At 70.4% G+C, this 86629-nt stretch carries 88 protein-coding genes, 1 tRNA gene and 1 riboswitch; of the genes, 34 read left to right on the top strand and 55 right to left on the bottom strand.

Going from position 1 to position 86629, the window contains the following annotated elements:
• Positions 1-117: 117 nt before the first annotated feature.
• Entirely contained in the window at positions 118-912 is a 795-nt protein-coding gene (gene lptB, locus VEA62_RS03220; protein WP_324818320.1) for an LPS export ABC transporter ATP-binding protein, read from the top strand.
• Here the strand turns inward: lptB and VEA62_RS03225 are convergent, their stop codons facing one another.
• On the bottom strand, positions 913-2211 hold the full coding sequence (locus VEA62_RS03225) for a M20/M25/M40 family metallo-hydrolase (protein WP_324818322.1): 1299 nt from the start codon (positions 2209-2211) through the stop codon (positions 913-915).
• 247 nt (positions 2212-2458) lie between these two features.
• Between VEA62_RS03225 and VEA62_RS03230 the strand changes: the two genes are divergently transcribed.
• Positions 2459-2815, top strand: a complete 357-nt coding sequence (locus VEA62_RS03230; RefSeq protein WP_324818325.1) for an endonuclease domain-containing protein — start codon at positions 2459-2461, stop codon at positions 2813-2815.
• A gap of 96 nt (positions 2816-2911) precedes the next feature.
• Here VEA62_RS03230 and VEA62_RS03235 read toward each other — a convergent pair whose 3' ends face one another.
• Positions 2912-3175 (bottom strand): hypothetical protein, encoded by a 264-nt coding sequence (locus tag VEA62_RS03235; protein WP_324818328.1) that lies wholly within the window; start codon positions 3173-3175, stop codon positions 2912-2914.
• A 487-nt stretch (positions 3176-3662) separates the two neighbouring features.
• Between VEA62_RS03235 and rpoN the strand changes: the two genes are divergently transcribed.
• The 3 genes from rpoN (at position 3663) to ptsN (ending at position 6456) form a co-directional block, all read left to right on the top strand.
• Positions 3663-5183, top strand: a complete 1521-nt coding sequence (gene rpoN, locus VEA62_RS03240) for an RNA polymerase factor sigma-54 (protein ID WP_324818331.1) — start codon at positions 3663-3665, stop codon at positions 5181-5183.
• A gap of 62 nt (positions 5184-5245) precedes the next feature.
• Positions 5246-5911, top strand: a complete 666-nt coding sequence (gene hpf, locus VEA62_RS03245) for a ribosome hibernation-promoting factor, HPF/YfiA family (protein ID WP_324818334.1) — start codon at positions 5246-5248, stop codon at positions 5909-5911.
• 77 nt (positions 5912-5988) lie between these two features.
• Entirely contained in the window at positions 5989-6456 is a 468-nt protein-coding gene (gene ptsN / locus VEA62_RS03250; RefSeq protein WP_324818337.1) for a PTS IIA-like nitrogen regulatory protein PtsN, read from the top strand.
• Positions 6457-6662: 206 nt separating this feature from the next.
• Here the strand turns inward: ptsN and VEA62_RS03255 are convergent, their stop codons facing one another.
• From VEA62_RS03255 to VEA62_RS03270, 4 genes are all read right to left on the bottom strand, one after another.
• On the bottom strand, positions 6663-6920 hold the full coding sequence (locus VEA62_RS03255; RefSeq protein ID WP_324818339.1) for a DUF1150 family protein: 258 nt from the start codon (positions 6918-6920) through the stop codon (positions 6663-6665).
• A gap of 87 nt (positions 6921-7007) precedes the next feature.
• A complete protein-coding gene (locus VEA62_RS03260) occupies positions 7008-7427 on the bottom strand; it encodes an Hsp20 family protein (RefSeq protein WP_324818341.1) in 420 nt (139 codons plus the stop codon).
• Between the two features lie 156 nt (positions 7428-7583).
• Positions 7584-7659 (bottom strand) — tRNA-Ala (locus VEA62_RS03265).
• A gap of 162 nt (positions 7660-7821) precedes the next feature.
• A complete protein-coding gene (locus VEA62_RS03270) occupies positions 7822-8298 on the bottom strand; it encodes a TIGR02300 family protein (protein ID WP_324818344.1) in 477 nt (158 codons plus the stop codon).
• 126 nt (positions 8299-8424) lie between these two features.
• On the opposite strand from VEA62_RS03270, the gene aroA reads away from it, so the two are divergent.
• The 8 genes from aroA (at position 8425) to VEA62_RS03310 (ending at position 19167) form a co-directional block, all read left to right on the top strand.
• Positions 8425-9738, top strand: coding sequence for a 3-phosphoshikimate 1-carboxyvinyltransferase (gene aroA / locus VEA62_RS03275; protein ID WP_324818547.1), 1314 nt, complete (start codon positions 8425-8427; stop codon positions 9736-9738).
• Entirely contained in the window at positions 9735-10385 is a 651-nt protein-coding gene (cmk, locus tag VEA62_RS03280; protein WP_324818346.1) for a (d)CMP kinase, read from the top strand. Before aroA ends, cmk begins: the two co-directional genes overlap by 4 nt.
• 148 nt (positions 10386-10533) lie before the next feature.
• Complete coding sequence (gene rpsA, locus VEA62_RS03285) at positions 10534-12243, top strand: 30S ribosomal protein S1 (protein ID WP_324818348.1); 1710 nt, start codon at positions 10534-10536, stop codon at positions 12241-12243.
• Positions 12244-12501: 258 nt separating this feature from the next.
• Entirely contained in the window at positions 12502-12789 is a 288-nt protein-coding gene (locus tag VEA62_RS03290; RefSeq protein ID WP_324818351.1) for an integration host factor subunit beta, read from the top strand.
• Positions 12790-12791: 2 nt separating this feature from the next.
• A complete protein-coding gene (gene mscL / locus VEA62_RS03295; RefSeq protein WP_324818354.1) occupies positions 12792-13205 on the top strand; it encodes a large-conductance mechanosensitive channel protein MscL in 414 nt (137 codons plus the stop codon).
• 508 nt (positions 13206-13713) lie between these two features.
• A complete protein-coding gene (locus tag VEA62_RS03300; RefSeq protein WP_324818357.1) occupies positions 13714-14373 on the top strand; it encodes a hypothetical protein in 660 nt (219 codons plus the stop codon).
• Complete coding sequence (locus VEA62_RS03305; protein WP_324818359.1) at positions 14279-15874, top strand: DNA polymerase Y family protein; 1596 nt, start codon at positions 14279-14281, stop codon at positions 15872-15874. Before VEA62_RS03300 ends, VEA62_RS03305 begins: the two co-directional genes overlap by 95 nt.
• Positions 15875-15909: 35 nt before the next feature.
• Complete coding sequence (locus VEA62_RS03310; RefSeq protein ID WP_414641807.1) at positions 15910-19167, top strand: error-prone DNA polymerase; 3258 nt, start codon at positions 15910-15912, stop codon at positions 19165-19167.
• Here the strand turns inward: VEA62_RS03310 and VEA62_RS03315 are convergent.
• The 6 genes from VEA62_RS03315 to VEA62_RS03340 all read right to left on the bottom strand — a co-directional run bounded on the left by VEA62_RS03315 (position 19161) and on the right by VEA62_RS03340 (position 22190).
• Positions 19161-19349 carry a hypothetical protein gene (locus VEA62_RS03315; protein WP_324818363.1) on the bottom strand — a complete coding sequence of 63 codons (189 nt, stop codon included), beginning with the start codon at positions 19347-19349 and terminating at the stop codon, positions 19161-19163. The two genes, VEA62_RS03310 and VEA62_RS03315, sit on opposite strands and share 7 nt — an antisense overlap.
• Positions 19342-20445 carry a 4-hydroxyphenylpyruvate dioxygenase gene (hppD, locus tag VEA62_RS03320; RefSeq protein ID WP_324818366.1) on the bottom strand — a complete coding sequence of 368 codons (1104 nt, stop codon included), beginning with the start codon at positions 20443-20445 and terminating at the stop codon, positions 19342-19344. The genes VEA62_RS03315 and hppD overlap by 8 nt, the downstream gene beginning before the upstream one ends.
• Before the next feature lie 64 nt (positions 20446-20509).
• Positions 20510-20920: a DUF6766 family protein gene (locus VEA62_RS03325; protein ID WP_324818368.1), complete on the bottom strand. Its 411-nt coding sequence runs from the start codon at positions 20918-20920 to the stop codon at positions 20510-20512.
• 31 nt (positions 20921-20951) lie between these two features.
• The gene (locus VEA62_RS03330; protein WP_324818371.1) at positions 20952-21185 is read right to left on the bottom strand and encodes a hypothetical protein; all 234 of its coding nucleotides are present in this window, start codon (positions 21183-21185) and stop codon (positions 20952-20954) included.
• A gap of 63 nt (positions 21186-21248) precedes the next feature.
• The gene (locus tag VEA62_RS03335) at positions 21249-21476 is read right to left on the bottom strand and encodes a hypothetical protein (RefSeq protein ID WP_324818374.1); all 228 of its coding nucleotides are present in this window, start codon (positions 21474-21476) and stop codon (positions 21249-21251) included.
• A 114-nt stretch (positions 21477-21590) separates the two neighbouring features.
• Positions 21591-22190, bottom strand: coding sequence for a hypothetical protein (locus tag VEA62_RS03340; RefSeq protein ID WP_324818377.1), 600 nt, complete (start codon positions 22188-22190; stop codon positions 21591-21593).
• Positions 22191-22451: 261 nt separating this feature from the next.
• Between VEA62_RS03340 and VEA62_RS03345 the strand changes: the two genes are divergently transcribed.
• Positions 22452-23126 carry a DsbA family oxidoreductase gene (locus VEA62_RS03345; RefSeq protein WP_324818380.1) on the top strand — a complete coding sequence of 225 codons (675 nt, stop codon included), beginning with the start codon at positions 22452-22454 and terminating at the stop codon, positions 23124-23126.
• 302 nt (positions 23127-23428) lie between these two features.
• Here VEA62_RS03345 and VEA62_RS03350 read toward each other — a convergent pair whose 3' ends face one another.
• From VEA62_RS03350 to VEA62_RS03380, 7 genes are all read right to left on the bottom strand, one after another.
• On the bottom strand, positions 23429-25522 hold the full coding sequence (locus VEA62_RS03350; RefSeq protein WP_324818382.1) for an SIR2 family protein: 2094 nt from the start codon (positions 25520-25522) through the stop codon (positions 23429-23431).
• A 65-nt stretch (positions 25523-25587) separates the two neighbouring features.
• Positions 25588-27417, bottom strand: a complete 1830-nt coding sequence (gene thiC / locus VEA62_RS03355; protein ID WP_324818550.1) for a phosphomethylpyrimidine synthase ThiC — start codon at positions 27415-27417, stop codon at positions 25588-25590.
• 151 nt (positions 27418-27568) lie between these two features.
• A riboswitch (TPP riboswitch) is annotated at positions 27569-27677 on the bottom strand.
• A 35-nt stretch (positions 27678-27712) separates the two neighbouring features.
• On the bottom strand, positions 27713-28093 hold the full coding sequence (locus VEA62_RS03360; RefSeq protein WP_324818385.1) for a hypothetical protein: 381 nt from the start codon (positions 28091-28093) through the stop codon (positions 27713-27715).
• Between the two features lie 2 nt (positions 28094-28095).
• The gene (locus VEA62_RS03365; RefSeq protein WP_324818388.1) at positions 28096-28920 is read right to left on the bottom strand and encodes a TIGR02587 family membrane protein; all 825 of its coding nucleotides are present in this window, start codon (positions 28918-28920) and stop codon (positions 28096-28098) included.
• A 48-nt stretch (positions 28921-28968) separates the two neighbouring features.
• Positions 28969-30528, bottom strand: coding sequence for a serine hydrolase (locus tag VEA62_RS03370; protein WP_324818391.1), 1560 nt, complete (start codon positions 30526-30528; stop codon positions 28969-28971).
• Positions 30435-31313 carry a helix-turn-helix transcriptional regulator gene (locus VEA62_RS03375; RefSeq protein WP_324818394.1) on the bottom strand — a complete coding sequence of 293 codons (879 nt, stop codon included), beginning with the start codon at positions 31311-31313 and terminating at the stop codon, positions 30435-30437. Before VEA62_RS03375 ends, VEA62_RS03370 begins: the two co-directional genes overlap by 94 nt.
• 83 nt (positions 31314-31396) lie before the next feature.
• Positions 31397-32014 (bottom strand): TetR/AcrR family transcriptional regulator, encoded by a 618-nt coding sequence (locus VEA62_RS03380; protein ID WP_324818396.1) that lies wholly within the window; start codon positions 32012-32014, stop codon positions 31397-31399.
• Positions 32015-32491: 477 nt separating this feature from the next.
• Between VEA62_RS03380 and VEA62_RS03385 the strand changes: the two genes are divergently transcribed.
• Positions 32492-33490, top strand: a complete 999-nt coding sequence (locus tag VEA62_RS03385; RefSeq protein ID WP_324818399.1) for a D-cysteine desulfhydrase — start codon at positions 32492-32494, stop codon at positions 33488-33490.
• A 41-nt stretch (positions 33491-33531) separates the two neighbouring features.
• On the opposite strand, the gene VEA62_RS03390 is transcribed toward VEA62_RS03385, so the two are convergent.
• Positions 33532-34104 (bottom strand): NADPH-dependent FMN reductase, encoded by a 573-nt coding sequence (locus tag VEA62_RS03390; RefSeq protein ID WP_324818402.1) that lies wholly within the window; start codon positions 34102-34104, stop codon positions 33532-33534.
• A gap of 146 nt (positions 34105-34250) precedes the next feature.
• On the opposite strand from VEA62_RS03390, the gene VEA62_RS03395 reads away from it, so the two are divergent.
• From VEA62_RS03395 to VEA62_RS03415, 5 genes are all read left to right on the top strand, one after another.
• Complete coding sequence (locus tag VEA62_RS03395; RefSeq protein ID WP_324818405.1) at positions 34251-34913, top strand: aspartate/glutamate racemase family protein; 663 nt, start codon at positions 34251-34253, stop codon at positions 34911-34913.
• A gap of 40 nt (positions 34914-34953) precedes the next feature.
• Positions 34954-35916 carry a nucleoside hydrolase gene (locus VEA62_RS03400; protein WP_324818408.1) on the top strand — a complete coding sequence of 321 codons (963 nt, stop codon included), beginning with the start codon at positions 34954-34956 and terminating at the stop codon, positions 35914-35916.
• A 121-nt stretch (positions 35917-36037) separates the two neighbouring features.
• Positions 36038-36706, top strand: coding sequence for an OmpW/AlkL family protein (locus tag VEA62_RS03405; protein ID WP_324818411.1), 669 nt, complete (start codon positions 36038-36040; stop codon positions 36704-36706).
• Positions 36707-36802: 96 nt separating this feature from the next.
• Positions 36803-37651 carry a ribokinase gene (locus VEA62_RS03410; protein WP_324818414.1) on the top strand — a complete coding sequence of 283 codons (849 nt, stop codon included), beginning with the start codon at positions 36803-36805 and terminating at the stop codon, positions 37649-37651.
• Between the two features lie 69 nt (positions 37652-37720).
• Positions 37721-40564 carry a pitrilysin family protein gene (locus tag VEA62_RS03415; protein WP_324818417.1) on the top strand — a complete coding sequence of 948 codons (2844 nt, stop codon included), beginning with the start codon at positions 37721-37723 and terminating at the stop codon, positions 40562-40564.
• A gap of 79 nt (positions 40565-40643) precedes the next feature.
• Here the strand turns inward: VEA62_RS03415 and VEA62_RS03420 are convergent, their stop codons facing one another.
• From VEA62_RS03420 to VEA62_RS03430, 3 genes are all read right to left on the bottom strand, one after another.
• Positions 40644-40997: an endonuclease domain-containing protein gene (locus VEA62_RS03420; protein WP_324818419.1), complete on the bottom strand. Its 354-nt coding sequence runs from the start codon at positions 40995-40997 to the stop codon at positions 40644-40646.
• Positions 40998-41080: 83 nt separating this feature from the next.
• A complete protein-coding gene (locus tag VEA62_RS03425; RefSeq protein WP_324818422.1) occupies positions 41081-41752 on the bottom strand; it encodes a bifunctional 4-hydroxy-2-oxoglutarate aldolase/2-dehydro-3-deoxy-phosphogluconate aldolase in 672 nt (223 codons plus the stop codon).
• Positions 41753-41813: 61 nt separating this feature from the next.
• A complete protein-coding gene (locus VEA62_RS03430; protein ID WP_324818424.1) occupies positions 41814-42644 on the bottom strand; it encodes an alpha/beta hydrolase in 831 nt (276 codons plus the stop codon).
• A gap of 45 nt (positions 42645-42689) precedes the next feature.
• On the opposite strand from VEA62_RS03430, the gene VEA62_RS03435 reads away from it, so the two are divergent.
• The 3 genes from VEA62_RS03435 (at position 42690) to VEA62_RS03445 (ending at position 45315) form a co-directional block, all read left to right on the top strand.
• Positions 42690-42944, top strand: coding sequence for an Lrp/AsnC ligand binding domain-containing protein (locus tag VEA62_RS03435; protein WP_324818426.1), 255 nt, complete (start codon positions 42690-42692; stop codon positions 42942-42944).
• A gap of 64 nt (positions 42945-43008) precedes the next feature.
• Positions 43009-44193, top strand: coding sequence for an acyl-CoA dehydrogenase family protein (locus VEA62_RS03440; protein ID WP_324818429.1), 1185 nt, complete (start codon positions 43009-43011; stop codon positions 44191-44193).
• Positions 44194-44196: 3 nt separating this feature from the next.
• Positions 44197-45315, top strand: a complete 1119-nt coding sequence (locus VEA62_RS03445) for an acyl-CoA dehydrogenase family protein (protein WP_324818432.1) — start codon at positions 44197-44199, stop codon at positions 45313-45315.
• A 27-nt stretch (positions 45316-45342) separates the two neighbouring features.
• Here VEA62_RS03445 and VEA62_RS03450 read toward each other — a convergent pair whose 3' ends face one another.
• On the bottom strand, positions 45343-45876 hold the full coding sequence (locus tag VEA62_RS03450) for a DUF4199 domain-containing protein (RefSeq protein WP_324818435.1): 534 nt from the start codon (positions 45874-45876) through the stop codon (positions 45343-45345).
• A gap of 104 nt (positions 45877-45980) precedes the next feature.
• Positions 45981-46394 carry a helix-turn-helix transcriptional regulator gene (locus VEA62_RS03455; RefSeq protein ID WP_324818437.1) on the bottom strand — a complete coding sequence of 138 codons (414 nt, stop codon included), beginning with the start codon at positions 46392-46394 and terminating at the stop codon, positions 45981-45983.
• A 109-nt stretch (positions 46395-46503) separates the two neighbouring features.
• Here VEA62_RS03455 and hmgA point away from each other — a divergent pair, with 109 nt between their 5' ends.
• From hmgA to VEA62_RS03470, 3 genes are read left to right on the top strand one after another with little or no spacing between them, the layout of a single operon-like run.
• The gene (hmgA, locus tag VEA62_RS03460; RefSeq protein ID WP_324818440.1) at positions 46504-47802 is read left to right on the top strand and encodes a homogentisate 1,2-dioxygenase; all 1299 of its coding nucleotides are present in this window, start codon (positions 46504-46506) and stop codon (positions 47800-47802) included.
• The gene (locus VEA62_RS03465; protein WP_324818443.1) at positions 47799-48185 is read left to right on the top strand and encodes a hypothetical protein; all 387 of its coding nucleotides are present in this window, start codon (positions 47799-47801) and stop codon (positions 48183-48185) included. Before hmgA ends, VEA62_RS03465 begins: the two co-directional genes overlap by 4 nt.
• 39 nt (positions 48186-48224) lie before the next feature.
• Entirely contained in the window at positions 48225-48956 is a 732-nt protein-coding gene (locus VEA62_RS03470) for a DUF1295 domain-containing protein (protein ID WP_324818446.1), read from the top strand.
• A 49-nt stretch (positions 48957-49005) separates the two neighbouring features.
• Here the strand turns inward: VEA62_RS03470 and VEA62_RS03475 are convergent, their stop codons facing one another.
• The 13 genes from VEA62_RS03475 to VEA62_RS03535 form a co-directional block, all read right to left on the bottom strand.
• Entirely contained in the window at positions 49006-49266 is a 261-nt protein-coding gene (locus VEA62_RS03475) for a hypothetical protein (RefSeq protein ID WP_324818449.1), read from the bottom strand.
• Between the two features lie 87 nt (positions 49267-49353).
• Positions 49354-50331 (bottom strand): glucokinase, encoded by a 978-nt coding sequence (gene glk / locus VEA62_RS03480; protein WP_324818451.1) that lies wholly within the window; start codon positions 50329-50331, stop codon positions 49354-49356.
• Between the two features lie 37 nt (positions 50332-50368).
• On the bottom strand, positions 50369-52258 hold the full coding sequence (gene edd, locus VEA62_RS03485; RefSeq protein WP_324818454.1) for a phosphogluconate dehydratase: 1890 nt from the start codon (positions 52256-52258) through the stop codon (positions 50369-50371).
• On the bottom strand, positions 52255-52965 hold the full coding sequence (gene pgl / locus VEA62_RS03490) for a 6-phosphogluconolactonase (RefSeq protein ID WP_324818456.1): 711 nt from the start codon (positions 52963-52965) through the stop codon (positions 52255-52257). The genes edd and pgl overlap by 4 nt, the downstream gene beginning before the upstream one ends.
• Positions 52958-54418, bottom strand: a complete 1461-nt coding sequence (gene zwf, locus VEA62_RS03495; protein WP_324818458.1) for a glucose-6-phosphate dehydrogenase — start codon at positions 54416-54418, stop codon at positions 52958-52960. Before zwf ends, pgl begins: the two co-directional genes overlap by 8 nt.
• Before the next feature lie 15 nt (positions 54419-54433).
• Positions 54434-55072: a bifunctional phosphoribosyl-AMP cyclohydrolase/phosphoribosyl-ATP diphosphatase HisIE gene (gene hisIE, locus VEA62_RS03500; protein ID WP_324818460.1), complete on the bottom strand. Its 639-nt coding sequence runs from the start codon at positions 55070-55072 to the stop codon at positions 54434-54436.
• A complete protein-coding gene (hisF, locus tag VEA62_RS03505; RefSeq protein WP_324818463.1) occupies positions 55069-55836 on the bottom strand; it encodes an imidazole glycerol phosphate synthase subunit HisF in 768 nt (255 codons plus the stop codon). The genes hisIE and hisF overlap by 4 nt, the downstream gene beginning before the upstream one ends.
• Positions 55833-56567: a 1-(5-phosphoribosyl)-5-[(5-phosphoribosylamino)methylideneamino] imidazole-4-carboxamide isomerase gene (locus tag VEA62_RS03510; RefSeq protein ID WP_324818466.1), complete on the bottom strand. Its 735-nt coding sequence runs from the start codon at positions 56565-56567 to the stop codon at positions 55833-55835. Before VEA62_RS03510 ends, hisF begins: the two co-directional genes overlap by 4 nt.
• The gene (gene hisH / locus VEA62_RS03515) at positions 56564-57166 is read right to left on the bottom strand and encodes an imidazole glycerol phosphate synthase subunit HisH (protein WP_324818469.1); all 603 of its coding nucleotides are present in this window, start codon (positions 57164-57166) and stop codon (positions 56564-56566) included. The genes VEA62_RS03510 and hisH overlap by 4 nt, the downstream gene beginning before the upstream one ends.
• Positions 57163-58602, bottom strand: coding sequence for an imidazoleglycerol-phosphate dehydratase HisB (hisB, locus tag VEA62_RS03520; protein WP_324818471.1), 1440 nt, complete (start codon positions 58600-58602; stop codon positions 57163-57165). The genes hisH and hisB overlap by 4 nt, the downstream gene beginning before the upstream one ends.
• Positions 58599-59903, bottom strand: coding sequence for a histidinol dehydrogenase (gene hisD / locus VEA62_RS03525; RefSeq protein WP_324818473.1), 1305 nt, complete (start codon positions 59901-59903; stop codon positions 58599-58601). Before hisD ends, hisB begins: the two co-directional genes overlap by 4 nt.
• Positions 59903-60784, bottom strand: coding sequence for an ATP phosphoribosyltransferase (gene hisG / locus VEA62_RS03530; protein ID WP_324818475.1), 882 nt, complete (start codon positions 60782-60784; stop codon positions 59903-59905). The genes hisD and hisG overlap by 1 nt, the downstream gene beginning before the upstream one ends.
• Before the next feature lie 9 nt (positions 60785-60793).
• Positions 60794-61105, bottom strand: a complete 312-nt coding sequence (locus VEA62_RS03535; RefSeq protein WP_324818477.1) for a YerC/YecD family TrpR-related protein — start codon at positions 61103-61105, stop codon at positions 60794-60796.
• 79 nt (positions 61106-61184) lie between these two features.
• Between VEA62_RS03535 and VEA62_RS03540 the strand changes: the two genes are divergently transcribed.
• A complete protein-coding gene (locus VEA62_RS03540) occupies positions 61185-62393 on the top strand; it encodes an NAD(P)/FAD-dependent oxidoreductase (RefSeq protein ID WP_324818480.1) in 1209 nt (402 codons plus the stop codon).
• Positions 62394-62399: 6 nt separating this feature from the next.
• Here the strand turns inward: VEA62_RS03540 and VEA62_RS03545 are convergent, their stop codons facing one another.
• On the bottom strand, positions 62400-63752 hold the full coding sequence (locus tag VEA62_RS03545) for a bifunctional diguanylate cyclase/phosphodiesterase (protein ID WP_324818482.1): 1353 nt from the start codon (positions 63750-63752) through the stop codon (positions 62400-62402).
• A 134-nt stretch (positions 63753-63886) separates the two neighbouring features.
• Between VEA62_RS03545 and VEA62_RS03550 the strand changes: the two genes are divergently transcribed.
• Both VEA62_RS03550 and VEA62_RS03555 read left to right on the top strand, forming a co-directional pair.
• Positions 63887-66133, top strand: coding sequence for a TonB-dependent siderophore receptor (locus VEA62_RS03550; RefSeq protein WP_324818484.1), 2247 nt, complete (start codon positions 63887-63889; stop codon positions 66131-66133).
• Between the two features lie 8 nt (positions 66134-66141).
• A complete protein-coding gene (locus VEA62_RS03555; protein WP_324818486.1) occupies positions 66142-66819 on the top strand; it encodes a Fe2+-dependent dioxygenase in 678 nt (225 codons plus the stop codon).
• 89 nt (positions 66820-66908) lie between these two features.
• Here the strand turns inward: VEA62_RS03555 and VEA62_RS03560 are convergent, their stop codons facing one another.
• The 8 genes from VEA62_RS03560 to VEA62_RS03595 all read right to left on the bottom strand — a co-directional run bounded on the left by VEA62_RS03560 (position 66909) and on the right by VEA62_RS03595 (position 76595).
• Positions 66909-68279, bottom strand: coding sequence for a sulfite reductase subunit alpha (locus tag VEA62_RS03560; protein ID WP_324818489.1), 1371 nt, complete (start codon positions 68277-68279; stop codon positions 66909-66911).
• Positions 68276-69328: an FAD:protein FMN transferase gene (locus VEA62_RS03565; protein WP_324818492.1), complete on the bottom strand. Its 1053-nt coding sequence runs from the start codon at positions 69326-69328 to the stop codon at positions 68276-68278. The genes VEA62_RS03560 and VEA62_RS03565 overlap by 4 nt, the downstream gene beginning before the upstream one ends.
• A gap of 41 nt (positions 69329-69369) precedes the next feature.
• The gene (locus tag VEA62_RS03570) at positions 69370-70170 is read right to left on the bottom strand and encodes a DUF4198 domain-containing protein (RefSeq protein ID WP_324818494.1); all 801 of its coding nucleotides are present in this window, start codon (positions 70168-70170) and stop codon (positions 69370-69372) included.
• 12 nt (positions 70171-70182) lie between these two features.
• Positions 70183-70689, bottom strand: a complete 507-nt coding sequence (locus VEA62_RS03575) for a DUF2271 domain-containing protein (protein ID WP_324818498.1) — start codon at positions 70687-70689, stop codon at positions 70183-70185.
• 29 nt (positions 70690-70718) lie between these two features.
• Positions 70719-71369, bottom strand: coding sequence for a PepSY-associated TM helix domain-containing protein (locus VEA62_RS03580; protein ID WP_324818501.1), 651 nt, complete (start codon positions 71367-71369; stop codon positions 70719-70721).
• Positions 71370-71421: 52 nt separating this feature from the next.
• Complete coding sequence (locus VEA62_RS03585; RefSeq protein ID WP_324818504.1) at positions 71422-73434, bottom strand: TonB-dependent receptor; 2013 nt, start codon at positions 73432-73434, stop codon at positions 71422-71424.
• Positions 73435-73481: 47 nt separating this feature from the next.
• Entirely contained in the window at positions 73482-75077 is a 1596-nt protein-coding gene (locus VEA62_RS03590; RefSeq protein WP_324818506.1) for an ATP-binding protein, read from the bottom strand.
• 93 nt (positions 75078-75170) lie between these two features.
• Positions 75171-76595: a UDP-N-acetylmuramate--L-alanine ligase gene (locus VEA62_RS03595; protein ID WP_324818508.1), complete on the bottom strand. Its 1425-nt coding sequence runs from the start codon at positions 76593-76595 to the stop codon at positions 75171-75173.
• A gap of 59 nt (positions 76596-76654) precedes the next feature.
• On the opposite strand from VEA62_RS03595, the gene VEA62_RS03600 reads away from it, so the two are divergent.
• Together VEA62_RS03600 and VEA62_RS03605 are read left to right on the top strand one after the other, a co-directional pair.
• Positions 76655-77476, top strand: a complete 822-nt coding sequence (locus VEA62_RS03600; RefSeq protein ID WP_324818511.1) for an LD-carboxypeptidase — start codon at positions 76655-76657, stop codon at positions 77474-77476.
• Positions 77477-77531: 55 nt separating this feature from the next.
• Positions 77532-78488: a retropepsin-like aspartic protease gene (locus VEA62_RS03605; protein ID WP_324818514.1), complete on the top strand. Its 957-nt coding sequence runs from the start codon at positions 77532-77534 to the stop codon at positions 78486-78488.
• Here the strand turns inward: VEA62_RS03605 and ypfJ are convergent.
• The 6 genes from ypfJ to VEA62_RS03635 form a co-directional block, all read right to left on the bottom strand.
• The gene (gene ypfJ, locus VEA62_RS03610; protein ID WP_324818516.1) at positions 78485-79333 is read right to left on the bottom strand and encodes a KPN_02809 family neutral zinc metallopeptidase; all 849 of its coding nucleotides are present in this window, start codon (positions 79331-79333) and stop codon (positions 78485-78487) included. The two genes, VEA62_RS03605 and ypfJ, sit on opposite strands and share 4 nt — an antisense overlap.
• 77 nt (positions 79334-79410) lie before the next feature.
• The gene (locus VEA62_RS03615) at positions 79411-79794 is read right to left on the bottom strand and encodes a hypothetical protein (RefSeq protein ID WP_324818521.1); all 384 of its coding nucleotides are present in this window, start codon (positions 79792-79794) and stop codon (positions 79411-79413) included.
• 47 nt (positions 79795-79841) lie between these two features.
• Entirely contained in the window at positions 79842-80501 is a 660-nt protein-coding gene (locus tag VEA62_RS03620) for a methyltransferase (RefSeq protein WP_324818524.1), read from the bottom strand.
• A gap of 47 nt (positions 80502-80548) precedes the next feature.
• Entirely contained in the window at positions 80549-81061 is a 513-nt protein-coding gene (locus VEA62_RS03625) for a hypothetical protein (RefSeq protein ID WP_324818526.1), read from the bottom strand.
• Positions 81062-81066: 5 nt separating this feature from the next.
• On the bottom strand, positions 81067-81441 hold the full coding sequence (locus tag VEA62_RS03630; RefSeq protein WP_324818529.1) for a hypothetical protein: 375 nt from the start codon (positions 81439-81441) through the stop codon (positions 81067-81069).
• A gap of 28 nt (positions 81442-81469) precedes the next feature.
• Positions 81470-82423: a fatty acid desaturase family protein gene (locus VEA62_RS03635; protein WP_324818533.1), complete on the bottom strand. Its 954-nt coding sequence runs from the start codon at positions 82421-82423 to the stop codon at positions 81470-81472.
• Between the two features lie 145 nt (positions 82424-82568).
• Between VEA62_RS03635 and VEA62_RS03640 the strand changes: the two genes are divergently transcribed.
• From VEA62_RS03640 to VEA62_RS03650, 3 genes are read left to right on the top strand one after another with little or no spacing between them, the layout of a single operon-like run.
• On the top strand, positions 82569-82976 hold the full coding sequence (locus tag VEA62_RS03640; RefSeq protein ID WP_324818536.1) for a hypothetical protein: 408 nt from the start codon (positions 82569-82571) through the stop codon (positions 82974-82976).
• A complete protein-coding gene (locus VEA62_RS03645) occupies positions 82976-83173 on the top strand; it encodes a helix-turn-helix transcriptional regulator (RefSeq protein WP_092306123.1) in 198 nt (65 codons plus the stop codon). Before VEA62_RS03640 ends, VEA62_RS03645 begins: the two co-directional genes overlap by 1 nt.
• A 31-nt stretch (positions 83174-83204) precedes the next feature.
• Positions 83205-84146: an alpha/beta hydrolase gene (locus VEA62_RS03650; RefSeq protein ID WP_324818539.1), complete on the top strand. Its 942-nt coding sequence runs from the start codon at positions 83205-83207 to the stop codon at positions 84144-84146.
• On the opposite strand, the gene VEA62_RS03655 is transcribed toward VEA62_RS03650, so the two are convergent.
• Positions 84143-85006, bottom strand: a complete 864-nt coding sequence (locus VEA62_RS03655; RefSeq protein ID WP_324818542.1) for an RsiV family protein — start codon at positions 85004-85006, stop codon at positions 84143-84145. The genes VEA62_RS03650 and VEA62_RS03655 overlap by 4 nt on opposite strands.
• 11 nt (positions 85007-85017) lie before the next feature.
• On the bottom strand, positions 85018-86061 hold the full coding sequence (locus tag VEA62_RS03660) for a UbiA family prenyltransferase (protein WP_324818545.1): 1044 nt from the start codon (positions 86059-86061) through the stop codon (positions 85018-85020).
• Positions 86062-86629 lie beyond the last annotated feature (568 nt).

Raw genomic sequence — 86629 nt, forward strand, 5'->3', positions numbered from 1 at the left:
ACCTACAACACCCGCACCGAGGCGGCCGAGATGGACGGCGGCGGCCAGAACGGCCGCGTGCAGGGCGTCTTCTACCCCGAACGCAGCGGGACCTGAGCCCCGGCTCGGACTGACGCTTTGGCCCGCAAGGAACTCTCCGCCCTCAACGTCCATGACGCCCCCGCCTCCGAAGCGGCGGCCGCGGCCCCGCACCCCACCGGCCTGCGCGTCCAGAACATCGCCCGCGCCTTCGGCCAGCGGCAGGTGGTGCGCGATGTCTCCCTCCACGTCGAACGCGGTCAGGTCGCCGGCCTGCTGGGCCCCAATGGCGCCGGCAAGACCACCTGCTTCTACATGATCACCGGCCTGATCCCCCCGGACAGCGGCAAGATCTTCCTCGACGGCGAGGACATCACCGCCCAGCCCATGTACCAGCGCGCCCGCATGGGCCTCGGCTATCTGGCGCAGGAAGCCTCGATCTTCCGCGGCATGACGGTCGAGCAGAATGTCCGCGCCGTCGTCGAGTTGCACCACACCGGCCGCCAGGCCATCGCCGACGAGACCACCCGCCTGCTGGAAGAGCTGCGCATCGACCACCTGCGCCACGCCCCCGCTTCCGGCCTGTCGGGCGGCGAGCGGCGGCGCTGCGAGATCGCCCGCGCCCTCGCCGGCAAACCGTCCTTCATGCTGCTGGACGAACCCTTCGCCGGCATCGACCCGCTGGCCATCGCCGACATCCGCCAGGTCATCCGCTATCTGGCCGGCGAGGGCATCGGCGTCCTGATCACCGACCACAATGTCCGCGAGACGCTGGAGATCATCGACCACGCCTCGATCATCTCGGGCGGCGCCGTCCTGTTCGAGGGCAAGGCCGAGGACGTCATCCGCGACCCCGAGGTCCGCCGCGTCTACCTCGGCGACATGTACGGCTGATCAGTCCGAACCCAGACTCAGCCGCGAAATCAGCACCGCCGCCCGCTGCGACTGGCGCACCAGACTGTCCAGATCGACCCATTCGCCCTCCGCATGGGCCCCGCCGCCGGCGATCCCCAGCCCGCCCAGGGTGTCCACGTCCGCAGCCACGAAGCCGCTGTCGGCCGCCCCGCGCCGGGCCGGGTCGTATTCCGCCATCTCGGCCAGGCCGAGGTCGCGGTTGACGGCGTTCAGCCGCGCCAGCAGCGCCCGGTTGCCCTCGCTCGGCGCCATCGGCGGATAGCCGGTGTCCGCGAACGCCAGCTCGGCGTCAGTGTGCGGCAGGTGGTCGTCGACGATGGCCTGCATCCTCGCCCGCACCCGTTCATCCTGTTCCGGCGTCAGGGTGCGCAGGTCGCCGCGCGCAATGGCGGTCGAGGCGACGATATTGGTCTTGCCCGAGGCGGTGACGTTGAACCCCTCGGCGTCGATCTCCGCCGGCGTCCCCCCGGCGACGACCCCGACATTGTAGGTCAGGTTCGGCTCCGGCAGCTCGCGCCGGAAGCCGTCGAGGATGCGCGCCGTCTCATAGATGGCCCCATAGCCCAGCGCCTCGCCGAACACCCCGCTGGAATGGCCGGTGCGGCCCGTCGCCGTCAGGGTCCAGTTGGTCGAGCTGCGCCGCGCCACCGTGCCGAACTCGGCCCCGTCGTCGATGGCCAGGTTCTCGAACTCGAGCGCGAAATCCGCCGCCCGCCCCGCCTCGACCAGGTCGCGCCGGGCGACCGCCACCGGCGACCCGACCCGCTCCTCGTCCCCTGTCAGGACGACAGTGATGTTCGCGTCCGCCAGCGTCCCCGCCGCCTGCATGGCGCGCAGGGCGGCGACGATCACCACCACCCCGCCCTTGTCGTCGCCGATGCCCGGCCCCACAGCCCGCGAGCCCTCGCCGCGCTCGAAGGTCTGGAACGGGCTCTCCAGCTCGAACACCGTGTCCAGATGGCCGATCAGCAGCACGTTGCGGCCCCGCCCCGGATGCGTGGCGACCAGATGCCCCGCCCGCCCCGTCTCGCTCATGTCGACCCAGCGCACGGCGAACCCGAGCGGCTCCAGCTCGGCCCGGACCATCTGCCCCGTGACGCGCACCCCCGGCAGGTTCAGCGTCCCGCTGTTCTGGTTCACCAGCCGCTCCAGCAGGGCCACGTGCCGGTCGTGCTCGGCCTCGACCGTCCGCATCATCGTCCGCTCGGCGGGCGTGGCCTGCGCCAGAACGGCGCCGGGCAGGGCCAGGCAGAGCAGGGCGGTCAGGATCAGGCGCATGGGCGTTTCTCTCGCGAAGGCCCGAGGCTTGCCGATCCCCGCGGCTGAGTAAAGCAGGCGCTTCGTCCCCGATCCCCAGCCGTCATTCTCGGACTTGATCCGATGGCAACGAGAGACGGACGGAAGATCGGGCGGCCCGATCAGGTTGAAACCGATGGCCGCTTCCCACCCCTGGTCGATGCGACTTGACGTCTCCTCCCCGTTGCGAAGCAATGGGGAGGGGGACCGCGAAGCGGTGGAGGGGCTCTTGAGTTCCGCAGGGTCTGTCTCGCGAGCGCGTGTCCAGCGCCGGGCCCTGACGCCGCCGGAGGCGCGGCTTTGGGTCCGGCTGCGTCGTCGCGCCCTGGCCGGGCTGAAATTTCGACGCCAGCACCCGGTCGGACCCTATGTGCTCGACTTCTACTGCGCCGAAGCGAAGCTTGCGGTCGAAGTCGATGGCGAGAGCCATTCACACCCGACCCGCATGGCGCACGACCGCCGCAGGACCGAATGGCTGACGCGACAAGGGTTGGCGGTGTTCAGGATTCCGGCCGAAGAGGTGCGGATCAATCTGGATGGAGTGCTCGTCTCGATCCGCTCGACGGCGGAACGGCGTCGGGGGTAAGAACCCCTCCACCGCTTCGCGGTCCCCCTCCCCATCGCTGCGCGACGGGGAGGAGACGTGGGTCCGCTACCGACCCGTTGCGGACCTTATTCGCGCTCAGCCGGTGATGCCCGAACGGACGATCAGGATGCCCGCTGCCCCAACTGCGACGGCTGCACCAATGACCCGCCAGAGCAGTAGGAAACGCTGAGAGGGCTTGTAGGCGAGCAGGTCGCGCTGCTCCTCGAAATACTTTTCCGAACCGCCCTCCTTGATCTCCTGCAATCTCCGCAGGCGAGTTGCCTCGGACCGGACGGCAAAGACGCGGGGGGCGAACATGAGCGCGAGCCCGAGCGCAAGGAGAAGTGAGGGGACGATCATGCCTTGATCTGAAGGCGCAGGATGGATCGAGTCAATGTCCGCTCCCCACCCTTAGGCGACCGCCGGCTCCCGACCCGTCGCGGACTTGCCAGTCGGCATCCTTCCGCTAGGGTCTGACATCATCGGGAGGGACGGGATGGGAACTTTCAGCCTTTGGCATTGGATCGTCGTGGGCGTCGCCCTCTTCGTCCTAGGTTATCCCACAGCACGCATACTGCGGCGTCTAGGCTTCTCGCCTTGGTGGATCGTGGTCGCCTTCATCCCCTACGCAAACGTTGCCGGCCTGTGGGCCTTGGCCTTCGTGAGCTGGCCTCTCGAACGGCGGTGAGGTCAGCTCCCCACCCTCAGCGGCTCTTGCGAATGTCCGCCTTGCGAGACGGCGGCAGGATGCGCGACCGCCCCCCCGCTTAGACCCCGTTAACCGTTCCGGCCACACAGTGGCCGCAGCAAGTTTCGGGCCACTCGGCCCGGCAGGGGGCGGCGGACGGTGCTCGGACAAAGGCTGGAGATACGGCAGGGGCAGGGGCTCGTCATCACGCCCCAGCTGCAGCAGGCGATCAAGCTGCTGCAACTGTCGAACCTTGAGCTGGACGCCTTCGTCGAGGCCGAGCTCGAGAAGAACCCCCTGCTCCAGCGCGAGGACGCCGAGCCCGGCGGCGAGACCGACGCCCCCGCCGAAGCCGTCGCGGCCCGCGACGGCGCCGAACTGACCTTCGACGAGGGCAGCGCCGGTGACGCCGACCGCACCCTCGACGCCCGCTCCGACGACGTCTACGGCGACGCCAGCCCCGGCGAGCGCACCTCCGACCGGATGGAGGACGTCGGCGCCGGCGAGGCCCAGCCCGGCCTCAACGACTGGTCCCGCGCCGGAACCGGGGGCGGCCTGCCCGACGGCGAGGGCCGCGAACAGCCCGACACGCGCGACGCCACCCTGTGGGAGCATCTCCAGGCCCAGGCCTCCCAGGCCGGCTTCTCACCGGCCGACCACGCCATCGCCCTCAGCCTGATCGACGCCGTCGACGAGGGCGGCTATCTGCGCGGCGACCTCGCCGAGGTGGCCGACCGTCTCGGCGTGCCCCTCGACCGCGTCGAGGCCGTGCTGACCACCTGCCACGGCTTCGAGCCGACCGGGATCATGGCCCGCTCGGTGCCGGAATGCCTCAAGCTGCAGCTGATCGAGCGCAACCGCTTCGACCCCGCCATGGCCTGCCTGCTCGACAACCTCGACCTGCTGGCCAAGCGCGATCTGACCGCCCTGAAAAAGGCCTGCGGCGTCGACGGCGAGGACATGGCCGAGATGATCGCCGAGCTGAAGGCCCTGACGCCGCGCCCCGGCGCCGGCTTCGGCGGCGAGCCGGCCCAGACCGTCATCCCCGACGTCCACGTCCGCCCCGACCCGGCCGGCGGCTGGAAGGTCGAGCTCAACGCCGACACCCTGCCGCGCCTGATCATGGACAAGCGCTATCATGGCGTGGTCGCCGCCGGGGCCCGCTCGGACACCGAGAAGACCTTCGTCGCCGAATGCGCCGCCCAGGCCAGCTGGCTGGTCAAGTCGCTGGACCAGCGCGCGAAAACCATCCTCAAGGTGGCCTCCGAGATCGTGCGCCAGCAGGACGCCTTCCTCGCCTTCGGCGTCGAATTCCTGCGCCCGCTCAACCTGAAGACCGTGGCCGACGCCATCGGCATGCACGAGTCGACCGTCAGCCGGGTCACCTCCAACAAATACGTCTCGACGCCGCGCGGCGTGTTCGAGCTGAAATTCTTCTTCACCGCCGCCATCCAGTCGTCCGACGGCGGCGCGACCCATTCCGCCGAGGCGGTGCGTCACCGCATCAAGGCGATGATCGACGGCGAGGCGCGCGACAGCGACGTTTTGTCCGACGACCGGATTGTCGAGATTCTTAACGAGGCGGGCATCGACATCGCCCGGCGGACGGTCGCCAAGTACCGGGAAGCATTGCGGATTCCGTCGTCCGTCGAGCGCAGGCGGATGCTGAAGGCCGGCTGAAGCCTTGCCACAAAACTGTGATCGGCGTTGACACCAAACGCCATCGGTCGCGTTCTATCGGCATGCAAATCCAGGTCAGCGGTAAGCAAGTGGATGTTGGCGAAGCGTTAGGCTCGCGCATCTCCCAGGAACTCCAGGACGGGATCGGCAAATACTTCGAGCGAGGGGCCCAGGACGCCGAGGTGATCGTCGCCAAGGAGGGTCACAGCTTCAAGGTCGACTGCTGGGTCCGTCTGGCCTCGGGCCAGGTGGTGTTCACCTCCGGACTGGGCGGCGACGCCCATTCGGCGTTCACGGAAAGCCTCGACAAGCTCGAGAAGCGGGTCCGTCGCTACAAGCGCCGGCTCAAGGACCATCACATCGGACCCAAGGGCCTTTCGCCCGAGAAGACCGAGAACGCCGCCCGCGAGGTCGCGCGCAGCATCGTTCTGCGCGATCCCGATTCCGTCGAGGACGAGGCCTTCGGCGAGGCCGGCGCGCCCGGCGAACCGCCCCCGGTGGGCATGGTCATCGCCGAAACCGAGGCCGAGATCCGTACGGTCACGGTGGGCCGCGCCGTGCTGGAGCTCGACATGACGGGCTATCCGGTCGTGGTGTTCCGCAACGCGGCCCACGGCGGGCTGTCGGTGGTCTATCGCCGCCCCGACGGCAACGTCGGCTGGATCGATCCGGAGCGAACGACGAAGTCGCTCAATGGACACGGTTCGGTAAACGGTGACGCGTCATAATACTTCCCACAACGAGGCGGGTCGTCTACACGGCGCCCGCCCATCGGGAATGATCGGGTAGAGTCGGGATTAGCTTCATGGACATCGGTGATTTGCTGGCGGAGGGCGGCGTCGTCCTGCGCAGCGGCGCGTCGTCAAAGCGCCAGGCGCTGCATACCGTGGCCGAAGCCGCCGCCCAGGCCCTCGGCCTGCCGGAGGCCCGGATCATGGAAGCGCTGCTGGAGCGCGAGGCGCTGGGCTCGACCGGTCTCGGCTCCGGCGTGGCCGTGCCGCACGCCCGCCTCGAGGGCATCGACCAGGTGACGGCCGTCTTCGTGCGGCTCGATACTCCCGTCGCCTACGGCGCGGTGGACGACCGCCCCGTCGACCTGATCTTCGCCCTGTTCGCGCCGCCGCGGGACGGCGCCGAGCACCTGCGCGCCCTCGCGGCCGTGTCGCGCGCCCTGCGCTCGGCCGAAATGCGCGAGCACCTGCGTCAGGCGCGCACCGTCGACGCCATCCGCGCCCTGTTCGTCAAGGACAAGGCCCCCGCCACGGCGGCGTAGCCGTCACCCTCGGGCTTGACCGGGGGCCAGACCGTCCGGTGCTGCGCCGCGACCGCAACCGGCGCGGTCGCAGCGCCGTCCCGGCCGCACAGTCCCGCTTCGCCTCTGATCCTCGGATCAAGTCCGGGGATGACGGGAGGGGGAGGGCCGACGCCATCCTCGCCAAGCGCCGCGCTCAAGTAGCGCGAAGCGCGGTAGCGCCCTCGCTAGTGCACCGACACCGGCTCCAGTTCGTGCGCCACGGCGGCGGCGAAGGCGGTCTCGCGGTCCATCATGACCGCCAGCCGTTCGCCGTCGGCCCCGTGAACGGCGTACAGCCTCGCCTCGGGGTCGATCGCCAGGCCCGTGGCCTCGGGGAGGGGCGTCTCCGCCAGGACGTCGGCGGCGCGGATTTCGCGCACATACACCAGGTCTGGCGCGCCGAGGCCCCTGAAATCTTCCTTGGTCATTATCGTCGGCGTCATGGCGACCGCCTCCTTGTACTGAACTAACGCCCCGAGGGGCCGTGTGGTTCGGCCCCGAAATCGGCGGCCGGAGAAAACGACGCCCGGTCAGGCCGTCGTGATGGGGATGCGCCGCACCGTCGGCAGGTCTTCCGGCCGGCTCAGTTCGACATGCAGCAGGCCGTGCTCAAGTCGGGCCTGATCGACTTCCAGCCCATCGGCGAGCACGAAGCTGCGGACGAAACCGCGGCCGGCGATGCCGCGGTGCAGGAAGGCCTGCTCCGCCTTGCCGGCCTCCTCCCGCTTGCCGGCGATGGTCAGTTGCCGCCCTTCGAGGGTCACGGTCAGGTCGTCGGGACCGAAGCCCGCGACCGCCAGGGTGATGCGAACGGAATGCTCGCCCAGCTGCTCGACATTGTAGGGCGGATAGCTGTCCGCCGCCGCCCGCGCCGCCCGGTCGATCAGGGCCCGGGTGTGGTCGAAGCCCAGCAGGAAGGGGCTGTCGAACAGGATGGTGCGCGTATTCATCGTCTCATGCCCCCGAAGCAGGCCTCAGGCCGTCTGCGCCTCCCGGGATCGGCAAGGCGTCGGCCGCATGGATCAAATGGGGATCGGCCCGGCCGGGATCAACAACGCCAGGGCCAGATGGGACGAAGGCCCCGCGGTCTCCCGCGGGGCCTTCGATGGTGGAGCTAAGCGGAGTCGAACCGCTGACCTCTTGAATGCCATTCAAGCGCTCTACCAACTGAGCTATAGCCCCGAACTTCAGGCCTCGGCCTTCGGTCGGATCGTCGGGGGAAAACCGCCCCCCGGCGAGGCGGCGGAACCTATGTCAGGCCCTGATCGCGATCAAGCCCGCTTCCGCCATTTATTTTCAGCCCGTCCGGAACCGCGCGCGGCGGCCCCGGACGGGCCGGAAATCCTAGTCCTCGTCCTTGCCCGGCTTGACGATGTCGTCGTCGAAGGCGTCGTCGTCCTCGTCCTCGATGAAGGGCACGGAGTCGTCGTCATCGTCGTCGGCCAGCACGTCGTCGTCGTCGCCGGCCTCGCCCATGCCGGGCTCTTCCGTCGGATCGACCGGGGTCTCGTCGTCGTCGTCGTCCGGGGTCAGGATCGGCTCGTGGCCTTCCTCGTCGATTTCGGGCGTGACGACGGCCTCGTCCTCGTCCTCGTCGTCGCCGGCGGCCTTCTTGTCGACCTGATCCTCGGCGTCCTCGTCGACCGTCTCGTCGGCGGCGTAGCCGGCCGGGCGGCCGCGGCGGTTGCGCAGCTTCAGCGCCTCTTCAGGGTCGAAGTCGGTCGCGCATTTGGGGCAGTGGGCCGGGCGTCGGCCCAGGTCGTAGAATTTGGCCTGGCAGTTCGGGCAGACCTGCTTCTGGCCCAGTTCGGGATTGGCCACGGGGGGCGCCTCTCTCGGTGGGGGGAATTCGGGCGCGTCCCTTGCCACCCCTGAGGGCCGCTGTCAAAAGCCATCTCCGCGCCGCCTGCACGCTTCGGAGATCGCCGGGTGACGACCCCCTCCCATCTGACCGCCCGCCGCGGCTCCGCCCTCTCGGGTCCGGCCCGCGCCCCGGGCGACAAGTCCATGTCGCACCGCGCCCTGATCCTCGGCGCCATGGCGACCGGGATCACCGAAATCGACGGCCTGCTGGAAGGCGACGACGTCCTCGCCACCGCCCGCGCGGCCCTGGCCTTCGGCGCCGGGGTCGAACGGCTGGGCGAGGGCCGCTGGCGCGTCACCGGCCACGGCGGCTTCAAACAGCCCTCCGGCGTCATCGACTGCGGCAACGCCGGCACCGGCGTCCGCCTGCTGATGGGCGCGGCGGCCGGCTATCCGGTCACCGCAGCCTTCGACGGCGACGCCTCCCTGCGCAAACGGCCGATGAAGCGGGTCGCCGATCCCCTCGCCGGCATGGGCGCGCGGTTCGAGTGGCGCGGCGAGGCGGACCGGCTGCCCCTGACCCTGACCGGCGGCGGCCTCTCCGCCATCGACCACGTCCAGACCGTCGCTTCGGCCCAGATCAAGTCCGCCATCCTGCTCGCCGGACTCAACGCCGCCGGCGTCACCAGCGTCACCGAGCCCGTCCCCAGCCGCGACCACACCGAGCGCATGCTCCGCGCCTTCGGGGCCGAGGTCGGCGTCCTGCCCCACGGCGAGGGCTGGCGCGTCACCCTCAGGGGCGGCCAGGCCCTGACCGGAACCCCCGTCTCCGTCCCCGGCGATCCGTCCTCCGCCGCCTTCCCGCTGGCCGCCGCTCTCGTCGTCCCCGGCTCTCAGGTCACCGTCGAGGGCGTCATGCTCAACCCCCTGCGCACCGGCCTGTTCGAGACCTGGCGCGAGATGGGCGCCGACCTGACCGTCTCAAACCGCCGCATGGCCGGGGGCGAGGAGGTCGGCGACCTCACCGCCCGCCATTCGAAGCTCACCGGCGTCGTTGTCCCGCCCGGGCGCGCCGCCTCGATGATCGACGAGTATCCTGTCCTCGCGGCCACCGCCGCCTTCGCCGGGGGGGCCACGGTCATGCGCGGCATCGGCGAGATGCGCGTCAAGGAAAGCGACCGCATCGCCCTGATGGCCGCCGGCCTGCAGGCCTGCGGCGTCGCGGTCGAGGAGGAGGCCGAGGGCTTCACCGTCACCGGCGGCCCCGGAAACGGATCTGTCCGCGGCGGCGCGACCGTCGTCACCCACGGCGACCACCGCATCGCCATGAGCCATCTGATCCTCGGCCTCGCCGCCGCCGAACCCGTCACCGTCGACGAGCCCGGCATGATCGCCACCAGCTTCCCCGGCTTCGTCGAGTTGATGCGCGGCCTCGGCGCAGATATCGCCTCCGCATGAGCCGCGCCCTGATCATCGCCGTCGACGGTCCCGCCGCCTCGGGCAAGGGCACCATCGCCGCCCGGCTCGCCGCCCTCTACGGCCTGCCGCACCTCGACACCGGCCTGCTGTACCGCGCCGTCGGCCTCGGCGTGCTGGACGCCGGCCGTTCGCTCGACGACGCCGAAGCCGCCGAAGCCATCGCCCGCGCCCTCGACGCCAGCCACCTGACCGACACGGACCGCCTCACCGACCGCGGCGCCGGCGAGGCCGCCAGCCGGGTCGCCGGCTACCCCGGCGTGCGGGCCGCCCTGCTCGCGTTCCAGAAGACCTTCGCGCAACAGCCCGGCGGCGCCGTGCTGGACGGCCGCGACATCGGCACCGTCATCGCCCCGGGGGCCCCGGCCAAGCTGTTCGTCACCGCGACGTCCGAGGTCCGCGCGACCCGCCGCTGGAAACAGCTCACCGCCCGCGGCGAGAGCCTCGCCTTCGAGGACATGCTGGCCGACATCGTCCGGCGGGACCAGCGCGACGCCGGCCGCGGCGCCGCTCCCATGGTCCAGGCGCAAGACGCCGTCTTGCTGGATACGACCGATATGGATATAGAGGCCGCCTTCGATGCGGCCCGCCGTATCGTCGAGGCGGCGCGCGTCCGGCACGGTCTCTAGAGACCCCCGGACAAATCCAACGCTCCCACCCTCGGCTTCCGCGGGCGATCTGGCTTCATTTGCCTCGCATCCCGACGACCTGATCCCACTCTTCAACTCACCTCGCGCGGGGCCGTCCGGTCACGCGCCCTAACCGTTAGAAACCCCATTGACCGATACCCAAAGCTTCTCCCCCTCGCGTGACGACTTCGCCGCGCTGCTCGACGAAACCCTTCAGGGCCGTGACCTCGGCGAAGGCCAGGTCGTCCACGGCCGCGTCGTCGGCATGGAAAAGGACATCCTGATCATCGACGTCGGTCTCAAGACCGAAGGCCGCATCCCGGCCCGCGAATTCGGCATCGGCGAAGGCGCCGTCATCCCGAAGGTCGGCGACAACGTCGAAGTCTACCTCGAGCGCGTCGAGAACGCCCTGGGTGAAGCGGTCATCAGCCGCGACAAGGCTCGCCGCGAGGAAGCCTGGACCCGTCTGGAAGTCGTCTTCGCCGACGGCCAGCCGGTCAACGGCACCATCGTCGGCCGCGTCAAGGGCGGCTTCACCGTCGACCTCGGCGGCGCCTCGGCCTTCCTGCCGGGCTCGCAGGTCGACATCCGCCCGGTGCGCGACGTCGCCCCGCTGATGGGCAAGGAACAGCCCTTCGCCATCCTGAAAATGGACCGTCCGCGCGGCAACATCGTCGTCTCGCGCCGCGCCATCCTCGAAGAGGCCCGCGCCGAACAGCGCACCGAGCTGGTCGGCCAGCTGCAGGAAGGTGAAGTCCGCGAAGGCGTGGTCAAGAACATCACCGACTACGGCGCGTTCGTTGACCTGGGCGGCATCGACGGCCTGCTGCACGTCACCGACATGTCCTGGAAGCGCGTCTCGCACCCGTCGCAGGTCCTCGCCGTCGGCGACACCGTCAAGGTCCAGATCGTCAAGATCAACCCGGACACCCAGCGCATCTCGCTGGGCATGAAGCAGCTTCAGGCCGACCCGTGGGACGGCGTGGAAGCCAAATATCCGGTCGGCGCCAAGATGTCGGGCCGCATCACCAACATCACCGACTACGGCGCGTTTGTTGAGCTGGAAGCCGGTGTCGAGGGCCTGGTGCACGTCTCGGAAATGTCGTGGACCAAGAAGAACGTCCACCCCGGCAAGATCGTCTCGACCTCGCAGGAAGTCGATGTGGTCGTGCTGGACGTCGACGCCTCCAAGCGCCGCATCTCGCTGGGCCTGAAGCAGGCCCAGGACAATCCGTGGGACGCCTTCGTGGCCTCGCACCCGATCGGCTCGACCGTCGAGGGCGAAGTCAAGAACGCCACCGAATTCGGCCTGTTCATCGGCCTCGACAACGACATCGACGGCATGGTCCACCTGTCGGACCTCGACTGGAACGTCTCGGGCGAGGAAGCCATCCAGCGCTACCGCAAGGGCGAAACCGTCAAGGCCAAGGTGCTGGACGTCGACGTCGAGAAGGAGCGCGTCTCCCTGGGCATCAAGCAGCTCGGCGGCGATCCGATGGAAGGCGATGCCTTCAAGAAGGGCCAGCAGGTCACCGTCACCGTCACGGCGGTGGAGACCGGCGGCATCGAGGTCAAGTTCGGTGAAGAGGACGCCCCGGCGACCGCCTTCATCCGCAAGTCCGACCTGTCCCGCGACCGCAACGAGCAGCGCACCGAGCGCTTCTCGGTCGGCGACCGCGTCGACGCCATGGTCACCGGCATCGACAAGGCCTCGCGCCGCGTCTCGGTGTCGATCAAGGCGCTCGAGATGAAGGACGAGCAGGCCGCCATCGAGCAGTTCGGGTCGTCGGACTCGGGCGCCTCGCTGGGCGACATCCTCGGCGCCGCCCTGCGCGAAAAGGCCGGCTCGAAAGAGTAGGTCTCGCGCGAGCGACCCGGCCTCAGGCAGCGAGCGACCGTCTCGCGAGCGTCAGGCCACTGAAGAAAGAGGGGCGGCCGGAGATCATCCGGCCGCCCTTTTTCTTGCCGGCTCACTGCACGGTAAACGTCCAGTAACCGACATTTACGCCCCGCGGGCCTTTTGCCCCGGGCGGGCGGAGGCTAAGGAAGGGATTGCATTCGGGTTTCGGATGCACCCGTATGGCTCTGGGAAGAGCTTTGGAGGGCGGGGGCCTGCATGATCAAATCCGAACTGATCGAGAAACTCGCGGCCGAGAACACCCATCTGACCCATGCGGAGGTCGAGCGGGTGGTCAACATCGTGCTCGGGCGTATGGTCGAGGCGCTGGGTGACGGCGGCCGGGTCGAACTGCGCGGTTTCGGCGCCTTTTCGGTTCGTGGACGCCCCGCCCGCGCCGGACGCAATCCGCGCACCGGCGAGACCGTCGATGTGCCGGCCAAGGCGGTCCCCTTCTTCAAGAGCGGCAAGGAACTGCGCGAGCGTCTGAACGCCACGGATTCCTGATCGTGGGGCTGCTGACCGAGTTCAAGGAATTCGCCGCGCGCGGCAGCGTCGTCGACCTCGCCGTCGGCGTCATCATCGGCGCCTCGTTCGGCAAGATCGTCACCAGCCTGGTCGACCAGGTGATCATGCCGCCGATCGGCCTGCTGCTCGGCAGCGTCGACTTCTCAAGACTTCAGTGGGTGCTGAAGCCCGAGGATCCGGCCACCGAGGCGGTCGAGAAGGTCGCCATCCAGTACGGCGCCTTCATCAACACCGTGATCCAGTTCCTGATCGTGGCCTTCGTGGTCTTCCTGCTGGTCAAGGCCATCAACCGCCTCCGCCGCGAACAGGCCGCCGCGCCCGAGGCCGTCCCCGCGGCCCCGACCCCCACCGAGGCCCTCCTCACCGAAATCCGCGATGAGCTGAGGCGGCGGTAGGGGGGGCCTCTCCACCACCTCCACCACCACCGTCACCCTCGGGCTTGACCCGAGGGCCAGACCATCCGGTGCTGCGTCGATGACGCGCGGCCGCGCTCGTGAGGGCCGCCCCAAGGCACAGCTCGCTCTAACCTCTGATCCTCGGGTCAAGCCCGAGGATGACGAGGAGGGGGATCCATTTGGCACGCGGGAATATATTCCTCTCCTGCCCTTGATCCCGCTCCGGCCATCCCCATGTCAGACCAGCTTGGCCTTACGCCCGGCCGGTCTTTGAAATTGTGTTGTTGTGAGGCGCGGCGGCTGCAGCGGCGTCTATGGGCGCTCCGGCGATGCAGACTCTGCCGACTCTGCCCCCCCCTTTTTTCACCGCGGCGTTGCCGACCCTGCCGACTCCGCCACGGCGTTTTTCCGCTTTTCACCCGGGTAAAACTCTCCGGCGGGGACGAATCCGATTCCGCGTTTGACTCTCCGTCCCATGCGGAACAAATAATGAACATTCAGCGTCTGAATGATCATGAACCCCGCGCCCATCCTGTCACAGGACCCGTTCCCGCAGTCCGCCGCCTCGCTGGAGGAGGCCTGCGCCCCCGCGCCCCGCGACGTGGCCGCGGCCTTGCTGTTCGCCCTGTCGCGGCGGCGTGAGGGTGACGCCCGGCCGGTGCTGATGACCGCCCCCAGGGCCTGGTTCGTCGAGTATGGCCGCCCCTACGGTCCCGGGATCGCCGGCCTGCCCTTCATCCTCGCGCCGGCCTCCAGCCTGGCCGAGGCCCTGTGGGTGATGGAGCAGGGCCTGCGCTCCGGGGCGGTGTCGCTAGGCCTCGGCGCCGTCGAGGGCGCGACCCTGGCCCAGACCCGACGGCTCGATTTCGCGGCGAAACAGGGCGGGGCCGTCGGCCTGATCCTGTCGCGCGGGCTGGACGGACTCAGCGCCGCCCGCCGCCGCTGGCGCATCTCGGTCCAGCCCAGCGCCATCGATCCCGAGGATGACCGCGCGCCCGGCCCGGGGCGCCTTCTCGCCGAACTGACGCGCGGGCGGGGCGAGCGGCCCGGCGCCTGGATGCTGGAGCAGGATGATGAGACGCATCGTCTCCGTCTGGCTGATCGACTGGCCGATCTCGGTCCGCCGTCGATCGCTGGAACGGGCGCGCCGTCCGGCCTCGCCGCCTGAGCCCGCCCTCGACCCCCGCAACCCCTTCGCCCTGATCCTCAAGAACCAGCGGGGCGCGGCGGTGATCCACGCCCTGAATCCCGCCGCCCGCGCCGCCGGGCTCCGGCGCGATCAGGGGCAGGCCGACGCCCGGGCCATGATCCCGCATCTGCTCTGCCAGCCGGCCGATCCCGCCGCCGACGCCCGCGCCCTGAAGGCCCTGGCGCACTGGGCCGAGCGCTGGTCGCCCTCGGTCAGCGTCGATCCGTCCGAAGGCGGGCTGGAGGGCCTGTTCCTCGACGTCACCGGCGCGGCCCACCTGTTCGGCGGCGAGGCGGCCTTGCTGCGCCAGATCCACGAGCGGCTGGCCGGGGCGGGCATCCCCGCCCGCGTGGCCATGGCGCCCGCCCCGGGTGCGGCCTGGGCCCTGGCGCGCTGGGGCGAAGGACCGGCGCCGATCGCCACCGACGAGACCGTCCGGGACCTGCTGGCCCCCTTGCCGGTGGAGGCGCTCCGCATCGCTGGCCGCACCCTGGCCCAGGCCCGCCGCTTCGGCCTCAAGCGCATCGGCGACCTCTACCCCATGCCCCGGGCGGGGCTGGCCCGCCGCTTCCGCAAGGATGGCGGGGTCGATCTGGTCCGGCGGCTGGATCAGGCGCTCGGCCATGCCGGCGAGGCCCTGGTTCCGGTTCGCCCGCCCGCCCGCTACCGGGCGTGGGAGACCTGGATGGAGCCGCTCGGCGATCTGGATGGGGTCGCGGCGCGCCTGCCCGAACTCGCCGCCGACCTCGCCCGGCCGCTGGAGCGGGACGGGCAGGGCGCCCGGGCCCTGACCCTGACCGGCTTCCGCTCCGACGGCCGCACCACCGCCCTGTCGGTCCGCATGAGCCGTCCGGGCCGCGACGCGGGCGTCTGGTTGCGCCTGTTCCGCGAGGCCGGCCTGGGTCAGCTGGAGCTGGGCTTCGGCCTCGACGCCCTGATGCTGACCGCCGACGTGGTCGAGCCCGTGACCGCCCGGCAGGCCGCCCTGGAGAGCGAGGCGGAGACCCGGCAGGCCGAAAGCCTCGCCGCCCTGGTCGACCGGCTGACGGCCCGGCTGGGCGAGGACCGGGTGCTGGCGCCCGAAGCCCAGGACAGCTGGATCCCGGAACGGGCCGAGCGGCTCCGCCCCGCCCTCGGCCGTCGCGTCGAGGCCGATCCGGGGAACATGGGCCGCCGCCCCATCCTGCTGCTCGATCCGCCCGAGCCGATCAGGGATCCCCTGTTCGACCTGCCCGACGGCGCGCCCGCCCGCTTCACCTGGCGCCGCGCCCCCCGCCGCGTGGTTCGCGCCGAGGGACCCGAACGTCTGTCGCCCGAATGGTGGCGCGCCGCCCGCGCCCGCACCCGCGACTACTACTGCCTCGAGGACGCCGAGGGCGGCCGCTACTGGGTGTTCCGCGAAGGCCTCTACGGCCGGGAGTACGCGGGTGGTCCCGAGGAACGCGCCCCGACCTGGTGGATGCACGGGGTGCTGGCGTGACCGGCTGGAACGGGGACTACGCCGAACTCGGGGCCATGAGCAATTTCAGCTTCCTCGAAGGGGCCTCCCACCCCGCCGAGCTGATGCTGCAGGCGAAGGCTCTGGGTCTCGCCGCCGTCGGCGTCGCCGACCGCAACACCCTGGCCGGCATCGTCCGGGCGCTGATGGGGGCAGAGCAGGCGGATATCCGGCTGGTCATCGGCTCGCGGCTGACCTTCACCGACGGGACCGAGCTGATCGTCTTCCCTCGCGACCGCGCCGCCTACGGTCGCCTCTGCCGCCTCCTCTCGCGGGGCAAGAGCGAGGCCTTCTCCCCGCCTTGCGAGGAGGGGGACCGCGAAGCGGGGGAGGAGCGGATCGAAAAGGCCGAGACCCGGCTGACCTTCGAACAGGCCGTCGCCCTGGGCGAGGGCATGATCGCCCTCGTGCCCGCCCCGGCGGTTCCGGACGCAGCCTTCGAAGACCGGCTGGCGGCGTGGCGGCGCGCCTGGCCCGACACCCTCTACCTGGCCGCCGCCCCTCTGTGGCGAGGAGACGACCGCCGCCGGCTCAACCGTCTGGCGGCCATGGCCCGCCGCACCGGGGCTCCGCTGATCGCCACCAACGCCGTCCTCTACCACCACCCCGACCGGCGCAGGCTGCAGGACGTCCTGACCTGCATCCGCGAGGGGACGACCATCGACAAGGCCGGCCGTCGCCTGCAGGCCAATGCCGAGCGCTTCCTGAAGCCGCCGGCCCAGATGGCCCGCATGTTCCGCGGCCACGAGGCGGCGCTGGCCCGCACCATGGACGTGGCCCGCGCCTGCACCTTCTCGCTGCGGGAGCTCAGCTACCAGTACCCCGACGAACCGGTGCCTTCCGGATGGACGCCCCAGCGCCGGCTGATCCGCCTGACCTTCAAGGGCGCGCGGGAGCGTTGGCCCGAAGGCGTGGCCCTCCGCATCCGCGAGACGATCGTCAAGGAGCTGAAGCTGATCAAACAGCTCAAGTATCCCAACTACTTCCTGACCGTGCACGACATCGTCGCCTGGGCCCGGGATCAGGAAAAGCCGATCCTGTGCCAGGGCCGCGGCTCCGCCGCGAACTCCGTGGTCTGCTACTGCCTCGGCGTCACCAATGTGAACCCGGCCGAGCAGGACGTGCTGATCGAGCGCTTCATGTCCGCCGACCGGGCCGAGCCGCCGGACATCGACGTCGACTTCGAGCACGAGCGGCGCGAGGAGGTGATGCAGTACGTCTATCGCCGCTACGGCCGCGACCGCGCCGCCATCGTGGCGACGATCATCCATTACCGGCCCCGCTCGGCCATCCGTGACGTCGGCAAGGCCATGGGGCTGACCGAGGACGTCACCGCGCGCATGGCCGACACCGTCTGGGGGTCGTGGGGCGAGGGGGTGAAGGCGGAGCACGTCGACCGGACCGGCCTCAGCCGCGATGACGAACGGATGAAGCTGGCGCTGGAGCTGACCGCCGAGCTGATCAAATTCCCCCGCCATCTGAGCCAGCACGTCGGCGGCTATGTGCTGAGCCAGACGCCCCTCCTCGAGATCGTGCCGATCGGCAACGCGGCCATGCCGGACCGCACCTTCATCGAGTGGGACAAAGACGACATCGACTTCCTCAGGCTGATGAAGGTCGACGTGCTGGCGCTGGGCATGCTGACCGCCTTGCGCCGGGGCTTCGACCTGATCGCCGACAGCTACGGCCCGCGGTTCGAGCTGCACACGGTCCCGCATGGTGACGCGGCGGTCTACCGGATGCTGCAGCGGGCCGACTCCCTTGGGGTGTTCCAGGTCGAGAGCCGGGCTCAGATGTCGATGCTCCCGCGCCTGAAGCCCGAGACCTTCTACGACCTGGTGGTCGAGGTCGCGATCGTCCGGCCGGGCCCGATCCAGGGCGGCATGGTGCATCCCTATCTGAAGCGCCGGGCGGAGCGGCGCGCGGCCCTCGAGAAGGGCCTGCCCTACGAGATCGACTATCCGAGCCCCTCGCCCGAACATGGTCAGGCGGACGAGCTGAAGCAGGTGCTGCACAAGACGCTGGGGGTGCCGCTGTTCCAGGAACAGGCCATGCGGATCGCCATGCAGGCGGCGAGATATTCGCCGGCGGAAGCCAACAGCCTGAGACGGGCGATGGCGACCTTCCGGCACATGGGCACCATCGGCGAACACGAGGCCCGCTTCGTCGGCCGGATGATCGCGCGGGGCTACGACCCCGACTTCGCGCGCAACTGCTTCGATCAGATCAAGGGCTTCGGCGAATACGGCTTCCCGGAAAGCCACGCCTGCTCGTTCGCCCTGCTGGTCTATATTTCGGCGTGGATGAAGCATCACTGGCCGGAGGTGTTCACGGCCGCCCTGCTGAACAGCCAGCCGATGGGCTTCTATGCCCCGGCGCAGCTCGTGCGGGACGCCCGCGAGCACGACGTCGAGGTGCGGCACCCGGACGTCAACGCCAGCGGCTGGGATGCTTCGCTGGAGCCGCGCGACGGACAGGTTCAGCACGCCCTTCGACTGGGACTGCGGTCGATCGACGGGTTCCGGAAGGAGTGGGCGGAGCGGATCATGGAGGTCCGCAGGGAAGGTCCGTTCGCGGATCTCGAGGACCTGCGGGTACGGGCGAGGCTGCCATCGGCGGCGCTGGACAGGCTGGCCGAGGCGGATGCGTATGGCTCTCTGGGCCTGGGCCGCCGCCAGGGGTTGTGGGCGGCGAAGGGCGCCGCCCCCGCGGCGTCGGCACCGCTGTTCGAAGCCATGGGGCTGGACGAGACGGATGGCCGCCCGCCCCAGGCTCTGCCCCGGCTGTCGGCGTCCGAGGAGGTGGTCGGCGATTACGAGACCATCCGGCTGTCGCTGAAGGGCCATCCGGTCGCCTTCCTCCGCGAGCGGCTGGAGACGGCGGGGGCGGTGACTGCGCGGGATTGCGAGACCGTTGCGGACGGCCGCCGGGCCGTGGTCGGCGGGGTGGTGCTGGTGCGGCAGCGGCCGGGGACGGCCAGGGGAGTCTGCTTCATGACGGTCGAGGACGAGACCGGGATCGTCAATCTGGTGCTGTGGGAGAGCGTGTTCGAGCGGTTCCGGCCGGTGGCCATGGGCGCGCGCATGGTGCTGGCGAAGGGGCGAATCCAGCGGGCCGAGGGGGTGACCCACCTGGTCGTCGAGGAGATGGCCGACTGGACGCCCATGCTGGGACAGCTGACGCCCGACCGGGCCCCCGGCTCGGCCCATGAACCGGCGAGGGGGCGGCACCCGCGGGATGTGCGGGTGCTGCCGGGATCACGCGACTTTCACTGACCGCCGCGGTGGTGCCGCCACTTCCACAGCCGGTAGGCGAGGATGGGCGCGAAGCCTCCGACAAGGGCCGCGACCAGCACCGTCCAGAAGCCCCCGCCCAGACCGTACTCGCCGACCGCCGCCCCGATCCCGGCCGCCAGCAGCGGGCCGAGCCAGGGCAGCCACATCGGCGGCTTAGGCATCGACCTTGATGACGCCGCGCCGGATCTGGTCCAGTTCGATGGAGTCGAACAGGGCCTGGAAATTACCTTCCCCGAAGGCCTGATTGCCCTTGCGCTGGATGATCTCGAAGAAGATCGGGCCGAAGGTGTCCTGGGTGAAGATCTGCAGCAGCAGGCCCTCCTCCTCGGAGCCGTCGATGAGGATGCGGTTCCGGCGCATGCGCTCGACGTCCTCGCCGTGGCCGGGGAGGCGTTTGTCGATCAGCTCGAAATAGGTCTCGATGGTGTCCTGGAAGGGGATGCCGCGGCGCTTCAGTTCCTCGACCGTCTCGAAGATGTCGTCGGTGGCCAAGGCGATGTGCTGGATGCCCTCGCCGTTGTAGCGGCGAAGGAATTCCTCGATCTGACTGTTCTCGTCCTGGCTCTCGTTGAGGGGGATGCGAATGGCGCGGTCGGGGGCGATCATGGCCTGGGAGAACAGGCCGGTCGCCTTGCCCTTGATGTCGAAATACTTCTGCTCCTCGAAGGCGAAGACGTCGCCGTAGAAGCCGGACCAGGTGCGCATCTGGCCGCGGCGGACGTTATGGGTCAGGTGGTCGAGGCAGTAGAGGCCGACGGCGTTCTTGCGCTCGGCCTCCTCCCAGCCCTCGATCTCGTCCCAGCCGTCGTAGAGGGAGCCGCGCTCGCCGTACTGGTCGACGAGGTAGAGGAGGGAGCCGCCGATGCCCTGCAGGATGTACGGATAGCCGTTCCCCAGGGCGCCGCCATTGGCGTTCTCAGCCGGGCGGGCGCCGCGGGCGACCGCGCCGTCATAAGCCGCCTTCGCGTCGGCGACGCGGAAGGCCATGCCGTTGGCGGAGGGGCCGTGCTCGCGGGCGAACTCTTCGGCCTGGCCCCTGGGCGAGAGGTCGACCAGCAGGGTGATGTCGCCCTGCTTCATGCGGACCACGCCGGTGGCCGGGTTCACGTGGGTGCGGGTGAAGCCCATCAGTTCGAGCCGGGCGGCCATGGCCTCGGGCTCGGGACCGGTGAACTCGACGAACTCGAAGCCGTCGACGCCGAGCGGGTTTTCCTTGTCGAGGCGGGCGGCGGCCTCGGATTGCGGGGCGTCGTGCATGGGGCGTCTCCTGAATGGCTTGCGGCGGAACCTAGTGGCGGGGAGCCGCGAAGCCAAGGCGGCCTCAGTCCTTCACATTGGGGGCCGGGCCGTTGTGGACGCGGGCGTGGCCGTGGTGGCGCAGGTGGCTTTCGTCGATCTCGGCCATCAGCTGCTTGCCCTTCTCCTTGCCGACCAGCTCGAGCAGGGCGTCGATCTTGGCCTCCATGCGGTCGTCGTTCTCCTTGGACGAGGGCGAGCCGACGTAGAGGAAATAGGCCAGGCCGACGACCTGCCAGAGCAGCTGGAGGAACTCGGACTGCCAGTTCTCGAAGGTGTCGCGGCCCATCTCGATCAGGTACGGCGACAGTTCGGCGGCCTGGCCGTGGGACGACTGCTCCTCGACGAAGGCGAACCAGCCGAAGCCCCAGTGCAGGGCGATGGAGACGGTGAAGAAGGCCAGGGTGATCCAGGCGTAGGCGTATTTCTTCAGCATGACGCGTGTCCCTTGTGGACAAGGGCAACGCTTATCGCGGCGCTTCGGCTCCCTCCGGCGAGGGCGCGCCGGCGCCGGGCGGAGGGGCGGAGGCCGGCTGGACCGGGCCGTCGGCGGCGTCGTCGGCGGCGGTGGCGGCGTCCGCGCTCCACCGCGTCCAGACGTAGGCCCCGGCGATCGCGAACAGCAGCAGGACCAGCAGGATCACGACGCCGTTCAGGCGGGCGGAGCGTTTCGGGGCGGGGTTCGGACGGGGATCGGTCAAGGTCGGGCCTCCTGGGAACGAACGCTCAACCGCGTCCGGCGGCGCCGCGTTCCCGCAGCGGGATCAGGCGCCGTGGATGGGGTTGCGGCCGAGGTGGGGCGCCGGGCCGCCGCGTTCGAGCCGCATGACCAGCCGCTCGTCCTCGAACACCTCGACGCCCTCGCAGCTGGCGTGCTGCTGCAGCTGGCCGAAGGCGATGCGGGCCGCCTCCCCGTCGTGGCGGCAGTCGGCGAAGTCGAGAGCAGGACGGCGCCCGCGGTCGTCGAAGAAGTGGAACTGGTAGATACGCATCGGCTCCGCGCCCCTCCTGTCGCGGCCATTAAGGCGCCGGTAAGGAGCGGCGTCTGTTGGCGTGTGGACATAACGGCGATTTGCACGGGTTTGTGAGCGGAGGGCCGGGCCTGGTCACGATTCCGTCTGCTCGCCGGCCCGGTGATCAGGCAATTTCGGTGTGGCGGAGTCGGCGGAGTCGGCGCCGGCGGAATTCGGGGGGGCGGAGTCGGCAGAGTCGGCGCCGGCCGCCAGCCGAAGGCCCGGCGTGGGGCGCAGCCAGGCGGCGCCGCTGGCCTCTTCGGCGACACGCATGCTGTTGAGCGTCTCCTGCTGACAGAGGTAGCGGCGCTCCTCGGCCTCTTCCGCCTCAAGCACCCGGGCCACCCGGCGCCAGCGCAGGGCGGCGGCGGCCTCGCCGCGCAGCACGCAGCGCAGCATGCGGCGGTGGGCGACGAAGACCAGTTCGCAGGTGTCGATGCGGTCGAGATCGCCCTCGCTGCGCTGCTCCAGCTGCACCCCCTCGTCATCGGGGGAGAGGGTGTTGGCGGGCGTCCACGGCTGGTCGATGCGCCGCCAGAGGTGGCGCGCGGCCCGGGACCGCAGGGCCGGCATCGTCACCCCGTGGCGGCGGCAGCACTCATGCGCGGGCAGCCCGGCCATGTAGTCGGCGCGGACGGCCTGCCAGACCCTGGCGGGGGCGGCGCGGCGGGCGGGGGTTCGGCGGGCGGTCATCTCGGTTCCCTTTCGTTCGGAAACAGTATGGGCCGGCGCGTTTCTCAGGCGCGTCGATTGTATCGGGAAAAGGCCATGTGTCGGGAAAGGCGCGGGATTATCCGCTGAATGCGACTATAGATTCCGGAATTGTCAGCACAGCGTCACGGCGGCCGCCCGACGACCCGCCGCCCCCTCCACCACGCTTCGCGCGGTCCGATCGTCGGATCGCATGCGATCCTCCTCTACCCCCGGTGGGGGAGGACTGCCTATGTTGCCCCCATGCCCCGCACCCTGCACATCGACTTCGTCTCGGACATCGTCTGCCCCTGGTGCGTGGTGGGGCTGGGTGGGCTGACGGAGGCGCTGGAGCGGCTGAAGGGGGAGGGGATCGAGGCGCAGGTGCGTTTCCAGCCGTTCGAGCTGAACCCGCAGATGCCGCCCGAGGGGGAGAACATCGTCGAGCATATCGGCCGGAAGTACGGCTCGACGCCGGAGCAGTCGGCGAAGAACCGGGCCATGATCACCGAGCGGGCGGCCGAGGCGTGGCCGGGGTTTCAGATGCGGATGGGTGAGGACAGCCGCATCTGGAACACCTTCGACGCCCACCGGCTGCTGCACTGGGCGGGGGAGACGGCGGGGTCTGCCAAAGGCCTGGACGCGCAGGCGGCGCTGAAGCGGGCGCTGTTCGAGGCGCATTTCACGCGGGGCGAGGACATGGGCGACGCGGGGGTGCTGGCCGGGGCGGCGGAGGCGGCGGGGCTGGACCGGGCCGAGGCGGAGGCGGTGCTGGCGGAGGGGCGCTACGCCGACGCGGTGCGGGCGGCGGAGGCGCTGTGGGTCTCGCGCGGCATTACCGGCGTGCCGGCGGTGGTGGTGGAGGGGAAATGGCTGATCAGCGGGGGGCAGCCGGCGGGGGTGTTCGAGGAGGCGTTGCGGGGGATGGCCAACGAATAGCCCTCCCCTCGAGGGGGAGGGTTGGGAGGGGTGGAGGCACGCTGCTTGTTCACGGCCCGCCGAAGGGCTCGAACGCCTCCCGCGCCAGCTCCGGACGCCGCCTGCCTCCACCCCATCCCCCGACCCCTTCCCCCTCGAGGGGAAGGGGAGGCGTGTGGGTCTCGCGCGGCATCACCGGCGTGCCGGCGGTGGTGGTGGAGGGGAAATGGCTGATCTCGGGCGGGCAGCCGGCAGGGGTGTTTGAGGAGGCTTTGAGGGGGATAAATGCAAACTTCTAGCCTTCGCCATGATTCAGCGAGGGATCATTCTTTGCTAGCAATCTTCTCTCGAACAGAAAGCGCAAGTTCTCGAGCAACTTCAGCGCGTTTCTCGAATAAATCCATACCCAAATCACGAACCTTCGTCAGGTAGCTGTCATAAGATGATACAGCCTCGTCTATCAATCCGAGATTCTCAGTGATTTCCCCAAGGGAAGCCAATACATCCGCTCTATTCTTCAGTAGCCCAAGAGAGTTCGTCGGGTAAACGGGGTCCTCTTCAGGCAAGAGGACATTGTATAGGTCTAGAGCAGTGTTAAGGCTTTCGATGTCATTGTTAATCTCACCAATCGTGGCGTAAATTGACGCCAGATTGTGGGTGCAGACCGACCACTCATGAGGCAATCTATCCTTTGTGAGTTCTTCAAGAGCCTCCTTTAGCCATTCTGCGGCGGTCGTTAGAATTTCTACGTCACCCAAATCCTCACCAAGGCAGAATAGTGCCGTCGCTTTACTTGTCTGTGTTGCGCCCCATTGTATCGGCTGATCTCGCCGTGTTCTCACGGACTGAGCCTCATCAAATGCCTGCAAGGCATTATCAACGAACGCCTTGTCAGTCTTAAGCTCGAACATATGCCAATGTATAACGCCGATGTTATTTTTAATCTCCGCCCAAACGTCCGGGTCATTCTCCTTCGTTATTGCGGAAAGCGACTTTTCGTAGGCATCGAGCGACCTCTCTAGCAATGTCATATTATCGTGCCCGGCAGCGGCCAGCAGGAGTGCATCTCCTAGTCTCGACTGAGCAATCGCCCATTGCGGTGTGTTGATGTCGGCCTTCTGGGCCGCGAGCAGGGACAATCGAACCGACTCAGCGATGTCGTCAGGCGAGCTTTTGCTCTCGGCAATGCGGAAAGCACTCACTGCCGCATCAGCTAAGGCTGCCGGGACTGGATCAGCGGATTCTAAAATCGGCCTCAAGGTCTCCAGAGCTGCTTTGTCTTGCCCCTTCAGTCTTTGCTCTCTCGCTACGGCGAGAAGGCTATCAATTTGGTGCGCGTTTTTTTCCCGTTCCGCTGACTCGCGAGCCGATCCTAGGAGTTGCCCTAAGCGCTCAATCTCAGTCCGGATGTCCTTTGCGGTGCCTTGGCCGGTCGGCTTAACAACTCGCACGGCCTGATCGGCTATCGAGCCAAGAGGATCCCTTACGAACCGAGGGGAACCCACCCCGATATCGCGACAAAGTTCGAAAAAGAATCTGTCGGCGTCCTGCTTCAGTAGAATCCTTGCGTTCGGATTTCCCACCATAATCTCCCGGGCTCCGTCGCCTATACGGTCAGGATTCCCGTCGTATGAGCACCAGTAAACTTCCTTTTCGCTGAATTCCGTGAGAGCTTTCTTGAGTAGGCTCATTATGGCCTTTTCTCGACCGGCGTATCCTATAAATATTATTGTCCCGGTGCTACGTACTAGATCCCGTATACACGCAGACGCGACCTCATCACGGGCAACGGCCTCGATCTCTTCTGGCTTATTTCTTAGTCTATACGTATGTATGCTCCCGTTCAGTTGAATGAGTTGGGGGTAATCCGGATCGCCGTCAATTCGACCCAAGGATTCCAGTCCGTCCGATACAACTGGGATAACACCGGCTGCCGCCATACCTTCCAAAACGAGAAGATCAAAGTTGGTCGTTACAATGGTGGAGCAGTATCCTTGCGAGACCAGTTCTCCTAAGCAAAGATGAGCCCAGTTAATCTGGCCTCTAGCTGAAGAAATCGCTCTTTTGAAAACGTTACGGGCATGATCGGGAGTCTTGTAGTGGTCCTGAAATACAGCGTCATAGACGCCATACCAATCGATATCGGGGGCTGTGGGGACTCCAGCGAAGTGGTTTGCGTCCCGAAGCGCGGTAAAGGCGGCGTCCGCGCTGTCGTCCGAACAAGGTAGATTATAGGCAGTAGCAAGGCGGCAAACGAGATCCCGTGCAATTTCTGCAGCTAGCGGAACACCCGCAGACCGTGAGCAGCCCGCCCCGATAAAGAAAAGGGCTCTAGCTAAGGGTCGTCCAGCTTCGCGAGCCTCTGCTCGCGCTCGCTGCAGTGACTGGACGACTTCCGCTACACTGCCGATCTTCACGATGCCCCCTCAGATGCTTCGCGGCAGTTTCGCCAGCGAGGCTGGGTTGTAAAGGGAAATGGATACTACACCTTCACCTCCACCACCCCGCCGCCGGCCCGGAACTTCGCGCTCATCTCGGCCATACCGGCCTCCGCCTCGGCCAGCGAGCCGCCCGCGTCGTTCTGCGCCTGGGCGTCCCTGCGGATGTCCTGGCTGATCTTCATGGAGCAGAATTTCGGGCCGCACATGCTGCAGAAATGGGCGGTCTTGTGGGCCTCTTTCGGCAGGGTGGCGTCGTGGTATTTGCGGGCGGTCTCGGGGTCGAGGCCGAGGTTGAACTGGTCCTCCCAGCGGAACTCGAACCGGGCGCGGCTGAGGGCGTCGTCGTGGGCGCGGGCGGCGGGGTGGCCCTTGGCCAGGTCGGCGGCGTGGGCGGCGATCTTGTAGGTGATGACGCCGTCCTTGACGTCCTGGCGGTCGGGCAGGCCGAGGTGCTCCTTGGGCGTGACGTAGCAGAGCATGGCGGTGCCGAACCAGCCGATCATGGCCGCGCCGATGGCGCTGGTGATGTGGTCGTAGCCGGGGGCGATGTCGGTGGTCAGGGGGCCGAGGGTGTAGAAGGGCGCCTCGTGGCAGTGTTTCAGCTGCTCATCCATGTTGGCCTTGATCTTGTGCATCGGCACGTGGCCGGGGCCCTCGATCATGACCTGGCAGCCGTGGTCCCAGGCGACCTTGGTCAGCTCGCCGAGGGTGCGCAGCTCGGCGAACTGGGCCTCGTCGTTGGCGTCGGCGATGGAGCCGGGGCGCAGGCCGTCGCCGAGGCTGAAGCTGACGTCGTAGGCGCGCATGATCTCGCAGATCTCGGCGAAATGCTCGTAGAGGAAGGACTCCTTGTGGTGGCTGAGGCACCACTTGGCCATGATCGAGCCGCCGCGCGAGACGATGCCGGTGACGCGCTCAGCAGTCAGCGGGATGAACGGGAGGCGGACGCCGGCGTGGATGGTGAAATAGTCGACGCCCTGTTCGGCCTGTTCGATCAGGGTGTCGCGATAGACCTCCCAGGTCAGGTCCTCGGCGACGCCGCCGACCTTCTCCAGCGCCTGGTAGATGGGCACGGTGCCGATGGGGACGCTGGAGTTGCGGATGATCCAGTCGCGGATGTTGTGGATGTTGCGGCCGGTCGACAGGTCCATGACGTTGTCGGCGCCCCAGCGGGTGGCCCAGACCAGCTTGTCGACCTCGTCGTCGACGGAGCTGAGGACGGCGGAGTTGCCGATGTTGGCGTTGATCTTCACCAGGAAGTTGCGGCCGATGATCATCGGCTCGACCTCGGGGTGGTTGATGTTGTGCGGGATGATGGCGCGGCCGCGGGCGATCTCCTGACGCACGAACTCGGGGGTGACGAAGTCGGGAATGCTGGCGCCGAAATCCTCGCCGTCGCGGATGCAGGGCGCGGTCTGTTCGCGGCGCAGGTTCTCGCGGATGGCGACGTATTCCATCTCGGGGGTGATGATCCCGGCCTTGGCGTATTCGTACTGGGTGACCGGGCGGCCGGGGACGCCCTTGAAGACGCGGTGGTTCGAGGTGTCGAAGCGGGGGGCGAGGTGGCGCCCCGAGGCGTGGCCGTTGTCCTCGGGGCGGACGTCGCGGGGATTGGCGACGGGGGCGATGTCGCCGCGGTCGAGCTGCCATGAGGATTTGACCTTGGGCAGGCCCTTGCGGATGTCGATACTGACCGTCGGGTCGGTGTAGGGGCCGGAGGAGTCGTAGATGGTGACGGGCGGCTCGTTGGCGCTGGGGTGGACGGCGACCTCGCGGAAGGGGACGCGGATGTCGGGGTAGAGCTCGCCGCTGACATAGACCTTGCGGCTGCCGGCGCGCTCGCCGGTGGGGATGGCGCCGGTCTCGCGCATCACCTGCTCGCGGGCGTCCTTGAGCGGGAGGCTATCGCTCGCGACGCGGCCGCTCTCTGCTTGAGCCTCGGATGCCTTGGGGGGCGTGACGGCGATGTTCATGGCGGCCTCGGTGTTGAGGGCGCCGACGTCGGGCGAGGGTCCTGTGGCGTCCGGACCGCGCGTCTCATCCCTTCGCCGGCATGACCCGGATCAGGTTCGACGGGTCAGGGGATCACCCCAATCTCAGCCGCTCAGGCGCGACCCCCCGGAGAACGGTTCAGCCTTACGCCTGAGGGGCGACGGGTTCAATCCGTCAGGGCTCGGTCCAGCCGCGGGCGCGGAGCCGGAGGCCGGCGCGGGGGTCCTGTTCGAAGCCGAGGACGATGCGTTCGCGGCCGCCGGCGGGGACGTAGTCGATCGTGGCGGCGGCGGTCTCGTCGCCGAGCACGCCCTCGATCTCCACGGCGGCGGCGGTTTCGGAGCCGGTGTTGCGCACCTCGATCTCGGCCCGCCACCGGCCGGGGCCGCCGTGGACGGCGTGCAGGGCCGGCTCGATCGCGGGCGGGCCGCCGGGGGCCAGGGCCTCGCGCAGCATGATGGCGAGCACGGCGAGGGTCAGGAGCAGGCCGAGGCCGCCCATGATCCATTCGAGGACGGGCGGCTTCGTCTGCGGGGCGGGCTTCCTCGACGGCATGGCTACACCAGCAGGCGGGCGGCGGCGGCCCCGAGGGCGCCGGGGAAGGACAGGACGACGGCGGCGTCGACGATCTCGGTCAGGCCGTGGCCGTCGGTGCGGCCGAACACCCACAGCACATAGAGGCTGACCAGCAGCACCAGGCCGTAGCCGGCGAGGGTGTAGTGGAGGAAGGCGGTGGCCGGATGGCCCTGCTCGTGCTCGCCGGCGAAGCCGGTGCGGTAGACGATGGCGTGCATGACGGCGAGGGAGACGGCGATCAGGGCCACGGCGTGCCACGGCGTCATCCGGTAGGCGATCAGGATCATCTCCTCGGTCGGGGCGACATTGAGGGCGAGGAACAGGGCCCCGGCGACCATCAGGAACAGTTCGCCGGGATAGCGGGCCTCGGCCTCGTCGCCGTCGCCGCGGCCGGCGCTGAGCTGACGCCGGGCCAGCAGGGCCCCCATGGCCCCGGGCACGGACTGCAGGGCGACCTGGCCGACCGACTGGCGCAGCGGCCCGTCCGGCTCGAGGATGGCCATGACGGTCAGGAGCAGGGCGGCGGTCAGATAGCCGACGGCCAGGGCCACGAAGGTGTCGAGCACGGCGTGGACGAGGCCGTGGTGCCGGTGGCTGAAGCCGGCGAAGAAGGCGAGGCCGACCAGCAGCGGCACGGCCGCGAGCAGGAAGACGGCGAGGCGGGCCGGATGCAGGGTGAAGCCGAACCACCACATCTCCATGGTCATCAGCAGCGGCAGGCTGAACAGCAGGGCGCCGGCGAAGGCCCGGCCGAGGTCGCGGGCGTAGGCGGTTTCGCGGCGGGTCTGGACGGCGGCGGGGCTCATGAATACGGCAACGCCTGAGCGGGCGCTCCGCTCCCCGCGCGCGGAACGTCAGTCGATGCGCTCGAACCGCTGGTCCTGCCAGATGACGGCCGTCACGCGTCCATCCGCCCGCTCGAAACGGAAGGGGTCCGGCGGGTCGGCGAGGCCGTCGGAGATGGCGAACAGGTCTGGCGCGGCGGGCTCCAGCGCGCGCCCGACGACGCCCAGGCGGGCGTAGACGACCTCGCCGTCGGCGGAGACGACACAGTCCCCGAGCGTCGGATGGCGGTATCGGCCGGCGTAGGCGGCGCGATCGGCCGCGGTCGGCCGCCAGGCCCAGCCCGCCCACGGTTCGCCGGCGCGGCGCTCGTCGACCTGGGCCATGCGGCGTTCGGCGAAGGCGGACAGGCGCGCGGCGTACCGGGCGCCGAAATCCTCGGGCGACGGGGTCGGTCGGGCCGGATCCTGGGCCGTTTCGAAGAAGGTCTGGATCAGGGTCTGGCTCAACCCTCCGGTCAGGCTGTCGCTCGTCGAGAAGACGGCGATGGCGATCCCCAGCTCCGGCGAAACCGCCATCGACGAACGCATGCCGGTGTAGCTGCCGCCGTGGGCGCGGATGTCGACGGAGCCGAGACGGCAGATGTTCCAGCCGAGGGCGTAGCCCTGGCAGGCGATGACGTCCCCCTCGATCTCCGCGGAGACCTGCCGCGTCTGGGCCTCGCGGACCCATTCGGGACGCACTGCCTCATTGGCCTCGCCCAGCTGGATGGCCAGCCAGCGGGCCATATCGTTCGGCGCCACCACCAGCCCGCCGGCCGCATGCATCAGGTCGTCCGGCTTGCCCGCGAAGGTGTCCCAGCCCCGCGCTCCCATCCAGCGATGATAGGAGGGCAGGCCGTCGAAGCGGCCGGGACGTGCGCCGGAACGAGTCATGCCGGCGGGCTGGAGCAGGGCCGCGTCGAGCCAGTCGCGCCAGTCGCGTCCGGTCTTCAGCTCCAGCGCGGCGCCGTAGAGCAGATAGCCGAGGTTTGAATAGTCGAAGCCGGGCGCGCGCGCTTCGGAGCCGGTCGAGAGCAGGCGGCCATAGTCGCTCGCGGCGACGCGGTCGCTGTAGGCCGTCCGGAAGGTGAGGGCCTCGTTCTCGAACGGACCCTGATGGCTGAGCAGGTCGCGGAAGGTGATGGCCGCCGGCTCGGCGCCCGGCGGCAGGGATGCCTCGGGCCAGATGTCCGCGATGGACTGATCGAGGTCGAAAACCCCTTCGGCGTCCAGCTTCACCGCGAGAAGGCCGACGAAGGCCTTGGTCTGGGACGCGACATAGAAGGGGGTGTCGCCGGTGGCGGCGGGTGACCGGGGATCGGCCGAGAGGCGGCCGTGGGTCCAGACGAGCGGCGGCTGTCCGCGCCGGACCATCACCACCGACAGGGCGGGCGCCGCTCCCGATTGTTCGGCGGCGACGCGGGCGAGGCCGAGCACCGCCCCGGCGGCGTGGTGGAAATCGGCCTCGCTCGCTGGAGCGACCTGCCGCGCCGCGGTCAGGGCCGACGCGAGCTCCGCGTGGCCGGCGGCGGCGGCGGGGTCTGCGAGGATCGAAAGGGCGGACAGGACGGTGAAGAGATGGCGGCGCATGGGGTCTCCGGAACGGCAGCGGCAGACTGGCGGGGCCCGGCGTCGGGATATTGGACGAATGCAACCTGGGCCGTGCGGGCCATCAGCCGGCCCGGAGGCAGGCCGTAGACGTCGCGGCAGGCGCGGGCGAAATGGCTCTGGTCGGCGAAGCCGGCGTCCACGGCGGCGAGCGCGGCGGGGAGACCCAGCGCCTTGAGGCACAGGGCCCGGTCCAGCATCGCGCGGCGGCGGAAGACCGACGGAGGTTCGCCATAGGCGGCGAGGAAGGCTCGTCCCAGATGGACCCGATGGCGGCCCGCCCGGTGTGCGATGCCGGTGAGGCGGGCGCCGGCCGGCGCTTCGATCAGCTGGTCGTGGACGGCGCGCAACCAGGGATCCGGGCGGGGGCGGACAGGCTCGGTGTCGCAGAGGGCGAGCAGATCCCACGCAGCCTCAAGCGCGGCCTCGCCGTCTTCCAGCAGCATCGGCGTGAGGCGGCGCAGGTGAGCGCGCGGCAGCATCGGCGACCAGGCCGGATCGGTGACGGCGGGTCGGCCGTCGGCGCGCGGAGGCGGTTCGAACGTCAGGATCACGGCGCCCGCGGCGCCGAAACGAACTTCGTGACGAAGGCCCTCGGGCCGCAGCCCCGTCCGTCCGGCGGCGATGGCGTGGGCGCCGCGGGAGTCCGTCTCGCAGAAGCCGCCCGCGAGGACCAGGGACAGATGCGCGCCGTCGTGAGCATGGGACGGCTGGCGCAGGCCGGGGGCGTAGCGTTTCAGCCGGGCGGCCGGACGGGCGTCGATCATGGCAATCCACCGGACAAGGCGACTCCTGACCTGAGGCCGTGGCGCGGGCATCCAGATGCGCCGGAGCGGGCCCGTCCGGCGATTCAGTCCGGAAACACCACCAGAAGCTGGTCCAGCGCCGTCTCTATCCGCGCCCAACCGGCCTCGTCGAGGGCGACGCCGCCGACGCCGGGACGGGTTCCGCCGGACAGGGCGAGGTGCTGCACGGCGGCCAGCAGGACGGCGTTGATCGCCACGGCGTCGCCGGTCGGCGGGGTGCGCAGGCGGGGGCGACGCTCGCGCATCCAGGCCTGAAGCACCGCCGAACGCTCGACCTCGATGCGGTTGAGCAGGGGGGAGGACTCAACCAGGGCCCAGGCCATCAGCCGCAGGGTCAGGGGGCTGGCGCGCAGGGCGCCGAGCCAGGCCGACAGGCTCTCGCGGGCGAAGGCGCGCAGCGACTCGGTCCCGGAGGCGGGGGTGGAGTCGAGGAAACGGACGAGGCCGGCGTGGGCGCGGGCGGCGATGCGCTCGACCACGCCGTCGGCGCCGTCGAAATAGCGATAGACCAGCTTGCGGTCGCAACCGGCCTCGGCGGCGAGGGTCTGGACGTTGAGGCCGGGGAAGCCGTCGCGCAGCAGGATGCGCTCGCCGGCCTCGACGATGAGGGCCTCGGTGGCGGAGCGGTCGCGCAGGCGGGCGGGGGCAGGCGATTCGGCCATGCGGGAAGGATGTAGGGTCTTGGGGGCAGGGTCTAGGGTCCAGGGTCCAGGGTCCAGGGTCCACGGTCTTGGGTCCAGGGGCTGGGGGCCAACTGCCGAGGCCCCCGCCCGCCGTCATCCTCGGACGTGATCCGAGGATCGGAGGTGGGGGCGGGACTGTGCGATGGGGACGGCCCAACGCCCGCGCCCGCAGCGCCTCGACGGGGCACCGGACGGTCTGGCCCTCGGGTCAAGCCCGAGGATGACGGTCGATGACGGTGATGGGGAGAGAAGGTAGCGGCCCGGCCTGCGTCGGGGGGGCGTGGCAGAGGCCGGGCCGCTGGTGGACTAGTCGAGCGCGCATCGCCGCTTGGTCCGATCGATAAACAGCGGTCGGCGGGATCGGTTCCGGGCGGTCTCCGACTTTTCTCGTTTCAGGAGTGCGCTTGGGTGCGGGCGGCGATGGGGCTAGTGACGGAGCGCATCAAGGAGCCCGCCATGCACCTCGCCCGTTTCCCCCGCGTACGCCTCGCCCACCTGCCGACGCCGCTGGAGCCGCTGCCGCGATTGTCGGAGGAACTGGGCGTCGACCTGTGGATCAAGCGTGACGACTGCACCGGTCTGGCGGGCGGCGGCAACAAGACGCGCAAACTGGAATTCCTGCTCGGCGAGGCCTTCGAGCAGGAGGCCGATACGCTGGTGACGCAAGGGGCGGTGCAGTCGAACCATGTGCGCCAGACGGCGGCGGCGGCGGCGGCGCACGGCCTGGCCTGCGAGGTCATCCTGGAAGAGCGGACCGGGTCGAAGGCGCACGACTATGTGGCCAATGGCAACGTGCTGCTGGACCGGCTGTTCGGGGCCGGGGTTCGGTTCGTGGCCGGCGGTTCCGATATGCCGGCCGAACTGGAAAAGACGGCGGACGAGGTGCGGGCGCGGGGCGGGCGGCCCTACGTCATCCCCGGCGGCGGCTCGAACCCGGTCGGGGCGCTGGGCTATGTCGACTGCGCGCGCGAGATCGTGGTCGGGGCCGACGAGCTGGACCTGCGGGTCGACCGGATCGTGACGGCGACGGGCAGCGCCGGGACGCACGCCGGGCTGGTTGCCGGCCTGGCGGTGATGGGGGCGGACATCCCGGTGCTGGGCATCGGGGTGCGGGCGCCGAAGGCGAAGCAGGAGGAGAATGTGCTGAAGCTGGCGCGCGAGACGGCGGCCCTGCTGGGTCGGCCGGAGGCGGTGACGGCGGAGATGGTCGCAGCCGACTGCGACTATGTCGGGGAGGGCTACGGCCTGGTGGATCAGGGCGTGATCGACGCCCTGGTGCTGGCGGCGCGGACCGACGGGATCGTGCTGGACCCGGTCTACAGCGCCAAGGCGATGAAGGGTCTGATCGCCCTGGCGCGGAAGGGCGCGTTCAAGGGAGAGACGGTGGTGTTCCTGCACACCGGCGGGGCGCAGGGGCTGTTCGGCTACGAGAGCGTGGTGGGGGCGGGGCTGTAGGAGCTTTCTGCTCCCGCGACGGGAGAAGGATGCACGAGCGCTTACTGCCCCCGCGGCAGCACCGTGTAGACCCGGCCGATGAAGCCGGCGAACTCGGCCATGAAGTTGGTGAGGAACTCCCCGGTGGAGGCGACCGTCACCTCGCCCTCGTCGGTGATCAGGCCAGGCGTGAACTGGATATAGGCCTCGGGCGAGTTCATCAGCGGCGCGTTGCAAAAGCCGAGCACGCTCTTCAGGTGCTGCTGGGCCACCGCCGTGCCGATCGAGCCCGGCGAGGCGCCGATGACGGCCGCCGGCTTGCGCGCGAAGGCGTTGGTTCCATAGGGGCGGCTGGCCCAGTCGATGGCGTTCTTGAGCGGGCCGGGGATGGAGCGGTTGTACTCGGGCGTAACGAACAGGATGGCGTCGGAGGCGGTGATGGCGGCCTTGAAGGCGCGCGCCACCGGCGGATAGTCGGGGTCGAAATCGTAGCTGTAGAGCGGCAGGTCGCGGTAGGGGATCTCCGACAGTTCGAGCTCGTCGGGCGCGAGGCGGGCGAGCGCCAGGGCCAGTTTGCGGTTGATCGAGGCCGCGGCCAGGCTGCCGACCAGATAGCCCACCTTGAAGCGGGTCATGTCCGTTCCTCCATCGATGTGTCGAGGCTGAACCGGCGGGACGGCGCGAAGTTGCAGGACGGGCCGTCGCGGGTCTCGCCGGGCCCGCATTGGCGCCGCGGCGCGATTCCGGCGCATAAGGGCGGCCGAACGGGAGCGGAGGCGAGATGGGCAAGGTGCTGGGCGTGCTGGGCGGGATGGGACCGGCGGCGACGGTGGCGTTCCTGGCGCGGGTGCAGGCGTTGACCCCGGCCGGGCGGGACGCGGACCACATCCGCATCCTGGCCGACATCAATCCGCAGGTGCCGGACCGGCAGCGGGCGCCCGATGCGGCCGAAGCCGTGCTGGGGCAGATGGCCATGCGGCTGCGCGACGCCGGGGCACAGGTTCTGGCCATGCCGTGCAACACCGCCCACGCCCTGACGGGGAGCATCCGCAAGGTCGGCCTGCCCTTCGTCGACATGATCGCCGAGACGACCGGAACGGCCGTGGCGGGCGGGGCGAGGAAGATCGGAGTGCTGGCCACGCCCGGCGGGGAGGCGCTGTACGCGCGCGCGCTGCAGGCGAAGGGCGCAAGGATCGTGCGGCTGGCCGGATCCGACCGCGAGGCGGTGATGACCTGCATCAATGCGGTCAAGGCGGGCGACACGGGCGAGGGGCCGCGGGCGGAGATGAGGCGGCTGGCGGCGGCGCTGGTCGGGGCGGGGGCCGAGGTGGTCATCGCCGGCTGCACGGAGGTGCCGCTGCTGCTGGAGGCGGGGGACGTCAGCGCGCCGCTGGTGGATTCCGCCGAGGTGCTGGCGGCGGCCTGCGTGAAGGCGTGCCGCTGACCCGCTTGCCTGTCGGCGCGCGGCGCTCCATTGCTCGGGCGTGAACAGACAATCCCTCATCATCGATTGCGACCCGGGCGTGGACGACGCCGTGGCGCTGATGCTCGCCTTCGGCGCGGGCGAGTTCGAGCTGCTGGCCGTCACAGCCGTGGGCGGAAACGTGCCGGTGGAGAAGACGGCGCGGAACGCCCGGATGCTGCGCCAGATCGCCGGGCGCGAGGACGTGCCGGTGTTCGCGGGGGCGGAACGGCCGCTGCGGCGCGAGCCGGCGGGGGCGGGGGAGTTCCACGGGGCCGAGGGGCTGGGCGACCTGGCGCCGTTCGAACCGGACGCTCCGTGTGCGGACGGTCATGCGGTGGATGCCATCATCGATCTGGTCATGGCGCGGCCGGAGCGGTCCGTGGCGCTGGCGGTGATGGGGCCGATGACCAATCTGGCGCTGGCCTTGCGCGAGGCGCCGGAACTGGCGGCGCGGCTGGGGCCCGTGGCGGTGATGGGCGGGGCCCGGTCGGAGGGCGGCAACATCACGGCCTCGGCGGAATTCAACATCTGGGCCGACCCCGAGGCGGCGGCCGAGGTGCTGGCCAGCGGCTGCGAGGTGGTGCTGTTCGGCCTCGATGCGACGCACCAGGTGCGGGCGACGGAGGAACGGATCGCGCTGCTGGAGGCGATCGGAACGGCGAAGGCGGCGACGGCGGCGTCAATGATGCGCTTCTCGCAGCGGATCGAGCGCGAGATCGTCGGCTGGCCCTCTTTGCCTGAGTGGGGGCCGCCGGTGCACGATCCCTGTCCGGTGGCGTGGCTGCTGAAGCCGGCGCTGTTTGAACTGGCGCCCTGCCATGTCCGGGTGGAGACGGAGAGCGAGCTGACCCGGGGGCATACGGCGGTGGAGTTCCGCGAGGCGGTGGCGGGAAGTCTGCCGCACCGCTGGGCGACGGCGGCGGACGCGGACGGCGTCTTCGCCCTGATCGCCGCCGCCGTGGGGACGACGGGGACAAACTGACGCAGCTTCCACGGCCAGGGTTTTGCGCCGGCGCAAGGCGGGCCGGCGGATGCGGACGCATGACCCCCGCGACGCCGCACCGGCCGCATGTCGCCGTCGGGCTGCGTCGTGGAAGACGACGATGAAACGGAACATCACCCTGGCCGCCGCCGCCTTGGCCATGACGCTGGCGAGCGGGGCCGCGGGCGGGGCCCTGGCCCAGACCTCGAACGACTGGCAGGTGGCGCGCAAGGGCGACTGGATCGTGACCGGCCGCGTGACCCAGGTGTCGAGCGACGCCGACGATGCGATCACCAATGGGGCGGGCGTCCCCTCGGGCCTGAACGTCGAGGTCGGCGACGACATCATGCCGACGCTGGGCTTCACCTATTTCCTGACCGACCATGTCTCGGTCGAGGCCATCCTCGGCGCGACGCAGCACGAGATCCGGGCGCAGGGGCCTGGCGTCGACGTGGCGGTGCACGAGACCTGGGTGCTGCCGCCCGTGGTCACCCTGCAGTACCGGCCCATGCCGGAAGCGCGCGTCAGCCCCTATGTCGGCGCGGGCGTGAACTACATGCTGTTCTTCGACGGCGAGGACAAGAACGGCTTCACCGTCGATCTGGAAGACGGCTTCGGCTACGCCCTGCAGGCGGGAGCGGACGTCGCCCTGACCGGGCCGTGGACGCTGAACCTCGACGTCAAGAAGGTCTGGTTCGACACCGAGGCCAGCATCAACGGCGGGGCCCTGGAGAGCGACGTGGCGCTCGATCCGTGGGTCGTGTCGCTGGGCGTCGGACGCAAATTCTAGGGCGCTGAACGGCGCCTCTGTGGCGGCGCGGTCGCGGCCGGGGCATAACCGCTCAGGTCCGGCCGCGCCGTGCGGCCCTTCGCCGGGAGGGGCGCCTTGAAGATCACTGTCGTCGGCTCGATCAACCTGGACCTGGTGGCCACCGCGCCGCAGCTGCCGCGGGCCGGGGAGACGGTGACGGGGGCGACGCTGGCGCGCCATCCGGGCGGCAAGGGAGCCAATCAGGCGCTGGCGGCGCAAAGGCTGGGGGCGGAGGTCCGCCTGGTCGGACGGGTCGGCGACGACGCCATGGCCGAGGAGGCGCTGGCGCTGCTGGAGGCCGGCGGGGTCGACCTGTCGGAGGTGGAGACCGATCCGGAGGCGCCGACGGGCGTGGCGCTGATCGCCGTCGATCCCTCGGGCGAGAACCAGATCGTCGTGGCGGCGGGGGCCAATCACAGGATGACGGCGACGCAACTGCCCGCCCGGATCGAGGGCGCGCTGATCCTGCAGCTGGAACTGCCTCTCGATGTGGTCGAGGCGGCGGCGGGACGGGCGACGGACTTCGTCTGCGTCAACCTGGCCCCGGCGCAGCCGGTGTCGGACCAGTTGCTGCGGCGGGCCGACCTGATCGTGGTCAACGAGACCGAGGCGGCCTTCTATGGCGAGGTGCTGCATCAGGGCGGCGGCCGGGTGGTGACGACCCTGGGAGCGAGGGGCGCGGTCATGCACCAGCGCGGCGGAGAGATCGCGCGGGCCGCGCCGCCGAAGGTGGCGGCGGTGGACGCCACCGGGGCGGGAGACGCCTTCGTCGGGGCGATCTGCGTGGCGTTGCTGGAAGGCATGGAGGCGGAGGCGGCGCTATCCTTCGCCTGCGCCGCCGGGGCCCTGGCGGCGACGCGGCCGGGAGCGCAGCCGTCGCTGCCGACGCGGGCCGAGATCGAGACAATCATTACGGGGACGTAACTATGGCTCGCGCCGCCCGCTGATAGGGTCTCGTCCTCTGTTCAGACGTTGATCCTGGGGACCACCGACATGACCCGCACCGCTGCCCTTCTGGGCGCCTCGCTGCTCGCCCTGACCGCCCCCGGTAGCGCCGCCTCGGCCCAGACCGCGCCCGCGCCGGTCAGCGTGCCGCCGCTGGAATACACGCACCGCGAGCTGGCCAACGGGCTGGACGTCTACGCCATGCCCGACCCGAGCGCGGGCACGGTTACGGTGACCCTGTGGTACGACGTCGGCGGCAAGGACGATCCGCAAGGCCGCAGCGGCTTCGCCCACCTGTTCGAGCACATCCTGAGCCGCAAGACGGTCAACCTGCCCTATGGCGAGATCTCGACCATGGTCGAGAACGCCGGGGGCAGCCGCAACGCCTCGACCGGGCAGGATTTCACCAACTACTACGAGACGGTGCCGCCCCAGTATCTGGAGCGGATGCTGTGGACCCACGCCGAGCGGATGGCGCGGCCTGTGGTCGACCAGGCGGTGTTCGACGCCGAGCGGTCGATCGTCAAGGAGGAGCTGCGCCAGCGGGTGCTGGCCCCGCCATACGGCCGTTTCCAGCGCTTCGTGATCGGCGACAACAGCTATGACGAGAGCATCTATCGCCGCAGCGTGATCGGCTCGATCGAGGAGCTGGATTCGGCGACGATCGAGGACGCCCGCGCCTTCCACGAAGCCTATTACCGGCCGGCGACGGCGACGATGATCGTGTCGGGGAATTTCGATCCGGCCCAGCTGGATCGTCTGGTCGACCAGTATTTCGCCGACATCCGCAACCCGGATCGGCCGGTGCCCGTGCTGGAGCGGCCGGTCGAGACGCCGCGCACGGCGCCGCGGACGGTCGACGCCTATGCGCCGAACGTGCCGCTGCCGGCCGTGGGCGTGATCTATCCGGGCGTGCCGGCCAACCATCCGGATGCGGCGGCGCTGGAGGTCATGTCGGCCATTCTGTCCCGCGGCGAGAGTTCGCGCCTGCACCAGGCGCTGGTCTACGAGAGCCAGCTGGCCGCCAACGCCGGGATCGGCGTCAGCAGCAACGAGGAGGACGGCACGATCGTCGCCACCGCCACCGTGGCGCAGGGCAAGGCCGTCGCCGACGTCGAGGCGGCGCTGAACGCCCAGCTGGCGCGGATCCGCGACGAGCCCGTGACCGAGGCCGAACTGGCCGAGGCCAAGACCGAGATCGTCGCCAGCGAGCTGCGCCAGCGCGAGACCGCGTCGGGCCGGGCCTTCATCCTCGGCCAGGCGATCGTCAGCGAGAACGATCCGAAGGCGCCAGACGAGAATCTGGCGGCGATCCAGGCCGTGACCGTCGCCGACGTGCAGCGGGTGGCTCGGACCTGGCTCAACGATCAGGCGCGGGTCTCGGTGCGCTATCAGAACGAGAGCGCCCGCCCGGCGGGGACGCCCGAGGACAGCTGGCGCAATCCGGCCCCCGTCCCGACCTTCCTGAGCGTGCCGCCGGCCGTTCTGCCGGCCAATGAACTGCTTCCGGAGGGCCAGCGCATGGCCCCGCCGGCGCTGGGCGAGGCGCGCGCCGTGGTCGCGCCCTTGGTGGCCGAGCGCACCCTGCCGAACGGGCTGCGGATCATCGCCGCGAAATCGACCGACCTGCCGATCATGAACGCCCAGCTGGTGCTCGGCGGCGGGGCGGCGGCGGATCCGGCCGACCGGCCGGGACTGGCGTCCCTGACGGCGGCGCTCGCCACCCAGGGCGCCGGCGGACGCCCGGCCCCCGAGATTGCCCGGACCCTGGAGGCGCTGGGCGCCAATATCGGCGGCGCCGCCGGCGCCGACGCCACGCAGATGTTCGTGTCCGCACCCATCGCCTCGGCCGCCGAGGTAGGCGCCGTACTGGCCGACGTCGTGCAGCGGCCCGACTTCGTCGAGGCCGAAGTGGCGCGCAGCCGCACCCAGGCGGTCAATGGACTGCGCGTCAACCTGAGCCAGCCGGGACCGCTGGCCTCGCTCGTGCTCAACCGGCTGGTCTATGGCGCGGCCCCATACGGCGCCCCGAGCTCCGGCACCCCGGAATCGGTCGCCGCGATCACGCGCGACGAGATCGTGAGCTTCCACGAGCGCTGGTGGCGGCCCGACAACGCCACGGTGGTCGTCACCGGCGGCATGGAGCCGGAGGCGGCCTTCGCCTGGGCGGAACAGGTGCTGGGCGGTTGGGACCGGCCCGCAGAGCCCAGGCCGACGATCGGCGAACGGGCCGGACCGCCGGCCGGGCCGCGCGTCGTGGTGATCGATCTGCCGGGCGCGGGCCAGGCGGCCGTGACGGCGGCGGTGCGGGCGCCGCGCCGGGGGGACGCCGCCTATTATCCGCTGTCGGTGGCCAACGCCGTCATGGGTTCGGGTCAGAACGGGCGGTTGTTCCAGGAGGTCCGGGCCAAGCGCGGGCTGAGCTATGGCGCCTATTCCACGCTCGGCGCGCGGGCCGAGGGCGGCGCCCTGATCGCTTCGACCCAGACCAAGAACGAGAGCGCCGCCGAGGTCGTCGGGCTGGTGCTGACCGAGTTCGACCGGCTGGCGACGGAGCCGGTGCCGGACCAGGCGGTGACCGACCGCGAGACTTTCATCACGGGCGGATTCCTGCGCTCGCTGGAGACCACCGGCGGACTCGGCGGCCTGCTGGCCGGTGCGGTGATCGACGGCCTGCCGCTGTCGGAGATCGAGACCTATCCGCAGAAGATCGCGGCCACCACGCCGGACAGCCTGCGCGAGGCGGCGTCGATCGTCAGCGCCGACCAGGCCATCGTGGTGGTGGTCGGTCAGGCCGACATGTTCATCGACGCCCTGCGGTCGGCCCATCCGGAGGTGGTGGTGATCCCGGCGGCCGAGCTGGACCTGAACAGCGCGACGCTGGGGCTGTGAAGTCACTTTCCTCCCCGTTCGAAGGGCGAATGGGGAGGGGGACCGCGAAGCGGTGGAGGGGCTGGTTGATCCGGACCCGCTACCGGGCACCCGCCGCCGCACTTATGCCGGCCAGCACACCGTCCAGATTGTCCCGAATCGCGAGCGCTCGGTAACGCAGGACGGCGATGCCCCGGGTTTCCAGCCAGATCGTCCGCCGACGATCATGCGCCATCTGTTCCGGCGTGCTGTGGACCGCGCCATCGACCTCCACCGCGAGCTTCGCCGAAGCGCAGTAGAAGTCGAGGATGTAGATCCCGATCGAATGCTGCCTGCGGAATTTCAGGCCATCGAGACTGTGACCCTTGAGGCAACGCCAGAGCCGCGCCTCGGGCGGCGTCATGCGGCGTCGCATACGGGTGGCGCGCTGATAGATGATCGGGTCTGAACCCACCGGCCCCTCCACCGCTTCGCGGTCCCCCTCCCCATTGCTGCGCAACGGGGAGGAAAGGCCAGAGGCTTCCTATCGGAGGTGGTTTACCGAGCCCGGAACGCCGCGATCGCGTCCACCGTCTTCCTCACCTGCGCCTCGATCCCGGCCCAGTCGCCGGCTTTCACCGCTGCGTCGGTAACGAGTTTCGAACCCATGCCGGCGGCGACGATGCCGGACCCGAACCAACGGGCGATCGAGGCCTCGTCGGGGTCGACGCCGCCGGTGGGCATGATCCTGGTCCACGGCATGGGCCCGAGCACGGCCTTGACGAAGTCCGGGCCGCCGACGGATGCGCCGGGGAATAGCTTGACGATATCGCAGCCCAGCTCGTGGGCCTGGCCGATCTCGGTGACCGAGCCGCAGCCCGGGAAGTAGGCGGTCATGCGCCGGTTGCAGACGCGGGCGACCTCGGGGACGAGGCAGGGGCTGACGATGAAGCGGGCGCCGCGATTGAGGTAGAGGGCGGCCGTACCGGCGTCGACGACCGAGCCGATGCCGAGGATGATGTGGGGGTCGGTTTTCTGCAGCTCGCGCGAGATGTCGCCGAACAGGTCGACGGCGAAGTCGCCGCGGTTGGTGAACTCGATCACAGGCGCTCCGCCGCGGGCGCAGGCGCGGATGACGTTCAGGCAGACGGCCGGATCCGGATGATAGAAGACGGGGGCCACGCCCTGGGCTTCGAGGGCGGTGAGGACGGCGAGGCGGTCGTGGCGCATGGCGGGCTCCGTATTGCGTCCTGACTCGACCGTGCGGGAGCGGGCGTCAAGACCGGGGCTGTCACGCCGTGTTTCCGGGCGGCTTGGCCAGTTCGACAATCCGCCGCACCATCTCGCTGTCCGGGTCGAACAGTGGGTCCAGCACGGTGAAGTGGTTCAGGCCGGGGAGGGCTTCATAGCGTGTCTGGACGCCCTGGACTTCCCAGAGATCGGCCATCATCCGCGACTGGCGCAGGAACTCGGGGCTCTCGTCGCCGCCGACGAGGCAGTCGAGCACCGTGCCGCCGGGGGTGGATCCGTTGGGGACCGGCCAGTGGATGGGACTGAGGGCGGCGGCCTCGGCCGCGTCGAGGCGCAGGGCGACGTTCAGCGAGGTCGGGATCAGGGGGGCGAGGTCGAAGACGCCGCTGATGGCCACGGCGGCCGAGGCCCGGGCTTCGCTGAGCATGCAGGCCGCCATGTGCCCGCCCGCCGAGTGGCCGAAGACGACGGGGCGGCCGCCGGTGCGCTCGCGCACCGTGTCGGCCGCGCGTCGGACCTGGCGCAGGATATGGCCGAGGCGGACGGCCGGGGCGAGGTCGTAGGAGGGGATGGCGAGGCTGACGCCATGGGCGTTGAGCGCCGGGGCCAGGCCGGAGAACCAGCTGCGGTCCAGCGCCTGCCAGTAGCCGCCGTGCAGGAAGACGGCGACGGGGGCGTCGTCTCCCGCGGAGAACAGGTCCATGACCTCGCGCTCGCCGGAGCCGTAGGCGATTTCAAGCGGGGGAGTGGCGGCGCGCGCGGCTTCGGCGGCGGCCCGCCAGCGCAGCATGACCGCCTGGTGGTCGGGCACGCGGGCGCGGTTGTTGTACTCGGCTTCGAGATCGATCGCCGCTTCGCCCTTACCCGCCACGCAACCATCCGCTAGACAGCACCCGACCACCGGGAGCGACGCGCCATGATGACCGCCATCTTCGTCTTCATCAAATGCGAGCTGGGCCACGCCAACGACGTGGCGGCGGATATGGTCGACAATGTCGAGCACGTTTCGGAGGTCTATTCGACCTCGGGCCAGTACGATCTGCTGGCCAAATTCCAGCTGCCGAAGGATATGGACATCGGGACCTTCGTGACCAGGTCGGTTCAGACGCGTCCGCATATCCGCGACACGTTCACGGTGATCACCTTCTCGCCGTTCCTGCCGACCAAATAGGCCGCTGACGCTGACGTAACGTCACCCGTGAATCGCTGCTAACGTCCCGGCGACGGAGGCGTGAATGACCGATCTCGATACCTTCCGCGCGGAGACGCGGGCCTGGCTGGAGGCGAACTGCCCGGCGGAGTGCCGCGGGCCGGTGAAGAGCGACGAAGACCGGGTCTGGGGCGGGCGCAACGCCGTCTTCCCGACGCCGGCGCACAAGACCTGGCTGGAAAAGATGGGCGCGCGCGGCTGGACCGCGCCGGAGTGGCCGACGGCGTACGGCGGCGGCGGGCTGAGCCGGGAGGAGGCCAAGGTGCTGGCGTCCGAAATGCGCCGCATCGACGCCCAGGCGCCGCTGGCCAGTTTCGGGGTGTGGATGCTGGGCCCGGCCCTGCTGCAGTTCGGGACCGAGGAACAGAAAAAGCGCTTCCTGCCGGAGATCGTGCGGGGCGAAATCCGCTGGTGCCAGGGCTATTCCGAGCCGGGGGCGGGGTCGGACCTGGCCTCGATCCAGACCCGGGCCGAGGATCGCGGCGATCACTGGATCGTCAACGGTCAGAAGGTGTGGACGTCGTATGCCGATAAGGCCGACTGGATCTTCTGCCTGGTGCGGACCGATCCGGAGGCGCCGAAGCATCTGGGCATCTCCTTCGTGCTGTTCGACATGACGACGCCGGGGGTGAGCACGCGGCCGATCACCCTGATCAGCGGCAAGAGCCCGTTCTGCGAGACCTTCTTCGACGACGTCCGGGTCGAGAAGGCGAACCTCGTCGGGACGCTGAACCGCGGCTGGGACGTGGCCAAGGCGCTGCTGGCGCATGAGCGGACCATGATCGGGGCCATGGGCGAGATGGGCGGGGGGCGGCCGCTGGGGCAGGTGGCGACCGGCTCGATCGGCGTGGACGAGGACGGCCGTCTGGACGAGCCGATGCTGCGGGCGCGGATCGCCGAGCTGGAGGTCGATGCGGCGGCCTTCCGCCTGGCGATGGAGCGGACCGGCGACCTGCACAAGGCGGGGCAGGCGCATCCGGCCATCGCCTCGATGCTGAAATACTACGGCTCGGAGCTGAACAAGCGGCGCCACGAGCTGCTGATGGCGGCGGGCGGCGCGGACGCGCTGGAGTGGGAGGGCGAGCGGTCGCGCGAGGGGGCGATGGCCCGCGACTGGCTGAGGACCAAGGCCAACTCCATCGAGGGCGGGACGTCGGAGATTCAGTTGAACATCATCGCCAAACACCTGCTTCAGCTGCCGGGAGCCTGACGGATGCCGCTGATCCTGACCGAAGAGCAGACCATGCTGAAGGAGGCCGCGGACGGCTTTCTCAGTGAGAACGCGCCGATCGCGCACCTGCGCAAGCTGCGCGACAGCCGCGATCCGGACGGGCTGTCGCGCGAGCTGTGGCGGGCGTTCGGGGAGATGGGGTTCGCGGGGGTCGTTATTCCTGAGGCGCACGGCGGCTCGGGACTGGGCGCGGTCGAGGCCGGGGTGGTGGCGGAGGCGCTGGGGCGGACGCTGACGCCGTCGCCGTTCATGGGCTCGGGCCTGCTGGCGGCGACGGTGCTGAAGGGCGGGTCGGCGGCGCAGCAGGCGGCCTGGTTGCCGCGGATCGCGGCGGGCGAGGCGATCGTGGCCCTGGCGGTGGACGAGGGGCCGAAGCACGCGCCGGCGCGGATGACGACCATGGCCGAGCGGTCGGGCAACGGCTTCCGGCTGAACGGCGCCAAGGGCTTCGTGCTGGACGGCCATGTCGCCGACGCCCTGATCGTGGCGGCGCGGACGGAGGAAGGGATTGGCCTGTTCCTTGTCGATCCGTCCACGGACGGTGTGGCGGTCGAGCGGACGGTGATGGTCGATGCGCACAATGCGGCGCGGGTGACGCTGACCGATGTCGAGGTCGACGCGGACGCGCTGATCGGTTCGGTCGAGGGCGGCGAGGCGCTGCTGGAGGGGGCGTTGAACCTGGGCCGGGCCTGCGCGGCGGCGTCGCTGACGGGGGCCGGGGATCAGGCGTTTCAGACCACGCTCGAATACCTGCGGACGCGGAAACAGTTCGGGAAGCTGATCGGCGAATTCCAGGCGCTGCAGCACCGGGCGGCGCATCTGTTCAGCGAGATCGAGATCGCCCGGGCGGCGGTCATGGGGGCGCTGCAGGCGCTGGACGCGGGCAAGGAGAGTGCGCCGCTGGCGGTGTCCGTGGCCAAGGCCAAGGCGGGCCGCGTCGCCGAACTGGCGGTGCAGGAGGCGGTGCAGATGCACGGCGGCGTCGGCATGACCGACGAGTTCGACGTCGGCCTGTTCATGAAGCGGGTGCGGGTGCTGAACGAACTGCTGGGCGACGCCGGCTTCCATCAGGAGCGGATGGCGCGGAGCCAGGGATTCTGACTCCGCGGCCTCGTCGCGGCGCGTGGCTCAGGCCGGCGTCCGCGCCGGCAGGAAGCGGCTGTTCCTGAGCAGGGCGGCGCTGACGATCGACACTAGCAGGCCGACGGGGAATATCTCGGCGAAGGTCAGGGGCATGCGGAACCACGGCGACCGGTACTGCACGATCATCTGGTTCATCTGCGTCTCAAGCTGGCGGTAGGCCTCTCCGCTGAGCCCCTCAGCGCGCCGCGCCTCGAGGGTGGCCGAGGCGTACTGCGCCATGAATTCGTAGTTGGTCGCGGCGAGATAGGCCTCCCAGATCAGCACATAGGCGAGCGAGGCGATCAGGGAGATGGCGAGCCCCACGCCAAGGGCCGGGAAGAAGCGGATGACGCCGCCGCCGGCCTGATCCCGGTGCTGCTTCACGCCCATGAACACGGCCGCCATGCCCAGAAGCATGATCAGGTAGCCAAGCCAGACACTGCCGTGAGGCCGGTCGCCGCCAATGACGATGGTGGCGATAATGCCGGCGATGATGATCAGACCCCCGATGAGTCCGTAGATGATGATGATGCGAGCCATGGCCGCCTCCCCTCGTTGAGTTCTCCCCGATCCTCGCCCCCCGGACCGCCGGGCGCCATCACCCGAACGGGTGAATTCGGCCCGGTCGCCCGGAAGCAGGAGGCTCAGGGGATCAGGTCCAGACGCCGGGCGCGGTCTATCGCCTCGGTGCGGCGACGGACCTCGAGCTTGGCGTAGAGCCCGGCCAGGTGGGACTTCACCGTATTGGGCGACAGGCCCATCTTGCGGGCGATCTCCTTGTTTGACCGGCCGGAGGCGAGGGCTTCCAGAACGCGCAATTCCTGGCCCGTTATGCCGGTCGCCTCGAGCGCCCGGTCGTTGCGGGCGAAGCCGGGTCCCCGCCGGCGCGCCGCCATGCACCATCCGATCCAGAGTCCGCCCGCGGTGAAGGCGGCGACGACGACGAGAACATAGAGCTCGAAGGGAAGGGCTCCGCTCAGCAGGTTGAGCTTGAGCCACTGCAGGCCGAAGCCGCCGGCAGCCAGAACCAGAGCCGAGACTGCAATCGTTCGCCGCATCCGCCGATGATGCGCCCCCGGACCACAACGTCAATCCGGCACCGCTATGGAGCCAGACGTTGGCTTTCGAGGTCCGCCTGTCCTAGATCGAGGGAACGGGAGACACGCCATGACGACTCGCGCCAACGCGCCTGAGTATATGCCGGGCTTCGGCAATCATTTTTCGACGGAAGCTGTCGCGGGCGCCCTGCCCGAGGGACGGAATTCGCCGCAGCGCACGCCCATGGGGCTGTATGCGGAGCAGCTGTCGGGGACGGCGTTCACGGCGCCCCGCAGCGAGAACAGGCGCTCGTGGCTGTACCGGCTGAGACCGTCGGCGCAGCATCCGGCCTACAGGCCTTTCCGGCAGGGGCTGGTGCGCTCGGGGCCGTTCCACGAGGCGCCGCCCAACCCCAACCGGATGCGCTGGGATCCGCTGCCGATGCCGACGGAGCCGACCGACTGGGTCGAGGGGCTGGTGACCTATGGCGGCAATGGGGACCCCGACGCGGCGGGCGGGATCGGCATCCACCTGTATGCGGCGAACCGGTCGATGACCGACCGGGTGTTCTACTGCGCCGACGGCGAACTGCTGATCGTGCCGCAGCAGGGGGAGCAGGCCTTCGTCACGGAGATGGGGCGCATCGACGCCCGACCCGGGGAGATCGTGGTCATTCCGCGCGGCGTGCGGTTCCGGGTCGAGGTCGCCGGACCCGTCCGGGGCTATGTCTGCGAGAACTACGGCGCGATCCTGCGGCTGCCGGACCTGGGGCCGATAGGCTCCAACGGCCTGGCCAATCCGCGGGACTTCCTGACTCCCGTCGCGGCCTTCGAGGACGTCGACCGGCCAACCGAATGCATCCAGAAATTCGGCGGCCGGATGTGGACGACGACCTTCGCCCACAGCCCGCTGGACGTGGTCGGCTGGCACGGCAACCTGGCCCCGTACAAGTACGACACGGCCCGGTTCAACACGATCGGGACCGTCAGCTACGACCACCCGGACCCGTCGATCTTCACGGTGCTGACCTCGCCGAGCGACACGGCGGGCACGGCCAACTGCGACTTCGTTATCTTCCCACCGCGCTGGACGGTGGCCGAGGACACCTTCCGGCCGCCGTGGTTCCACCGCAACGTGATGAGCGAGTTCATGGGGCTGGTGCACGGCGAGTACGACGCCAAGGAGGGCGGTTTCGCCCCCGGCGGCGCCAGCCTGCACAACTGCATGAGCGGCCACGGGCCCGACCAGGGTTCCTATGACAAGGCGGTGGCGGCCGACCTGAAGCCGGTGAAGATCGAGAACACCCTGGCCTTCATGTTCGAGACGCGAATGCCGATCCGCACCACGGAATGGGCGCAAACCTCGCCGACCATGCAGCTGGACTACGACGACGTCTGGACCGGATTCGAGAAGGGGCGAGCGACATGAAGCGTTTGATGATGGCGGTGGCCCTGCTCGCGGCGGCGTGCCAGCCGATGCCGGCCGCGGACGGCGGCCGCACCGATCTGGCCGAGGCGGCGCCGGTGGCGCAGACCGGCGCGGATGACGCCGCGGCCTGCGCCGCGCGGGGCGGCAAGATGCTGCCGCAAGGCCGGATGCAGACCGTGCGCTGCGTGGTTTCCTATACGGACGCCGGGACGCGTTGCACTGACGGCGACCAGTGCCAGGGCGATTGCCGGGTCGAGGACGTGGCCGAGGCGCCGCGGGCCGGCGCCGCGGCCGTGGGCCAGTGCCAGGCCACCAGCAGCCGGTTCGGCTGCTACACCACGGTCGAAGACGGCAAGGCCGAAGCCACGATCTGCGTCGACTGACCGGATGCATCCGGCGTCGAGCGGCGGCGTTGCGCCGTCATGACCCTGCCCGAGATCGCCGCCCTGCTGGGCCTCAACCTGGTCCTCTCGCTGGCGGCGATGTCGGCTGCCTGGGCCGTGGCGTGGAAGACCGGGCGGTGGGGTCTCGTCGACGGGATGTGGCCGCTGGCCATGCTGCTGACGGCGGCGGCGACATTCCTCATCGTCGACGGCGATCCGGTGCGGAAAGGCTTGCTGATCTGGCTGGCGGGGGTCTGGGCCGCGCGCGAGGCCTGGAGGGGCTTTTCACCGCGGATCAGGGCCGGGGCGGACGTCCGCTACGCCCTGGCCTTCGAGGGCAGGACGGGATTCCGCGCCACCGCGGCCGCGCCGCTGCTGCTGTGCTTCCTGCCGCAGGGGGCGCTGGCGTGGCTGATCGCCCTTCCGGCGCAGCTGGGCCAGGTGAAGTTCGAGCCGGGCGTAGGGTGGCCCGGATGGGCCGGCGCCGTGCTGGCCGTGGCCGGGCTGGCGGTGGCGGGGCTCGGCGATCTGCGGCGGGCGACGGTCCGCCGCGAACCGCCGGCTGTCCGCCCGATGTCCGGGCGCGGGTGGCGGCGGTGGATGGAGCGGCCTGACTACGTCGGCGACATCGCGCTCTGGTGGGGGCTTTTCCTGATCGCGGCCGAGACCGGGCCCGGCCGCTGGTCCGTGATCGGCCCGGTATTCCTGACCTTGGCGCTCGCCCACTGGGTGAAGACGGAAAACCCCCGCCGCGTAAGCGACGGGGGCTGACCGTTCGAAGGGTTTACGCGGGCGTCATGAGCGCCCGCGGTCTTCCGCCTTACTGACCCGGGTTCGCCGTCGACGGCGAGGTGTTCGGGGTGTTCTCGGTGGTCATGCCGCCGTCGGCGTTGCCGGCCTGTTGCTCGACCTGGTCCGCCTGCTCGTTGAGGGCGGTTTCCTGAGCCTCGGTCGGAGCGGCGTCGGCTTGCTGCTCCAGGGCGTCGGCCTTCTCCTCGGCGGCGTTGTCGGCCGGGCTGTTGCAGGCGGCGAGGCCGGCGAAGGCGAAGGCGGCGACGGAGGCGATGATCAGTTTACGCATGGGAGGTTCCTTCCACAGTGGAGCCTCGATAATGCGCCGCTTCCGATTTGGTTCACGCCGGCGTGACCGATCTGTGAGACTCCCGACTTAACCCGCCTCGGCGAAGGCCACGCGGGCCGCACCGAGCAAGGCCGCGTGCTTGTGCAGGATCACATGGGTGGGGATGGCCGCCATATAGTCGGTGAACCGGCCCTTGCGCTCGAACCGCTCGCGGAACGGACTGGCCTGGAGGAAGGGCAGGATGCGGGGCGCTATGCCTCCGGCGATATAGACGCCGCCGCGGGCCCCGGTGGTCAGGGCGATGTCGCCAGCCACGGCGCCTAGGATGGCGCAGAAGCGGGCCAGGGTGGCGCCGCAGGCGCTGCGCGGATCGGCGAGCGCCTCTTCGGTGATCTGGGCCGGGTCGTCGATGTGGGTTTCGCGCCCGTCAATCTCGGCCAGGGCGCGGTGCATGTTGAGCAGGCCGGGACCGCAGATCAGCCGCTCGATCGAAACGCGGTCGTAGCGGCGGCGAAGGATGCGCAGGATCTCGTCCTCGACCGGATCGCCGGGGGCGAAACAGGCGTGGCCGCCTTCGGACGGCATGGCCATCTCGCGGCCGTGGAAGTCGCGGATCAGGGCCGAGACGCCGAAGCCGGTGCCGGGGCCGAGCACGGCGATGGCGGATTCAGGATCGCCCTCCTCGGGCCCGCCCAGCGAGGCGAGCTGATCGCGGGGCACGACCGGCGCGCCCCAGGCGAGGGCTTCGAAGTCATTGATCAGGCGGACGGGATCGAGGCCGAGCGTGCCGAGCTCCTCCTCCGACACCCGCCAGGGGGAGTTGGTCAGGTCGATGGCGCCGTCCGTGACCGGCCCGGCCACGGCGATGACCCCCGAGGTCGGCTTGACCTCGCAGCCGTCGATGAAGGCCTTCACCCCGCCGAGGAAGGTCGGATGGTCCGCGCCCTTGAAGCTCTGGTGATGCTCCAGCACCGGCTTGCCGTTGATCATGTGGGCGATGGCGAAGCGGGCGTTGGTGCCGCCAACGTCGCCGACCAGCAGCGTCCTGTCCCAGGCGATGGTCATCGGGTCTGCTCCCTGTCGTGGACCGCGCGGGGGCGGGTCATGCATCGACCGCGCGGTCGTTGAGGTTCGGGTCGGGCTGACGGTCGTTCCATGCCGGGCCCGCCGAGGCGCCGGCGAAGCAGATGGAGGCGCCCTCCTCGGCGGTCGAGACGACGTGGCGGAAGGCGGCGAACAGTTCGCGGCCATAGCCCCAGGCCGAGCCCCCCGCGTGCTCGGCGGAACGCTGGGCCGCCGGGCGGGAGGCGAGGTCGACGCCCATGGTGGTCAGTTCTCCGGCCTCGGGGTCGAGGCGGATGATGTCGCCGTCGCGCACCCGGGCCAGCATGCCGCCGGCGAGGGCCTCGGGAGAGACGTGGATGGCGGCGGGCGTCTTGCCCGAGGCGCCGGACATCCGGCCGTCGGTGACGAAGGCGACCCTGAAGCCCTTGTCCTGCAGCACGCCGAGGGCCGGCGACAGGCTGTGCAGCTCGGGCATGCCGTTGGCCTTCGGACCCTGGAAGCGCAGGACCACGACGACGTCGCGGTCCAGCTTGCCGTCCCTGAAGGCCTGCAGGGCGTCCTCCTGGGTTTCGAACACGGCGGCGGGGGCCTCGACGATCCGGTTCTCCGGCTTGACCGCCGAGACCTTGATGACGGCGCGGCCGAGGTCGCCCTGGACGAGGCGCAGTCCGCCTTCGCGGTCGAACGGGTCGGAGGCGGGACGGAGAATGTCAGTGTCCAGACTTTCCGTGACGCCGTCGCGCCATACCAGTTCGCCGTCGACGAGCGACGGCTCCTGGAAATAGTGGTGGATGCCGGGGCCCATGATGGTCTGGACGTCGGTGTGGATATTCCCGGCCTCGGCCAGTTCGCGCGTGACGAAGGCGACGCCGCCCGCGGCCTGGAAGGCGTTAACGTCGGCGGAGCCGTTGGGATAGACGCGGGCCAGCAGGGGCGTGACCGACGACAGCTGGTCCATGTCGGTCCAGTCGATCAGGATCCCGGCGGCGCGGGCCATGGCCACCAGGTGGATGGCGTGATTGGTCGAGCCGCCGGTGGCCAGCAGGGCCACGATCATGTTGACCACGGACTTTTCGTCGATGACGTCGGCCATCCGGCTCTTGCCCTCGCGGGCCAGCTCGACCGCGCGCTTCGCCGCCGCAGCCGTCAGGGCGTCGCGCAGGCCGGTCTCGGGATGGACGAAGGCGGTCGAGGGCATGTGCAGCCCGGCCAGTTCCATCATCATCTGGTTGGAGTTGGCGGTGCCGTAGAAGGTGCAGGTGCCCGGCGAGTGATAGGAGCCGATCTCGCTCTCGAGCAGCGTCTTCCGGTCGACCTTGTTCTGGGCGTAGAGGCCGCGGATGCGGGCCTTCTCGGCGTTCGGAATGCCGCTGGGCATCGGGCCGGCGGGGGCGAAGACGACGGGCAGGTGGCCGAAGGCCAGCGAGCCCATGAACAGACCGGGCACGATCTTGTCGCAGACGCCGAGGCAGATGACGGCGTCGAAGGCGTCATGGGTGAGGGCCACGCCGGTCGACATGGCGATGACGTCGCGGCTGAACAGCGACAGCTCCATGCCGGGGCGGCCCTGGGTGACGCCGTCGCACATGGCGGGCGTTCCGCCGGCGACCTGGGCGGTGGCGCCGACCTCGCGGGCCGCCTCGCGGATCACGGCGGGAAAGCGCTCGAACGGCTGATGGGCCGAGAGCATGTCGTTATAGGCGGTGACGATGCCGACATTGGGGGCCTTGCCGCCCATGGCGGTGAGCTTGTCGGCTATGGTCTGGCCGGCGAAGGCGTGGGCCCAGTTGGCGCAGCTGAGCTTGGCCCGGGCGACGCCGCTGTCGCGGGCGGCGTCCATGCGGCGCAGGTAGTCGGACCGGGTGGGGCGGGAGCGCTCGACGATGCGGGCGGTGACCTCGGCGACGACGGGGTTCAGTCGGGTCATCGGGCGGCCTCCGTCCACAGCACGTCCAGGGGGACCTTGTGGGCCAGCAGGGCGGCGATCGGCTGGGTGTTCGGATCGCCGGCGGCTTCGCGCTCGAAGACATCGCGCTTGGCGGCGCCGGTGAGGGCGAGGATGACGCGGCGGGCGCCCATCAGGTAGGGCAGGTTGATCGACAGGCGTTCCAGCGTCGGGCCGCGGCCGTCGCGGCCGGTCGGGACGCCGAGGACCGTGGGGTGCAGGTTCGGCGAGAGCAGGGTCTTGAGGGTCGGGCTTTCGGGGAACATGGAGCAGATATGGCCATCCTCCCCCATGCCGAGAAGGACTGCGTCGAGACGTCCTCCCTCCGCCGCCAGCGCATGGGCGGCGAGGGCGGCGGCGCGGTCGACCGTCACCGCCGGGGAATAGAGGGGCAGGAAGCGGGCCGCGGCGGCGGGACCGGTCAGCAGGGTGCGCTTCAGCAGGGCGGCGTTGGACTCGGGAGAACTCTCGGGGACGTAGCGCTCGTCGACGAGGGTGACGACGACGTTCGCCCAGGCGAGCGGGGCCTGCGCCAGTCGGGCGTAGATCGGCGAAGGGGTCGAGCCGCCGGAGCCGGCGAACACCGCCTTGCCGGCCTCGGCGAGCGCGGCGGACAGGGTCTCGCCCAGTCGGGCGGCGCAGGCGTCGGCCCAGGCGGCGGCGTCGGGAAAGGTCTCGATCTCAGCCATGCCCGCTGTTCCACTCGCGACCGGTGCGGGAGAGCAGCAGGTCGGCGGCCTCGGGGCCCCAGGTTCCGGCGGCGTAGTCGTGCGGCTTGAACGCGGCGCCCTCCCAGGCTTCGGACACTTCGTCGACCCATTTCCACGCCTGCTCCGCCTCGTCACGGCGCACGAACAGGGTGGAGTCGCCGGCCAGCGCGTCGAGCAGCAGCCGCTCGTAGGCGATGCGGCGGCGCGGCGGTTTGGCGTCCCTGTCGTTCTGGCCCCAGGACAGGCTCATGCGGATGGGCTGGAGCTGCATGCGCTGGTCGAGGCCGGGCTTCTTGTTCATCACCGAGAGGGAAATGTCCTCCTCGGGCTGGAGTTCGATGACCAGCCGGTTGGCCTCGATCGAGCCGCGGTCGCCGTGGTCGAAGATGGAGTGCGGCACCGGCTTGAACTGGATGACGATCTCGGTGCGCTTTTCCGGCAGGCGCTTGCCGGTGCGCATGAAGAAGGGCACTCCGGCCCAGCGCCAGTTGTCGATGTCGGCGCGGACGGCGACGAAGGTCTCGGTGTCCGACGGGGCGCCGCGCTCCTCGTCATAGCCGGCGACCGCTTCGCCCTCGACGGTTCCGGCGACGTACTGACCGCGCACGGTGACCCGCCCGGCCTCATCGGGAGTGATCGGGCGGAGCGAGCGCAGGACCTTGACCTTCTCGTTGCGGACCGAGTCCGGGTCGAGGTCGGAGGGCGGCTCCATGGCGACGAGGCAGAGCAGCTGGAGCATGTGGTTCTGGAGCATGTCGCGCAATGCTCCGTACTCGTCGTAATAGGGCCAGCGGTCGCCGACGCCGACCGTCTCGCCGACCGTGATCTGGACGTGATCGATGCTGAGGTTGTTCCACAGCGGCTCGAAGATGGTGTTGCCGAAGCGCAGGGCGATCAGGTTCTGGACCGTCTCCTTGCCGAGGTAGTGGTCGATGCGGAAGACCTGGTGCTCGGAGAAGGCGTCGGCCACCGCGTCGTCGATCTGGCGGAAGGTGTCGAGGTCGCGGCCGACCGGCTTCTCCAGCACCACGCGGTCCTCGGGCTCGGCCAGGCCGGCGGCGCGCATGGCGGTGACGATGCGGGCGTAGAGCGAGGGCGAGACGGCGAGGAAGGAGGTGCAGGCGCCGTCGCCGACCTTGTCCTTGAGAGGCTTGAGACTTTCGGCCGAGGTGGCGTCGACGGCGAGATAGTCGAGGCGCGACTCCAGCCGGGCCCAGGCGTCGTCCGACCAGGCGTGATCCGCCTTCGCCTTGGCCTCGACCGACTGGCGGACCTTGGCGACGTAGTCCTCGCGGCTTTCTTCCGAGCGGGCGGCGCCGATGATCTTGAGTCCGTCGGGCAGCAGGCCGTCGTGCTCGAGGAAGTAGAGCGAGGGCAGGAGCATCCTCATCGCGAGGTCGCCGCCGCCGCCGAACAGCACCAGGGCCGCCATGCCTTCTCCTCAGGTTCAGGTCCCAGCTTGACCGGGGTCTGGTCTGGCCGCTTCCGCCCGGCGAGCCAAGACGTCGAGGACGTCCTGAAACACCATGTGACGGGCGCGCAGCAGCACCAGCAGATGGTAGATCAAATCCGCGGCCTCGGATGCGAGTTCCGAATCCGGCCCGGCGGCGCCGGCCAGCGCCGTCTCGACGCCCTCCTCGCCGACCTTCTGGGCGGCGCGTTTGGGCCCCTCGGCCAGCAGGCGGGCGGTCCAGCTTTCGGACGGGTCGGCGGCGGCGCGGGCGGCGATCGTCTGTTCGAGGCGGGCGAGACGGCCGAGGCCCGGGGCGTCCTCGTCCCCGAAGCAGCTGACGCGGTTCAGATGGCAGGCGTTCCCGACAGGCCTAACCTTGAGCACCAGGGCGTCGGCGTCGCAGTCGGGCGTGATGGAGACGACGTGCAGCCGGTCGCCCGAGGTCTCGCCCTTGCGCCAGCGGCCGCCGCGGGAGCGCGAGAAGAAGGTGGCCTCGCCGGACGCGATGGTCTCGTCGAGAGCGGCCCGGTCCATATAGGCCAGGGTCAGGACCTGGAGCGTCGCGGCGTCCTGGACGACGACGGGGATCAGGCCGTCGCCCTTGTCGAAGTCGAGCTGGTCGGGATCGATCATGGCCGCACCTCCACGCCGCTTTCGATGAGAAACGCCTTCAGGTCGGGGATGGACAGGGCTCCCGTGTGAAAGACGCTGGCGGCGAGGGCGCCGGAGACGTTGGCCTGCCGGAACACGTCGCGGAAATGGGCGGCCTCGCCGGCCCCGCCCGAGGCGACGAGGGGGATGGTCAGGCGCTCGCGGGCGGCGGTCAGCTGGGCGATGTCATAGCCGCGGCGGACGCCGTCCTCGTCCATGCAGTTCAACACGATCTCGCCGGCGCCGAGAGCCTGCGCCTCGACAATCCAGTCGAGGGTCCGGCGGCCGGCGCCGCGGCTGGCGGTCGGGTCGCCGGTGTACTGGTGGACCAGCCAGTCATCGCCGGAGCGTTTCGAGTCCACACCCACGACGACGCACTGGGCGCCGAAGCGGTCGGCCATCTCGGCGATCAGCTCGGGGCGTTCGAGGGCGGGGGAGTTGATCGAGACCTTGTCGGCGCCGTGGTCGAGGCAGCGGCCGGCCTGTTCGACCGAGCGGATGCCCCCGGCGACGCTGAAGGGAATGTCGAGCAGGCGGGCGATGTCGCGCACCCAGCCATAGTCGAGGGTGCGCCCCTGCGGGCTGGCGGTGATGTCGTAAAAGACCAGTTCGTCGGCGCCTTCGTCGCGGTAGCGGGCGGCGAGCTCGGCGGCGTCGCCCATGTCGATGTGGCCCTCGAAGCGGACGCCCTTGACCACCCGGCCGTCCTTGACGTCGAGGCAGGGGATGATGCGGCGGGCGGTCATGAGCGGGCGGCCTGGAGCGCCTGTTCGACGGTGAATCGGCCCTCGTACAGGGCGCGGCCGACGATGGCGCCCGAGGCGCCGACCGAGCGGGCGCCGGTCAGGTCCGACAGGTCGGCGACGCCGCCGGAGGCCTGGAGCCACAGGTCGGGGCGCCGCTGGTGGATTTCGGCGAGCAGGTCGAGATTGGGACCGGTCAGGGCGCCGTCGCGGCCGACATCGGTGACCAGCAGGTGTTTGGCCGCGCCGGGCGGGTAGCGGTCGAGGGCGGTCCACAGGTCGACATCGGCGGCCTCGGTCCAGCCCTTGAGCGCGGGCACGTAGCGGTCGCCGTTGGCCTTGACGTCGATGGCCAGCGTGATGCGGTCGGGACCGAAACGATCGAGCCAGCCGGAAACTGTGCCGTGATCGGAAACGGCGAGCGAGCCGACCACGACGCGGCTGACCCCGGCGTCGAGCAGGCGCTGGACGTCGTCGGCGGAACGGACGCCGCCGCCAGACTGGATGCGGATGTCGATAGCGGCGGCGAGGTCGCCGATCAGCTCGTGCTGGACGGCGCGGCCGGCCTCGGCCCCGTCCAGATCGACGATGTGGGCCCAGTCGGCGCCGTCGGCGGCAAAGCCGGCGAGGCGAGCGGCGGGCTCGTCGTCATAGCGGGTCACGGCGTCGAAGCGGCCGTGCATCAGCCGCACGCAGACGCCGCCGCGCAGATCGATGGCCGGATAGACGATCATGCCTTGAGCTCCAGAAAGTTGCGCAAGATGCGGGCGCCGGCGGCGGCCGAGCGCTCGGGGTGGAACTGGCAGCCCCAGCGGTTGGCGTGGCCGACCACGGCCGGGATCGGGCCGCCGTAGTCGGCGCGGGCGAGGGTCGCCTCGCCGTCGGGGCAGACGTAGCTGTGCACAAAATAGGCCCAGGCGTCGGGACCGATGCCCTCCAGCAGAGGGTCCGGGCGAACGCCCGACAGGCGCGACCAGCCCATGTGCGGCACGGGCCGGTTGGGAGCGGGCGCCATCCTGCGGACCTGGCCGGGGATCAGGCCGAGCAGGGAGACGCCGCCCCCTTCTTCACTGCGCTCGAAGAGCAGCTGCTGGCCGAGGCAGACGCCGAGCAGCGGGCGCGGAAAGGCGCGGATCGGCTCGACCAGGCCGAGCTCCGACAGCCGGGCCATGGCGTAGCCGGCGGCGCCGACGCCGGGCAGGATCAGGCGTTCGGCGTCGGCGACCCCGGCCGGTTCGGCGGTCAGGCGGACGGTCGCGCCCAGCCGCTCCAATGCGAACTGGACCGAGGCGACATTGCCCGCGCCGTAGGAGACGATGGTGACGGTGCTCACAGCACCCCCTTGGTGCTGGGGACGGCGTCGCCCTCGATGCGGATGGCCTGGCGCAGGGCGCGGCCGAAGGCCTTGTAGACGGCCTCAGTCTTGTGGTGATCGTCGTCGCCGGTGACCGTGACGTGGATGGCGGCGCCGAGGTGTTCGGCGAGCGAGCGGAACACGTGGGCGGTCAGGTCTGTGCGGTAGTCGCCGATGAAGGGCGTGCTGAAGTCTCCGTTGAAGACCGGGAACGGGCGGCCGGACAGGTCGATGGACACCGCAGCGTTGGCCTCGTCCATGGGCAGGACGAAGCCGTAGCGGGCGATGCCGCGACGCTCGCCCAGCGCCTGTTTCAGGGCTTGGCCGAGAGCGATGGCGGAGTCCTCGACGGTGTGGTGCGGATCGGTGTGCAGGTCGCCCTCGCACGACAGCCGGAGCGAGAAGCCGCCGTGGGCTGCGATCTGCTCCAGCATGTGGTCGAAGAAGCCGACGCCGGTGGAGATCGAGACCGGTCGGGCCGCGTCGAGGTCGACGGCGCAGACGATGCGGGTCTCCTTCGTGTCGCGAACGGCGTCGCCGGTCCGGTGCGGCCGGGCCGGAGCGGGGGCGAGGTCGAGGGCGGCGAGCAGGCGATCGTTGACCTCGGCCTGGGCGGAGACGGGCAGGCGCAGGCGCTCGCCGGCGCGTTCGGCGGCGACGCCGTAGCGCGTCAGGCCGACGAGGACCGCGTCGGAGTCGGCGGGCCGGACGATGATGACCGGGCCGAAGCCGGGCTCGACCACCATGGTGCGGGACAGGGCCTTGACCAGCCGCTCGCGTTCGGTGCGGACGCGGGCGATGCGCTGGCCGGTCTCCATCATGCGCGAGGGATCCAGCGCCTGCAGGGCCAGGCGGATCGAGACCTCGGGCAGGGCCCAGGGCTCCATCACCGAGGCGAGCCGGACGAGGGTTTCGGCCTGGGCGAGGGCGGCGCCGACGCGGGCGCCGGCGAGGCCATAGGCGAGCGACAGGCTGCGCAGCACCACGAGATTGGCGTGGGCGTCCATAATGGTGGCGGCCGAGGGGGCGTCGGCGAACTCGGCGGAGCCCTCGTCGATGACCAGCAGGGCCGGGGCGACCCGCGCCGCCATCTCCGCCACGGCCTCCGGCGAGCCGAGCGCGCGCAGGATCACCGCGCCGGGAGCGGCGCCGGTGGCCGGGCGGGCGTAGAGGGCGGCGAGAGCGCGATAAGGCTCGGCGTCGGGGGCCTGGATGGTCAGCCCGTCGCGGGCGGCGAGGCGGAAGACCAGCTCCAGGCCGTGGGTCAGGCCGCGCACGGGCAGCACGCGGTCGGCGGGGACGCCATAGATCTCGGCCATGCGGGCGGCGAGGGCGCGGGGCTCGGCCGGGTAGCGGTCGAGGCCATCGCCGCCGGAGACCAGGGGCGCGAACGGGGCGGGCAGATTGGTGATCATCGGGCCCTCAGGTCTGCGGCGCGCGCGTGGGCCTCAAGGCCCTCGAGACGGGCGAGGCGGGCGGCGACCGGGGCGAGCTCCCGGGCCCCCGCTTCGGAGACGGACTGGACCGACATGGAGGTCATGAAGCTGGCGGTGGTGATTCCGCCGATCGTCCGGGCCGCGCCGTCGGTCGGCAGGACGTGGCTGGGGCCGGCCGCGTAGTCGCCGAGCGTCTCGGCGGCCCAGGGACCAACGAAGACGGCGCCGGCGGCGGTGATGCGCTCGACCATTGCCTCGGCATCGACCGTCTGCAGGGCGAGGTGTTCGGGGCCGTAGAGGTTGGCGACCTCGCAGGCCTCGGCCATGTCGCGCACGCGGACGGCGCGGCCTTCGGCGAGGGAGGCGCGGGCGATGTCGGCGCGGGGCAGGGTCTGAAGCTGGCGCTCCACCTCGGCGAGGATGGCCTCGATGTTGGCGCGGCTCTCGGAGACGAGGATGACCTGGGCGTCGGCGTCGTGCTCGGCCTGGCTGAGCAGGTCGGCGGCGGCGATCTCCGGGTCGGCGTCGCGGTCGGCGATGACCAGCAGCTCCGACGGGCCGGCGGGCATGTCCACGGCGGGGCCGCCCGGCAGGGCGGCGGCCTGCTTCTTCGCCTCGGCCACCCAGGCGTTGCCGGGACCGAACAGCTTGTCGACGGGCGGGATCTCGCCGTCGTCGAATGCGGCGCCGAAGGTGAGGGCCGCGATGGCCTGGGCCCCGCCGATCAGCCAGATCGCGTCGAGACCCGCTTCGGCGGCGGCGTAGATCATGGCGGGGTGAACGCCGCCGTCCTTCGCCGGCGGGGTGACCACGACCCGCTCGCGCACGCCTGCGACCGCGGCGGGAACGGCCTGCATCAGCAGGGACGAGAACAGCGGCGCGGTGCCGCCGGGAACGTAGACGCCGGCCGCGCCGATGGGCCGCCAGACGAGGCGGGAGCGCACGCCGGGCGTGGTCTCGAAGAAGGCGGTGTCCTCGGGCCGGGTCGCCTGGTGGAAGACGCGGACATTGTCGGCGGCGATGCGCAGCGAGCGGGTGGCGGTCGGCGGCAGGGCGTCGCGGGCGGCGGCCACGGCCTCGGGGGTGATGGCGATGCGGCGCGGGGCGAAGCCGTCGAACTTCAGGCTCCAGTCGGCGACGGCGGGTCCGCCGCGTGCGCGGACATCGTCGAAGATCTCGCGCACCACGTCGCTGACCCGCGCCTCCGTGCGGCGCGTGGGGCGGGCGAGCGCCTCGCGGCGGCCGGCGGCGTCGAGAGTGCTCCAGTCGATCCGGCGCATCACATCATCTTCTCGATCGGCAGGACGAGGATGGCCGAGGCTCCTGCGGCCTTGAGCTTCTCCAGCGTCTCCCAGAACACCGCCTCCTGGCAGACGGCGTGGACGGCGACGGCGTCGTCGCGGCCGGACAGGGGCATGACCGTGGGCGAGCCCGCGCCGGGGAGAATGGCGGTGATCTGGTCCAGCGCCGAGCGCGGGGCGTTGAGCATGACGTATTTGGCCCCCTGGGAGGCGACGACGCCGCTCATCCGCTCGATGATGCTGTCGAGCAGGTGCTGCAGGGACGGTTCTGGCGCGGCGGGCGAGCGGATCAGCACGGCCTGGCTCTCCAGCACCGTCTCCTTCGCACCGAGACCGTTGGCCTCCAGGGTGGCGCCGGTCGAGACGAGATCGCAGATGGCGGAGGCCAGCTTCAGCCGGGGGGCCACCTCGACCGCGCCGCGCATGGTGACGATGTCGGCGCGGACGTTCCGCTCGTCCAGCCAGCGGCGCAGGATCCGGGGATAGGAGGTGGCGACGCGCAGACCATCGAGCGAGGCCGGGCCGTCATAGGCCAGGGACGGGGGAACGGCGATCTTCAGCGTGCAGCGGCCGAAACCGAGCGGCATGACCACCTCGGCGACCGGGCCGCCGTTGCGGGCCTCCTCCAGCACGTTTTCGCCGACGATGCCGAGGTCGCAGACGCCATCCGCCACGAAGGTCGGGATGTCGTCGTCGCGCACCCGCAGCAGATCGATCGGATAGTTCTCGACCCGGTAAAGCAGGTCGTTGTTTCCCTTGACCACGCGCAGGCCGGCGTCGCGGACGAGGTCGAGGCTTCGGTCGGCGAGGCGGCCGGATTTCTGGACGGCGATACGCAGCCGCCCCTGAACGGTACTCATGATTTCAACTCAGCTCTTCAGACGGTCCAGCACCAGGCGGTAGCCCTGGTGCGGCATTTCCTTGAGGAAGCGGGCGACCCGCACGACGGTGGTCGGGCTGGCCTGGGCCTCGGCGGCGATCTCGCGATACGACTTGCCGCCGGCGTCGAGCAGGCGGGCCACCTCCCAGCGCTCGGCGAAGGCGCGTAGTTCCGCCGGCGTGCACAGGTCGGCGAGAAAGGCGTCGACCTCCTCGCGCGTCTTCAACGTCAGCAGGGCGTCGTAGAGGGCGACGCGGCTGCGGGCCGTGGCGGCGGCGTTGCGGGGGAGGGTGTCGGTCATGCGCGTTCCACTATGCTGTAACAGTGGAACGGTCAAGCGTCCTGTGGCGGAGCGCCGCGGTTCGATCTATCTGCCTGTCATGACCAAGGTTCTGATCATCGGCGCGGGGCATGCGGGGGGAACGGCCGCGGCCTTGCTGCGGCAGTATGGCCACGAGGGCCCGATCGTGCTGGCGGGCGAGGAGCCGGCCCCCCCCTATCAGCGGCCGCCGCTGTCGAAGGCGTGGCTGAAGGGCGAGGCTGACCTGGAGGCGTTGCTGCTGCGCCCGGAGGCCTTCTACGCCGAGCACGGGATCGAACTGCGGCTGGGCGTAACCGCCACCTCCGTCGACGCTGCGGCGAAGACGGTGACGTTCGCTGATGGGACGGTCGAGACGTACGACGCCCTGATTCTGGCGACGGGATCGACGGCGCGGAAACTGAAGGTCCCCGGCGCGGACCGGCCGAACCTGCTGGAATTGCGGACGCTGGCCGACGCCGAGAAGCTGAAGGCGGCGCTGGGGCCGGGGCGGCGGCTGGCGGTGGTCGGCGGCGGCTATGTCGGGCTGGAGGCGGCGTCGTCGGCGCGGGCATTGGGGGCCGAGGCCGTAGTCATCGAGCGGATGGACCGGGTGCTGGCGCGGGTGGCGTCCCCGACGCTGTCGGACTTCTTCACCGCCTGTCACCGCGCGCACGGGGTGGAGGTGCTGACCTCGGCCGAGGTGACGGGGTTCGAGGACGGCGGCGTGCGGCTCGGGGACGGGCGGCTGATCGAGGCGGACGCCATCCTCGTCGGCGTGGGGGCCCAGGCGTGCGATCAACTGGCGGCGACGGCCGGCCTGTCCTGCGGGAACGGGGTGGTCGTGGACGAGACGGCGCGGACCTCGGACCCGGCGATCTGGGCCATTGGCGATGTGACCTTCCGGCCGGTGCCGGTGTATGGCGGGCGGCGGCATCGGCTGGAGAGCGTGCCCAATGCGCTTGAGCAGGCCAAGCAGGCGGCGGCGGCTATCGCCGGACGGCCCGCCCCGGCGCCGGAGGCGCCCTGGTTCTGGTCGGACCAGTACGATGTGAAGCTGCAGATCGCCGGCCTGGCCGACGGCGCGGACCGGCAGGTCCTGAGGGGTGATCCGGCCACGGGGTCGTTCGCGGTGTTCCACCTGGCGGGCGACCGGATCGTCTGCGTGGAAGCCGTCAATGCGGCGGCCGAATTCATGGGCGGAAGGATGATGATCCTCAAGGGGACGCCCGTGGACAAGGCGAAGCTGGCCGACGTGTCTGTTCCGATGAAGGCGGTGGCGGCGGGCTGAGCCCGCTCAGGCGACGCTGGTCGCCTTGCGCGCGGGACCGCCCAACCGTTCGACGAGGTCGGACAGGGATACCGGACGGCCGATCAGGTAACCTTGGGCCATGTCGCAGCCCATGCCGCGCAGCAGAGCCAGGGCGGTGGGCGTCTCGACGCCCTCGGCGGTGACCTTCATGCCGAGGCCGTGGGCGAGATCGATGGTCGACTTGACCAGCAGGGCGTCGCGGGCCGAGTCGTCGAGGCCGAGCACGAAGCTCTTGTCGATCTTCAGCTCGTCGGCTCGGATCTGTTTCAGATAGGTCAGGGAGGACAGACCGGAGCCATAGTCGTCCAGCGAGACCGAGATGCCCGCCTCGGCGAAGCGTTCGAGTATGTGCAGGGCGACGTCCGGGTTGGCGACGACGGCGGTCTCCGTGATCTCGAAACACAGGCGGGCGCCCGAGGCTTTCACGGCGGCGAGGGCGAAGTCGGCGAAACTTTCGTCGGACAACAGGCGGCCCGATACATTGACCGACATCGTCAGGCTGTGGCCGGCGCGGGCCAGCTCGGCCTGGTCCCGGATCGCCTGGTGAATGACCCATTCGGTCAGCGGCCGGATGTGGCCCGTCTCTTCGGCCATGGCCACGAACACGTCCGGTGAGACGCAGCCGCGACGGGGATGGGTCCAGCGGGCGAGGGCCTCGACCGCGGTCACGGCCTCGGCGCGGAAGTCGTATTTGGGCTGGTAGTTCAGCGAGAATTCGCCGTTGCCGAGCGCGGCCATCAACTCGCTGATCAGAGACAGATTGCCGGCCGGGTCGCCGTAACGCTCGGCGTCGAAGCCCATGGCGCGACGGTGGGCGGCGCGGGCCTGGTCGACGGCGATGGAGGCGCGGTCCACCGGCGAGGGCACCGCACGGTTGGACAGGCCGGTTCGGGCGAGGCCCGCCGTCAAGGAGATGTCGACCGGCGCACCGTTGAGGATAATGGGCGCCTGGGCTGCTTCACAGAGGCGAGCGGCGGTCTGCACGGCCTGGTGGTCATCGTCAGCGTGGAGGACCAGACCCAGGATGCCGGCGCCGACGCGGGCGACACGCTCGCCGCCGCAGAGGCCGGAGAGGCGGTGACCGACGGTGGTCAGCAGGCTGGCCATGGAATCGTAGCCGATGGCGCTGCGCAGGATCTCAAAGCGGTCGATCCCGAACAGGATCACATAGACCGGCTCGCCGCCCGCGGCGAGCCGCTCCAGAGACAGGCGGTTGCCCAGGCCGGTTTCCTGGTCATGCAGTGCCATGTGGGCCAGGCGCGCGTCGTGGTCGTGCGGAGCCGGCCGGCCAGGAGCGGGGGAAAGCAGCGCTGACAGGTACGCGAGCGGACTGCGCATCCCCCGCGTGTAGCGCAGGGTCGTGAAGCGGGCGTAAACCCTGATCAGTTGCGAATTACTCGCAGAATACCTTGCGTGCACCAGCCAAGCTGATATTGCGAGCGCATCGCAATATCAATCAAGGCTCCTCCACCATGTCGCTTTCCGGTTCCGAAGCCCTTCGCGCGTTGCTGTTCGCCTCGAGCGCCGCCGGCATGCTGATGGCCGGACCCGCCCTGGCCGAGCCGGGTGCGAACGGGACCGATCCCCAGGACGCCACCAACCTGGGCACCATCACCGTCGACGGAGAGCCCACGCGCCGCGAGCCGCAATCGCCCGAGTTCGTTGCGCCTTTGGTCGACACGCCCCGGGCGGTGACCATCATTCCCCAGCAGATCATCGAGCAGACGGCCGCGACCTCGCTGCAGGACATCCTGCGCAATTCGCCCGGGATCACCTTCGGCGCGGGCGAGGGCGGCCAGCCGCTGGCGGACCGGCCCTTCATCAGGGGACAGTCCTCCGGCAACAACATCTTCGTCGACGGCATCCGCGACTCGGGCGGGCAGCAGCGCGAGGTCTTCAACCTGGAACAGGTCGAGGTCGTGAAGGGACCGGACGCCGTCTATTCCGGCCGCGGCTCGGGCGGCGGCAGCATCAACCTGGCGTCCAAGGCGCCGCGCCTCGCCGACTTCACGCATCTGGGGCTCGGGGTCGGGACCGACGGCTATATGCGCGGCACGATCGACCAGAACTGGAACCTCGGCGAGACGGCAGGCCTGCGCCTGAACCTGATGGGATCGCAGGGCGACGTGCCGGGCCGTGATGCAGTGGACTTCGACAAATGGGGCCTAGCCCTGTCGCTGGCCGCAGGGCTGGGCACGGATACCTCGGCGACGTTCAGCTTCTATCACCTGACCAGCAACCAGATGCCGGACTACGGCATCCCGCTGTTTACCAAGATCGGGGTGCGGACCACCGACAGCGGCATTCTGGATGTGCCGTACGACAGCTTCTACGGCCTGACCGCCCGGGACTATCTGACCAACGAGGTCGACAGCCTGACCTTCGAGATGGAGCACGCCATCACCCCGGATCTGACCATCCGCAACGTCAGCCGCTATGCCGAGACGCTGAACGACTATGTGGTCACCAACCCGGGCGACGGCGGCAATATCACCAACGGCGGGGCCGCCCTGATCGGCGGCGAATACTGGATGAGGCGCGGAACCAAGTCGCGCTGGAACCCCAACACCACCATTGCCAACGTCACCGACCTGACCGGCCGGACGACGATCGGCGGGATGGAGCATCGCTTCAACCTCGGGCTGGAGCTGGCGCAGGAGAGGAACCGCAACGCCTCCTACACGGTGGTGACGACGAGCGGCTCGGCCTGCCCCGCCCCGCTGACCGGATTCGACTGCACCCGGGTCTATGATCCGACCCCCTCGGATCCCTGGGCGGGAACCATCACCCGCGGGGTGATCAGCAGCAGCACTACCGGAACCGTGGGCCTTTACGCCCAGGATTCGATCGCGCTCGCGGAGCGTTGGATCCTGAATCTGGGCGTGCGCTACGACGATTTCTCGGTCGAGGGGCGGAACGGCACGGGCACGATCGCCGCGCCCGTTTATACGGCGGTCGGCGGCGACTGGGACTTCGTCAACTACCAGGTCGGTGTGGTGTTCAAGCCGACCACGAGTTCCAGCATCTACGTCTCCTGGGCCACCTCCGCGACGCCGCCGACCATTTCGGCGGGCGACCAGAACACCGGCGGCGCGGTCGGGACCGAACTGCTCGAGCCAGAGGAAACCGAGAGCTTCGAGGTCGGGGCCAAGGCGAATCTGTTCAATGATCGACTGGCGCTGTCGGCCGCGGCCTTCGTGCTGAGGCGCGAGAATGCCCAGATACAGGTGTCTCCGGGCGTATTTGAGCAGGCCGGCGAGGCGGAGGTGAAGGGGATCGAACTGGGCGTTTCGGGCAACGTCACCCCGGCGTGGCAGGTGTTCGGCGGCTACACCTGGATGGACTCGGAACTGGTCTCGGGCGCCTACAACAACGTCAACGTGGGCGACCCGCTGGCCAATACGCCGGAGCACACCTTCAGCCTGTTCAGCACCTACAGGGTGACGCCGAAGCTCAGCCTGGGGGGCGGCGTCTACTATGTCTCCGACAGCTTCGGCGGCAATCAGGGCGGGGCGGGCGGAGGGACCAACCGGGTCTATGCGCCGGCCTGGACCCGAGTCGACCTGTTCGCGTCGTACGACCTGACCGACAGCGCCTCGCTGCAGCTGAACGTCCAGAACGCGGGCGACGAGGCCTACATCCTGCGCACCAACGGCGTGCACCACGCCGACGTGGCGCCGGGTCGCCAGGCCATCCTGACGCTCAATCTGCGCTACTGAGGCGGGCGATGCTGCTGCACATTCCGGGCGTCTTCTCCAGGGACGAGGTCGCGAGGCTGCGAGAGCGGCTGGACGCCGGGCCGTGGGCGGACGGCAACATCACCTCCGGCCACCAGTCGGCGACCGCCAAGGTCAACCGCCAGCTGCCCGAGGACTGCGCCGAGGCGCGGGAGGTCGGGGCCTTGGTGGCTCAGGCGCTGAACGCCAATCCGATGTTCGTGTCGGCGGCCCTGCCGCACACGATCTTCCCGCCGCTCTTCAACGCCTACGAGGGCGGCGAGCATTTCGGGACCCATGTCGACAACGCCATCCGGCAGCGGGGAAACGTCCGCATCCGGAGCGACCTGTCGGCGACGCTCTTTCTCGAGGAGCCCGAGGCCTACGACGGCGGTGAGTTGATCGTCGAGGAGATGTACGGGCCGCAGTCGGTCAAGCTGCCGGCCGGGGATCTGGTGCTGTATCCGTCCAAGAGCCTGCACAGGGTGACGCCGGTGACGCGCGGCCGGCGGGTGGCGAGTTTTTTCTGGATTCAGAGCCTTGTGCGCAACGACGCCGACCGGGAGACGCTGTTCCGCCTGGATGTCGCGATCCAGCGCGTCAATGCGGACAAGGGACCAAAGGACCCGGCCGTGCTGGAGCTGACGGCGATCTATCACAACCTGCTGAGGCGCTGGACCGAGGTCTGACGACGGCGCCATTGGCGCGTCCAGGCGACTTCCGGGCGTCGGCCGTGCCAAGCCCCGGCGACAACCGATAGTCCGGGACTTGTGGGCCTCTAGTAGACGTCGCGGCGGTAGCGGCCGGTCTCGGCGAGGTCGAGCAGGCTGTCGGCGCCGAGCGCGGTCTCAAGCGCGGCGTGGACCCCCGACGACATGCCTTCGAGACTGCCGCAGACGAGAATGACGGCGCCGCGATCGACCCAGGCCCCGAGTTCGTCAGCGTTCTGAACAAGGAGATCCTGAACGTAGCGACCGTCGCCGGCGTCGCGCGAGAAGGCGCGGTCGACCCGGGTGAGCACACCGGCGGTCAAGGCGGCCTGAAGCTCGTCGTCGAGCAAGGCGTCGCACGCCGAGGTGCGCTCGCCGAACATCAGCCAGGCGCCCCCGTGCAGCCCGCCGCTGCGGGCGCGCCAGTGGGCGCGGAGGCCTGCCAGGCCGGTGCCATTGCCGATCAGGATCAGCGGCGTCTCCGGCGCTGGCCCGTGGAAGCCGCGGTTGGTGCGGATGCGCATCTGCACCGGATCGCCGGCGCCGAGACCGCGGATCAGCCAGCCGGAGGCGAGGCCGGGGGAGCCGTCCGGCCGGGTCGCCAGCCTGACGATGAACTCGACCCGTCCGTCCGAAGGGAGGGAGGCCACCGAATATTCGCGGCTCGCCGGGGCGACGCCGTCGACCGCGGGCAGACCGATCTCGGCGATGTCGCCGGCCACCCAGGCGGGGCTGTGATCGACCGGTTCGAAAGCCAGCAGCCAGGCCTCGCCGCCGGGGCTGCCGGGATTGAGATGGGTGCGGGCGGCGAGACGCCAGCGGTCGTAGGCGGGGGGCGTCCAGTCGGCCTTGACGGCCTGGCCGGTGACCACGCCGAGCTGGCGCTGCCAGTGGCGGATGGCGCCGGCGTCGCCGTTGTCGACCTCGGTCCGGTCGAACAGGGGCGCGGCGCCCGAACGCTGGAGCCAGCTGTCGAGCGCCCGGCCGAAACCGCAGAAGTCGGCATAGGTGCGGTCGCCGAGCGCGAGCAGGGCGTAGGACAGGCCGCCGAGATCGGCGGGCGCGGTCATATGCTTGCGGGCGAACCACGACATGGCGTCTGGGGCGTCGCCCTCGCCGGTTGTGGAGGCGACGATCAGCACCCGACCAGCGGCCTTCAGGTCTCCGGGTTCGAGGTCGCCGAGCAGGGCCACGCGGGCGGGAACGCCAGCGTCAGACAGGCTGGAGGCCGTCATCCAGGCCAGTTCCTCAGCCTGGCCGGTCTGGCTGGCGAAGGCGACGAGGAGGGCGTCCGAACCCTCGGTCGGAGCCAGCACAGCAGCGCGGTGGGACGCGGCGCGGCGGGCGCGGGCGCGGCGCCACGCCACCGCCGCCACGATCAGCAGCCACAGGGCGACGGCGGTCGCCGCCCACAGCCAGCGGACCGGATCCTGGGTCACGCGCCCTCGTTCAACATGGCGGCGAAGGCGGGGGTGATCGTCTCGGTCAGGCCGTCCCCGTCGCGCACGACGAAGGCGGCGGCGATGTCCATGGCCCCGGCGAAGGCCGGGCCCTCCTCCGGTCCCATCACGGTGAGGGCGGTGGCCATGGCGTCGGCGTACAGCGCCGTATCGGCGAGGACCGTCACCGAGGCGACGCCGTTGTCGACCGGGCGTCCGGTGCGGCCGTCGAGGGTGTGGCTGTAGACCTGGCCATAGACCTCATAGCGGCGGACCCAGTCGCCCGAGGTGGCCACAGCCATGTCGAAGAGGGCGGCGACGGTGCGGGGGGCGGGCGCCCCGGGGGCCTGCTGCAGTTCGACCCACCAGGGATGACCGTCCGGCTTGACCCCGGCGCCACGCAGTTCCCCGCCGATCTCGACGAGATGATGGGTGGCGCCCATGGCCGCGAGCCGTTCGGAGACCCTGTCGACGGCATGGCCCTTGGCGATGCCCGACAGGTCCAGCTTGACGCCACCGAGCTGTTGCACGGCGCGGGCGTCGCGGTTGAGGCGCAGCCGGCCCCAGCCGCTGACGGCGAGGGCGGCGGCGATCTCGTCCTCGAAGGGAACGGTGGGGCCAGCGCCGAAGGCGTCGAGCGGGCGGGGGCCGGGCGGGCCGAAACCCCACAGGTCGACGAGGGCGCCGAGGGTCGGGTCGACCGCGCCATTGGTGTCGTCCGCCAGTTCGAGCGAGGCGTTGAGGAGTGACCAGAAGGGCTCCGAAACGGCCCAGAACCCAGGAGGGGCGGCGTTGAGGCGCGACAGCTCGGAGCGGGGCTCCCAATGGCTGAACAGGAGGATGATCCGGTTCAGCTCGTCATCGATGGCGGTCTGGAAGGCGGCGCGGTCGGGGCCCGGCGGCGGGGCGAGGCGGACGGCCCAGGTCGTGCCCATGGTTTCGCCCGCGAAGTCCCAGATCAGGTCCGACGGCGGGCGCGTGGGGGCCTTGCCGTGGGTCGGGATCAGTACCCGGTTGTCGACGCGCGGACCGTCGCCGCCGATCAGCATCGGCGGCGGGGCGGAGCGGCCAGGCCCGGAACCGGCGTCCGTCAGGGGAGCACTTCCATGACGCCGTTGTACTGGGCCGAGGCGGCCGGGCGGCCGTCGGCGGCGGGGGTGCGGACCGAGGCGTTCAGCCAGTACATGCCCGGTTCGGGCCAGGTCACGGTGAAGGAGCCGTCGGCGGCGGTCCTGACGGTCATCTCTTCCGGATTGTCGCGGTAGCGCGCGCCGCCGCGGGCCACGGTGACGTCGAGATCGGCGGCCGGGGCGCCGTCGCGGACCAGTTTGAAGGTCGCGGGCTCGCCGGCGACGAGGTCGTTCGGATGGGTGACCGGGACCAGCTCCATGCCCTTGCCGGTGGGCTGCAGGGCGTCCGTGGTCGGGGCGCCCAGGGTGACGAAGGTCTCGACGCGGCTGTCCGAACGGGTGACGGTCACCTCGGTGGCGTCGGCGGGGATGCTGGCGGCCATGTCAGCCTCGGTCCCGCGAAAGCGCTTCGTCGCGCCGTCCTGCTTGTAGCTGACCACGACGCCGCCCATCACATTGGCGACGCGCCAGGTGCCCGGCTGGGTCAGGTGCAGGTCGAAGGTCGAGCGGTAGCGGCTGCGCATCACGTTCTCGGGCGCGACCGTCGAGCCGTCCGGGGCCGTGATGACCAGGCCGTCGAGGCCCATGGCGGCGTGGTCGGCGATGAAGACGCCGTTGGACATGCCGGCGTCGAAGCCGACCCAGGCGTCCGTGCCCGACAGAACCGTCGAGGTCGGCGCGAGCCAGGCGCGATGGGCCTGGGCCGACATCGGCAGGGCCAGGGCCGAGAGGGCGGCGATCAGGGCGAGCGACTTCTTCATGGCGAGGGTCCTTTAGCGGGTGACGGTGACGCTGACGGCGCCGAGTTCGGTGGCGCCGGAGGCGCGGGCGGTGTTGGGAGCGCCCCAGCGGAAGGGCACGCGGACGGCTTCACGGCCGCCCAGTTCCCGCGCCGCCTCGACGACCAGGACGTAGTCGCCGGCGGGCAGGTCGCGCAGGCGGGCGCCCGGCACGGCGACGGTGTGGCGGCCCGGAGCCTTGGTGGCGCTGGAAATCCCGTCGGCGGGCAGGGTCATGGCGCGGCCGCCGCGGCGCCACCAGGTGCGCATGTCCTTGAGCCAGTCCTTGCCCTCGGCGAGGTTCGAGACCTCGTACCAGACGGCGAGGGTGCGAACGGCCGTGTTGTCGGGGCGCTCGATCCACACGGCGACATAGGGGCGGTGGTAGGCGGCGACCGACAGGCGCGGGATCTCGACCGAGACGTTCAGGTCGGCGGCGAAGGCCGGTGCGGCGGCGGCGCTGGCGGCGATGGCGGTGGCGGCGAGGGTGAGCTTACGCATGGGACACTCGTTCGGGTCGAAGGGGGCGATCAGTGAATGAACAGCAGGGCGATGACGGCGGGAATCAGCAGGCCGAGGCCGAGCAGCGGCCAGGTCGAGGGGCGCTGGCGGGCGTGCAGCCAGGTCAGGCCGAAGCCGGTGACGGCGAAGACGACGCAGGCGGCGGCGAAGACGTCGATGAACCAGTACCAGACAGGGCCGGTGTTGCGGCCCTTGTGCAGGTCGTTGAGCCAGGCGACCCAGCCGCGCGTGGTGCGCTCGCGCAGAGCCTCGCCGGTGGCGCGGTCGATGGTCAGCCAGCCATCGCCGCCGGGCTCGGGCAGGGCGACGTAGATCTCGTCGGCGGTGGTTTCGGTGGGGCGGCCGGCGATCCGGACCTTGAAGGCGTCGGCGGCCCAGCGGGCGACCGCGTCGGGCACGGGCGCGGTGGTCTCGTCCGGGAAGGCGCCGAGCCGTTCCACAAGGGGCGCGGGCAGGGTTGCGATCCGCTCGATCGTGACCGGCTCGGCCGGGATGTCGGCGGCGTGGTTCAGGGTGATGCCGGTGACGGCGAACAGCAGCAGGCCGATCAGGCTGAGGGCGGCTGAAATCCAGTGCCACTGATGCAGCTGCTTGAGCCAGAACGAGCGTCTGGCGTTCAGGGCCTTCGGGGGCCTGGCGGGCGCGGCGGCGTCGGTCACGTCCGGCTTGTGCCGAAGTTGCGAACCGTTTGCAATAGAGGGATTCTACGGATCAGCGTGACAGTCTGACGCCGAGGCTGAGCGTGCGCGGCGGGCCGAAGCCGGCGACGCCCGCGCCGGTCTCCGACACCTCCACCTCCGCGTCGTACAGGTTGTCGGCGGCGAGCCAGATCGTTGTGGACGGTGTTACGGCCCAGTCGGCGCGCAGGTCGACCGTGCCGGCGGCTTTGAGGACGCGGCTGTTGAGGTCGTCGTCGAAGCGGCGGCTCTCCCAGCGCAGGTCGGCGGCGAGGGCGAGGCGGTCCGTCGGGCGCCACTCCAGCCCGGCCGTGGCGCTCCAGATCGGGGCCTGGGCCGGGCGCAGTCCGGTCAGCTGCGGCGCCATGGCGCCGCCGTCCACCCGGGCGTCGGTGGCGGACAGGGCGGCTCGCAGCGATAGCCGGTCGGTGAGGGCGAGGCGGCCATCGAGCTCGACGCCGGTAGCTTCGATGGTCCCGGCGTTCATGCGCTGGCGCAGCACGCCGCCGGCGGGGACGAAGCCGGCGCGGGGGAAGGTGGCGGGGCCTTCCCCGATGGTGACGTTGACGATGGCGTCCTCGATCCGCGTCCAGAAGGCGGTGGCGGTCAGGGTGGCGCGGTCCCCGGACCAGGCCCAGCCGGCCTCGACGCCGGTGAGGCGTTCCGGCTGCAGGGCGGCGTTGGCCTCGGTCAGGTCGTTGCCGACGCGGAACGGGCGGTGCAGTTCGTTGAGAGTCGCCGGGCGGAAGCCGGTGTAGGCGGCGAGACGCAGGGCGTGGCCGCTTCCGAGATCGCGCCGGGCGGCGAGACGGGCGCTGACGACCTCGCCTGAGCGGTCGGGATCGGTCTCGTCCAGCGTCGGCAGGCCGGTGGCGAGGTCGGTCTCGAGCCTGCGGCCGTTCTCGCTGCGCCAGCCGTCGTAGCGGAGGCCTCCCGCAACGAGCCAAGGACCCGAGGTCCACGACCCCTCGACGTAGACGCCGGCCACGGAGGTCTCGCCGCCGGCGACGCGGCCGCGGGTGAAGCCAGCTCCGAGATTGCGAAACCGCTCGCGCGTCTCGCCTTCGTTGAAGCGGGCGTCGGCGCCGAGCTCCCATTCGACGCGGGCGATCCCGCTGACGATGATCCTGCGCAGGGCGGCGTTGAGGCCCCAGCCCGTGGCGGGGGTCTCGTACTGGTCGTTGGCGGGCGTGGTGGAGGCGCGGTCGGCGGCGACGGCGACGGAGGCGTTGGCCAGGTCGCTTTCGCGCCGCCAGGCCTGCAGCCGCCAGCCGGGGCGGTCGGCGCGGGGCTGGACGGCGGCCGTGGCGGATATGGCGTGGCCGCTGGCGGTGGCGCGCGCGCCGGCGAGGCCGGAGCCGCGCTCTTCCTCGAAGGCCGATGCGCGCAGGGAGACGACGGCTTGCGAGACGGGAATATCGGCGCGCAGGGCGGCGCTGCTGACCTCCAGATCGAGCGGCGTGTCGGCGGCGCCGGCGTCGGGGCCGCGCACGGGGACATAGCCATCGCTGGTCTCGTGCAGGGCGGAGGCGACGAGGCGGACGGAGCCGACATCGGCGGCGCCGGACGCGGCCAGGCGGGCGCCGCCACGCTCGCCGAGGGAGGCGTCGAGCAGGGCGCCGGAGTCGCGCTCGCGCAGCTGGATCACGCCGGTCAGGGCTCCGGCACCGTACGGGCCTGCCCCGGAGCCGCGCAAGATGTCGAGGCCGGACAGGCTTTCGGTCGGAACCTGGGACCAGATCACCCAGCCGCCGAACGGGTCGTTCAGGGGCACGCCGTCGAGGGTGACGAGGGTGCGGCCGGCGCCGGAGGGGGCGATGGCCCGCAGGCTGATCCCCTGGGTGGTCGGATTGGCGGCGAGGCTGGAGGTGCGGCGGAACAGGGAGACGGCCGGGACGGCGGCCAGCGCCTCGTCGAGCCGCTGCTGGTCGCGCAGGTCGCGCTCGTCGAGACGGATCACCGAGAAGGCGGCCTCGCCGGCGGCGGGCGGCAGGCGGGCGCCGGTGACGACGACGTCCGGAAGCGGGGGTGGGGGGAGCTGGAGCATGAAGCGCTACAATACCCCCGGGAGGGAAGGGTTGCGATCCACGCGGGTCAGGCGGCGGCGGCGACTTCGCCGTTCAGCACCTTGCGGATGGCGTTCAGCAGGGCGTCGGGCTGGATCGGCTTCTGCGCGACCCCGTCCATGCCGGCGGCGAGATAGGCGATCTCATCGCGGGGATCGGCGTTTGCGGTCAGGGCGAGTATCGGAATGCGGGCTGCGGGGCCGGCCAGGGCGCGGATGGCGCGGGTCGCCTCGACGCCGTCCATCACCGGCATCTTGATGTCCATAAGCACCAGGTCGAAGGCCGCGGACTGGACGCGCTCGACGGCGGCGAGGCCGTTCTCGACGGTCTCGGAGGTGCATCCGAACAGGTCGAGCACCTTGCCGGCGACGAAGCGGTTGGTCGGATTGTCGTCGGCGATCAGGACGTGGAGGGTGTCGTGCGGCGTCGGCTCCTCCATCGCCACGGCGCCGGCGTGCTGCGCTTCGGCCAGGGGCAGCCGCAGAACGAAGCGGAAGCGGGCCCCGCCGCAGGCCGAGCGGTCGACCGCGATGTGGCTGTCGAGGCGTTCGACGATCTGGCGGCAGATGGCCAGGCCGAGACCGGCGCCGGCGCCCTCACGGCCGGCGCGGCCGGTGTTGAAGGGCTCGAAGATCACCTTCGCGGCGGCCTCGTCGATGCCGGGACCGCTATCCTCGACGGTCACGGCGACCTCGGCCGCGTCACCCCCGATCCGGCTTTCGACCAGGACGGCGACACGGCCGGAAGGCGTGAACTTGATCGCATTGCCGATGAGATTGTTCATCAACTGCTTCAGCCGCATCTCGTCGGCGACGACCCAGGGCGCGGCGTCGGCCTCGCAGGTCACGGAGAGGGCGAGCGCCTTTTCCTCGGCGCGAGGCGACCACAGCGCGAGCAGATCGTGGGCCAGGCCCTCAAGCCGGACGGGAGCCGGTTCGAAGGTCATCAGACCGTTCTCGGCCCGGGACATGTCGAGCGCGTCGGTGAGCAGGCGTAACAGGCTCTGACCTGAATCGAGGATGGTGCGGACATGGGGCCGCAGGGCGTCCTGCGCCAGCTCGCGATCCATCAGGGCCGCGACCCCGAGCACGCCGTTCAACGGCGTGCGGATTTCGTGACTCATCACTGCCAGGAATTCGGACTTGGCGCGGCTGGAGGAGCGGGCCTCCTGTTCGGCGCGGGCGAGATCCCGGGCCAGGGCGCTCATGGCCTCGGCCCGGCGGCGGTGGATGGCGCTGCCGGCCTGAAGCAGGTGGATCCCGGCCCCGACCCCGGCGTAGCGCCCTCCCGACGTGACGACGAAGCCGTTCAGAAGCGCGCCGAGACTGGCGGCGTCGACGCTCTCGAACAGGGTTTCGGCGTCGGCTTCGGCGTTCAGGATGCGCGGCACGGGGTCCATGAAGCTGGAGGCCGGCCGGCGAGCATAGAGGGCGCGCCCGAACTCGGCCGCCATGCGCAGGGTGAAGGCGTTGCGCTCGACGAGGCCGACCGGACGATCGCCCGGGTCGACCACGGCGATGGCCAAGGTGTCCGGCTCGCGGTTGAACAGGTCGAGGACGTGGGCGCCGGGCGTGTCCGGGGTGATCGGCGCAGCGGCGCTCGCAAAGTCTCCAATCCGGGCCATCGATCCTCGCGCTCTGAACGGCCGCGAGGTAGGCCGCCGCGCCTTAACAGCAGCTTTGCCGTATGTGAATTTTTAGCGAGTTTCTTTTAAAGATCAGTCCGCTGACGGATCGCTCAGGCGCTTCAGAAGCTCCGCTGCGAACTGCGAAAGGGTGTCGTCGCGGGCGCCCATGACGACGATGCGGTCGCCGGGACGGGCGAGGGTGACGAGACGGTCGCCGCAGGCCTCGCGGGTCGGCAGGGCCTCGGCGTTTCGGCCGGCGGCCCGGACGCCTGAGGCGATGTCTTCGCTGCCGACGCTGCGGTCCGTCGTGCCGCCGTAGTAGACCGGCTCGGGCATGAGCAGGACGTCCTCGTCCCGCAGCAGGCCGGTGAAGCCGTCGATGAACTCGTCCTTCATCAGCCGGAGAGGCCCGAAGCCGTGCGGCTGGAACAGGACCAGCAGCCGGCCGTCGAAGGCGTGCAGGGTCTTGAGGGTGGCGGCGATCTTGTCCGGGTTGTGGGCGAAGTCGTCGATCACGGTGACCCCGTTCGAGGTCCCGACCACCTCCATGCGACGGCGGATGCCGGCGAAGGTCCCCAAGCCGTCGACGGCCTGGTCGAGCGGCACGCCGATGGCTCGGACCGCGCCGAGGGCGGCGAGGGCGTTGGCGACATTGTGGGCCCCGGGGACCGGCAGGGCCACCGGGTGGTCGGTTCCCGCAGCGCGGTCGGTGAGACGGAAGCGCATGCCGGCGGGCAGCGGCTCGAGGTCGTGGGCCGAGAGATCGGCCGTGTCGTTGCCGAGCGCAAAGGTCACGACGGCGTCGCCGCGTCCGGCCTCGACCATGGACTGCGCGAGGGCGGCGGTCTCGGGATTGTCGAGGTTGAGGACGGCGGTGGCCGAGCGGGCGGTGAAGCCGCCGAACAGGTCGCGGAGCTCCTCCATCGACTTGTGGTCCAGCGAGATGTTGGAGACCACGGCGACGGTCGGGTCGTAGCGGGCGATGGAGCCGTCGGACTCGTCGACCTCGGAGACGAACAGGTCGCGGCCGCCGATCAGGGCGCTGGCGAACGGGTGGTCGGCGTCGGCGAAATTCTTCATCACCGCGCCGTTCATGACGGTGGGGCGGCGGCCGGCCTGGTGCAGGATCCAGGCGATCATGCCAGTGATGGTGGACTTGCCCGAAGTGCCGGCGACGCCGATCGAGGTCGGGGCGGCGTTGAACAGTTCGCTGAGCAACTGGGGTCGGGTCTTGATGGCGGCGCCGACCCGCTTCGCCGCGCCGATGTCGGGGACCGTGTCCTCGATGGCCCCGGTGGCGACGACGATCTGGTCCGGGCGGGTGACGCCGGACCCGTCCTGCGGATGCAGGGCGACGCCATGGGCCTCGAGCCAGGCGAATTTCTCCGGCGTGCGGCCCTGGTCGCGGGAGCGGTCGGAGCCCTCGATCCGCCCCCCCTGCGCCTGGACAATCATCGCCAGGGGCAGCATGCCCGAGCCGCCGATGCCGCAGAAGAAATAGTCGTCTTGATTCATGAGGGCGAAACCGGGGAATGTCCGGCGGCCTGACTAGCACGCCCGGGCGGGGAGAACAGATGAAGATCGGCATCGTCAACGCCAGTTCGCGCTTGAACCGGGAGCGGGCGGAGGCCGTGCACGACTGGTTCGCGGCCAATGTCCCGGACGGCTCGATCAAGGTGGTGTTTCACCCGGCCAGCTTCGGCAAGCACGGGCATTTCGGAGGGGACGACGCCAGCCGGGCCGCCGCCTTCGTCGAATACGCCAACGATCCGCGGCTGGACGCGGTGTGGTTCGCGCGAGGCGGCTATGGATCGTGCCGCATCGCCGAGGCCGTGCTGCCGCGGCTGACGGATGTGGCGCGCAACAAGCGGTATCTGGGATATTCCGACGCGGGGACGCTGCTGGCGGGGCTCTACAAGGCGGGGTTCCCGCATGTTGCCCACGGGCCGATGGCCTCGGACGCGGTGCGCAGCGACGCGGCGGCGTGGCGGGCGCTGAACTGGCTGAAGCGCGGCGATCCGGCCTCGTGGGAGCCGTCGTTGCACGAGGATCCGCGGCCGGCGGTCGCCTTCAATCTGAGCATTCTCGACGCCCTGGTCGGGACCGCCCTGGAGCCTGACCTGAGCGGCCATGTGCTGATGCTGGAGGACGTGTCCGAGCCGCTGTACCGCGTCGACCGGATGATGTTCCATCTGACCGGCCAGGCTTCGATCCGCAAGGTGGCGGGCATCCGTCTGGGGCGGGTGTCGGACATCGTCGAGAACGATCCCGATTTCGGCCTGACCCCGGAAGAGATCGTCCGCTACTGGTGCCAGCGGTCGGGCATCCCGTATCTCGGCGCCGCGGACATCGGCCACGACCGCGAGAACAAGGTCGTGCCGTTCGGGCCGCGGTAGGCGCGACAGCGGCGACGCTGGCGCCCGGCCTGTCCCCGGGCCATGTTCGCAACGCATGAACCGACGCAACCTGTTGATCCGCGCCGCAGGACTGGCCGCCGTCGTCGGCGCCGCCTGGTGGGCCCGCGAGACCCTCTTCTGGCCCGCGCCCGACCTGGGCTTTGGCGAAGACGGCGCGACGCCGTGGCTGCCCTATGCGCGGCGGGCCAATGTCCCCACCGTCAGGGTCCGGGTCGAGGGGCGCGAGGTCATCGCCCTGATTGACACCGGGGCCCAGTATTCGGTGATCGACCGGGCGCTGGTCGAGGCCCTGCCGGCGCAGCGGCGGTCGATCTTCGAGATGCCGCTGGTGGCCTATGGGGTTGGCGGCGGCACGCAGATGGGTCGGGGCACGACGCTTGAGGTGACCCTGCCGGGCCTGGTCATCGGCAAGCTGCGGGCGGCGATCCTCGACCTCGGGCCGTTGGCCTCGGACGGCGGATTGAACACGCCGCTGATCCTCGGGCGCGACGTGCTGGAGCATCTGGTGCTGGCGATCGATCCGGCCCGGCGGCACGTCCGGCTGATCGCGCGCGAGGCCTTCGTGCGTCCGCCGGACCTTGCGCCGGCGACGGTGCGGCGGTCGGGCGGCGGTCTGGTCGCCCAGGTCACGGTCGAGGGCGTGGCGTTGGACGCGGTGGTGGACACCGGCGCCTCGTCGCTGCTGGCGCTGGACAAGGCGACCGCCGAGGCCGCGGGCCTGCTGGACGGGCGTCGGCAGGAGGTCGGGACCAGCCTTGTGCTGGGCGGGGCCATGCAGGCCGCCGTGCTGGAGGCGCGCACCGTGACCTTCGCCGACCACCTGTACCGGCGGGTGCAGGTCGGGGTGTTCGACCAGCCGCCGCTGCCGAACTTTCCCGGCGCCCTCGTCGGCATGGAGGCGTTCATGGGCCGTCGGGCCGCCTTTGATCTCGGGGCCGGCACGCTGCACGTGTCGCAGCCGCTGGACCTGACGGTCGGACGGGCGGCCTAGAGGACCGAGAGAGTGTCGCAGGCGGCGGGATCGCCCGACTCATAGCCGCGGCGCAGCCACTCGACACGCTGGGCCGAGGAGCCGTGGGTGAAGCCCTCCGGCACGACGCGGCCGCCCTGCCGGCGCTGCAGGGTGTCGTCGCCAATGGCGGAGGCGGTGCGCAGGCCCTCTTCCAGATCGCCGGCCTCCAGCGCGACGGCGCCATTGGAGACGGCCGAGGCGTTGCGGGCCCAGACCCCGGCGTAGCAGTCGGCCTGAAGCTCGAGCGCGACGGAGTACCGGTTGGCCTCGGCCTGGCCCGAGGCGCGCTGCTGGGCCCGCTGCACCTGCTGCGACGTCCCCATGAGAGTCTGGACATGGTGACCGTATTCGTGGGCGATGACATAGGCCCGGGCGAAGTCGGCGGCCGAAGCGCCGAGCTGGCTTTCCATCTGCTGCCAGAACGACAGGTCCAGATACACCCGCCGGTCGCTGGGGCAGTAGAAGGGCCCCATGGCGGACTGGCCGAAGCCGCAGCCTGTCGAGGTGCCCTGCTCGTAGAGAATGACGGTCGGCGGCTGATAGCCCTGCAGCTGCGTCTTCCAGACGTCGTCCACATTCGTCCCGATGACGTCGACGAAGGCGCCGGCCTGATCCGCGGGGCTGCCCCGGGTTCCCTGTTCGGAACTGCCGACGCCGCCGAGCTGGCTGGTGATCTGCTGGGTCGTCTGCGGATCGATGCCGAAGACGAAATAGCCGATCGCGGCGAGAACGAGCGCGCCGATGCCGCCGCCAGCGATCCCGACGCCGCCCATGCCGCGGCGGTCCTCGATGTTGCCGCCGCGTCGTCCGCCCTGCCAGCGCATGATCCGTTCCCTCGTCCCTCTGAATGAAGCCAAGCAGGAACGCGGCCGTCAGGGAAGGGATGCAGGAGCGAACAGGCTCAGCGGGCGGGACGGTCCAGCCAGGCGTCGATCTGGGTGACGCTGCTGGCGGTGGCGCGGCGGCGTTCGGTGGCGGACTCGCGCAGGGCGCGCTCTTCCTCGGGCGAGCGGAGGGCGCGGTAAGGCGGCGGCTGGAGTGGTTCCGGCTGGCGGGCCGCCTCGATCTCGAGCCGGTTCAGGCGGGTTTCGAGCTGGAGCTGGCGCGCAAAGGCTTCGCGCTGGTCGGCCCGGGCGCGCAGACGGTCGATCTCGTAGCGGTGCTGGTCGGCCTGGTAGCGGTGCAGGTCGGCGCCCGGCGAGACGTGGGGCGGAATCGCCTGGGCCAGCGCCGGGGACGCGGCGGCCAGGGCTGTGGCGGCGATCAGGATGCGGACCAGGGTCATGCGCACAAGATGGGCCCGGGGCGGCCCGTCGCCAAGCGTGGCCGGAGTCACCGGCCCGGGGAGAGGGTCCAGACGCGGGTGCGCTTGACGGCCGAATCCTCCAGTTCGCGCGTGGTCGGCACCTCGTATTCGGCCAGGAGATCGAGGCCGGACTTCGGAAAGTAGGTCCGCAGGGGATCGCCGACCAGGACGTGGACGCCCCGACCGGCGGCGGTGGTCAGCCAGGCGAGAACCCGCCCGGCCATGGGCTTTTCGTAGAAGACGTCGCCGGCGCAGATCACCTCGACGTCAGGCGGCGGGCCGTCGAGCAGGTCGGCCCCCGTGAAGGTGGCCGTCACGCCATTGGCTTCGGCGTTGAGGGCGACGGCGGCGGCGCAGAACGGGTCGATGTCGGCGCAGAGGGCCGAGGCCGCGCCCGCCTTCATGGCCGCGATGCCGACGAGGCCGGAGCCGGCGGCGAAGTCGAGCACGCGCCGGCCGGCGACCTCGCCCGGGTTGTCCAGCAGCCAGCGGGCGAGACCCTGTCCGCCGGCCCAGGCGAAGGCCCAGAACGGCGGCGGCAGACCCATCTCGCCGAGCTCCTCCTCGGTGAGCCGCCAGATCGGCGTGACCTCGTCGGCCAGCCACAGGGAAATCTCCGGCGCGTGCGGCACGGGCTGCAGGCGGGTATTGGCGAGGATGAAGGCGGCGGGATCGGCGATCGGCATCCCGCCTCCTTACAGGGTTCCGGCGGACCGGGCGCGCGTGCCGACGGTTAGGGGGCCAGCGCCCCGGCGGGCTCGAGAAAGCCGAGGCGGCGCAGTTCCGCGATCGAGCCGGCGGCGGTCTTGTGAGGGATGAAGACGCCGCCCTCCTTCTCCCACAGGTGGCGGAATTTGACCGTGTCGTCGACGAGGGCGTCGCCCGGATGGCAGTGCTCTCGCTTGAGCGCCGAGGAGGTGGTGATCACCTGGACGCCGGGGAAATGGCGGGCGGCCCAACGGCGCTTCTGCGGCTCGGCCCAGGCGCCGCGCGGCAGGCCGGTCAGGATGACGGGATCGCGATGGCGGACGGCCTCGTACAGGTCCATGGCGTCGGGCAGCAGGTCGAGGGTGTCGAAGAAGTCCGGCGTGGAGGCGATGCGGGCCCAGAAGGCCTGCAGACCGAAGCGCTGTTCGAAGCGCCGCGGCGGCATGCCGAGCACGGCGGCGGCGCCCCCTTCGAAGTCGGCGAGGACGCCGTCGCAGTCGAGATAGATGCGGGCCCGGGATCGGGGCTCTTTGGCCATCCGGGTCAGCGGGGATGGGTTTTCGAGGAGTCGCCGCCGGCCTCGTTCGGACCGTCGTCGACCCCGCCGCCCGCGCCGAACTCGCGGCCCGGCATGACCGAATCGGCCGCGGCGTCGCCGGCGCGCCAGCCGCGCTCGTGCGATTCCCAATTCGGCGGACGGCGTTCCAGGCCGGCGTCGCTGACCGGATTGCGCCTCGGACCGCGGATGACCCGCTCCTCGGGCGCGACCGTCGCGGGCGGGGATTCGCGGCCGGGGTCCTTGCCGGCGGCCTGGCTGGAGCGGCGCGGCTCCCGCGTCAGCTCGGTCTGCCCGTCGCCGCCGTGCGAGCCGCGGTGGCGGTCCTCGCCGGGTGATGGTCTGGATTCGGAATTGCCCATGGGAGTCTCCTTTCGCCCCCGACAGATCTCAACCGGAGGCCGGAAGCGTGGTTCCCGCGCTCGCGGTCTTCAGCACCTCCATGTAGCCGCCGGCCACCTCGATCCGCCCGCCCTGGGGCCTGGCGTGCACGGCGCGGTGCAGGGCCGGCAGCTTCCAGCAGGGGACGTGCATGAACAGGTGGTGCTCGGCGTGGAAATTGACCCAGTAGGGGGCGATGAAGGCGCGCTCCCACCACGAGGCGCGGGTGGTGCGGGCGGCGCGGAAGGCGTCGTCGGCCGAACCCTCGACGCAGGCGTGCTCGGCGATGTTGCGCAGCCGGGTGACCATGGGGAACCAGGTGGCCAGCGGCAGCAGCCAGAGGACGAAATACGCCCACCAGACGCCGGCGAGGATCGCGGCCGCGAGCAGGGCGGCGTTGACCAGCAGGAAGGGGGCGACGGAGCGGCCGGTGACGACCGCGCCCTCCGCCATATCCTCATCGCGGTCGCTGGCGAACGCCTTGAAGAGGTAGAGCACGCGCTGTTTGAAGAAGGTCTGGCCGGTCAGGTCGCGGATGATCTTGCGGCGCAGCGAGGCGCGGGTGACGGGGAAGGGGGCGGAGAGGACGAGGTCCGGATCCTCGGGTTGCTGGGCGTATTTGTGGTGGCTGAGGTGATACGGCCGGTAGAGGGGCAGGGAGGCGCCGACGGGCACGGCGCAAAGCCAGTGGCCGAGGAAATCGTTCAGACGGGCCCTGGGCGACAGACCGCCGTGCGCCGCCTCGTGCATCAGTATGGCGAGACCCAGTTGCCGCGTGCCGATGACGGCGACGCAGAGCGGGATCAGGATCGGCCACAGCACCCCCGCGACGGCGGCCAGCAGGATCACGCCCCAGCAGTGCAGGACCAGCAGCGGACCGACCCAGGCCGCGCGCGCCTGGAACGGCGCCCACTCCTCGGGCGTGAACAGATCAGCCGGACGGGCGCGGGGAGCGGCGGGCATGGCGCACAGGATACGCCCACCCGGAGCTGGCGGAAAGCACAGCGGGGGGCGGTGGAGCGTGTCAGGCGGAGCTGACGAAAAGTCAGGTTGACATGACATAACGAGCATGTAAGGTAAGCATGACATCGCGTCAGGAGGACTTGTCATGCTGAGCATCTGGAAGACCGGGACGGCGGCGCACAGGCGCTACGTGATCCGCACCTTCGCCTTCATGGTCCCCTATATGCTGATCTGCATCTCGATGATGGTGACAGACGTCTTCGACGAGGTGATCGGCAAGCCGGCGGGGTGGGTTCTCGCCGCGGCCGTCTCCGCCCCGGTGATCGGCCAGCTCTGGGCCACCCTGAGCCTGATGCGGGAGAGCGACGAGTTCGTGCGCGCCGTGACCGCCAAACAGTTCATCGTTTCGGCCGGGCTGGCGATGGCGCTGGCCACCTTCTGGGGCTTCGCCGAGACGTTCGCCGCCGCCCCCCATCTGCCGGGCTGGCTGATCTATGCCGCCTTCTGGGCCTTCTTCGGATGTGTGACGCCCTTCATCCGGGCGTCGAACTGATGAAGAACCGGCTGAAACTGCTCCGCGTCGAACGCGGCTGGACCCAGGAACAGCTGGGGCAGGCGCTGGGCGTCTCGCGGCAGGCCGTAAACGCGCTGGAGACGGAGAAACACGATCCGTCGCTGGACCTCGCCTACCGCATCGCCGTGCTGTTCGCGCGACCGGTGGAAGACATATTCGAGAACCCGCACGCCTGACGGCTTCAGGCGCTTTCAAGGGAACATGTCCATGCTGCATCTCCGTCACTTCGTGGCGCGCTCGACCCTGCGCGCATTGTGCCTGGCCTCTGCGTCATTATTGGTCGCAGGCGGCGTCCTGCTGGCGACACGGGCCGAGAGCGCCCCGGCGGTGCAGGCGTCGACCGCCTTCGCCTCCGACCGGCTGTCGGTCGAGGTCGTCGGGGCCGGGCCCGACGTGATCCTGATCCCCGGCTTCGCCTCGTCGCGGGAGGTGTGGCGGGCGGAGGCGGCGCGGCTGGCGCCGACGCACCGGGTGCACCTGGTGCAGCTGGCCGGGTTCGCCGGCGAACCGTGGAGCCATGGCGACGGGCCGTTCGTCGCGCCGGCGGTCGGGGCACTGGGGCGCTATGTGCGAGAGGCCGGACTGGAGCAGCCGGCGGTGATCGGCCATTCGATGGGCGGGCTGACCGCACTGCTGCTGGCGCAGGCGGAGCCGGAGCTGGTCGGCAGGGTGATGACCGTCGACAGCCTGCCGTTCTTCAGCGCCCTGTTCGGGCCGACGGCGACGGCGGAGAGCGCCCGGCCGTTCGCCGACCAGGCGGCGGCGGGCATTCTCGCCGCCGATGAAGCGGGCTTCGCGAGCCAGCAGGGTCAGACGGCGATCGGCCTGGCGCGGGATCCGGCGACCCGGGCCGCCATGGTCGAATGGTCGATGGCCTCGGACCGGCGGGCGATGGCGGCGGCGATCCGGGAGGTGATGACCACGGACGCGCGGCCGGGGCTGGCGGCGGTGACGACGCCGGTGTGGGCGGTCTACGCCTCGGACGCCGACGGCGGGGCGCCGGCGGCCATGGCCGACGCGCTGTGGGGCCGCGAGTATGCCACCCTGCCGGGGGTCAGGCTGATCCGCGTCGATGGCTCGCGGCATTTCATCATGGCCGACCAGCCGGCGCAGTTCGCCGAACTGGTCGATCAGTTCCTGGCCGACTAGCTCGCCGTCGCGGCCGGTTGCGGAGTCGGGGCCGGCGTGACGTCGCCGGCCTTGACCAGCTCGCCCCCGAACTCGCCGGCGTAGGCGATGGCCAGCAGCGAGCGGAACAGGGTCGCCGGAATGGCGATCTCATAGCCGCCCTCGGCGTAGGAGCCGGCCTGGAAGGGGCCGATCAGGAAGGTCAGGCCGGCGGCCTTGCCCTGCGCCGTGCCGGGGGTGAGCACGAAGGGCGTGCTGGCGACGCGGGGGCAGGCGTAGGGCTTGCTGTCGAAGGTGATCGACGGACCGGCGGGGACGCGGGCGCGCTTGGCCGTGTTCAGGGCCGAGCACAGGGCCTGGTCGAGCGTGGTCAGGTCGGAGCCCTTCCGGAACAGGTCGAGAAGGCCGATCTGGCGCTTCAGCGCCTTGTCCCAGAGCAGGCCGCTGCTGAGGGTGTTGGGCTGGGCGCCGCCGGTTTCGGACGAGGTGCGCTTGAGGCTGAACAGCTTGCCGGTCTCGGCGGCGGCGGTGATGGCGACGGTGTTGGTGAATTTCGGCTGGTCGGGGTCCGCCCCCGCTTCGATGTTGTCGCTTTCGGCCCCGTCGACGAACTGGCGCAGCTTGCGAACCTCCTCGGCGTAGAGGCGGGCGTGCAGGTCGGTCTGCGGCTTGATCGCCTCTGGCAGGGTCAGCTTGACGTCGGCGTAGGGGGTCCTGGCCTCATAGCCCATGGGCGCGGCGGCGTCGGCCGGGGTGATGGCGGCGTTGGAGCCCTGGGCGCCCGCGGCCGGGGCGTCGGCCGGATCCCGGTCGCGGTTGCAGGCGGACAGGGCCGCGACGGCGACGGCGGTCAGGAGCAGCAGGCTCAGGGGACGGGACATGCGGGACTCCTTCACAACGAAAACTGAACCGAACCGAGAATGATGGCCAGAAGCAGGATCAGGCCGGCGTCGCGGTTGGATTTGAACAGGCGCAGGGCGAGGGCGGGGTCGTCGGTTCGGACGTCGCGGGCCTGGCGCAACAGGTGGGCGGCCCAGGGCAGGAGGGCGACGTAGAAGACCGGGCCGAGGCCCGCGCTCAGGCCGGCGAGGACGGTCAGGAGGGCGGTCAGCCCATAGAAGACGCCGACGCCGCGCCGGACGTTGGCGCCGAGCCGGCGGGCCGAGGATTTGACCCCGACCATGGCGTCGTCCTCGATGTCCTGCAGGGCGTAGATGGTGTCGTAGCCGAGGGTCCAGAAGACGCCGCCGAGGTAGAGGAGGAGGGCGGAGGGCCAGAGGAGGGTGAGCGCCGGAGAGGCGAACTCGTAGGCGCAGGGCGGAGGCGGCCCGGCCCCGGCCCAAATGCAGAGACTGTTCGCGGCTCCGTGCACCGCCGCGATTGCCGGGAGCGCGGAAAGCCCCGCCGCGAACCCCATCAGGGCGCCCCAGTTGAAGGTCAGGCCGAGCCAGGCCTGGGGCCACCAGGTGATCCGCTTCATGAAGGGGTAGGCGGCGACGAGGGCGAGGGAGGCGACGCCGAGCAGGACCGCCGCCAGGTTAAGGGTCAACAGGATCAGCAGGCTGACGAGGCTGCAGCCGATGACGAAGGCCCAGGCCTGTTTGACGCTGATGCGGCCGGAGGGGAGGGGGCGCAGGGCGGTGCGGGCGACCTGGGCGTCGATGTCGCGGTCGACGATGTCGTTGAAGGCGCAGCCGGCGGCGCGCATCAGGCAGGCGCCGAGGGCGAAGCCGAGGAACAGCCAGGCGTCGTACAGGTCGGGCGCCTTGCCGAACTGGCTCAGGGCCAGGGCGATGCCCTGCCAGCCGGGCAGGAGCAGCAGCCAGATGCCGATCGGCCGGTCGAAGCGGCCGAGCCTGAGCCACGGCTTGAGCCCTTCCGGCGCATGGCGGTCCACCCAGTTCGATCCGGCGTCGGGCAGCGGGGCGGAGGTCATGGTGGAGGTTGTATGCGGTCCGGGGGTGGGGGTGAAGGGGAGGCGAGAGGCGAGAGGCGACAGGCAGCAGGCGACAGGCAACAGGCAACAGGCAACAGGCAACAGGCAACAGGCAACAGGCAGCAGGCAACAGGCAGTAGGCAGTAGGCAGTAGGCAGTAGGCAGTAGGGAGCGGGCGCGGGGGTTCGTCCTCCGCCGGCAGACCGGCGCAGGGTGGGGAGGGTGCGGGACAGCCGGGCCTCGCCCGGATGTGGTTCTAGTTTTACCGTTTCGACGAGGTGACTGCCCCGCGCGGCCGTTTTCCACGCGCCCTCCGACTGGCGGCCCTGCATTCGGGCCTTTGACGGATCGCCCCGGACGCCTTGCGACGAACCGGAGCGGGACGGACATACCCCCGCCATCGCGAGGCCATCTGACCGCACCCAAGGCGCGCGGCGAGCAAGCGGAGGCCATCCATCGACCTCCTCGAGGACCCCCGGACTCTCCATCGTCCGGGCTTCATCGCTCGACCACAGCCCGCCGTCGTCGAGGAGCGTGGATCCGACGCCCTCCCCATCGACGGGATGGG

This window comes from Brevundimonas sp., assembly GCF_035627475.1.
In the GTDB taxonomy this organism is placed as follows: Bacteria; Pseudomonadota; Alphaproteobacteria; order Caulobacterales; family Caulobacteraceae; genus Brevundimonas.

Excerpts from the sequence above, each read along its gene's own strand:
- VEA62_RS03640 (WP_324818536.1), top strand. The coding sequence starts at position 82,569 with ATGCTGAGCATCTGGAAGACCGGGACGGCGGCGCACAGGCGCTACGTG.
- thiC (WP_324818550.1), bottom strand. The coding sequence starts at position 27,417 with ATGCGCGAGACCGGCGCCATCCCCACCGGCGAGCGCGCCGGCAGCCGC.
- VEA62_RS03455 (WP_324818437.1), bottom strand. The coding sequence starts at position 46,394 with ATGCGGCGAACGATTGCAGTCTCGGCTCTGGTTCTGGCTGCCGGCGGC.
- VEA62_RS03575 (WP_324818498.1), bottom strand. The coding sequence starts at position 70,689 with ATGCGTAAGCTCACCCTCGCCGCCACCGCCATCGCCGCCAGCGCCGCC.
- VEA62_RS03600 (WP_324818511.1), top strand. The coding sequence starts at position 76,655 with ATGAAGATCGGCATCGTCAACGCCAGTTCGCGCTTGAACCGGGAGCGG.
- VEA62_RS03425 (WP_324818422.1), bottom strand. The coding sequence starts at position 41,752 with ATGCGCCACGACCGCCTCGCCGTCCTCACCGCCCTCGAAGCCCAGGGC.
- VEA62_RS03315 (WP_324818363.1), bottom strand. The coding sequence starts at position 19,349 with ATGCCTAAGCCGCCGATGTGGCTGCCCTGGCTCGGCCCGCTGCTGGCG.
- hmgA (WP_324818440.1), top strand. The coding sequence starts at position 46,504 with ATGACGACTCGCGCCAACGCGCCTGAGTATATGCCGGGCTTCGGCAAT.
- hpf (WP_324818334.1), top strand. The coding sequence starts at position 5,246 with ATGCAAATCCAGGTCAGCGGTAAGCAAGTGGATGTTGGCGAAGCGTTA.
- hisF (WP_324818463.1), bottom strand. The coding sequence starts at position 55,836 with ATGACCGCCCGCCGCATCATCCCCTGCCTCGACGTCAAGGACGGCCGG.
- VEA62_RS03470 (WP_324818446.1), top strand. The coding sequence starts at position 48,225 with ATGACCCTGCCCGAGATCGCCGCCCTGCTGGGCCTCAACCTGGTCCTC.
- cmk (WP_324818346.1), top strand. The coding sequence starts at position 9,735 with ATGAGCCGCGCCCTGATCATCGCCGTCGACGGTCCCGCCGCCTCGGGC.
- VEA62_RS03370 (WP_324818391.1), bottom strand. The coding sequence starts at position 30,528 with ATGCGCCGCCATCTCTTCACCGTCCTGTCCGCCCTTTCGATCCTCGCA.
- VEA62_RS03300 (WP_324818357.1), top strand. The coding sequence starts at position 13,714 with ATGATCATGAACCCCGCGCCCATCCTGTCACAGGACCCGTTCCCGCAG.
- VEA62_RS03630 (WP_324818529.1), bottom strand. The coding sequence starts at position 81,441 with ATGGGCAATTCCGAATCCAGACCATCACCCGGCGAGGACCGCCACCGC.
- VEA62_RS03635 (WP_324818533.1), bottom strand. The coding sequence starts at position 82,423 with ATGCCCGCCGCTCCCCGCGCCCGTCCGGCTGATCTGTTCACGCCCGAG.
- VEA62_RS03620 (WP_324818524.1), bottom strand. The coding sequence starts at position 80,501 with ATGCCGATCGCCGATCCCGCCGCCTTCATCCTCGCCAATACCCGCCTG.
- VEA62_RS03510 (WP_324818466.1), bottom strand. The coding sequence starts at position 56,567 with ATGATCGTCTATCCGGCCATCGATCTGCGCGGCGGCGTCTGCGTGCGG.
- VEA62_RS03335 (WP_324818374.1), bottom strand. The coding sequence starts at position 21,476 with ATGCGTATCTACCAGTTCCACTTCTTCGACGACCGCGGGCGCCGTCCT.
- VEA62_RS03260 (WP_324818341.1), bottom strand. The coding sequence starts at position 7,427 with ATGAATACGCGCACCATCCTGTTCGACAGCCCCTTCCTGCTGGGCTTC.
- VEA62_RS03375 (WP_324818394.1), bottom strand. The coding sequence starts at position 31,313 with ATGATCGACGCCCGTCCGGCCGCCCGGCTGAAACGCTACGCCCCCGGC.
- VEA62_RS03650 (WP_324818539.1), top strand. The coding sequence starts at position 83,205 with ATGCTGCATCTCCGTCACTTCGTGGCGCGCTCGACCCTGCGCGCATTG.
- VEA62_RS03585 (WP_324818504.1), bottom strand. The coding sequence starts at position 73,434 with ATGCTCCAGCTCCCCCCACCCCCGCTTCCGGACGTCGTCGTCACCGGC.
- VEA62_RS03445 (WP_324818432.1), top strand. The coding sequence starts at position 44,197 with ATGCCGCTGATCCTGACCGAAGAGCAGACCATGCTGAAGGAGGCCGCG.
- pgl (WP_324818456.1), bottom strand. The coding sequence starts at position 52,965 with ATGGCTGAGATCGAGACCTTTCCCGACGCCGCCGCCTGGGCCGACGCC.
- VEA62_RS03660 (WP_324818545.1), bottom strand. The coding sequence starts at position 86,061 with ATGACCTCCGCCCCGCTGCCCGACGCCGGATCGAACTGGGTGGACCGC.
- VEA62_RS03590 (WP_324818506.1), bottom strand. The coding sequence starts at position 75,077 with ATGGCCCGGATTGGAGACTTTGCGAGCGCCGCTGCGCCGATCACCCCG.
- VEA62_RS03545 (WP_324818482.1), bottom strand. The coding sequence starts at position 63,752 with ATGCGCAGTCCGCTCGCGTACCTGTCAGCGCTGCTTTCCCCCGCTCCT.
- VEA62_RS03405 (WP_324818411.1), top strand. The coding sequence starts at position 36,038 with ATGAAACGGAACATCACCCTGGCCGCCGCCGCCTTGGCCATGACGCTG.
- VEA62_RS03615 (WP_324818521.1), bottom strand. The coding sequence starts at position 79,794 with ATGACCCTGGTCCGCATCCTGATCGCCGCCACAGCCCTGGCCGCCGCG.
- hisB (WP_324818471.1), bottom strand. The coding sequence starts at position 58,602 with ATGATCACCAATCTGCCCGCCCCGTTCGCGCCCCTGGTCTCCGGCGGC.
- VEA62_RS03225 (WP_324818322.1), bottom strand. The coding sequence starts at position 2,211 with ATGCGCCTGATCCTGACCGCCCTGCTCTGCCTGGCCCTGCCCGGCGCC.
- VEA62_RS03305 (WP_324818359.1), top strand. The coding sequence starts at position 14,279 with ATGAGACGCATCGTCTCCGTCTGGCTGATCGACTGGCCGATCTCGGTC.
- glk (WP_324818451.1), bottom strand. The coding sequence starts at position 50,331 with ATGACCATCGCCTGGGACAGGACGCTGCTGGTCGGCGACGTTGGCGGC.
- VEA62_RS03235 (WP_324818328.1), bottom strand. The coding sequence starts at position 3,175 with ATGATCGTCCCCTCACTTCTCCTTGCGCTCGGGCTCGCGCTCATGTTC.
- VEA62_RS03255 (WP_324818339.1), bottom strand. The coding sequence starts at position 6,920 with ATGACGCCGACGATAATGACCAAGGAAGATTTCAGGGGCCTCGGCGCG.
- hisIE (WP_324818460.1), bottom strand. The coding sequence starts at position 55,072 with ATGATCGATCCCGACCAGCTCGACTTCGACAAGGGCGACGGCCTGATC.
- VEA62_RS03290 (WP_324818351.1), top strand. The coding sequence starts at position 12,502 with ATGATCAAATCCGAACTGATCGAGAAACTCGCGGCCGAGAACACCCAT.
- VEA62_RS03655 (WP_324818542.1), bottom strand. The coding sequence starts at position 85,006 with ATGTCCCGTCCCCTGAGCCTGCTGCTCCTGACCGCCGTCGCCGTCGCG.
- hppD (WP_324818366.1), bottom strand. The coding sequence starts at position 20,445 with ATGCACGACGCCCCGCAATCCGAGGCCGCCGCCCGCCTCGACAAGGAA.
- VEA62_RS03415 (WP_324818417.1), top strand. The coding sequence starts at position 37,721 with ATGACCCGCACCGCTGCCCTTCTGGGCGCCTCGCTGCTCGCCCTGACC.
- VEA62_RS03570 (WP_324818494.1), bottom strand. The coding sequence starts at position 70,170 with ATGAAGAAGTCGCTCGCCCTGATCGCCGCCCTCTCGGCCCTGGCCCTG.
- VEA62_RS03595 (WP_324818508.1), bottom strand. The coding sequence starts at position 76,595 with ATGAATCAAGACGACTATTTCTTCTGCGGCATCGGCGGCTCGGGCATG.
- VEA62_RS03605 (WP_324818514.1), top strand. The coding sequence starts at position 77,532 with ATGAACCGACGCAACCTGTTGATCCGCGCCGCAGGACTGGCCGCCGTC.
- VEA62_RS03380 (WP_324818396.1), bottom strand. The coding sequence starts at position 32,014 with ATGGCCGAATCGCCTGCCCCCGCCCGCCTGCGCGACCGCTCCGCCACC.
- VEA62_RS03325 (WP_324818368.1), bottom strand. The coding sequence starts at position 20,920 with ATGCTGAAGAAATACGCCTACGCCTGGATCACCCTGGCCTTCTTCACC.
- VEA62_RS03540 (WP_324818480.1), top strand. The coding sequence starts at position 61,185 with ATGACCAAGGTTCTGATCATCGGCGCGGGGCATGCGGGGGGAACGGCC.
- VEA62_RS03390 (WP_324818402.1), bottom strand. The coding sequence starts at position 34,104 with ATGACCCGCTTCAAGGTGGGCTATCTGGTCGGCAGCCTGGCCGCGGCC.
- ypfJ (WP_324818516.1), bottom strand. The coding sequence starts at position 79,333 with ATGCGCTGGCAGGGCGGACGACGCGGCGGCAACATCGAGGACCGCCGC.
- VEA62_RS03395 (WP_324818405.1), top strand. The coding sequence starts at position 34,251 with ATGGGCAAGGTGCTGGGCGTGCTGGGCGGGATGGGACCGGCGGCGACG.
- VEA62_RS03360 (WP_324818385.1), bottom strand. The coding sequence starts at position 28,093 with ATGCCGTCGAGGAAGCCCGCCCCGCAGACGAAGCCGCCCGTCCTCGAA.
- hisD (WP_324818473.1), bottom strand. The coding sequence starts at position 59,903 with ATGCGCCGGATCGACTGGAGCACTCTCGACGCCGCCGGCCGCCGCGAG.
- VEA62_RS03310 (WP_414641807.1), top strand. The coding sequence starts at position 15,910 with ATGAGCAATTTCAGCTTCCTCGAAGGGGCCTCCCACCCCGCCGAGCTG.
- VEA62_RS03550 (WP_324818484.1), top strand. The coding sequence starts at position 63,887 with ATGTCGCTTTCCGGTTCCGAAGCCCTTCGCGCGTTGCTGTTCGCCTCG.
- VEA62_RS03345 (WP_324818380.1), top strand. The coding sequence starts at position 22,452 with ATGCCCCGCACCCTGCACATCGACTTCGTCTCGGACATCGTCTGCCCC.
- VEA62_RS03565 (WP_324818492.1), bottom strand. The coding sequence starts at position 69,328 with ATGCTGATCGGCGGCGACGGTCCGCGCGTCGACAACCGGGTACTGATC.
- VEA62_RS03645 (WP_092306123.1), top strand. The coding sequence starts at position 82,976 with ATGAAGAACCGGCTGAAACTGCTCCGCGTCGAACGCGGCTGGACCCAG.
- VEA62_RS03440 (WP_324818429.1), top strand. The coding sequence starts at position 43,009 with ATGACCGATCTCGATACCTTCCGCGCGGAGACGCGGGCCTGGCTGGAG.
- VEA62_RS03385 (WP_324818399.1), top strand. The coding sequence starts at position 32,492 with ATGCACCTCGCCCGTTTCCCCCGCGTACGCCTCGCCCACCTGCCGACG.
- VEA62_RS03450 (WP_324818435.1), bottom strand. The coding sequence starts at position 45,876 with ATGGCTCGCATCATCATCATCTACGGACTCATCGGGGGTCTGATCATC.
- VEA62_RS03365 (WP_324818388.1), bottom strand. The coding sequence starts at position 28,920 with ATGAGCCCCGCCGCCGTCCAGACCCGCCGCGAAACCGCCTACGCCCGC.
- VEA62_RS03535 (WP_324818477.1), bottom strand. The coding sequence starts at position 61,105 with ATGACCGACACCCTCCCCCGCAACGCCGCCGCCACGGCCCGCAGCCGC.
- edd (WP_324818454.1), bottom strand. The coding sequence starts at position 52,258 with ATGACCCGACTGAACCCCGTCGTCGCCGAGGTCACCGCCCGCATCGTC.
- ptsN (WP_324818337.1), top strand. The coding sequence starts at position 5,989 with ATGGACATCGGTGATTTGCTGGCGGAGGGCGGCGTCGTCCTGCGCAGC.
- VEA62_RS03435 (WP_324818426.1), top strand. The coding sequence starts at position 42,690 with ATGATGACCGCCATCTTCGTCTTCATCAAATGCGAGCTGGGCCACGCC.
- VEA62_RS03625 (WP_324818526.1), bottom strand. The coding sequence starts at position 81,061 with ATGGCCAAAGAGCCCCGATCCCGGGCCCGCATCTATCTCGACTGCGAC.
- hisG (WP_324818475.1), bottom strand. The coding sequence starts at position 60,784 with ATGAGTACCGTTCAGGGGCGGCTGCGTATCGCCGTCCAGAAATCCGGC.
- zwf (WP_324818458.1), bottom strand. The coding sequence starts at position 54,418 with ATGGCGGCCCTGGTGCTGTTCGGCGGCGGCGGCGACCTCGCGATGAGG.
- VEA62_RS03465 (WP_324818443.1), top strand. The coding sequence starts at position 47,799 with ATGAAGCGTTTGATGATGGCGGTGGCCCTGCTCGCGGCGGCGTGCCAG.
- VEA62_RS03475 (WP_324818449.1), bottom strand. The coding sequence starts at position 49,266 with ATGCGTAAACTGATCATCGCCTCCGTCGCCGCCTTCGCCTTCGCCGGC.
- VEA62_RS03340 (WP_324818377.1), bottom strand. The coding sequence starts at position 22,190 with ATGACCGCCCGCCGAACCCCCGCCCGCCGCGCCGCCCCCGCCAGGGTC.
- VEA62_RS03555 (WP_324818486.1), top strand. The coding sequence starts at position 66,142 with ATGCTGCTGCACATTCCGGGCGTCTTCTCCAGGGACGAGGTCGCGAGG.